This is a genomic window from Cyanobacterium sp. HL-69 (assembly GCA_002813895.1).
GTDB lineage: Bacteria > Cyanobacteriota > Cyanobacteriia > Cyanobacteriales > Cyanobacteriaceae > Cyanobacterium.
In genome coordinates, this window is record CP024912.1 from 1153429 (window position 1) to 1268771 (window position 115343).

99 protein-coding genes, 2 tRNA genes, 4 pseudogenes and 1 riboswitch (2 of these 106 only partly in view) are annotated in these 115343 nt (G+C 38.1%); of the genes and pseudogenes, 56 read left to right on the forward strand and 49 right to left on the reverse strand.

Annotated elements, in window-relative coordinates; translation table 11 throughout:
• Both mnmG and AA637_RS05265 read left to right on the forward strand, forming a co-directional pair.
• On the forward strand, positions 1–1371 hold the 3' portion of the coding sequence (gene mnmG / locus AA637_RS05260) for a tRNA uridine-5-carboxymethylaminomethyl(34) synthesis enzyme MnmG (RefSeq protein WP_446684186.1). Its footprint begins 534 nt before the window's first position; only the last 1371 of its 1905 coding nucleotides appear in the window; its start codon lies off the left edge, out of view; its stop codon occupies positions 1369–1371.
• 182 nt (positions 1372–1553) lie between these two features.
• Complete coding sequence (locus AA637_RS05265; protein WP_446684187.1) at positions 1554–2966, forward strand: MFS transporter; 1413 nt, start codon at positions 1554–1556, stop codon at positions 2964–2966.
• 92 nt (positions 2967–3058) lie between these two features.
• Here AA637_RS05265 and AA637_RS05270 read toward each other — a convergent pair whose 3' ends face one another.
• Positions 3059–3331 carry an RNA recognition motif domain-containing protein gene (locus AA637_RS05270; protein ID WP_069791778.1) on the reverse strand — a complete coding sequence of 91 codons (273 nt, stop codon included), beginning with the start codon at positions 3329–3331 and terminating at the stop codon, positions 3059–3061.
• 298 nt (positions 3332–3629) lie between these two features.
• Here AA637_RS05270 and AA637_RS05275 point away from each other — a divergent pair, with 298 nt between their 5' ends.
• Positions 3630–4058, forward strand: coding sequence for a (2Fe-2S) ferredoxin domain-containing protein (locus AA637_RS05275; RefSeq protein WP_446684188.1), 429 nt, complete (start codon positions 3630–3632; stop codon positions 4056–4058).
• Positions 4059–4065: 7 nt separating this feature from the next.
• Here AA637_RS05275 and AA637_RS05280 read toward each other — a convergent pair whose 3' ends face one another.
• The 4 genes from AA637_RS05280 to proA all read right to left on the reverse strand — a co-directional run bounded on the left by AA637_RS05280 (position 4066) and on the right by proA (position 9181).
• Entirely contained in the window at positions 4066–5760 is a 1695-nt protein-coding gene (locus AA637_RS05280) for an ABC transporter ATP-binding protein/permease (protein WP_446684189.1), read from the reverse strand.
• A 74-nt stretch (positions 5761–5834) separates the two neighbouring features.
• Positions 5835–7319 carry a DUF3086 domain-containing protein gene (locus AA637_RS05285; protein WP_446684190.1) on the reverse strand — a complete coding sequence of 495 codons (1485 nt, stop codon included), beginning with the start codon at positions 7317–7319 and terminating at the stop codon, positions 5835–5837.
• 51 nt (positions 7320–7370) lie between these two features.
• The gene (locus AA637_RS05290) at positions 7371–7763 is read right to left on the reverse strand and encodes a DUF3119 family protein (RefSeq protein ID WP_069791772.1); all 393 of its coding nucleotides are present in this window, start codon (positions 7761–7763) and stop codon (positions 7371–7373) included.
• 146 nt (positions 7764–7909) lie between these two features.
• Positions 7910–9181, reverse strand: a complete 1272-nt coding sequence (gene proA / locus AA637_RS05295; protein WP_446684191.1) for a glutamate-5-semialdehyde dehydrogenase — start codon at positions 9179–9181, stop codon at positions 7910–7912.
• 113 nt (positions 9182–9294) lie between these two features.
• On the opposite strand from proA, the gene leuD reads away from it, so the two are divergent.
• The 5 genes from leuD to AA637_RS05320 all read left to right on the forward strand — a co-directional run bounded on the left by leuD (position 9295) and on the right by AA637_RS05320 (position 14132).
• Positions 9295–9879: a 3-isopropylmalate dehydratase small subunit gene (leuD, locus tag AA637_RS05300; RefSeq protein ID WP_446684192.1), complete on the forward strand. Its 585-nt coding sequence runs from the start codon at positions 9295–9297 to the stop codon at positions 9877–9879.
• Between the two features lie 94 nt (positions 9880–9973).
• A complete protein-coding gene (gene dapB / locus AA637_RS05305) occupies positions 9974–10801 on the forward strand; it encodes a 4-hydroxy-tetrahydrodipicolinate reductase (RefSeq protein WP_446684193.1) in 828 nt (275 codons plus the stop codon).
• 81 nt (positions 10802–10882) lie between these two features.
• Positions 10883–12034, forward strand: coding sequence for a glycosyltransferase family 61 protein (locus AA637_RS05310; RefSeq protein WP_446684194.1), 1152 nt, complete (start codon positions 10883–10885; stop codon positions 12032–12034).
• Positions 12035–12080: 46 nt separating this feature from the next.
• Positions 12081–12800, forward strand: a complete 720-nt coding sequence (gene pgl, locus AA637_RS05315) for a 6-phosphogluconolactonase (RefSeq protein WP_446684195.1) — start codon at positions 12081–12083, stop codon at positions 12798–12800.
• A 216-nt stretch (positions 12801–13016) separates the two neighbouring features.
• On the forward strand, positions 13017–14132 hold the full coding sequence (locus AA637_RS05320; protein WP_446684196.1) for a serine hydrolase: 1116 nt from the start codon (positions 13017–13019) through the stop codon (positions 14130–14132).
• A gap of 41 nt (positions 14133–14173) precedes the next feature.
• On the opposite strand, the gene AA637_RS05325 is transcribed toward AA637_RS05320, so the two are convergent.
• Together AA637_RS05325 and pirA are read right to left on the reverse strand one after the other, a co-directional pair.
• A complete protein-coding gene (locus AA637_RS05325; protein WP_446684197.1) occupies positions 14174–15802 on the reverse strand; it encodes a mechanosensitive ion channel in 1629 nt (542 codons plus the stop codon).
• Positions 15803–16208: 406 nt separating this feature from the next.
• A complete protein-coding gene (gene pirA, locus AA637_RS05330; RefSeq protein WP_446684536.1) occupies positions 16209–16373 on the reverse strand; it encodes an arginine synthesis PII-interacting regulator PirA in 165 nt (54 codons plus the stop codon).
• 192 nt (positions 16374–16565) lie between these two features.
• On the opposite strand from pirA, the gene AA637_RS05335 reads away from it, so the two are divergent.
• The 3 genes from AA637_RS05335 to aroQ all read left to right on the forward strand — a co-directional run bounded on the left by AA637_RS05335 (position 16566) and on the right by aroQ (position 18155).
• Positions 16566–17323, forward strand: a protein-coding gene (locus AA637_RS05335) for an IS5 family transposase (protein ID WP_446684519.1) whose coding sequence is annotated in 2 segments (ribosomal slippage) — positions 16566–16905 and positions 16905–17323 — 759 coding nt in all. Because the reading frame shifts where the segments join, the coding sequence is not laid out codon by codon here.
• A gap of 217 nt (positions 17324–17540) precedes the next feature.
• Positions 17541–17684, forward strand: a complete 144-nt coding sequence (locus tag AA637_RS05340; protein WP_201150102.1) for a hypothetical protein — start codon at positions 17541–17543, stop codon at positions 17682–17684.
• 18 nt (positions 17685–17702) lie between these two features.
• Complete coding sequence (aroQ, locus tag AA637_RS05345; protein WP_446684198.1) at positions 17703–18155, forward strand: type II 3-dehydroquinate dehydratase; 453 nt, start codon at positions 17703–17705, stop codon at positions 18153–18155.
• A 137-nt stretch (positions 18156–18292) separates the two neighbouring features.
• Here the strand turns inward: aroQ and AA637_RS05350 are convergent, their stop codons facing one another.
• A complete protein-coding gene (locus tag AA637_RS05350) occupies positions 18293–18457 on the reverse strand; it encodes a hypothetical protein (protein WP_446684199.1) in 165 nt (54 codons plus the stop codon).
• A 62-nt stretch (positions 18458–18519) separates the two neighbouring features.
• Complete coding sequence (gene miaE, locus AA637_RS05355) at positions 18520–19113, reverse strand: tRNA isopentenyl-2-thiomethyl-A-37 hydroxylase MiaE (RefSeq protein ID WP_446684200.1); 594 nt, start codon at positions 19111–19113, stop codon at positions 18520–18522.
• A gap of 216 nt (positions 19114–19329) precedes the next feature.
• Between miaE and gcvH the strand changes: the two genes are divergently transcribed.
• Positions 19330–19731 carry a glycine cleavage system protein GcvH gene (gcvH, locus tag AA637_RS05360; protein ID WP_446684201.1) on the forward strand — a complete coding sequence of 134 codons (402 nt, stop codon included), beginning with the start codon at positions 19330–19332 and terminating at the stop codon, positions 19729–19731.
• Here gcvH and AA637_RS05365 read toward each other — a convergent pair.
• Complete coding sequence (locus tag AA637_RS05365) at positions 19728–20882, reverse strand: NAD(P)/FAD-dependent oxidoreductase (protein WP_446684202.1); 1155 nt, start codon at positions 20880–20882, stop codon at positions 19728–19730. The genes gcvH and AA637_RS05365 overlap by 4 nt on opposite strands.
• A gap of 122 nt (positions 20883–21004) precedes the next feature.
• On the opposite strand from AA637_RS05365, the gene AA637_RS05370 reads away from it, so the two are divergent.
• The 3 genes from AA637_RS05370 (at position 21005) to AA637_RS05380 (ending at position 23979) form a co-directional block, all read left to right on the forward strand.
• Complete coding sequence (locus tag AA637_RS05370; protein ID WP_446684203.1) at positions 21005–23038, forward strand: mechanosensitive ion channel family protein; 2034 nt, start codon at positions 21005–21007, stop codon at positions 23036–23038.
• A 202-nt stretch (positions 23039–23240) separates the two neighbouring features.
• Complete coding sequence (locus AA637_RS05375; protein ID WP_069791759.1) at positions 23241–23549, forward strand: carbon dioxide-concentrating mechanism protein CcmK; 309 nt, start codon at positions 23241–23243, stop codon at positions 23547–23549.
• A gap of 73 nt (positions 23550–23622) precedes the next feature.
• Positions 23623–23979, forward strand: a complete 357-nt coding sequence (locus tag AA637_RS05380; protein ID WP_446684204.1) for a carbon dioxide-concentrating mechanism protein CcmK — start codon at positions 23623–23625, stop codon at positions 23977–23979.
• A 49-nt stretch (positions 23980–24028) separates the two neighbouring features.
• Here AA637_RS05380 and AA637_RS05385 read toward each other — a convergent pair whose 3' ends face one another.
• Both AA637_RS05385 and AA637_RS05390 read right to left on the reverse strand, forming a co-directional pair.
• A complete protein-coding gene (locus AA637_RS05385; RefSeq protein ID WP_446684205.1) occupies positions 24029–24280 on the reverse strand; it encodes a hypothetical protein in 252 nt (83 codons plus the stop codon).
• Positions 24281–24341: 61 nt separating this feature from the next.
• A complete protein-coding gene (locus AA637_RS05390) occupies positions 24342–25328 on the reverse strand; it encodes a cysteine synthase A (RefSeq protein ID WP_069791756.1) in 987 nt (328 codons plus the stop codon).
• Between the two features lie 158 nt (positions 25329–25486).
• Between AA637_RS05390 and AA637_RS05395 the strand changes: the two are divergent.
• The 3 pseudogenes from AA637_RS05395 to AA637_RS05405 form a co-directional block, all read left to right on the forward strand.
• A pseudogene (locus AA637_RS05395) lies at positions 25487–25744 on the forward strand (IS982 family transposase); the annotation flags it as partial.
• A gap of 61 nt (positions 25745–25805) precedes the next feature.
• Positions 25806–26744 (forward strand): annotated as a pseudogene (locus AA637_RS05400) (transposase); the annotation flags it as partial.
• Between the two features lie 88 nt (positions 26745–26832).
• Positions 26833–27923 (forward strand): annotated as a pseudogene (locus AA637_RS05405) (transposase).
• Between the two features lie 73 nt (positions 27924–27996).
• On the opposite strand, the gene AA637_RS05410 reads toward AA637_RS05405, so the two are convergent.
• Both AA637_RS05410 and AA637_RS05415 read right to left on the reverse strand, forming a co-directional pair.
• Positions 27997–28641 (reverse strand): PRC-barrel domain-containing protein, encoded by a 645-nt coding sequence (locus AA637_RS05410; protein WP_446684206.1) that lies wholly within the window; start codon positions 28639–28641, stop codon positions 27997–27999.
• Between the two features lie 69 nt (positions 28642–28710).
• On the reverse strand, positions 28711–28980 hold the full coding sequence (locus tag AA637_RS05415) for a TMEM165/GDT1 family protein (RefSeq protein ID WP_069790512.1): 270 nt from the start codon (positions 28978–28980) through the stop codon (positions 28711–28713).
• A gap of 142 nt (positions 28981–29122) precedes the next feature.
• On the opposite strand from AA637_RS05415, the gene AA637_RS05420 reads away from it, so the two are divergent.
• The 3 genes from AA637_RS05420 to psbO all read left to right on the forward strand — a co-directional run bounded on the left by AA637_RS05420 (position 29123) and on the right by psbO (position 32800).
• On the forward strand, positions 29123–30052 hold the full coding sequence (locus tag AA637_RS05420; RefSeq protein WP_446684207.1) for a UDP-glucuronic acid decarboxylase family protein: 930 nt from the start codon (positions 29123–29125) through the stop codon (positions 30050–30052).
• A 151-nt stretch (positions 30053–30203) separates the two neighbouring features.
• Complete coding sequence (locus tag AA637_RS05425; protein WP_446684208.1) at positions 30204–31583, forward strand: UDP-glucose dehydrogenase family protein; 1380 nt, start codon at positions 30204–30206, stop codon at positions 31581–31583.
• Between the two features lie 383 nt (positions 31584–31966).
• The gene (gene psbO / locus AA637_RS05430) at positions 31967–32800 is read left to right on the forward strand and encodes a photosystem II manganese-stabilizing polypeptide (protein ID WP_446684209.1); all 834 of its coding nucleotides are present in this window, start codon (positions 31967–31969) and stop codon (positions 32798–32800) included.
• A gap of 102 nt (positions 32801–32902) precedes the next feature.
• Here psbO and bicA read toward each other — a convergent pair whose 3' ends face one another.
• On the reverse strand, positions 32903–34606 hold the full coding sequence (gene bicA, locus AA637_RS05435) for a bicarbonate transporter BicA (RefSeq protein WP_446684210.1): 1704 nt from the start codon (positions 34604–34606) through the stop codon (positions 32903–32905).
• A 321-nt stretch (positions 34607–34927) separates the two neighbouring features.
• Complete coding sequence (locus tag AA637_RS05440) at positions 34928–36046, reverse strand: sodium-dependent bicarbonate transport family permease (RefSeq protein WP_446684211.1); 1119 nt, start codon at positions 36044–36046, stop codon at positions 34928–34930.
• Between the two features lie 519 nt (positions 36047–36565).
• On the opposite strand from AA637_RS05440, the gene AA637_RS05445 reads away from it, so the two are divergent.
• The 3 genes from AA637_RS05445 (at position 36566) to AA637_RS05455 (ending at position 39304) form a co-directional block, all read left to right on the forward strand.
• The gene (locus AA637_RS05445; RefSeq protein WP_446684212.1) at positions 36566–36880 is read left to right on the forward strand and encodes a P-II family nitrogen regulator; all 315 of its coding nucleotides are present in this window, start codon (positions 36566–36568) and stop codon (positions 36878–36880) included.
• 379 nt (positions 36881–37259) lie between these two features.
• Positions 37260–38363 (forward strand): sensor histidine kinase, encoded by a 1104-nt coding sequence (locus tag AA637_RS05450; RefSeq protein WP_446684213.1) that lies wholly within the window; start codon positions 37260–37262, stop codon positions 38361–38363.
• A 119-nt stretch (positions 38364–38482) separates the two neighbouring features.
• Positions 38483–39304, forward strand: coding sequence for an SWIM zinc finger family protein (locus AA637_RS05455; protein ID WP_446684214.1), 822 nt, complete (start codon positions 38483–38485; stop codon positions 39302–39304).
• On the opposite strand, the gene AA637_RS05460 is transcribed toward AA637_RS05455, so the two are convergent.
• The 4 genes from AA637_RS05460 to AA637_RS05475 all read right to left on the reverse strand — a co-directional run bounded on the left by AA637_RS05460 (position 39301) and on the right by AA637_RS05475 (position 47803).
• Positions 39301–42213, reverse strand: coding sequence for a DEAD/DEAH box helicase (locus AA637_RS05460; protein WP_446684215.1), 2913 nt, complete (start codon positions 42211–42213; stop codon positions 39301–39303). The two genes, AA637_RS05455 and AA637_RS05460, sit on opposite strands and share 4 nt — an antisense overlap.
• A 197-nt stretch (positions 42214–42410) precedes the next feature.
• The gene (locus tag AA637_RS05465; protein WP_015221325.1) at positions 42411–42704 is read right to left on the reverse strand and encodes a ferredoxin; all 294 of its coding nucleotides are present in this window, start codon (positions 42702–42704) and stop codon (positions 42411–42413) included.
• Between the two features lie 330 nt (positions 42705–43034).
• Positions 43035–46181, reverse strand: a complete 3147-nt coding sequence (locus AA637_RS05470; RefSeq protein ID WP_446684216.1) for an efflux RND transporter permease subunit — start codon at positions 46179–46181, stop codon at positions 43035–43037.
• Between the two features lie 62 nt (positions 46182–46243).
• Positions 46244–47803, reverse strand: coding sequence for an efflux RND transporter periplasmic adaptor subunit (locus AA637_RS05475; protein ID WP_446684217.1), 1560 nt, complete (start codon positions 47801–47803; stop codon positions 46244–46246).
• Between the two features lie 103 nt (positions 47804–47906).
• On the opposite strand from AA637_RS05475, the gene AA637_RS05480 reads away from it, so the two are divergent.
• Both AA637_RS05480 and groL read left to right on the forward strand, forming a co-directional pair.
• The gene (locus tag AA637_RS05480) at positions 47907–48428 is read left to right on the forward strand and encodes a PadR family transcriptional regulator (protein WP_446684218.1); all 522 of its coding nucleotides are present in this window, start codon (positions 47907–47909) and stop codon (positions 48426–48428) included.
• Positions 48429–48550: 122 nt separating this feature from the next.
• Positions 48551–50224, forward strand: coding sequence for a chaperonin GroEL (gene groL, locus AA637_RS05485; protein WP_446684219.1), 1674 nt, complete (start codon positions 48551–48553; stop codon positions 50222–50224).
• 153 nt (positions 50225–50377) lie between these two features.
• Here groL and AA637_RS05490 read toward each other — a convergent pair whose 3' ends face one another.
• From AA637_RS05490 to AA637_RS05505, 4 genes are all read right to left on the reverse strand, one after another.
• Positions 50378–51703: a recombinase family protein gene (locus tag AA637_RS05490; RefSeq protein WP_446684220.1), complete on the reverse strand. Its 1326-nt coding sequence runs from the start codon at positions 51701–51703 to the stop codon at positions 50378–50380.
• A gap of 156 nt (positions 51704–51859) precedes the next feature.
• On the reverse strand, positions 51860–52450 hold the full coding sequence (locus AA637_RS05495; RefSeq protein ID WP_069790498.1) for a ParA family protein: 591 nt from the start codon (positions 52448–52450) through the stop codon (positions 51860–51862).
• Positions 52451–52707: 257 nt separating this feature from the next.
• Positions 52708–54021: an ABC transporter substrate-binding protein gene (locus AA637_RS05500; protein WP_446684221.1), complete on the reverse strand. Its 1314-nt coding sequence runs from the start codon at positions 54019–54021 to the stop codon at positions 52708–52710.
• Positions 54022–54172: 151 nt separating this feature from the next.
• Positions 54173–56023 carry a DNA phosphorothioation-associated putative methyltransferase gene (locus tag AA637_RS05505; protein WP_446684222.1) on the reverse strand — a complete coding sequence of 617 codons (1851 nt, stop codon included), beginning with the start codon at positions 56021–56023 and terminating at the stop codon, positions 54173–54175.
• 90 nt (positions 56024–56113) lie between these two features.
• On the opposite strand from AA637_RS05505, the gene AA637_RS05510 reads away from it, so the two are divergent.
• The 3 genes from AA637_RS05510 (at position 56114) to AA637_RS05520 (ending at position 57780) form a co-directional block, all read left to right on the forward strand.
• Positions 56114–57019 (forward strand): phosphatidate cytidylyltransferase, encoded by a 906-nt coding sequence (locus AA637_RS05510; RefSeq protein WP_446684223.1) that lies wholly within the window; start codon positions 56114–56116, stop codon positions 57017–57019.
• 186 nt (positions 57020–57205) lie between these two features.
• Complete coding sequence (msrB, locus tag AA637_RS05515) at positions 57206–57604, forward strand: peptide-methionine (R)-S-oxide reductase MsrB (protein ID WP_069790494.1); 399 nt, start codon at positions 57206–57208, stop codon at positions 57602–57604.
• Positions 57605–57706: 102 nt separating this feature from the next.
• Positions 57707–57780 (forward strand) — tRNA-Arg (locus AA637_RS05520).
• 1 nt (position 57781) lies between these two features.
• Here the strand turns inward: AA637_RS05520 and AA637_RS05525 are convergent.
• Positions 57782–58984 (reverse strand): sensor histidine kinase, encoded by a 1203-nt coding sequence (locus AA637_RS05525; RefSeq protein ID WP_446684224.1) that lies wholly within the window; start codon positions 58982–58984, stop codon positions 57782–57784.
• Positions 58985–59002: 18 nt separating this feature from the next.
• Positions 59003–59776 carry an ABC transporter permease gene (locus AA637_RS05530; RefSeq protein ID WP_446684225.1) on the reverse strand — a complete coding sequence of 258 codons (774 nt, stop codon included), beginning with the start codon at positions 59774–59776 and terminating at the stop codon, positions 59003–59005.
• 391 nt (positions 59777–60167) lie between these two features.
• Here AA637_RS05530 and AA637_RS05535 point away from each other — a divergent pair, with 391 nt between their 5' ends.
• Positions 60168–61622, forward strand: coding sequence for a glycoside hydrolase family 13 protein (locus AA637_RS05535; protein ID WP_446684226.1), 1455 nt, complete (start codon positions 60168–60170; stop codon positions 61620–61622).
• Between the two features lie 59 nt (positions 61623–61681).
• On the opposite strand, the gene AA637_RS05540 is transcribed toward AA637_RS05535, so the two are convergent.
• The 3 genes from AA637_RS05540 to AA637_RS05550 all read right to left on the reverse strand — a co-directional run bounded on the left by AA637_RS05540 (position 61682) and on the right by AA637_RS05550 (position 64722).
• Positions 61682–62725: a hemolysin family protein gene (locus AA637_RS05540; RefSeq protein ID WP_446684227.1), complete on the reverse strand. Its 1044-nt coding sequence runs from the start codon at positions 62723–62725 to the stop codon at positions 61682–61684.
• Between the two features lie 3 nt (positions 62726–62728).
• Positions 62729–63247, reverse strand: a complete 519-nt coding sequence (gene ilvN / locus AA637_RS05545; RefSeq protein WP_446684228.1) for an acetolactate synthase small subunit — start codon at positions 63245–63247, stop codon at positions 62729–62731.
• 125 nt (positions 63248–63372) lie between these two features.
• Positions 63373–64722: a serine/threonine protein kinase gene (locus AA637_RS05550; RefSeq protein WP_446684229.1), complete on the reverse strand. Its 1350-nt coding sequence runs from the start codon at positions 64720–64722 to the stop codon at positions 63373–63375.
• A 137-nt stretch (positions 64723–64859) separates the two neighbouring features.
• On the opposite strand from AA637_RS05550, the gene AA637_RS05555 reads away from it, so the two are divergent.
• Complete coding sequence (locus tag AA637_RS05555) at positions 64860–65513, forward strand: PAP/fibrillin family protein (RefSeq protein WP_446684230.1); 654 nt, start codon at positions 64860–64862, stop codon at positions 65511–65513.
• Positions 65514–65537: 24 nt separating this feature from the next.
• Here AA637_RS05555 and mreD read toward each other — a convergent pair whose 3' ends face one another.
• Positions 65538–66071 (reverse strand): rod shape-determining protein MreD, encoded by a 534-nt coding sequence (mreD, locus tag AA637_RS05560; protein ID WP_446684231.1) that lies wholly within the window; start codon positions 66069–66071, stop codon positions 65538–65540.
• A gap of 114 nt (positions 66072–66185) precedes the next feature.
• Here mreD and AA637_RS05565 point away from each other — a divergent pair, with 114 nt between their 5' ends.
• The 5 genes from AA637_RS05565 to AA637_RS05585 all read left to right on the forward strand — a co-directional run bounded on the left by AA637_RS05565 (position 66186) and on the right by AA637_RS05585 (position 71500).
• Entirely contained in the window at positions 66186–67379 is a 1194-nt protein-coding gene (locus AA637_RS05565) for a class I SAM-dependent methyltransferase (RefSeq protein WP_446684232.1), read from the forward strand.
• A gap of 292 nt (positions 67380–67671) precedes the next feature.
• Entirely contained in the window at positions 67672–68499 is an 828-nt protein-coding gene (locus AA637_RS05570; RefSeq protein WP_446684233.1) for a pentapeptide repeat-containing protein, read from the forward strand.
• Between the two features lie 68 nt (positions 68500–68567).
• Entirely contained in the window at positions 68568–69464 is an 897-nt protein-coding gene (truB, locus tag AA637_RS05575) for a tRNA pseudouridine(55) synthase TruB (protein WP_446684537.1), read from the forward strand.
• A 191-nt stretch (positions 69465–69655) separates the two neighbouring features.
• Positions 69656–70354: a TerC family protein gene (locus AA637_RS05580; protein ID WP_446684234.1), complete on the forward strand. Its 699-nt coding sequence runs from the start codon at positions 69656–69658 to the stop codon at positions 70352–70354.
• Positions 70355–70423: 69 nt separating this feature from the next.
• Positions 70424–71500 (forward strand): AI-2E family transporter, encoded by a 1077-nt coding sequence (locus AA637_RS05585; protein WP_446684235.1) that lies wholly within the window; start codon positions 70424–70426, stop codon positions 71498–71500.
• Positions 71501–71659: 159 nt separating this feature from the next.
• Here AA637_RS05585 and AA637_RS05590 read toward each other — a convergent pair whose 3' ends face one another.
• On the reverse strand, positions 71660–72952 hold the full coding sequence (locus AA637_RS05590; RefSeq protein ID WP_446684236.1) for an FAD-binding oxidoreductase: 1293 nt from the start codon (positions 72950–72952) through the stop codon (positions 71660–71662).
• Positions 72953–73282: 330 nt separating this feature from the next.
• Between AA637_RS05590 and AA637_RS05595 the strand changes: the two genes are divergently transcribed.
• Positions 73283–74113 (forward strand): acyl-CoA desaturase, encoded by an 831-nt coding sequence (locus tag AA637_RS05595; protein ID WP_446684237.1) that lies wholly within the window; start codon positions 73283–73285, stop codon positions 74111–74113.
• A gap of 54 nt (positions 74114–74167) precedes the next feature.
• Here the strand turns inward: AA637_RS05595 and recJ are convergent, their stop codons facing one another.
• Positions 74168–76321, reverse strand: a complete 2154-nt coding sequence (recJ, locus tag AA637_RS05600; RefSeq protein ID WP_446684538.1) for a single-stranded-DNA-specific exonuclease RecJ — start codon at positions 76319–76321, stop codon at positions 74168–74170.
• 378 nt (positions 76322–76699) lie between these two features.
• Here recJ and AA637_RS05605 point away from each other — a divergent pair, with 378 nt between their 5' ends.
• Together AA637_RS05605 and thiC are read left to right on the forward strand one after the other, a co-directional pair.
• Positions 76700–78286, forward strand: a complete 1587-nt coding sequence (locus tag AA637_RS05605; RefSeq protein ID WP_446684238.1) for an NAD(P)H-quinone oxidoreductase subunit 4 — start codon at positions 76700–76702, stop codon at positions 78284–78286.
• 110 nt (positions 78287–78396) lie between these two features.
• A riboswitch (TPP riboswitch) is annotated at positions 78397–78492 on the forward strand.
• Between the two features lie 6 nt (positions 78493–78498).
• Complete coding sequence (gene thiC / locus AA637_RS05610) at positions 78499–79884, forward strand: phosphomethylpyrimidine synthase (protein ID WP_446684239.1); 1386 nt, start codon at positions 78499–78501, stop codon at positions 79882–79884.
• 106 nt (positions 79885–79990) lie between these two features.
• Here the strand turns inward: thiC and AA637_RS05615 are convergent, their stop codons facing one another.
• Positions 79991–80350 (reverse strand): hypothetical protein, encoded by a 360-nt coding sequence (locus AA637_RS05615; protein ID WP_446684240.1) that lies wholly within the window; start codon positions 80348–80350, stop codon positions 79991–79993.
• A gap of 68 nt (positions 80351–80418) precedes the next feature.
• On the opposite strand from AA637_RS05615, the pseudogene AA637_RS05620 reads away from it, so the two are divergent.
• Positions 80419–81266, forward strand: a pseudogene (locus tag AA637_RS05620) (IS630 family transposase).
• A gap of 24 nt (positions 81267–81290) precedes the next feature.
• Here AA637_RS05620 and AA637_RS05625 read toward each other — a convergent pair.
• From AA637_RS05625 to AA637_RS05635, 3 genes are all read right to left on the reverse strand, one after another.
• Positions 81291–81500, reverse strand: coding sequence for a hypothetical protein (locus tag AA637_RS05625; protein ID WP_446684241.1), 210 nt, complete (start codon positions 81498–81500; stop codon positions 81291–81293).
• A 133-nt stretch (positions 81501–81633) separates the two neighbouring features.
• Positions 81634–84486, reverse strand: coding sequence for a glycerol-3-phosphate acyltransferase (locus AA637_RS05630; protein ID WP_446684242.1), 2853 nt, complete (start codon positions 84484–84486; stop codon positions 81634–81636).
• Positions 84487–84535: 49 nt separating this feature from the next.
• Positions 84536–85813 carry an ankyrin repeat domain-containing protein gene (locus AA637_RS05635; protein WP_446684243.1) on the reverse strand — a complete coding sequence of 426 codons (1278 nt, stop codon included), beginning with the start codon at positions 85811–85813 and terminating at the stop codon, positions 84536–84538.
• Positions 85814–86081: 268 nt separating this feature from the next.
• Between AA637_RS05635 and rpsP the strand changes: the two genes are divergently transcribed.
• The 3 genes from rpsP to AA637_RS05650 all read left to right on the forward strand — a co-directional run bounded on the left by rpsP (position 86082) and on the right by AA637_RS05650 (position 87405).
• A complete protein-coding gene (rpsP, locus tag AA637_RS05640; RefSeq protein ID WP_069790863.1) occupies positions 86082–86330 on the forward strand; it encodes a 30S ribosomal protein S16 in 249 nt (82 codons plus the stop codon).
• Positions 86323–86751, forward strand: coding sequence for a KH domain-containing protein (locus AA637_RS05645; RefSeq protein WP_446684244.1), 429 nt, complete (start codon positions 86323–86325; stop codon positions 86749–86751). Before rpsP ends, AA637_RS05645 begins: the two co-directional genes overlap by 8 nt.
• A 420-nt stretch (positions 86752–87171) precedes the next feature.
• On the forward strand, positions 87172–87405 hold the full coding sequence (locus AA637_RS05650; RefSeq protein ID WP_446684245.1) for a hypothetical protein: 234 nt from the start codon (positions 87172–87174) through the stop codon (positions 87403–87405).
• 288 nt (positions 87406–87693) lie between these two features.
• On the opposite strand, the gene AA637_RS05655 is transcribed toward AA637_RS05650, so the two are convergent.
• The 3 genes from AA637_RS05655 to AA637_RS05665 form a co-directional block, all read right to left on the reverse strand.
• Complete coding sequence (locus AA637_RS05655) at positions 87694–89619, reverse strand: GTPase family protein (RefSeq protein WP_446684246.1); 1926 nt, start codon at positions 89617–89619, stop codon at positions 87694–87696.
• A 181-nt stretch (positions 89620–89800) separates the two neighbouring features.
• Positions 89801–92404: a leucine--tRNA ligase gene (gene leuS / locus AA637_RS05660; RefSeq protein WP_446684247.1), complete on the reverse strand. Its 2604-nt coding sequence runs from the start codon at positions 92402–92404 to the stop codon at positions 89801–89803.
• A gap of 114 nt (positions 92405–92518) precedes the next feature.
• Positions 92519–92731: a hypothetical protein gene (locus AA637_RS05665; protein ID WP_446684248.1), complete on the reverse strand. Its 213-nt coding sequence runs from the start codon at positions 92729–92731 to the stop codon at positions 92519–92521.
• Positions 92732–92792: 61 nt separating this feature from the next.
• On the opposite strand from AA637_RS05665, the gene AA637_RS05670 reads away from it, so the two are divergent.
• Positions 92793–93167 carry a hypothetical protein gene (locus AA637_RS05670; protein ID WP_446684249.1) on the forward strand — a complete coding sequence of 125 codons (375 nt, stop codon included), beginning with the start codon at positions 92793–92795 and terminating at the stop codon, positions 93165–93167.
• 82 nt (positions 93168–93249) lie between these two features.
• Here AA637_RS05670 and AA637_RS05675 read toward each other — a convergent pair whose 3' ends face one another.
• Both AA637_RS05675 and AA637_RS05680 read right to left on the reverse strand, forming a co-directional pair.
• The gene (locus tag AA637_RS05675) at positions 93250–94437 is read right to left on the reverse strand and encodes a homocysteine biosynthesis protein (RefSeq protein WP_446684250.1); all 1188 of its coding nucleotides are present in this window, start codon (positions 94435–94437) and stop codon (positions 93250–93252) included.
• 223 nt (positions 94438–94660) lie between these two features.
• Positions 94661–94734: transfer RNA gene (locus AA637_RS05680), tRNA-Asp, on the reverse strand.
• A 190-nt stretch (positions 94735–94924) separates the two neighbouring features.
• Between AA637_RS05680 and AA637_RS05685 the strand changes: the two genes are divergently transcribed.
• On the forward strand, positions 94925–96139 hold the full coding sequence (locus AA637_RS05685; RefSeq protein WP_069790856.1) for an argininosuccinate synthase: 1215 nt from the start codon (positions 94925–94927) through the stop codon (positions 96137–96139).
• 11 nt (positions 96140–96150) lie between these two features.
• On the opposite strand, the gene AA637_RS05690 is transcribed toward AA637_RS05685, so the two are convergent.
• Both AA637_RS05690 and alaS read right to left on the reverse strand, forming a co-directional pair.
• The gene (locus AA637_RS05690; RefSeq protein WP_069790855.1) at positions 96151–96399 is read right to left on the reverse strand and encodes a hypothetical protein; all 249 of its coding nucleotides are present in this window, start codon (positions 96397–96399) and stop codon (positions 96151–96153) included.
• A 213-nt stretch (positions 96400–96612) separates the two neighbouring features.
• The gene (alaS, locus tag AA637_RS05695; RefSeq protein WP_446684251.1) at positions 96613–99258 is read right to left on the reverse strand and encodes an alanine--tRNA ligase; all 2646 of its coding nucleotides are present in this window, start codon (positions 99256–99258) and stop codon (positions 96613–96615) included.
• An 88-nt stretch (positions 99259–99346) separates the two neighbouring features.
• On the opposite strand from alaS, the gene AA637_RS05700 reads away from it, so the two are divergent.
• The 3 genes from AA637_RS05700 to AA637_RS05710 all read left to right on the forward strand — a co-directional run bounded on the left by AA637_RS05700 (position 99347) and on the right by AA637_RS05710 (position 100927).
• Positions 99347–100255, forward strand: coding sequence for a restriction endonuclease (locus tag AA637_RS05700; RefSeq protein ID WP_446684252.1), 909 nt, complete (start codon positions 99347–99349; stop codon positions 100253–100255).
• Between the two features lie 172 nt (positions 100256–100427).
• Entirely contained in the window at positions 100428–100658 is a 231-nt protein-coding gene (locus AA637_RS05705; protein ID WP_446684253.1) for a hypothetical protein, read from the forward strand.
• 47 nt (positions 100659–100705) lie between these two features.
• On the forward strand, positions 100706–100927 hold the full coding sequence (locus tag AA637_RS05710) for a type II toxin-antitoxin system HicB family antitoxin (RefSeq protein ID WP_446684254.1): 222 nt from the start codon (positions 100706–100708) through the stop codon (positions 100925–100927).
• Between the two features lie 25 nt (positions 100928–100952).
• On the opposite strand, the gene AA637_RS05715 is transcribed toward AA637_RS05710, so the two are convergent.
• The gene (locus AA637_RS05715) at positions 100953–101084 is read right to left on the reverse strand and encodes a hypothetical protein (RefSeq protein ID WP_446684255.1); all 132 of its coding nucleotides are present in this window, start codon (positions 101082–101084) and stop codon (positions 100953–100955) included.
• Positions 101085–101154: 70 nt separating this feature from the next.
• Here AA637_RS05715 and AA637_RS05720 point away from each other — a divergent pair, with 70 nt between their 5' ends.
• The 3 genes from AA637_RS05720 to AA637_RS05730 all read left to right on the forward strand — a co-directional run bounded on the left by AA637_RS05720 (position 101155) and on the right by AA637_RS05730 (position 103182).
• Positions 101155–101451: a transposase gene (locus AA637_RS05720; RefSeq protein WP_446682652.1), complete on the forward strand. Its 297-nt coding sequence runs from the start codon at positions 101155–101157 to the stop codon at positions 101449–101451.
• 5 nt (positions 101452–101456) lie between these two features.
• Positions 101457–101993 carry a transposase gene (locus AA637_RS05725; protein WP_446684532.1) on the forward strand — a complete coding sequence of 179 codons (537 nt, stop codon included), beginning with the start codon at positions 101457–101459 and terminating at the stop codon, positions 101991–101993.
• A gap of 337 nt (positions 101994–102330) precedes the next feature.
• On the forward strand, positions 102331–103182 hold the full coding sequence (locus tag AA637_RS05730) for a BON domain-containing protein (protein ID WP_446684256.1): 852 nt from the start codon (positions 102331–102333) through the stop codon (positions 103180–103182).
• A 302-nt stretch (positions 103183–103484) separates the two neighbouring features.
• On the opposite strand, the gene AA637_RS05735 is transcribed toward AA637_RS05730, so the two are convergent.
• Together AA637_RS05735 and AA637_RS05740 are read right to left on the reverse strand one after the other, a co-directional pair.
• Positions 103485–104360 (reverse strand): bile acid:sodium symporter family protein, encoded by an 876-nt coding sequence (locus tag AA637_RS05735; RefSeq protein WP_446684257.1) that lies wholly within the window; start codon positions 104358–104360, stop codon positions 103485–103487.
• Between the two features lie 44 nt (positions 104361–104404).
• Complete coding sequence (locus AA637_RS05740) at positions 104405–105673, reverse strand: DUF4335 domain-containing protein (RefSeq protein ID WP_446684258.1); 1269 nt, start codon at positions 105671–105673, stop codon at positions 104405–104407.
• A gap of 157 nt (positions 105674–105830) precedes the next feature.
• On the opposite strand from AA637_RS05740, the gene thrS reads away from it, so the two are divergent.
• From thrS to AA637_RS05760, 4 genes are all read left to right on the forward strand, one after another.
• Positions 105831–107648: a threonine--tRNA ligase gene (thrS, locus tag AA637_RS05745; RefSeq protein WP_446684259.1), complete on the forward strand. Its 1818-nt coding sequence runs from the start codon at positions 105831–105833 to the stop codon at positions 107646–107648.
• A 184-nt stretch (positions 107649–107832) separates the two neighbouring features.
• Complete coding sequence (pheA, locus tag AA637_RS05750; protein WP_446684260.1) at positions 107833–108702, forward strand: prephenate dehydratase; 870 nt, start codon at positions 107833–107835, stop codon at positions 108700–108702.
• Between the two features lie 88 nt (positions 108703–108790).
• On the forward strand, positions 108791–109657 hold the full coding sequence (locus tag AA637_RS05755) for a shikimate dehydrogenase (protein ID WP_446684261.1): 867 nt from the start codon (positions 108791–108793) through the stop codon (positions 109655–109657).
• Between the two features lie 57 nt (positions 109658–109714).
• Positions 109715–110662: an NAD-dependent epimerase/dehydratase family protein gene (locus AA637_RS05760; RefSeq protein ID WP_446684262.1), complete on the forward strand. Its 948-nt coding sequence runs from the start codon at positions 109715–109717 to the stop codon at positions 110660–110662.
• 15 nt (positions 110663–110677) lie between these two features.
• Here AA637_RS05760 and AA637_RS05765 read toward each other — a convergent pair whose 3' ends face one another.
• Together AA637_RS05765 and AA637_RS05770 are read right to left on the reverse strand one after the other, a co-directional pair.
• A complete protein-coding gene (locus AA637_RS05765) occupies positions 110678–111739 on the reverse strand; it encodes an IS4 family transposase (protein ID WP_418936000.1) in 1062 nt (353 codons plus the stop codon).
• Positions 111740–112031: 292 nt separating this feature from the next.
• A complete protein-coding gene (locus AA637_RS05770; protein ID WP_446684263.1) occupies positions 112032–113570 on the reverse strand; it encodes a phytoene desaturase family protein in 1539 nt (512 codons plus the stop codon).
• Between the two features lie 343 nt (positions 113571–113913).
• Between AA637_RS05770 and AA637_RS05775 the strand changes: the two genes are divergently transcribed.
• Positions 113914–114219: a 2Fe-2S iron-sulfur cluster-binding protein gene (locus AA637_RS05775; protein WP_446684264.1), complete on the forward strand. Its 306-nt coding sequence runs from the start codon at positions 113914–113916 to the stop codon at positions 114217–114219.
• Positions 114220–114325: 106 nt separating this feature from the next.
• Here the strand turns inward: AA637_RS05775 and AA637_RS05780 are convergent, their stop codons facing one another.
• Positions 114326–115343: the 3' portion of a CapA family protein gene (locus AA637_RS05780; protein WP_446684265.1), read on the reverse strand. It continues 182 nt past the right edge of the window; the window shows 1018 of its 1200 coding nt (coding positions 183–1200); its start codon lies beyond the right edge, outside the window — the gene reads right to left on this strand; its stop codon occupies positions 114326–114328.

Sequence of the window (115343 nt, forward strand, 5' to 3'; positions counted from 1 at the left end):
GCAGGAAGGGCTGGAGAGTTTGCAGCTATTGGTTTGACGGAAACCCTTAATGATTTGGGGTTTGAGACGGGAAGATTAAAAACGGGTACTCCTGCACGGGTAGATAAGCGCACGGCGGACTATACAAAAATGGAGGTGCAACCCCCTGATGAGGAGATTCGCTGGTTTAGTTTTGATCCTGAAGTGTGGGTAGAAAGAGAACAAATGAACTGTTATCTTACTCGTACTACTACCAAAACCCATCAATTGATTAAGGATAATCTCCATTTGTCGCCTATTTATGGCGGTTTTATTGACTCAAAGGGGCCTCGTTATTGTCCTAGTATTGAAGATAAGATTGTTCGTTTTGCGGATAAAGACAGCCATCAAATTTTTATTGAGCCTGAAGGCAGAGATATTCCTGAGTTATATATTCAGGGGTTTTCTACGGGTTTACCTGAAAATATACAGTTGCAAATGTTGCACACTTTGCCGGGGTTGGAAAACTGTGTGATGTTGCGTCCTGCCTATGCGGTGGAGTATGATTTTTTACCTGCGACTCAGTGTTATCCTACTTTGATGACGAAGAAGGTTGAGGGGTTATTTTCGGCAGGGCAGATTAACGGTACAACAGGTTATGAGGAAGCGGCGGCGCAGGGCATCGTGGCGGGAATTAATGCGGCTCGTTTTTCTCGGGGTGAGGAGATGATTGTTTTTCCTCGTGAGGAGAGTTATCTTGGTACTTTGATTGATGATTTGTGTACGAAGGACTTGCGTGAGCCTTATCGGATGTTGACTTCTCGCTCAGAATATCGTTTAATTTTAAGGTCTGATAATGCTGATCAACGTATGACTCCTTTAGGTCGTGAAATAGGGCTAATTTGCGATCGCCGTTGGAATTTATATCAAGAAAAACAAAAAAATATTATCGCTGAACAAGAAAGGTTATACGAAACTAGAATTAAGGAAAGAGATGAGGTTGCCCTCAAGATTGTAGAGGATACGGAACAAAAAATAAAAGGCTCAATTACCCTTGCGGATTTGTTGCACCGTCCGAAGTTTCATTATGAAGATTTAGAAAGATACAATTTACATAATGCTGAGTTAAATAAGGCGGAAAAAGAAGGGGCAGAAATTGAAATAAAATATTCGGGATATATTCAAAGACAACAAAAACAAATTGATCAAGTAGCCCGTCATAGTAATCGTAAATTACATGAAGATTTAGATTATATGAAAATTGAAACTTTGTCCATGGAAGCAAGGGAAAAACTAACGAAAGTAAGACCTTTAACCATTGGACAGGCTACCCGCATCGGTGGTGTAAATCCTGCGGATGTTAATGCTTTATTGATTTATTTGGAAATGCAAAATAATTTATTAAAAAAGTAGGATCCCCCCTAGCCCCCCTTAATAAGGGGGGAATTTAATTTAACAATGTCATAAATAATTTAGTTAGTTATGGTGTGTTATCAGAAATGATCAAGGTTAATTTACAAAGATTTAAGCATACGAAAAAAATCAAAAAATACCATTATTAATTATTCATTCTCCATTATCAATTAAAAAAGGGTATGTCTCAATCTTTGACTAACTTTGCTCAACAATTAGACGATTCGCCCATAACTCGCCCGATGTGGTTGTTATGGTTTTTATCCGCTTCTTTGATTGCCCTTGATGGGTTTGATTTTTTTATCATTGGCATTGCTTTGCCTTTCCTAAAGCTAGATTTCGCATTGACAGCCACTGATACCGCTATGATAGCAGTAAGTGCGATCGCAGGGGCTTTGGTAGGCTCTTTAACTTTGGGAGCAATTACAGACAAAATCGGGCGCCAAAAGATGCTCTTAATCGATGTATTTTTGTTGATAAGTGCTAGTGTTGCCTGTGCTTTATCTCCGAATACTACATTTTTGATTATTTCTCGTTTTTTGGTGGGAGTTGGCATTGGGGCAGATTATCCCATCAGCGTAGCCTACATCACCGAAAATGTACCCTCTCGTCATCGAGGTAGGATGGTGATAGGTGCTTTTGCTTTTCAGGCTATAGGGACAGTTGTGGGGGCGCTAATCGGTATCATTGTTATTAATTATTTTCAATCTGCTTATCCTAAAACGCCTATTTTTGCTGTTCATTATGCTTGGCGGATAATGTTAGCAATGGGGGCATTATTTGGCATTTTAGTAGGTATTTTAAGACTTAAATTTTTATTGGAAAGTCCTTTTTATCATATCAATAGGGGGGAGTATAAAAAGGCATCTCAATCAGCTTCTATTCTATTAGAAAAAGAGGTTATTCTCACGGCAGAAACTGAACCCATAAAGGATCAAGAGGTTTTAAATTACGGTGCTTTATTTTCTTCTAAATATCGTATTAATACTTTATTCGCTTCTTTACCTTGGTTTTTACAAGATATTGCTACCTATGGCATAGGGATTTTTACCCCTGCTATTATTACTTTTTTAGCACTTAATAATGAGTCAGATTTTTTGGTACAACAAATCAAGTCTGCACAGGGAGCTATTGTGGTGGATTCTTTTTTGGTATTGGGGTTTATTTTGGCTATTTTGTTAATTAATAAACTGGGTAGAATTTTCTTGCAGGTTACGGGTTTTGTCGGTATGGCGGTTGGTTTATCTTTATTAGGAATATCATCTTTTTTTCCCGCTCAAAGTGTTAGTAATATTGGATTAATTTTAGGGGGTTTCTTCCTCTTTAATTTATTTATGAATGGCGGTCCAAATTCGACTACTTTTTTGTTATCAGGGGAGGTATTTCCTTCCTCCATTCGGGCTAGTGGAGCGGGGTTTGCAGGGGCGATCGCCAAGGCTGGAGCTATTTTAGGAGCTTATTTATTACCTTCTATTCAAGAAGAAATAGGAGTAAGTAATGTTTTATTTATTTTGAGTATATGTTGTATTTTAGGAGCCATAATGACTTATGTTTTATCCCAAAAATTAATATTTTTTAACCCTAGTGATAAGTAATTAACCAATAGAAAATATTAATACAAAAATAACCCCCAACAAAAACGTTAGGGGTTTGAAACTAAATTTGATTAAAACTAAAGAAATATATCTTAGAATCTATCACGACGGTTTCCGCCTTCTTCACGAGGCTTAGCTTTATTAACCTTCATTTGTCTGCCCATCCACTGAGCACCATCCAAGGTTTCAATTGCAGTTTCTTCTTCATTATCACTAGACATTTCTACAAAGCCGAAACCGCGCATTCTTTTAGTTTCACGATCAACAGGTAAATAAACACGTTTTACCTGACCATAATCAGAGAAGACAGTTTGTAAATCTTCTTCTGTAACATCATAGGATAAATTCCCAACATATATGGACATAGACTTGCTCCAATAATCTTAATTTACACTAGGGCAACTGAGACGACGGACGTGAGTCTTTCCATGCTGTGGAAGGAATAACCTTACTATTATACTGGAATCAAACACTGTTACCGAAACGAACCTCAAATTAACACTAATTATAATTTATCATATTACTTGTGTAATTGTCAGGACAAGATAAGAGGTAAAATAATTGATAATGGACGATTAATCATTGATAATTGATAACAGGTAATTAATTTCTCAATGGTACAGATTCTTCATTGCTAATAAATTTTAGGGGTTGTTTCTAAGGATGGCTAATAAACTTATTCCCATGGTCAAAAAGCTACATTTAAACTCTATTAATCGTCATATTTTCTTATGTTGTGATCAAGCAAAACCTAAATGTTGTAATAAAGAAGATAGTCTAAAATCATGGCAATATCTTAAAACTAGACTAAAGGAGTTGGGCTTGGATAGTCCTACTTCTGAGAGGGAAACCTGTGTTTTTCGTACCAAAGCTGATTGTCTTCGGGTATGTTGTGATGGCCCAATTATGTTGGTTTATCCTGAAGGGGTATGGTATCGTAACGCTACCCCAGAGGTTATCGAAGAAATTATTCAAAAACATCTTATCAATGACGAAATTGTTGAGGAATACGCATTTCACCAAAAAACTTTATCTCAACCCTCGGAATTATCCATCAGGGATGAAGAAGAAATGAAAGCAGATATTTGGTAATAGTTAATTAATTCTCTACGGCGATGGATTTATCGTCTTTAAACTTAATCATTGATTGATGATAATTTTTTAAACTTTCACGATGTCCTACACTAATATAAGTAATCTTTTGTAAAGTTAAATGGTGATATAAACGAGCTTCATTATCAATATCTAAAGCACTGGTGGCTTCGTCTAAGATGACATATTTGGGCTTGTTAATGAAGATACGAGCAAAGGCAACCCTTTGTTGTTCCCCTAATGATAACAATTCCCCCCAGTCTTTTTCCACATCAAAACCGCCAAATCTGGTGGCTAAATCACCTAAGTTTACTATGTCTAAAATATCCTGCAATTCTTGATCATCAATGGATTTGTCTAGGCTAGGATAAGTTAGTTGTTGTCTCAGGGTACCAATTATCATATAAGGGCGCTGGGGCAAGAAAAGCATTTCTTCTAATTCTGGGCGATAAATTACCCCTGTGCCAGAATTCCATAGTCCCGCAATAGCCCTTAAAAATGAGCTTTTACCGCATCCACTACTACCCATGATTAATAATCCTTGTTGGGGTGGTAACTCGAGAGAGAGATTATTGAATAGGGTATTTTGATAGTTGGGAGTCTGTAGGGTTAATTCTTTGGTGGCTAGTTTGCCGTTAGTGACAGTGTCAATGGTGGGTTTATTTTTACTATTAATATTAATCTCATTTTCAGCTTTTAAGAATTCTGAAAAAGTTGATAAACGATTAACTCCTGCTGCAAAACTGGTCAAAGATTGGAAGCGACTAACGATAATATTGAGAGAGAAAAAGACTCTAGCAAATGCCCCTGTGGCTTCGCTTACTTTTCCTACTTCTAACTCCCCTGATAAAACGCTAGGGGCTACTACTATAGCTGGAATGACGTAGGGTAAAAATTCAAAGGTATTAACGAATAGTCCTAAATATAATTCTTGCCAAACAATTAATGAGTTAAAGTTTTGATAAACATCATTAAATAAGTTTTTAAGGTGATTTTCTTCTTGTTTTTCCCCTTGATAAAAGGCAATAGATTCACTATTTTCCCTTACTCTTACTAATCCAAAACGGAAGTTTGCTTCTTTTTTGAGTTGGGCAAAGTTGAGGTTAATTAATTTTTGTCCGAATACCCCCGTTGTGATAATGGTACCTGCGATCGCATATACTAGCAAAAAGATAACTAACTGCTGAGAAATAGACCACAAAACGGCACTAAAGGCAATTACCTGTAAAACTGATTGCACAACCACAAGCAAAAATAAGAGAGAATCTTGGGTAAAACCTCTTATATCTTCGGAAATACGTTGATCTGGGTTATCAATTTCTTTATATTTTGCCGTCAACTGATAAAATGAACGATTAGCAAAATATCGTCCCAAAAAATTTTCAGTTAACCATTTTCGCCAATATAAACCTAATTTACTTTGTACATAGGAAAAACTGGCAAAAAGAGGAACATAAATTACTAATACCGTTAAAAATGACCTAACGGCACTCCAAAAAAGTGCTTCATCTTTAGCGGCTAAAGTAGAGATTAATTCCCCTTGATTTCGGTTTAATAATACACTTAATTGAGTATAACCAATTAATAATAATCCTAATAATATTAAGAGAGTAAAAGCTCCTTTTTTTTCTTTTCCTAACCAATATAGTTGGGCGATATTCCAGAATTTTTTAAAGATATTTAGATTGACTTTTTCGTTCATTTAATTTAGGATTATTAGTTGATAATATTACCTACAACATTTATGATTATGTCACGATATACACTCCCCATTAATTAAAAATAATCGTAACCAGAGGTTGGTTTTTCGGGGGCAAATGCTAACCAAAGAGGGAATTGTAGTAAGGAAAGGTTTACCTTATCTTCATTTTGATCCATGATAATAAAAGGTAAGTCTTTATCATCCATAATTCTGTCTGCTTTTTGACATAGGGCTTCTGATGTTTCAAACAAAACTACCCCTCGATTTGGTCCAAAATCTGCCCTAGATATTCCTAGACAATCTTGTAAACCCCTACGCCATTCACCTAGTTTTTCTGGAGTGTCGGATAAAATTAACACCCTAGTGCGATCGCCATATAGCTGTGATAATATCGAAATGATAGCCGAGGTAACCAGAATATTTTGTAATCTAGATGTCATACTCTTCAATGCACCCCTACCCCCTTGGGTAAAAAACCAATTAGATACCCTTTCAGCATGAATTGGCTCAAAAGTGCGCCGTAACTGCCAAGAAGGGCCATAATAGTCTGGACGAGTACGATATTGATCGATTAAACTACGAATAATGCGAGTTTCATCCTTAAAACTTTTTTCAACAAATTGAGGACTACTTGGTTCGACATTAACATTACTAATCATGGGTTGGGGATTGTTATTAGTTTCCCATGAATCCATATTACTATTAGTATTGAGATCAAGTTGTTCGGCTGCCATGGATAAATCCTGTAAACTTCCCACTAGATAGTCTTTGAATCCCTGCACCTTAATAGCTAAATCTTGGGAAACTCCAGAAAAAGTAGTCTTCATTTCTTTTTCAATTCTTTCTTTTCTACGCTCTAACTTTTGTACAGAAATTTCTAAACTTTCTTTTCTTTGTTCAAGGGCTTTCAAACTTTCTTGAACTAGGATACTTACATTTTTAGTAACTTCTTTTTGTTCATTAATAAGCTCATCTTTTTGTTGTAAAAGATTTTGGATTTCGTGAATAAGAGCTTCTTTTTGACTGTGTAAATCACCTGTTTCTTTATCAGGAAGGGTATCATCTTGACTATCGGATGATTTTGTTAAACTTGATAAGTCTTCCTCTAACTCATCAGTTTCTAAATTGTCATTTTTACTCTCTTCTATACTTATCATCGCAGTATTTTCTTCCACTGTTTCTGGATATATATTTTCCGCTAAGATTTCCTCTACAGTTTCTTGGTTATCTTCTTCTACTAATTCACTATCTTCTGTTGTTATGTTTTGATTTGCTTTTTCCGTGGCTATTTCTAACGACTGATTATCTTCCTCTGATAATGGGTTTATTTCCTGAGTTTCGATAACCTGTGGAGAAGATTCTTTTTCTACGGTAGAGGAGTTAATAATTTCTTTCTCTACCTCTTCGGAAGTATCATTATTCCTCAAATATTCTTCCTCTTCAAAGTCATAGTTGGGCAAATTTCCTGCTTCTGTGGATTGACTATCCCATAAATCATCATCACTACCAAAGGTATCTTCTATATTTTTTTTAAGGTTATTTTTATCTATTTCTGACATAGTAAATTGATTATTTATATAATGTACTGAAATCTATTGTTATTAATTCTATTAATTCGTTTTAGGAAAACATTTTTCGAGACAATCCTTTAGGGTTTTTGCATCAAAGATAATCGGCAAAAAGTGAATGCTTTTAATTTCTTTAAAGTAAAACAAAATAGGTACTGGTTGCCAATAAATTTCCCAGTTTTCCCATTCTACATAGGGAAATGTCCTCAATATTTTTTCTCCCCTATATACTTCTAAAGTGTCTGGAGTAAATTTTAGTTTAATTTGGGTGGTTTGAATAGTTAAAAAGATACCAAATAAGCCAACAATTCCACCTAAAATTGGTTGAATCAGAATTAGGGGAAAGGCACTGATAATTATAATGATAGGGATTCTAAAGTTAGGGGCTAATTCTATGGTTTCAGATATTTTCGATGGAGTCTCGTTAACATTCATATTTATTAATTTAAAAATTTCTTTCCTCAATTCTAGCCAAAATCAGTTAATCAAAATATAACCCCTTTGGGAGTCATGGGAATTTTATCCCCCTAACCCCCTTTGAGAAGGGTGAAAGTTAAGTTTAAATTTTATAAATACTATACCTATAAATCTTTGTGGGTAAAAGGTTTGGCATCATTTCCGCTGTAGGTGTCTGCAATGTCTCCATTCCCTGTGAGTTTGTATTTATAGGTAACTAATCCTTCTAAACCCACGGGCCCTCTGGGGGGCATTTTTTGGGTGCTGATGCCTACTTCTGCCCCAAAGCCATAGCGGAAGCCGTCGGCAAAACGGGTTGAACAATTATGATATACCCCAGCGGCATCGACTTGGTTAAGGAAGGTTTCTGCATTATTTTGGTTTTCGGTGATGATGCCATCGGTATGTTTTGAGCCATAATGGTTGATATGGGCGATCGCCTCTGGTAAATCATCTACAATTTTGATAGATAGAATCAAATCGCTGTATTCGGTGCGCCAGTCTTCTTCGGTGGCACTTTCACAGTTAATAATGGTTTGGGTGGCTTTATCCCCTTTCAGGGTAACTCCTTTATCTGTAAGGGCTTCGGCTACTAAAGGTAAAACTTTAGGGGCGATCGCACTGTGTACGAGCAAAGTTTCAATGGCATTACAAGCCGCAGGATATTGGGTTTTAGCATCCACCGTCACAGGAATAGCCTTGTCAAAATCAGCGGATTCATCAATAAAAAGATGACAGATACCGTCAGCATGACCTAAAACGGGAATTTTGGTGTTTTCTTGCACGTAACGGACAAATTCGTTAGAGCCACGGGGAATAATTAAATCCACATATTCATCGAGGGAGAGAAGGGTTTTAATTTCTTCTCGGGTGGTTAAAAGTTGCACGGCATCGGGGTTAACTTCAGTATGGCTGAGGGCTTCATGAATTATTTTCACTAAAGTGGTGCAGGTATTAATCGCCTCCTTACCCCCCTTTAAAATTACCCCATTGCCCGATTTTATCGCCAAACTGGTGATTTGAATAAGAGCATCGGGGCGCGCCTCAAAAATAACTCCTAATACCCCTAAAGGGCAACTAACACGGCGTAAAATTAATCCTTGATCTAATTCTCTGTGGAGAGTGAGAGTGCCGAGGGGATCAACTAATTTTGCCACATCACGCACCCCTGCGATGGCACCTTTTAACTTATTTTCCCCTAATAGTAAACGGGCAGAGAGTGCCTTAGAAATTATCCCCTCAGAGGCACTACAATCGGCATTGTTGGCATCAATAATCTCTTTTTGATGTTTTTCGAGGGTTGTTGCGATCGCTTCTAGGGCTTGATTACGAGCCGAGGTGGAGAGTATCCCTAATTGTTGTGCCGCCGTGCGAGTTTTTTGGGCAATTTCCTTCATAAAATCAATAGTAACAGTTTAAGATGTACAGGGAACAGTGTACAATTACAACTAAAAATAAACATTATATTAATTTTTAACTGTCAATTGTCAATTGTCAATTGCCTAAGAGTATGAGTGAAAGAAAAATCGTAACTGGTAAAGGAATCCCCCTTGTGGGAAATGATATTGATACCGATAGAATTATCCCCGCTCGTTTTTTGCGGTGTGTCACCTTCGACGGTTTAGGAAAAGAAGCCTTTGCCGATGATAGGGCATCAAATCCAGATCATCCTTTTAATCAACCTCAATACCAAAATGCTAAAATTTTAGTAGTTAACGCCAACTTCGGATGTGGTTCGAGTCGTGAACACGCACCCCAGGCGATCGCCCGTTGGGGTATTGATGCTATTGTGGGAGAAAGTTTTGCAGAGATCTTTTTCGGTAACTGTCTTACCATGGGAGTACCTTGTGTTACCACCTCCTCAGCTAATATCAAAAGCATCCAAAACCTACTCAAAGAAAACCCCGATGCTAATATGGTTCTTGATTTAGAAGATATGCACGTTAAGTGTGGACGTTATAGCAGTGCGGTAAAAATGGATTCAGGGGCAAGAAGTATGTTAGTTTCTGGTAAATGGGATACCTGTGGTTTACTCACCAAAAATATTCCTCAAATCCAAGAAACTGCCACCAAAATTCCCTACGTTGCTTGGTAAACCTTAATTTCCCCTCCGATAATTATTTTTCTGAGGGTTTAAAGTGGGTGGTATGGTCAAATATGATATTTAGTTACTAATTTTTATTGTTTTTATGAGTCAAGATAATTTAATTCCTGTTGTCGTTAACGGTGCGGCGGGAAAAATGGGAAAAGAAGTGATCAAGGCGATCGCCTCTAGTGATGATATGATGCTTGTAGGTGCAGTGGATCAAAATCCTGCGGTATTAGGGCAAGACGTGGGTGAAGTGGCAGGATGCGGTGCTTTAGAAGTACCTATCATGAATGATTTAGAAGGAGTATTAGTCCTCGCCACCCAACACAAAACTCAAGGGGTAATGGTAGATTTTACCCACCCTGATAGTGTATATGAAAACGTGCGCAGTGCGATCGCCTATGGAGTGCGCCCTGTGGTTGGCACAACGGGATTAAGCCCCAAACAAATTAATGACCTAACCGACTTTGCCGATAAAGCAAGTACAGGAGTATTAATCATTCCCAACTTCTCCATTGGTATCGTCTTAATGCAACAAGCAGCCATCCAAGCAGCCCAATATTTTGACCATGTGGAAATTATCGAACTTCACCACAACCAAAAAGCAGATGCCCCCAGTGGTACAGCCATCAAAACCGCCGAAATGCTCTCAGGAATGGGCAAAACCTATAACCCCCCACAAGTAGAAGAAACCGAGCATATAGAAGGCGCTAGGGGTAGCCTTTGCGGTGATAATATTCGCCTCCATAGTGTGCGTCTCCCCGGATTAATCGCCCACCAAGAAATTATCTTCGGTGCTGCTGGACAGATTTACACCCTTAGACATGATACCAGCGATCGTTCCTGTTATATGCCAGGGGTTTTGTTATCTATTCGTAAAATTACCGAATTAAAATCCTTAGTTTATGGACTAGAAAAAATTATTTAATCGTGTGTTACGTTTTAAGTGTTGGGTGTTAAATTAGACGATTATTGTGGAAAAAAAATATTTAACTTTGGAATTAGGGTAGTGAAGAAGTATATAGATAGGGCAAGACACCTTAAAAGAAAAATTTCCCGCGAAATCAAATATACGTTAAATCCCTCCCTCAAATATGGTGGCCCATCAGGACTTGCGAAAAAATGGATTGACTATCAAACTTATCAGCAAAAAGGCGGTACTTGGATAGAAGTTTATTCAGAGCAAAAATATCCCCACAAAAGAGCAAGAACCCATAATTGGGGAAAAGATAAATTTAATTTTTCTCGAAATCTAAAGTCCACAATTCCCCCCACAGGAGTATTTAAAATACCCCACGGACAAGTATTACACAATCAAGGATATGTTCTCACCCAAGATGATTATTTTATGGTTGATACCTCCTACCATCGTCAAAGATTAGTTCATGCTAATTTACCCAAAGAAAAATATCCCGTTGAGTTTTTAGACGGAACTTGTTTATCATTAATGAGTAACGCTTCAAATAATTATTACCATTTTTTGCTAGATGCCATACCTCGATTACATCTATTCGAGAAAGCAGGATTTAGTTTAAATGATGTAGATTATATTCTCATGAATCAACCTATGTCCCCCAATGCTTGGGATATTTTTGAGCAAATGGGTATTGATGAGTCTAAATGTGTTTGGGCTCAAAAAGGAAAAGGTATTCAGGCAAAAATGTTAATAGCTACTACTCATCCTAGTTTAGATCGCCATCACCCCCATTGGATGGTCAATTTTATGCAAACAAGGATTAATTTATCTCCTTGTAAACCTCATCGTTTATTGTATATTCCCCGCAAAACAGGAACTCGTAAAATTATTAATGATGACCAAATTTATGGAATTTTAGAGAAATTTGGCTTTGAATACTATTTGCCTGAAAATGATACTAACCAACCGCAAACATTCCATGAAGCATCAATTATCGTAACTCCCCATGGGGCAGCTTTGGGTAATCTTGTTTTTTGCCAACCCCACACAAAAGTATTAGAGTTTATTTCTACAGGGCATTTAAGGGAATATTTTTTCAGTCTTGCCCATGTGGCTAACCTTGAACATCATTACATTATCGGTGAAACTATACCACCTACAAAACCTAGGGGCAAAAGTTCCAAGAATGATTATTTTATTGAACCTCGTTACTTACAAAAAGCCTTATGTTTTTTGATGAAATAAATTCTAAAAATGAACTAACCTAGGACTTGAAGTTAAAAATATTATTATGAGTGAAGTAAAAGTTTTCCCGAGCAAAAGCACCTTAATTGCTAGCGCCCAAGAATTTATCATCAACAGAATAGAAGATACTATCACTGAAAAAGGAATTTGCACCATTGCCCTTGCAGGGGGTAGCACTCCAAAACCCGTCTATGAGGCGATCGCTCTTAAACAGTTATCATGGGATAAAATCCATGTATTCTGGGGAGATGAGCGTTATGTAGCCCCTACCCATCCCGACAGTAACCAAAAAATGGCAAGAGAAGCATGGTTAAATAAAGTAGAAATCCCCTCTGACAATATCCATCCTATGCCTACCATGGGTAACAATCCCCAAGACGATGCCCTAAAACACGATCAAGAAATTAGAGACTTTTTCTCATGCCCCCAAGGATTTCCCCCCTTTGATATTATTCTCCTAGGCATGGGAGATGATGGGCATACCGCCTCCCTTTTTCCCCACACCAAAGCCCTTGAAAATACTGAGAATCTCATTACCGTAGGCAACAAAGAAGATAGCCTCAGATTAACTTTTACTGCCCCCCTCATCAACGCAGCCCACTGTGTTTTATTTCTGGTGTCAGGAAGTAATAAACAGAAAGCCCTACAACAAGTATTTAGCCAAGATTGTAATCCTAGGGAATATCCGAGTAAAATGATTCAACCCCAAGGAGAATTAATCTGGTTTCTTGATAGTGATGCCGTAGGAGAATTAGAAATTATATAGATAATTGTTGGAAACTTTAAAATAACAAGCAACAATATCAGTTATCTCTTAATTTTGATTATCTTTTGTTCATAAAAAACATAGTGCTTTTTTTTTAAATCATCGCTAAAATAACACATAAAAATAAGTCTCAAAAGTCGTTAAAGTGCGATCGCCTATTAAAGTAAATAAGTATTGCAAGTGACTTTTCAACCCCCATCTCTTAGCCAAAGAAATATGACATATTCTCCCCAAAAATCGAACCCACCAGAAAAAAATCGCCTAAATACGATTATTAACTCTATTTTTCGCCTAAGTATAGTAGGCATTGGCTTAGGAACTATTTTTGGTAGTATATTAGCAAATATCGATTTAACACAGCCTTTATTTCCTGACTTAAATTTACCCTTTCTCAATACATCAGGGGAGCAAGATGAATCATCTATAACTACTTCAGAAAGTGCAGAAGTAGAAACTGATAACCTCGAAACTATCTCCTCTACAACCACCGAAAATATAGCTAGTAATTCTTTTACATTTACCCAAGAATTAATGCCCTTGAGGAAAAAAATGACTGTGTTATTTGAGAAATATGCCAATCTTCAACCTAGTTTATTTTTTGTAGATTTGGATAATGGGGCTTTTGTCAATATGAATGGTATGGAGGCTTTCCCTGCCGCTAGCACCATTAAAACGCCGATTTTGGTTGCTTTTTTTCAGGATGTGGATGAAGGAAAAATTTTGCTTGATGAAAAATTAACCATGACGGAAGAAACCAAAGCCACGGAAGCTGGTACGATGCAATATCAACCCATCGGCACTCAATACACGGCTTTGAAAGTGGCAGAGGAAATGATTATTCGTAGTGATAACACTGCCACTAATATGTTAATTGAAAGGTTAGGGGGTGTAGAGGCACTTAATCAGCGTTTTAAAGAATGGGGTTTAGAATCCACAGTAATTAATAATTATCTTCCTGATTTAGAAGGCATGAACACTATTAGTGCAAGGGATTTGGCTATGACTTTGGTAAAGGTTAGTAATGGTGATTTAGTAGAAACTAGATCAAGGGATCGTCTTTTAGGTATCATGCAGAGAACTATTACTAGGACTTTGTTACCCCAAGGCATTGAACCTGATGCCATGATTTATCATAAAACTGGGGATATTGGGAAAGTATTAGGGGATGGGGGGATTATTGATATACCTACTGGAAAACGTTATGTAGGGGCGGTTTTGGTACAACGTCCTCACAATGATTATACGGCCCGTACTATGATTCAGGAAATATCGAGGGAGGCTTACCAACATTTTAAGTGGTATCAACCTCGCCCGACAGTTGAAGGTAATTGATACTCATAGGGATGTATCATGGTACATCCCCACCTAAATAATTAAGAGTCGCTTCCTCCGTTGGTAAAGGAATCTAACCACCGCTGTAAGGCGTTTCCTGCGGCTTCTCTGCCCCCTAAACCAAAGGCAAGGGCGATCGCCACGGCAATACCCCCAGTGAGCAAACCAAAAGCTAAATTGACAATATTAGGTGCAATACCAATTCTTTCTAAAGCCATGGCAGCCACTAATACAATGATTGAAACACGGGCAACTTGAGCTAAAAACTGTGCTTGTTGGGTACCAGAATTCACTACTAATCGATACACCAAATTAGCAAAATATAAACCCACAGCAAAGATAATTACGCCGATTAATACTTGCCCTGCCAACAAGGAAATAAAAGCAACTACTTCTTTTAGGGCTTCAATTTGCAAAATATCCACCGCTGTAATGGTTGCCACCAACATAATGGCAATCACAAGGATAATACCCACAATTTGGGCAGGAGTTTTGATACTAGAATTATTTTCTACTTCAGAACTTTCTGGCGTTGACATAGGGGAGGTTTCTGTGATACCTAACCAGACAAAGACATTATTAAAGCCCACATTGGTTAGAAGATTTACTAATAATTCCGCTAAATATTGGGCTCCAAAATAACCAAACCCCAAGACAATGATAGCTGCAAATAGTTTCGGTAGTATGTCCAAAACTTGATCCAACATTGCGATCGCAGGTACAGAAATAGCCTGAATCTCTAAAGCATCTAGGGCAGTAATCGCAATAGGAATTAAGATTAATACATACACCACAGAGCCAATCACATAAGACAAAGATTGCTTTTTATTAGTAGCTGACATACCAAATTTTGCACCAATGGCATCAGCCCCACTAGCCCTTAATAAATTGGTAACAACCTTCTTAACAACTTGGGCAATAATCCAACCGATAAAAGCAATAATAGCTGCGGCGAAAACATTAGGTACAACCCCTAAAATATCATTAACTAACTCCTCTAAAGGACGTAAAGTTCCATCTAGCCCCAAAATTCCTAAAATAGAAGGAAGAAATAATAGAATGATAAACCAAAAAAGAGCATTCCCGATGGTATCACCGATGGCAATTTCGCCACCCGCTGAGTCTGCAACCATTTCCTCATCATCATCTTGCACTTGCTGATTTAATCTTTCATCAAAATGAAATTGTGAGAGCGTCTTAATAACGATGAATTTAACCACCGTTGCGAATAACCATGCCACCAAAAGAATAATTCCAGCACCCCCTAAACTAGGCAAAAAGCTCATTACCTCATTCAAGAGAGCATTTAAAGGCTCAGATACCAAATCTAACTCAAGGGCATTGAGAAAGGCAACTACCACAAAGAGAATGATAAGCCAACCAACTATTTCTGAGATCCATTTTTCCGTCTCAATTTTTTTGGCATCCTCGGCATTTTCACCCATGATAAAAGCCGCCAAGCGATTATCCAGATCAGTTTTGTGCAAGGATTTTCTAACAAATCCCTTAAAAATATTGGCAAAAATCAAACCAATAATTAAAATTAATATCGCTTTTCCTAAACTTAAAAGCGCACTTACTAAATCATCTGGTATGGGCAGAGCCTCTTCTACTTCAGATAATTGAGCAAATAAACTAAGAGCATTTAAGCCTGGTGGAGAATCCATCATTAGTTTCATGTTCTTATTGTTTGTTATTTATACATATACTTTCTCAATATATCTATATATCCCAAATAAATCAAATAACTTCTAAAATGCTGCTATTCTCATAACTATAAAAAAAAGTTGTATTAATATTTTTGTGTTGTTATTATTACTACCAAACCTTTTACTGTCAAAGGTTATATAAACCCATTATCAATAATTACTCTTTTATTGCATAACTAATATTATCATTTTGCCCAAATAACATCTAAGAATTTAATAATTAGTTTTCCCGAATAATATAACCTAATGATTAGAAAACTTTTAGACACCAAATATGATTAGAAAAAAAATCACCTAAAAAACAAAAACCTATCTAGTCTCAGATAGGTTCAAACATTTATAGGTAAAGAAAAATAGTGATTTCAGATTATATAAGATGTAAATAAGCCGCTTCTTGTTCTAATTGTTGAATTAATTTTTGATTTCCTTGACTTCTAGCAACTTCTAAACGGTGTTCTAAATTTTTTCTTAAGCTATCTCTATAAGCTTTTCCAGCTTCTGCTCTCATTTTATTTTTGCGAGTTATATTCATCATAGTTCTACTTCTTTTCTTTTCAATACTTTATTACTTATGTCATTCCATTCTAACTTTATTAAAGTTAAACGGTATAAATTATTACAAAAAATTAATAGATAATAGTCTAGGGCGTGTCATCAAATAGAAGAGAATAACAGATAAAATAAGGATGATAGTAATTGTGACAAAAGTGAGGATATGGTAGAGATGCGCAGGTATGGTTTGAGAGACGATCAATGGGAAAAAATTAAAGATTTATTACCGGGTCGATTTGGTACAGTGGGAGTCACCGCCAAAGATAATCGACTTTTTGTCGAAGCGGTATTGTACAGGTATCGAGCTGGTATTCCTTGGCGAGATTTACCTAGTCGATTTGGTGATTTTCGAGTGGTTCATACTCGTTTTAGTCGTTGGAATAAAAAAGGTGTCTGGGAAAAGGTTTTTCAAATTTTGGCAGGAGATAGTGACGATGAATATGCCATGATTGATTCAACCATAGTAAGAGCACACCAGCATAGTGCTGGTGCAAAAGGGGGGATAAAAACGAGGAAGCAATAGGTCGAAGTAAAGGAGGTTTAAGTACAAAAATTCATACTACGGTTGACGCATTAGGTAATCCTACAGGTTTTTTCCTCACCGGAGGACAAAAATGTGATTTGGACGGTGCAGATGTTTTACTAAAAGAAATAAAGGCAGATATTTTGTTAGGGGACAAAGGTTATGATGCGGATGAAAGAGTTCTGGAAAAGCTAAAGAAGCAGGATAAAATAGCGGTTATTCCACCAAAAAGAAATAGAAAAGAACAACGAGAATATGATAAGTATTTATATCAAGCAAGACATTTGATTGAGAACTTTTTTGCCCGATTAAAACAATATAGAGCCATAGCCACTAGGTATGATAAACGAAAAATAAATTTTCTTGGTGCTATTTATCTAGCCGCAGTCGTTATATGGCTTAATTGATGACACGCCCTAAAGAAAGTATTTATCAGCAATAAACCTTTACGGTTTTGCACCCTGGTTAGGACATTGTTCAATCCTTACCGTAACCATTTAATATTTTCCATGTAGTTAATTTGGTAGCAAAAATTACCCAGAGGCTTTCTTCAGTTGCATTTACAAAAAGTAAACGTTATGATGGTTTTAATGACAAAAAGCATTATGGGAGTCTTCTTTATTAATGGATCAAATAGAGAAAATCATCGAAAAAATCAAAGAGTGGACTCAAAAGTTAGTTGAGGCATTAGCAGGGCCACAGGCTGAGCCTGAACCTGAATTGATTCCTATTCCTGTGAGAGATCGTCGCAATGGTGGTTATCGTTAATCATAGTGATATAAAGGTGTGTCTGATTTAAAACTTTTAGTATTACATGGTCCTAATCTTAATCTTTTGGGACAACGAGAGCCTGAAATCTATGGGAGTTTAACCCTCAGTGACGTAGATAAACTTCTTGTGGAGAAAGGAAAAATCATGGGGGTGGAAGTAGTTTGTTTTCAGTCTAATCATGAAGGCAACCTTGTAGATAAAATTCATCAGGCTTTAGGAAATTATCAAGGGATTGTGATTAATGCTGGTGCTTACACTCACACTAGCGTAGCTGTTAGAGATGCTTTGGCGGGGGTGAATCTTCCTACTGTGGAGGTTCACCTTAGTAATATATATCGTCGTGAGGAATTTCGCCACCATTCTTATATTGCACCCATCTCTGTGGGGCAAATTAGTGGTTTTGGGGTAGATAGTTATTTGTTGGGTTTACAGGCTTTGGTTAATCATATAAAGTCGCTTGGGACTTGATGAAAAAGTCTATTCGTTAAGGTCGGGAATAGGCAATAGTTCTGTTACTTTTATTGGTTGGTGTTTTATTAGTTGTTCCCTAAGCTTTTCAGGAAAGGGGAAATTTTTTATGGTGGGCATCGCCCACTCTGACTTTTTTACGGTTGGTTTGGGGTGGTGGTATTATCGCTGTAAATATTTTCGATGGGGGCAGGTTGTGCCAAGTCTGTTTTCATGAAGCCACGGGCGCTAGTAGCAACTAGGGCAAAAATAGCAATGAGGATGGTAACGATGGGTACTACTTGTTGACGGATAAATTGCATGGGTTTGTTTTCTTAAGGTTATCGTTTAAAATAATTCTAACTCAGTTCGATTAGATTATTGATTAGCTGTGTATTCTTGGTTCGGGGTGTAGATTCCTGAGAATGTCGCTTTCTAGGTGAGCTAATTCTTGTAATCTAGGTTCGATTTGGTGTTTGTCACAATATTTATGAGCAAGTACCCAGTAAATACCATAGTGTCTGGCTTCTGATGCCATCAAACCTCGATAAAATTTGGCTAGTTCGACATCGGGGCAGTTTTCGGCGAGTAATCCGAGGCGCTCGTGCGATCGCGCTTCAATCAAGGCAGAGACTAGTAAGGAGTCTAAAAGGCGATCAGGTTCATGTCTGCGAATGGCACCTTTGAGGGTAGCACCGTAGGGCGATGGTTGTAGGGGTGCAAGGGCAACTCCTCTTTTTTGTAGCCACTGATTTACCTGTTCAAAGTGTTCTAATTCTTCCTTGGCAATGGCTGTAAGCTGATGGATAAGCTCGGTATGGGAAGGATAACGAAAAAGTAAATTTACTGCCACTCCTGCGGCTTTACGCTCACAATGAGAATGATCTAAAAGGATAGTGTCTAGGTTATGGAGGGCTTGTTCTAACCACTCTGGGGATGTAGGCTCACACAGGAGTTTGATTTTGGTTAACGTTTTCACAAATATTTACCTAAGTTTTATGGGTATGGGATTATTTAAAGGGGAGAATTAAGGGCAGATTAAAATTTACAAATAATGGGATTTTAAACTAAAGATTTTCGATAAATTTCATTATCCATTATTAATTCTCAATTCTCAATTATTTATGAATATCCTTGTTAATTCTTCGCTGATAAATAATAATATTAGAGAACCTTTGATATAGAGAAATAGGCGATGACCTTAGAATATCCCGAAGATTTAAAATATCTTGATTCCCATGAGTATGTACGCATAGAAGATGACGAAGACATTGCCACTATCGGCTTGAGTGCTTTTGCCCTTGAGGAATTGGGGGATGTGGTCTTTTTGGAGTTGCCAGAATTAGGAGATGCGATCGCCTCTGGGGACAATATTGGTACGGTAGAATCGGTTAAGGCAGTGTCGGAAATTTATGCTCCCGTATCAGGCACAGTAATTGACCGTAATGAAATGTTAATCGAACAGCCAGAGGCGATCGCCGATGATCCCTATGGAGAGGGTTGGCTCGTAAAAGTGCGCCTTGATAATTCTAGCGAAGAATTAGAAGACGCTCTGAGTGCCGAAGAATACAGAGCCATGGTAGAGCCTGAAGTTTAGGATGTTTTGAGGGGAAAATTACCCTCATCTGTAGCCAAGAAATGGGCAAATTTTCGAGCTAGGGTAGGCACAAACACAAAGGGGCTAGTAAATCCAGAAAATACGGATAAGCCATCTATTTGCTCAACCCTACCCACCTGAAAAGGTACATCTTTACTAAAAGCCACTTGGCAATTATGCCATTGTCCTTCTAAGGTTCCCAAAGCAGGAAGGTAATGGGCGATCGCCCCTCGAATCTTCTCCTCGCTAACCCTAGCATCCACAGGAGCAGAAGTATTTGTACGAATTTGACTAATTTGACCTAAACACACACTCCCATCCAAAAATTGAATAGCCCCTGGCTCCAGTACTTCCCCCTGTAGCTCATCATTAGGATTTTCCCAAAGGGTATCTTTTGCCAACGCCGTCACATCCTCCTCCATCAAAAATCTTGCCGTGGTACTAGGCATTATCAAACAACGTAGTTTAATATCCGTGGGTTTAGTTTTTATCAGTTGAGCATGGGTAAAATAGATAGGTAAACTAACCCCCACATCCCTTAATAAACCTCTACAAAAAGCCCCTGCACACAATATAACCTCTGGTGCAAAATAACTATTTTTACTTGTTTTTATACCTACAGTTTGACTTCCTTTTTTCTCCAAATCAATCACCAACTCCTCTCGAATTTCACCCCCCAACCTCTTAAAAGCAATTTGATAACCCATAATTAATTTATGAGGGTTAACATGACCATGGGGGAAGCGTAAACAACCCGAAATCGCCTCCCGATTCAGCAAAGGCTCTAAACCACAACTATCCTCAACACTTAACAATTCAGGCTGAATCCAAAAATTCTGATAATTAGTCCTTACCTGCTCAGGGTTTTTGTCGTGGGGAATGGTAAAAAGTAGATCTAAATCTCGATATTGGGTATCATAGTCAAGCTCATCACTCAACCCTCGCTGAATTTTTATCCCCTCCTGACATAGGGATATGGTGCGATCGTCCGTACCACACCAATAAGCAATTCCCCCATAACTATAAACAGTACCATTAAAAAAATTGAGATTTTTTTCTACCAACAAAACCTTCTGACCTTTTTTCGCCAACTCATAGGCTAAAGCCGAACCAGTTAACCCCGCACCCACCACAATCACATCATAATTCATGCACAACCCCTTAAAAAAACTTCTATTATCTATGGTTTATTGTTAATTGCTATGCTTTCCCCAATTCAACAAACCTTGTACTAATATAATAACTGTCCTTTACAAAAAGACACAATTAACCCATGCGTAAACTAATTACCAAATATCTGAGTATCTTTGTTCTCAGTCTGATTTTTATTGTTAACTTTACTCCCCAAGCCTTAGCTCAGTTTCCTTTTTTTAATTTGCCCACCAGTAGCGTGGTAGATTTTCCCGAAACTCCCGAATGGGATTTAAATAAAGCTCGTCCTTGCGGAAAATATTGGTGTAGTGATGTTTATCTCTTTGGTAATTCCGAAATCATGGAAGAACAATTAACCCTTGCTTTGCCTAGGGAATCCGAAAAAACATCCGCCGAAATTGCGATCGATGTTGAACAAAGAGCCAAATTTGTACAAAATATTTTTGAAGGAATTTTTCGAAATATTATTCAATCTAACTCCTTTGAATTTTCAGACGAAAGACAATCCCTCAGTTTTTGGTTTTTAAATAATAGAGAAAAACCTCGACATCCATTTACTCCCATAGTAGAAGTAGGAACAGAAAATAATCAAACCGTTGTATTTGTACCCAGACAACCTGATTTAGGTTTATCATCCCAAGCCCTTGTCACTGTAACGGGTATAGATGCTAGTGCGAACGCTTCTACCATCGAAGAGTTGGGGGAAGAATGGAGATTAAAAGTGGCTAACTCTATTAGTGATGCACTCTGGGGAGCGGAAATGAATCATCAACAACCCCTAATAAGATTGCAAATATCGGTAATAGTTGGAATAATTGCTCTTATTTTTATAATTTTAGTTAATAAGTTCAAAAGATTTATCAAAAAAATAGCCAAGATACTAAGACAAGAGTTACAGGATATAAAAGATACTTTAACAGTTGATCCTGAAGCTCATAAAAAAGATGACGAACAAACTCAAACTGATACAGAAACAAAAACTCGGAACTATACTCAGCCTTTGTCAGGAAGAATATCAAGTAAAACTCAACCCATATCAAAAAAAATACAAACCTTTAGAAGGTTATTAGGACGAGTCTTTAATCAAAGTATTAGTAATGGTATTCAAGTTATCTCCGATGGTTTACAAATACCTACTCAAATTTTACCAACGGTTTACCAGCAAACCCAAAATGTAATTAAACAACAGTTAAATTTAATTCAATTACTTCTTCGGATTTTCCTCTTAGGGCAAATTACGGCAATCTTAATAAGTATAGGAACTATCGTTATCACTTATAGAGAGACCCGTTATTTATTCAATCTGTTTTTCTCTCAAGCAATTTTGGTTCCAATAATCTGGATTTGTATTGTGTTGGTTGACAAAATCGGAGACTTTTGGATTGATTCAATACTCAATAGATGGGCTAGGGAAAAACAAGAATTATTCCCTAATTCTAATCGTCCTACCCTTAGGGTTAATACTTATTCTCCTGCTTTGCAAGGGGCAACAACTTTTATTTTCACAGTTATCGGTATTTCACTAACTTTTGCTTTTACGGGGTTAAATCCGACGGTAATAGCGGGGGCAGGAGCAGCAGCGGTGGTGTTTGCTTTCCTTTCTCGTAATCTTTTGGAAGATATGCTTAATGGTATTTTAATTTTATATACTGACCGTTTTGCTGTGGGAGATGTGGTAGAAATTAATGGTTTTGCGGGTTGTGTAGAGAGTATGAATCTTTATGCTACTTCTTTGCGTAATTTGGATGGACAGTTAATCGTAATCCCGAATGGTCATATCTCCACGGTGGTTAATATGACTAAAAATTGGTCTAGGGTTAATTTTACCATTGAAATTGCTTGGGATCAGGACATAAAAACCGCTACCAATTTAATTCAAGAGGTAGCTGAACAACTCTACGAGGAGATAGAATGGCATGAAAAAATCCTTGAACCTGCTGATATTTTGGGTATTGAAAAGGTCTCCCATGATGGTATTATGATCCGACTTTTAATTAAAACTTTACCTGCGGAACAATGGGCTGTGGGTAGGGAGTTACGATTAAGAGTTAAGGAGGCTTTTGATAGGAGTGGAATTTCTTTGGGTATTCCTCAAAGGGAAATTTGGCATCGAGACTCTAATCAATCTAATGGGTTTAAGGTGGAAAAATATTAGATTGGGGTGAGAGGTTTGAGGTTAGGTACTTTTTTGTGGTGTATCCTCCTTAAGTAAGTCTATGTTTTGCTTCTTAGTTTCTGATAATTAATACTTATTCTTGGATTATGATTTCTAAATTCTAATTAACCATAGAAATCTATCTATTAAGGGAAATTTGTGGGATAATTGTGAGGTTTAATTAAAAAAAGTATAGTTATCCATGCCTGAAGCAGTAGGAGTTATTCAAACTTTGGGTTTTCCCTCTATCTTGGCAGCGGCTGATGCGATGGTTAAAAGCGCCCGAGTTACCCTTGTTTATTTTGATAAGGCGGAAAGTGGTCAATTTGCGATCGCCATTAGGGGTGCTGTATCAGAGGTTAATCGAGCCATGGAGGAGGGATTAATGAAGGCGGAGGAAGTTTTTGGCGGTGAAGTGATGACCCATTACATTGTCCCTAATCCTCCCCCTAATGTGGTGGATGTGTTACCCATTGCCCATAATGAGGTTTCTAATCCTTATCGGATGTAAGCCTTTTGACCATTATTAAACCATTAAAATAAGTTTTTATATCTAAATAAAATTATAGGAGTATATATAGATTATGCCTTCACAATCAGCCATTGGTTCTATTGAAACCAAAGGATTTCCCGGTATTTTAGCGGCAGCTGATGCCATGGTAAAAGCTGGTAGAGTTACCCTTGTGGGTTATATCAGGGTGGGTAGCGCTCGTTTTACCGTGAATATTCGTGGGGATGTTTCCGAAGTTAAAACCGCCATGGCAGCAGGAATCGAAGCGGTGAAAAAAGCCGAAGGTGCTACCCTCGAATCTTGGGTAATTATTCCCCGTCCTCACCAAAATGTATGTGCGGTATTACCCATTGATTACACTGATGAGGTAGAAACCTATCGTCAAGCCGTAGAAGGCAATACGGCTCCTTATCTCCCTTCTCGGTTATAAATTTTAAAGGGTTGGACAATGTTCAACCCCGGTGGATGTTGGAGATAATTTAATTTTTGGCTTTGGTGTAATTGGCGATCGCACTTATATAGATAAAATGTGCAAAGAGAATAACAGCCCAAATACCTGTTAACCAAGTAATCCAAGACCATTGGGCGTGTTGCAGGTTATGGAAAAACCACGCTCCCGAATTGACAGCAGTAAACAAAGCAACATGAACAGCAAAATTCATGCGATCGTCTAATTTTCTATATTTGAGGTCATTTTCTCGATCTGGTTCCCGGGGCCAACGTGGAGGCATAATTTCTTTTCAATACTAACTTCAATTTCTTGTCTATTTTATCTCAACCTTAGAGTGATGGCTATGGGCGCGAAGAATCAACCTTTAAACCTTTAGATGCTAACCATTCAGGGTTATAAAGCCGAGACTGATAGCGTCCGCCCCCGTCACACAACACCGTTACAATCCGATGACCGGGACCTAGTTTTTTGGCTACAGCCACCGCTGCCGCTACATTAATACCCACAGAGCCACCCATAAATAAACCTTCCTTGTACAGTAACTGATAGATAACCCTAATGGCCTCTTGATCATCTATTCTCACCGCATCATCCATGGGTACTCCCTCCATATTGGCTGTAATGCGACTGTTACCAATACCCTCGGTGATGGAGTTGCCCTCAGCTTTCATTTCTCCTGTTTTCACGTAACTATATAAACCACTTCCCATGGGGTCTGCTAGAATACATTTTACATAGGGATTTTGATCCTTCAAAAATAAAGATACCCCAGCAAAAGTTCCCCCTGTACCCGTAGCGGCTACCCAAGCATCAATTTTATGGTCAGTTTGTTCCCAAATTTCTTTTCCTGTGGTTTCATAGTGCGCTCGGCGATTAGCAAGGTTATCAAATTGATTAGCCCAGATGGCGTTATCCATTTCCTCTGCAATGCGCCCCGATAGTTTAACGTAATTGTTCGGATCTCTGTAAGGCACCGCAGGAACTGCTCTCACCTCTGCCCCAAGGGTTCTAAGGGTATCCATCTTTTCTTGGGATTGGGTTTCAGGAATAACTATAATACATTTGTAACCTTTTGCATTACAAATATGGGCAAGTCCGATGCCCGTATTCCCCGCCGTACCTTCTACCACGGTGCCTCCCGGTTTTAATAAGCCTTTTTCCTCCGCTTCTTTGATGATATACAAGGCAGCTCTATCTTTTACCGAACCACCTGGATTAAGAAATTCGGCTTTTCCTAATATTTCGCATCCTGTTTCTTCACTGAAGCTATTTAAACGAATTAGGGGAGTATTACCAATAGTGCCGACGAAGCCTTCTTTAATATCCATTATGATGTACGTTGCTTTTTTTATCTTTATCTTTTCTAATTTTTCTATCTTACCGAAAAATGAATAGTCTAAATTAGTAATTGACCTGAGTTCGGGATAAGAAGAAGGACAAATAGTAAGCTAAAAATAACCACAAATTTAAGCCACTACATTGTCCTATGTCTAATTTAGATAAATTATTCTGTCATGTCGATGATTGGACTCGAAAATTTGAGCTCTTATGGCAAGAAAAACTCTTATCCAATGGTGTTGCCAGACGTTTGAGATCAAAAAGTCTTTGCTTGAGCGAAATAATGACCATTTTGATTGCTTTTCATCAAAATAGTTATCGTAATTTTAAACATTTGTATCTCAATCATGTTCAACAATATTGGAGACTAGCTTTTCCTAAACTCCCCAGTTATCCCTTTTTTGTCACTTTCCGAAAAGAGGAATAAAAATGTAGAATAATAATAAAAATTAAAGGTACTCACAGCAATGGATGTAGCTCAGCAAATTAGAAAACATTTACCTAGAAATCCCATGGACACGGTGCCGGTCATTGATGATTATTGTTCTGCCTACTCTACCTTGTTTTTTGATGTGCGTAACTACGAATATTTTAAATATTTACACTTAGGATTAATTTCTGATATTAAAAGAAAATCTCTTCCTGAAATTTCTCGCATCGTTAATGTTTCTTCTCAAAGTTTACATCATTTTCTCACTTGTGCTGATTGGAATTTATGGGAATTAGAAAAAACTCGTTTGCACTCAATCTTAAATGTTTTTATTAATATTCCTATTACAATTATTATTGATGAAACAGGAGACCGTAAAAAGCGGTGCGACCCCGCGTCGGCGAAAGACGCAAGGGAACGCGCACCAAGATAAGGAAATACTACGGATTATATATCTCGACAATATCATGGTCAAAGAAAAGAAATAACTTATTGGGAACTGACGACAGACCCAGAAACGATGCCAAAAAATAGTACAAGTTTTGTGATGACAAATATTAAAGGAAGTAGAAATGAACAAAAAAAAACTATAGGAAATTTATATGGTGAGCGTACATGGGTGGAGTATGGATTTCGCCAGTGTAAACAAGAACTAGGTTGGACAGATTATCGTTTAACGAAAGGAAAAGACATTTTAAAATGGTGGGAAATAATTAATAGTGTTTATTGGATGATTAGCGTAAAAACTAAGCCAGTTAAACAATTAATAAATCAGAAAAACAGAGAGGGGAACAAGGAAGAAAAAAGAATAAATAATCAAGACTGGCGTAATTTTAATAGTTGGAAAAATACATTAGTAAATTACAGAATCATGGTTCAACCAATATTAATATTTGGAGCAGTATTGCCATGGTTAAGAATGATGAAAAATGATGTCATTTGGATAGGTTTTAATAATTTGCTCGAGTATAGTAATAATTGTATGAATTATCCCTCTTTTGTCACTTTCCGAGAGAAAAAGTGGCAAAATAAAAAGATAGTAAAAATGAAACGCAATTATGGCAATGGATATAGCTGAACAAATCAGGCAACACTTACCTCGAAATCCCACAGAAACAGTTCCTCTGATTGATAACTATTGTTCGTTTTATCGTTCTTTATTTTCCGATGTGCGTAATTATGAATATTTTAAATATTTACACTTAGGATTAATTTCAACACTCAAAAGAAAATCTTTGCCAGAAATAAGTAAAATTGTTAATGTTTCCTCTCAAGGTTTACATCATTTTTTGACAAAATCTAATTGGAATTCATCAGACTTGGAAAAAGTACGTTTAAAATATATTTTAAGTATACTGATTGATACACCGATTACAGTAATCATTGATGAAACAGGAGATCGTAAAAAGCGGTGCGATCCCGCGTCGGCGAAAGACGCAAGGGAACGCGCACCAAGATAAGGAAATAACACAGATTATACTTCTCGACAATATTTGGGAAGCTTAGGGAAAATAGATCAAGGTATAGTATCAGTAAATGTTTATGGTCTTTATAGAAATATTACTTTCCCTTTAGTGATGGTAAAAAAGAAGATAGATACATTAGAGAAATTATTTATGGTCTCAGAAGAGAAATAACTTATTGGCAAATTACTACTAACACAGAAACTATGCCAGAAAACAGCACTAGTTTTGTAATGACTAACATCCAAAAAACGAGAACTCAACAGAAAAAAACCATGGGAAATTTATATGGTCAACGTACATGGGTAGAGTATGGATTTCGGCAGTGTAAACAAGAATTAGGCTGGACAGATTATCGTTTAACCAAGGGAGAAGATATAGAAAAATGGTGGGAAATTATTAATAGTGTTTACTGGATGACTAGCTTAAAAACTAAACCTATTACAGACTTAATTAATCAAAAAAAAATAGTAGAGACTCAAGATAAGAAAATCTTCATCACAGAAGATTGGCGTGATTTTAGTAGTTGGAAAAATACATTGATTAACTATCGAATTATGGTTAAACCAATGCTCATCTTTTGCACAATGTTACCTTGGTTAAGAATAATGGAGAGCGATTTATTATGGATAGGGTTTAATCATTTACTGAACCACAGCAATAATTGTATGATTCATTTTCTCAGTGGATAAATTCATTTTTTCCGATTAGTTATTTCGGAAAGTGACAAAAGAGGGATAAGTAAAATACTTCTCAATGATATTGTTAATCTGTTTCTTTTTCCATGGTGATGGGAGCAGATTCTTCTGTGGTGTCAGTATTGTCTTCTTTTCCTTTGAGTTTTAAATCCTCTAAAGTTTGCTCGTAATCATCCTTGATGAAATCTTTAACGATACCAATGCTTTGTCCTAGTCCTCTGCTATATTGAGGGGCATTTTCTATGGCTTGATTATCGGCAATAACACGCTTATCGGTAATGGTAAGTATATCTTCTGGGGCAAGGGAATAAATACCTTCTTTAATACCTTTCCAACCACTAGAGCTAAATAAATAGTTAATTACTTTTCCTGTTTCTTGGGATATGATATAGTCAACGATTTTACCTGCTTTATCTCCTGAGTTTGACCATAATTGAGCCCCTATCAAAAAAGTGTCCCATTCATCTAGTTGAATTTCTATTTCTTGATCGTAGTGGACGATGATACTATCTTTGCCGATACTTTCTATTTGTTGCCATGAAAAACCATGTTTATCTCTACCTAGTAGTCCAGCTTTTGAGATGATTCCTTTTACTTGGTGGCTTTCTAATTCTAAGACGATATTGTCTAATTTGCCTACATTTTCGGTAGTGGAATAATTGATAATTAAACGGTCAATTAACTCACTGCGTTTTAATTCTAGCTTGGACATGATTATAAAAATATTTAATAGTTAAAATATATGGTCATTATAACTGAAGATCCTTTAACTATTGATGCTTTAGTCTTGCCAAAGATTACTTAGAGCAAGGAAAATAAAACCGATTGCCGCTATACTTTTTAATAATTTAACTGGTAAAAATTCTCCCATACCAACCCCGACAATTACCCCCAAGAAACTAGCAAGAATAAGGGCGACCACAGAGCCAAGGAATACTGCTTGAGGTGATTTAGAACTACCGCTAAGGGCGATCGCCGCTAACTGACTTTTATCACCTATCTCGGCAACAAAAACCGTAATAAAAGTCAAACTTAAAATATCCCAATTCATATAATATGATAACTATTTAGTTAATAAAAAATAAACGAAAAAAAACCCAATTCAAAAAAATATAAATAAAAAATAAAAATTGGCAAAAATCAAGATAACAGCTAAAATTATATAACAAATTGAAATGATTATAAATAATTAAATGAAAATTTTAGTTACAGGGGGTGCCGGATTCATTGGCTCTCACCTCATCGACTCCCTCATGAATCAAGGTCATGAAATATTATGCCTCGACAACTTCTATACAGGGGAAAAAACCAATGTAGATCATTGGCTAGACCATCATAACTTTGAATTGATTCGCCATGACATCACTGAACCCATCCGTTTAGAAGTAGATCAAATTTATCATCTTGCCTGTCCAGCCTCCCCAGTTCATTATCAATTTAACCCCGTCAAAACCATCAAAACCAATGTGATGGGAACATTGAATATGTTAGGTTTAGCAAAAAGAGTAAAAGCCAGATTTTTACTCGCTTCCACCTCCGAAGTATATGGAGACCCTACTGTTCATCCTCAAACCGAAGAATATCGGGGTAATGTAAATTGCATCGGACCTCGTTCCTGTTATGACGAAGGAAAAAGAGTTGCTGAAACCCTAGCTTTTGATTATTACCGAGAGCATAAAGTTGATATTAGGGTGGCTCGTATCTTCAACACCTATGGGCCAAGAATGTTAGAAAAAGATGGTCGGGTAGTTAGTAATTTTATTGCTCAAGCCATTAGGGGAATTCCGCTGACAGTTTATGGCGATGGCAGTCAAACCCGTAGTTTCTGCTATGTATCCGATCTTGTGGCTGGATTAATGGCTTTGATGAATGGTGATTATATCGGCCCTGTCAATTTAGGTAATCCTGGAGAATATACTATCCTTGAATTAGCTAAAACTGTACAAGAAATGGTCAAACCTGATAGCGAATTGGTTTATAAACCCCTACCAGAAGATGATCCGATGCAACGTCAGCCCAACATTAGTAAGGCTAAACACTATCTTAATTGGGAACCTACTATTCCCTTAAAGCATGGCTTAAAGTTAACCATTGAAGATTTTCAACAACGAATCAAAATATAAAATATAAATAGAGCAACGGACAAGGAATTTTATAATTCTTTGTCTTTATTTTGTCCTTGTTTCTTCGACTTCAAACTTATAAAGAGCGCACGATACTGTTTTTTGTTATACACTTCCATAATATGAAAGCCTTTTAAAATATTTATTTGCTATGAAAGTTTGTGTTATCGGTACTGGTTATGTTGGATTGGTAACAGGAGTTTGTTTGGCCCATATTGGTCATGATGTTATCTGTATCGACAATAATGAGAATAAGGTTAATTTGATGAAACAGGGGCAGTCCCCCATTTATGAACCTGGTTTATCAGAATTGATGCGCTCTTCTATGGATTCGGGGCGGTTGTCTTTTTCGACGGATTTAGGGGCTGGGGTAAACCATGGTGAGATTCTATTTATTGCGGTGGGTACTCCTCCTTTACCCACGGGGGAAAGTGATACTCGTTATGTAGAAGCGGTAGCCAAGGGCATTGGGGCGAATTTGAATGGTGGTTATAAGGTTATTGTTAATAAATCTACTGTGCCTATCGGTTCGGGGGATTGGGTTCGCATGATTGTTTTAGATGGGCTAAAGGAAAGGTCTGGGGTTTCTCAGGGAGAAGGCTTTACCATGAGGGAAGAAGCGGAGGCTCCTTTTGATGTGGTGAGTAATCCTGAATTTTTGCGCGAGGGTAGTGCGGTATATGATACTTTTAATCCCGATCGCATTGTACTTGGTGGCTCTAGTGATCAGGCGATCTCCCTGATGACGCAATTATATCAACCTTTAATTAATCATGAATTTTCGCGGAATAAGTCTTTACCCCCTGTGCCAGTGGTGGTAACGGATTTAAATTCTGCTGAGATGATTAAATATGCCGCCAATGCTTTCTTGGCTACTAAGATTAGTTTTATTAATGAAGTGGCGAATGTGTGCGATCGTGTAGGAGCTGATGTTACTCAGGTTGCCAAGGGTATAGGTTTAGATTCTCGCATTGGTAGCAAATTTCTCCAGGCTGGCATTGGTTGGGGTGGCTCTTGTTTTCCGAAGGATGTATCAGCCCTTATCCACACGGCGGAGGACTATGGTTATAACACGGAATTACTTAACGCCGCCGTTAATGTGAATAAACGACAACGGGTAATGGCCATCGAGAAATTACAACAGGAGTTAAAAATCCTTAAGGGGAAGGTTGTGGGTTTGCTGGGTTTAACTTTTAAGCCTGATACCGATGACATGAGAGATGCTCCTGCTTTAAATATTATTGAGGAGTTAAATCGCCTCGGGGCTAAGGTAAAAGCCTATGATCCCATTGTTTCTCAAACGGGTATTAGTCATGGTTTATCGGGGGTAATCATCGAAAGTGATGCTTCTATGTTGGCTGATGGTTGCGATGCTTTGGTGTTAGTTACCGATTGGCAAGAGTTTTTAGAACTTGATTTTGAGAAGATGGCTAAGGCTATGAAACAGCCTTTAATCATCGACGGGCGTAACTTCCTTGATAAAAGGGCGATCGAGGAACTCGGCTTCCGCTATGTTGGTATGGGCAGATAATTATGGGGTGATAGGTGTTAGGGAAACTTTTAAATATTAAAATCATGGGGAACATAAGGGAATCAGTCTTTTATTCCCATTAAAATAAAATTGGCGTTGCTTAATCATTGTATAAAATATAATTGAATGACACTGATATCGAGACACTAAAATATTATCACTATTGCCTGTTCCCCGTTCCCCGTTCCCTATTCCTTATTATTACAAAACTTTAAGTTTCCTATAACGACTCTTAATTTGGTAAAGTAGATTACGACAAATCTAACTATACTTAGACGAGCTAGTTTTTTTAGTATGGCAACCAGAAAAAAATTAGCAATCATAAGTAAAACACAAGATTTAAAATTAAAAATTTAGAAAAAAATCAAAAGAGAGGTCAAATCATGAGGTTTCGTAACCTATTAGTAGCTTTCTTGATTGTATGCTTAGGGTTTTTAGGAGCTTGTAGTGATGGACAAGCCAAAGCATATGATCCCAAAACAATCACCTATGATGAAATTGTTAATACTGGATTGGCAAATAAATGTCCCCAAATTAATGAGTTTACCCGTGGTTCCATTGATATTAGCCCCGATCAGCCCCTAGCGGTGGTTGATATGTGTTTAGAGCCTGAAGAATATTTTGTCAAAGAAGAGCCTGTTAACAAAAGAAAAGAGGCTGAATATATTCAAGCAAAGGTATTGACTAGAGATACCACCAGCTTAGAACAAATCAGAGGTAGTATTGTTGCTGATGAGGAAGGAGTTTTAACCTTCAAAGAATTTGATGGTATTGATTTCCAAATTATTACTGTTTTATTACCTGGTGGAGATCAAGTTCCTTTCTTCTTTACCATTAAAAAGTTAATTGCTCAAACTGAACCTGGTTTCACTTCTGTTAATAGTTCTACGGATTTTAAAGGTGATTTTAAAGTTCCTTCTTATCGTGGGGCTTCTTTCTTAGATCCTAAAGGACGTGGTTTAACTAGCGGTTATGATAATGCGGTTGCTCTTCCTGCTGGTGCAGATAATTCTGAATATACCCGTAGTAACCTCAAACAAGCAGACATCATGAATGGTGAAATGTCTTTACAAATTACCAAGGTTGATGCTGAAACTGGAGAGATTGCTGGTATTTTTGAAAGTGAACAGCCTTCTTCCACTGATTTAGGTGCTGAGGAGCCTGAAGATGTTAAAATTCGTGGTTCTTTCTATGCTCGTTTAGAACCCCAAATTTAGTTTGAATCTGTCTTTAAAAATATGGGTATAAAAAAAGTTGGGTTTTTTTATTAATTAAACCCAACTTTTTGGTTATGTTATCTAAAATTTATTAGTTAATATTTAGATTTTTTCTTCTACGTCAAGGTTAGCTCCAGAGGTTTCGTACACTTCGCTTTGTCTGTTTCTGACTGTTGCTAGTCCTTGTTGTAAGGCATAAAGGCGATCGCCCATCCAATTGTGAGCAGGAATTAATCCAGCCAAACCCAATTTTTCAAGACGATTTTTAACCTTACCTGTCGCCCCCACAATAATCACCTCATTATTTTGATCAATAGCTTCTTTGATGGCATTTTCCAAGGCAAGGGAAGATGTCACCCCCAAAATAGGAACTTCTGATAAATCAACAATCAACACATCATAATTGTTAACTGCATTGTGTTCTCGCTCAATGGCCTTTGCCACCCCAAAAATCATTGGCCCACTGAGATGGAAAAGCAACATTCTACCTCCAGCCAAATCCAATACTTGCTTCTCTTCAGCATTCAAAACAATTTGGTCATCCGCATCACTGACCATTTTCACAGACTTAGAACGAAACTCAGATAACTTCTCAATGGTCATCACATTGGCAATAAATATTCCCACACCCACGGCTACCATCAAATCAACCAATACCGTTAAAAGAATTACTCCATAGACAATCCCTGCGGCCTTCCAAGAAATTTTGTGAACCCTTTTCAAGAATCCCCAGTCCATAATATTAAGACCTACCTTAAAAGCAATCCCTGCCAATACCGCCAAAGGAATATTCGCCGTCAAAGGAGCAGCCCACACCACCACAATAAATAAAATAGAGGCCCTCGCAATACCCGATAAAGCAGTTCTACCCCCAGTTTGGATATTTACCACAGTTCCCATGGTTGCCCCAGCCCCAGCGATACCACCAAATAAACCAGAAAATAAGTTACCTAAACCCTGCCCAATCAACTCCTTATTAGAATTATGCTCGGTACGAGTCAAACTATCTGCTACCACGGAAGTAAGAAGCGCATCAATACAACCCAACATCCCCAATACCATAGCATCGATCACCATTGTTCTTAATTGACTAGCTCCAAAGGTTGGTACTTGTAAAGTCGGTAAACCCGTGGGAATTTCACCGATACGACGAATATCCACATCACCAAAAAATACCAAAGAAACTACCGTCCCTGCCACAAGAGCCAAAAGTTGAGGAGGACAATATTGACGATAACGACGAGGCACTACATACAAAAGAATGACTGTCATTACTGCCAAAACAGTCTCTAAAGGATTGATACCACCGATGAGATCTGGAATATTTTGAAGAGTACCAATGACCCCTCCAGAGGGTGTTCCCTGCCCTAAAAAAGGAGCGATTTGCAAAATGACCAGAATCAGTCCGATACCTGTCATAAACCCAGAAATCACCGTGTAGGGCATCATGGTGACGTATTTTCCGAGCTTTAATAAACCAAATATAATTTGAAAAACCCCTGCCAGCATTACCACGGTAAAAGCCATGGCCATGCCGTTTTCAGGGTCACTAGCGGTTAAACTAGCAATAACGGCGGTCATGATAACTGTCATTGGACCCGTAGGCTCGGAAATGAGGGTAGGTGTACCACCAAAAAGGGCGGCAAAAAAACCTACCAAGACTGCTCCCCATAATCCAGCACTTGCTCCAGCCCCCGAAGCGATACCAAAAGCAAGAGCCATGGGTAAAGCAATAACGGCAGCGGTTAAACCTCCTAATAAGTCTCCCCTTACATTGCGAAAATGTATTTGATTAGTAATTTGCATCCACTTGTTTCCTTTTTATCCTTAGTGTGCTATAGAGTTATATCTATGATATTAAGCGTAAATATATTATCACTGCTATGATAATAGAGTTTAGGCACAATAACAAATAAGTTTGACTTATCTCTTAGTACAGGATAAACAAAGAAGTTTTAGCGATGTCGAAGAAGTGGAATAGTTATTTTTTTGTGTTAGAGAATAATAGCTTTTTATTATAATATTGAAAGCAATCAGAGCCTTCGTTCTGGAAACAAAATCTCACTTTGATATACGGTATTGGTCTGCAGATTAAGGAAGCAACAGCAGACCGTAAACCGTTTTAACTCATCCTCCCATAAAGGCCTGGGCAAGTCCGATATATAGGGGAATGCCTATGGCGATCGCAACGGGAGTACCCACCGCAGTAGAAGATCCGATGTAGGCGGAAGGGTTAGCGGAAGGAATACCTGCCCGTAAAGTGGGAGGGCCAGAAATATCTGAGCTAGAAGAAGCAATAACCGCTAAAATAACCACACCACCAAGACTGAATCCCGTAAGTTCATGGGCAATCATACCAAAACCAAATGCGATGAGTCCATGGAGTAAAGGGGCAACTAAACCATATACAGCGTACCATTGAGCAACTTTGCGCAATTCCCCAAGTCTTGCGGTGGCTTCCATACCCATTACCAACATTAAAATTGAAAGCAGACCACGGAAAAGGGGATTAAAGAAAGTCTCATAAACGCTTTCAGGTCGAGTTAACAAGCCTAGAGCCAAGCCCAATAACAAAGCAGATAGAGCAGAGCCTTGGAGGCTTTCTTTGACGATGGGCCATATTTCTACCCGTTTATTTGAGCTACTACGTTGTTTATTGAGATACTCTTGTCTGGTACTGGGATAATCGGCATTACCACTAGAATAATCACCAGCCGCCACGGGCTGTTTTTGAGGATACTCATCTGCGAGGATGGCACGTTGCTTTTTGGTATAAATACTTGCTAATACGATGGCGCCCACCAAAGCGGGGATGTCCATAAACGGATAGAGTGCTGCTGCCCATGCTTCATATTCTATGCCTTGCTCTTCTAATAGAGTTAATGCAGCCGCTAAGGTAGAGCCACTGACCGCACCAAATAAACCGGCAGTGGCGATCGCATCTACTACTTTAACATTGGGTAACTTAGCAAGGGTATAACGCCCAATAAAGACGATAATCAATCCTATGACCACCGCAAATATTGCGGGTAATATCATCTCCCCTAGATTGGCGTTACGGATAGCAATGCCACCACTAAGCCCCACTTTGATGAGCAGCATAAAAACAATAAATTTATATACTGCATCTGGAATTTGAAGTTGGCTATTGAGCGCCGCTACCACCATACCACCAATGAGAAAACCGAGGGTTGGAGACTGTAACTGCGATAGAAAGCCTGAAAAAAAACTTGATAAAAAATCCACTTTGTAATTCCTCCTTAGATTTGATATGAACTACTAGAAAGTAAAACCGTAAATAAGGGAATCCCCTCAAAATATAAATAATGTCTTTTTTTCTTAAATATTGTATATAGACTTAACTCTATTGTTAAGTAAAAGACCATACATCAAAGTATATCGAAAAAAACTTTAAATGTAAGACTTTGGGGCATAAATCAGCTAAGTAATATTAAATTTAGGATATAAGTTTTACTTATGCTTCGTTTCTACAAATTTAAGATTAATTATTGTGACCATGGACAAAACCATACAAGACAAGAGCTTTAGTTTTCGCCTTCCTGACAATCCAATTGTGAGTAGTGTTTAGAAACATAAAATCATAAGTATTTTTTATAAAATGCTTCTTGAAATTTGATCAATGTTTTCCTATAGATAGTAGTGGATTTAGAGAAGACTAACATATACTAAAAAGTATAATTAAAGACAAAAGTATAGATTATTGTCTTTAGCTATTACAAAAAAATATATCAAGAGGTAATCCATATGACCCAAAAAGCTAGTAAGCTCGTCATTGTCACAGAAAAATTATTACTTAAGCAAATCGCTAAAGTTATCGATAAAGTAGGAGCCACTGGTTATACGGTGGTGGCTGCGGGTGGTAAAGGTAGTCGTAATGTGCGCTCTTCTGGACAACCCACTGTTTCCGATACCTACTCCAATATCAAGTTTGAGATACTTACCCCTAGTAGGGAAATGGCTCTCAAAATTTCCGATGAGGTTGCAGAACAATTTTTTGAGGATTATTCGGGCATCATTTATCTTTGTGATGCGGAAGTATTACACGCACATATATTTTAAATCAACATGATTCAAAAATCCCTGTTTAAAGCCTAATCATTAAATTTTTTCCACCTTGGAGAGCTTTACAGGGACAGTAGAGTGAGAATGGGTGGAACTCACTCGCTGATAATACTTTTATACTAAATCTTGTTTCAATAATATACTAATTAGGGCAGGGAACAGGGAATAGGCAACAGATAGTAATTGTTTATTATCAATTGTTACACGGTGAATAATAATAAGTAAACTTTACTAATCGGATTTGGTATTAGAGCCTCTGTGATAGTCTGAGTTACATAAAAAAAGTCTATATCACAGGAGCTTTTAAGTGGTTTTGGATGCAAACCATATAATTTACCGTGATTCATAATAAAAGGAGAGTAATTATGAGTTTTTTATGAAACAAAAAATGAGTTTGGGTACAAGGCTTTTTTTATCTCACTTGGCAGTAATGGTTGTGGGTTTAAGCACTTTTATTGTCATAGCGAAGGTGTCTTCTCCTCAGTTTTTTGTGGTGAGGTTGGAGCAGTTGGAAAGGAAGGGATTTTTGACAGTGAGATCGGCTAAAACGTATCTAATTGATGGTTTTCAAACGGCTTGGAATCGTAGCGCTACTTGGTCTTTAATTTTGGGTGGGTTAACAGCGGGGGGGTTGAGTTACTATCTGAGTCGGCGAATTATGAAACCCCTTAAGCAAATAGAAAATATCACTCATAATTTTACGGCAGGCCATTGGGAGCAAAGAATACCAGAGAGCGAGATTCCTGAGTTGAATCAGTTGAGTGTTAGTTTTAATCGCATGGCAAGTAGTTTGGAGGATGTGGAAAGAAGGCGGAGGGATTTGGTGGGAGATTTAACCCATGAGTTGCGTACTCCTTTGACGGTGGTAAGGGGTTATTTGGAGGAGTTGGCTTCGGGGGATATTGAGGCTTCTCCTCAGTTGTATGTCAATTTAATCAGGGAAACAAGGCGGTTGGAAAATTTGACCCGTGATTTACAGGAGTTGTCGAAGGCGGAGGCTGGTTATTTATCCATTGATGTTAAACCCATTAATCTTTTGCCTCTTTTGAGGGGGTTGGTGACGAGGTTTCGAGATCAGCTTTTGGATGATGGCCCTGTGTTAAAGTTATCGTGTCCTTATAGTTTACCTTTGGTGATGGCGGATGGCGATCGCACTGAGCAAATTTTAGTTAATCTATTGGGTAATGCTATTCGTTATACGGAGATAGGCTCTATCGAAATATCCACAAAGGTAGTCAATAAATATTTATGGATAACGGTACAGGATACGGGGGTGGGTATTGCCCCCGAAGATTTACCCCATGTATTTGAGCGATTTTGGCGGGGCGATCGCTCTCGGAACAGTTATTCTGGGGGTAGTGGTATTGGGTTAGCTATTACCAAAAAATTAGTAGAATTACAGGTAGGGGCGATCGAGGTTACAAGCCAACTCCACCAAGGTACTACTTTTCGCTTTTCCTTACCCCTAGCCAAAAGTTAATGACACTTTCCGATTCATTCACGACAACCTAACTATCCATTATTCCCATGGTCTCAAAACTGATAATATAGAACAACCCCTCAAAATATATTGTTTCTGGATAAAAAGTGATGAATCAAATGATTAATAGACAGTGGTGGGTAGAAAAATGGTTAGAATTATTAGACTCCTACCGCTTCAAAAAAAGACTAGAAAGAGCGCGCAACTATGCCAGAGAAGGAAACGTTTTAAACATTGAATTTAAACAAAATCATCTTATATCCGAAGTACAAGGAAGCGAATCTCAACCTTATCGAGTAACCCTTTCCCTAGAAGCATTTTCCGACGAAGACTGGGGATATGTCATTGAAACCATGTCAGAAAAAGCACTTTTAGCCGCTCAGTTGCTAGTGGGGGAAATGCCTTCAGAAATCGAACAAGTATTTATCAAAAATGGCTTAAGTCTATTCCCTTTTAACCTAACCGATGTTAAATCTCGTTGTACTTGCCCAGACAAAGCTAACCCCTGTAAACATATTGGGGCAGTGTATTATCAACTAGCTGATCGTTTTAGTGAAGACCCTTTCATTATATTTCAGCTTCGGGGTAGAAGTAAAGAACAAATTTTAGAAGCGTTGAGGATTTGTCGTGGTCTCAAATTGTCAGGAAAAGAGCCAAAGCCTGAGATGTTGGGCAAAATTAAATCCTTACCAAAAAGAAAAGCTAAAGCTAATAAAACTTCTGTACCTCTTAGTATCGATAGCTTTTGGGAATATAACGAACCATTAGACTCCTCCTTAGTTGTGATTACTCCTCCCACAGATAATAAAAATATTTTGGATGTATTGGGGGCAATTCCTCTACCCTATAATGATTCTCAAGCGGTGATGCAGTATTTACAACAGGTGTATAACGCCGTGCCTATAAAAGTAATGGAAATTGCCCTTACAGAAAATAATTAGATAGGAAAACGCTTCATCTTAGCAAAAGCATCCCTTGCGGTGTCGGCAAGTCGAGCATTAACCCCCGGCACTTGAGGAATTTGCCATAAAACATCTACGGTGCGCCGTAAAATACGGACAATATCTCCTTCGTCAAGGGTAGTATTAGAACAAAGTTCATCCCATGTCACTCCCATACACCAAGCCTCTGATAAACCAATGACATCCCTTTCTAGGTAAACGGGCATGGTAATATCTTTTTTTGTTTGGGCTTGATATAGTTTACGGCGTGTTTCTGTCAACTGCTCTTCTGGATTATATTCATCATCTATTTTTACTAAGCCCAAAGCATCTAAAACCTGCACAGAGGGTTGATAAGCCACCCAAGTATCAAACCTTGGAGGGTCAGTAATTAGGGCTGTAATGGCAGGGGCAAGGTAGTGGGGGGGTAAAAAGTCTAAATGTCCAGAGGTTAGGGCAAGGGCTAACCATAGCTCGTTTTCTCCTCGAATCACGGCGGCGGCTTCCCCTAGAATAGTTGGTTCAAACTCTTTTAAGGCACCAAATTCTCTTAAAATTTCCACGAGGGCAAGGAATTCTTGCCAATAATAGGAACTATGGGATTTTACTTTTTGGTATTGATTTTGGATTGTGGTTAATTCTTGTTTGAGGGTTTGTCGTTTGCTGTTGTTGCGCATCAACTGCCCAATTTTTTCTACTTTGTCGAGGGGATGTTGTTTAACTAGGTTTTCTACTGCTTCAATGCGTTTTTCTTGGGCAAGTATTTCTTCGTTGACGGGGGTATATTCTTTTTCATGTTCGCTAATTAAATCGGTAATTGCTTGGCTGGTGGCATCCCCTGCGCACAGTTGCCCGGCACAGATATTTTCTATTTCTGGTAAATAGAGGTTTTCCACTAGGTTTAGGGGCATTTTTCCTGAGTTAATATCGATGATGTCACTGATAGAGGCGATATACCAATGATTATCTTTGCCAAGACAGAGGAAGAATTCTTGGTTGTTGTTGGATATTTTGGCTATCATTACCCCTTCTGCGACGTAGGCGTTTTTCTTGCCCTGACGGTTGAGACTGAGGATATTTCCAGGAATGAGATTGGCTATGGATGGTTTTAGGGCTTCAACTCTTTGTTGGCGCCAGTTTTTTTGGAATAGTTTGAGAATTTTTTTCTCTTGTTTTAGTCTTTCTTTTAGTTTTTCGTAGGCGCTTAAATCTTTGCTGTTGTATCCTGCTAAACCCACATCTAATCTAGTTATTTCTCTAGTATAAGATGCGATCGCCTCTTCTTGGGGATTTAATTGTACTTGGGCTAAATATTCCGCAAAACTCAATTCCAGTAATTGTTTAGCTTCTTCGATACTATGTTTTTGTAAAAGATTTAATACCATGCCATAACTTGGGGTAAACCAACTGCGCAAGGCTTCTGGCTCTGCTTTTGCCAATTTAGAAGCAATCAATACTCCTTCATAGGGAGTTTGCACGGTGACAACATAACCCACTTCATCCATACCTCGGCGCCCTGCCCTTCCGGCAATTTGTAAAAATTCTGAGGGGGTAAGGGTGCGAATACCATCATCCCCTCTTTTGCGTAAGGCAGAAATAACGGTGGTACGGGCGGGCATATTTATCCCTGCGGCAAGGGTTGCGGTGGCAAAAACAATTTTAATTAAACCTTTTTCAAATAAACGCTCTACTAATTCTTTCCAAGCTGGTAAAATCCCCGCATGGTGGGCAGCAATACCCCTGGTGAGAGGCTCGATTTGACTACTTCTGACTAATTCGCTGTTATCTCCTAAAAAGCGTAAAATTCGCTCTTTTAATAAGGGCTTTTCGGTCAAAAATTCAATTAATTCTACTTCTCCGCCTTCTTTTTTAGTGATAAAACTAATGATTTTATCATAGGTAATTTCATGTTCTTTTCTAGCAAATTCAACTATTTTATCTTGTAATTCAATACTTTCTAAAAGTAAAAAACGTAATAAATAAGATAATATCTTTTTGCTCTCATCTACGGAGACTAAATTGACATAGTTTAATGATTCTACCGCTTGATCACAACCTTTACGACTAAATATTATGTATATCGCAGGAAGCATATTTTGATTGTTTAACTGTTGGGTTAAACCTTTAACAGTAGGGCAAGTTTTGCGATCAAATCTTCCTCTTTTATTGGGTCTTAAAAGGCTTTTTAATTGTGGGTTGATTTTATCGCTTTTATCTTTAAATAAATTTTGTAATCCTTTACTATGACTAAAATAAAATTTAAGGGGTACAGGGCGAAAATCAGAGTTAACTAACTCACAACGGCTAAAATTTCCCTGTTGAAAATGACAACGGCGCACATGGTTTACCCAGTCGCATAGTTGTTGAGGGTTGCCCACGGTGGCGGAAAGGGCAACTAATTGGATATGGGGGGGGCAATAGATAATTGATTCTTCCCACACTGTTCCCCTCCCCGGATCATTGATATAATGACATTCATCAAGAACAACACTTTGGACGTTACGAACAGATGTACCCACTTCCCCAATGGGGGTACTGTAGAGCATATTACGGAAAATTTCTGTGGTCATTACCACAATGGGGGCTTCGGGGTTGATAGATACATCCCCTGTTATTAAGCCGATTTCTGCGTATAATCCTGATTCAGGAACAAGGGTTTGACCAAATTTTTCTTGAAAGTCTCTAAATTTTTGGTTGGAAAGGGCTTTTAATGGGGTAGTATAAAATACCCTTTGCCCACTGTTTAAGGCACGATAGATGGCATACTCCCCGATGAGTGTTTTTCCTGAACCCGTTGGTGCAGTTACTAAGACGGATTTTCCTGCGTCCAAAAGTGCGATCGCATCTATCTGAAAATCATCCAATTGGTAAGGAAAAACGGTTTTAAAATCTAAATTCAAGGGAGGCATTATGATTGCTTGACTATGCTGTATATAATGATTCTAACGACTTTTTTTCGTAAAATGGAAAACAATTATTATTTTCTACACTTTTAGTCAAACAAAAAAACACCCCTACCATATTACTGGGGGGCTTAGGGATAAATAAGAAACAATTAATTGCCCTCAAAACGACAATCAATTGCTTCCCCTACCAAAAAAATTACTTAGTACAAGTCTTCTTCTTTGTGGGTTTCGATTTTACAATCAGAAGTAGGATAAGCAACACAGGTTAAAACATATCCAGCTTCAATTTGATCATCATCTAAGAAAGATTGATCAGATTGATCGATGGTACCAGAAACGAGTTTACCAGCACAAGTAGAACAAGCACCAGCACGACAAGAGTAAGGTAAGTCAATACCTTGTTCTTCAGCTACATCAAGGATATACTCATCATCGGGTACTTCAATAGTTTGTTCGCCGTCTTCAGTTACTAGGGTAACGTTATAAGTTGCCATATTTTGTTTCCTTTAATAAATAGTTTGCAAATGCTATTTCTTACTATAAAAGTAAGCCTATTATGAATAGTAAAGGATAAATGTAAATTATGCTTCACACATTAGCAATGAAATTCTTATCCTCAAAAAATATAAGTTTTTTTTATATTATAATTTGAGTCTCCATAGGAACAATAAATATATTTGTTTTTCTAATAAAGTACGGTATATAGGGATTTACAGGTTCGGTTATCCCTATGAATTGCTTTTTTAGTTGCTAATGCTATACATTAGTTTTTTTTATTGGTAATGATAGTTTAGGTTAATATTTTGCCATAGGGCGGTGGTATTTTAATTTTCTGGTACTAATTGTTTGGGTTGCTTTCTGGGCAAAACTTTTTCTACCGCCATTTTGATAACTATATAAAGAATGGGAACCACAAACAAACTAAGGAAAGTAGCTACCAACATTCCCCCAAACACTGCCGTACCAAGGGATTGACGACTACCTGCCCCTGCCCCTGAGGCAATGACAAGGGGAAAAATACCTGTGAGGGTAGAAATAGCTGTCATGAGGATAGGGCGTAATCTTTGTTTAGATGCTTCAATGGCGGCTTTAACGGTGGACATCTCTTCATCCCGTAGCTGATTAGCAAATTCCACAATCAGGATGGAGTTTTTACTAGCTAAACCAATTAACATAACTAAACCAATTTGACAATAAATATCGTTGCTAAAACCCCTCAAACTTTGAGCCAATAAAGCCCCTAATATAGCTAAGGGTACAGCCAAAATGATGATGAAAGGATCCACATAGTTTTCATACTGAGCGGATAAAACAAGGAAAACTAAAACGATACCTAAGCTAAAAATAATGATCGCCAAATTTCCCGCACTAATTTCCTCCAAGGAAATGCCCGTCCATTCATAGCCGAAGCCCACAGGTAAGACTTGAGAGGCGATCGCCCCTACTGCTTCAATGGCATTTCCCGAACTATAACCAGGGGCAGGGGAACCATTGATTTCAATGGAACGGAATAAATTATAGTGATTAATGGTTTGCGCCCCCACCGTAGGGGTAATGGTAACAAGGTTTGATAAAGGAATCATCTCACCGCCCCCAGAGCGCACGAAAAAGTTGTCCATACTTTCAGGATTCGCTCTAAACTCTTTGTCTCCTTGCACATACACTCGGTAAGACCGTTGTTGCATAGTAAAATCATTGACATAAGAACCACCCATCATGGTTGCCATAGTACTAAAAACATCATCCAAATTCACATCCAGCACCTTTGCCCTTTCTCTATTCACCTCCACAATTAATTGAGGACTGTTAGCCGCAAATTGAGTAAAAACAGCACTTAGGGCTTCATCCTGATTTGCTGCTCCTAAAAATTGTCCCATGACTTCCACCATCGATTGTAAATCGGGATTAATGCGCCGATCCTGTAAATTGAAGGTAAAACCCCCAAAAGCCCCTAAACCTTGAATCGCAGGGGGATTGATGGGAATAATTCTCGCTTCAGGAATCATGGCGAACTTGGGAAATAGTTGTCCGATAATGCCTTGCACAGACTGACTGGCGTTAGGGCGATCGCCCCAGGGTTTCAAGGGGGTAAAAATGATCCCCTGATTAGGGGTACTACCCCCAAAAGAAAAACCACCGATGGCAAAAGTCCCTAACACATCAGGAATCTCTAAAATTTCTTCCTCCACCTGACGCATCACATCGCTGGTATATTGTAGCGAAACCCCTTCAGGAGCTTGAATAATGGTAATAAAATAACCCTGATCCTCTTCGGGTACAAAAGCCGTTGGCACCACCGTATATAACCATCCCGTCAAAGCAATCAAAACTACAAATATTCCCACCACAAATAACTTAAAACGGGCAAGAAATGTTAAAAACCCCTCATACTTTAGAGTTAACCAATCCAAAATAGAATTAAATCGATTAAAAAAAGGCTGTATCCAATTAGGAGGATGTTGCCCCGATTTTAACAATAAAGCACACAGAGAAGGTGTCAAGGTTAAAGCCAAGAAAGTAGAAATTACAATGGAAAAAGCGATAGTTAAAGCAAACTCCCTATATAAAGCCCCCGTGGTGCCTGGGAAAAAAGTTACAGGAATAAACACCGCCATCAACACCAACGAAGTAGCAATAACAGCCCCCGTCAACTGCTTCATCGACTCACTAGCCGCTCGATGGGATTCCATATTACGATCTTGAATATAACGGTAAATTTGTTCTACCACCACGATCGCATCGTCCACCACCAACCCCGTCGCCAGAGTCAAACCAAAAAGAGTAAGAGTATTGATCGAAAAATCAAAAGCCCTCACAAAAGCAAAAGTTCCTACCAAAGACAAAGGAATAGTTAACGAAGGAATCAGAGTAGTACGCCAATCCTGCAAAAATACCAAAATGATTAGGACTACCAACGCCACCGACATAAATAAAGTTATGATGACCTCATCCAAAGACTCCTCAATAAAACCCGTAGTGTCAAAAGCCAGTTGAATATTAATTCCATCTGGAAACTGCTCTGCCAACTCAGCCATCTGGGTTTTTACATTTTGTGCAACCTCTAGGGCATTGGAACCAGGCAACTGATAAATCCCCACTCCCACAGCCTCGACTCCTCGAAAACGCACAAAAGAATCATAATTCTGCGCCCCCAATTCAACCCTACCCACATCCCGAAAACGAATTAAAGAACCCGTCTGCTCATCACTTCGCAAAATTATATCCTCAAACTCCTCTGGCTCCGTCAACTGGCTTACCACCCGTAAAGAAATTTGAAATTCCTGTCCCTCAATGGCAGGTTCAGCACCCACCGCACCAACCCCCACCTGAACATTTTGTTCTCGCAGAGCATTTTCCACATCCATCGGGGTTAAGCCACGGCTACTTAGACGATTAGGATCAACCCATAGGCGCATAGCATAACGTCTTTCTCCAAATACCGTAACATCAGCCACCCCCTCAATTCTTTTTAGGGCATCAACCAAAAACCTTTCTGCATAATTACTAAGAAAGTCATTATCATATTGTCCATCTTCACTAAACATCCCAAAACCCATTAAAATGTTGTTGGACTGTTGAGTCACCGTAACCCCTGTCCTCTGCACAACATCGGGCAATTGCCCTTCCACCACAGAAATTTGATTTTGAATATCAACGGCCGCCAAGTCTTTATTCCTTGAAGCATCAAAAGTGGCAGTAATACTACTGGTTCCTGAGTTGGTACTACTCGAAGAAATGTATCTTAATCCTTCTACTCCATTAATTTGTCTTTCGAGGATGTTGGTAACGGTGTTTTCCACTACCTCGGCATCTGCCCCCGTATAGTTAGCGGTAATTTGGATTTGAGTCGGCGCAATATCGGGAAAACGAGCAATGGGTAAGGTAACAATACTGACGGTACCCACCAAAAGGATGATCAGGGCGCAAACGCTAGAAAATACTGGTCTTCGGATAAAAAAATCAACGAACATCTTTTATTAATGGATAATTGATAATGGGTAATTAATAATAAATAAACAAATTAACCTAGAGGTTATTGGGGCATCTCTCCATTTTCTTCGGGGGGTAAAGGGGCAATGGGAGCACCATCACGGAGGTTCAAAATTCCTGCACTGACGATTTGTTCCCCTTCTTCTAAACCGCCTAAAACTTCGTAGTTGTTACCCTGTAGGCTTCCTAATTCTATGGAGCGTTGTTCGGCTATTAAGGATGGTTCATCTCCTTCGCCATTTTCTGCTGGTTGAGCCACAAAAACAAAGTTATTACCCCCCATCCTTGATACTGCGGAAGAAGGAACAACAATACCGGGGCTTTCTTGCCAAATAATTCTAGCTCGAATGGAAGTTTGATTAAAAAGACTAGCTCCCGAGGAGTTGAGGGTTGCTTTGGTTAACACTAATTGACTGTCGGGACTAACTTGGGGAGAGATAAAACTTATTTCTCCGGTGGTCAGTATTTCTCCTTGACTGTCGAGAATTTCCACGGGTAAACCTAGCCTTAGTCTTTCACTTTGTTCTAAGGGTAAGGAAAAATTTGCTTCTAGGACATCATTTTCGGTGATGGTGGTTAGTTCATCCCCAGAGTTGATAAAGTCTCCTACTTTGATGGGAATATCCCCAATGATTCCTGTGAAGGGGGCAACTATTTGGGCTTTGTCAATTTGTACTTCTATGGTGTTCACCCTAGCGGTGGCTTGGGATACTTCGGCTTCGGCTTGGTCTATTTCTTCTCTCCTTGTGCCGTTTCTGAGTAGTTGCAGATTTTGTCGGGCTTGTTCTACGGCGGCTTCTAATTCGTTTAGATCGGAGGTTCTGCCTTTAGTTTGAGCGTCTAAACGTCTTTGGGCTTGGGTAACGGCGGAGGAGGCTTGACGTTCGATGGTTACAAATTCATCAAATTCGTCTTGGGAAATGGCTCCTTCTTCAGATAATACTCGATACCTTCTGGTTCTTTCTTGGGCTAGTTCTAGCTCTGCCCTGGCGGATTCTAGTTCGGCTCTTGTTTGGGCTATTTCTTCGGGACGGGCGCCTTGTCTGGCGTTATTTAACCGTGCGATCGCCCCTGTTAACTGAGCTTGGGCTTGGGCTATTTCTTCGGGACGATTCCCTGCCCTGAGTAAGGCTAAACGGGAGCGGGCGCTATCTAATTGGGCTTGAGCTTGGTTTAATTCCGCTTCTAGTTGGTCACTGTCCACCCTAGCAATTATCTGTCCTACGGTAACTCTTTCTCCTTCTGTTCTTAAAATACTTCTAATTCTGCCGTCAATTTCTGACCTGACGGTAACAGCCCTAGGAGCATCTAATCTACCGACAATGGTGGTAGTATCTTGTACTATTCCTAGTTCTAATGTACTCAATTTTACGGTGGAGGGTTGACCTTGCCCTGCCATGGCCCCTGATGGATCGTTACCACTTTCATTATTATTGAATAACAGCATCCCCCCACCCCCAAGGATGGCTAAAAAGGCTACTGCACCGAAAATCCACCAGGGGGAAAATGATTTTTTCTTGGATTGTGGCTTAGGGGCGATCGCACTTATTTCCTCTTCGTCAACATTTGAGGTTTCACTGGGGGCAGAGTTAGGATTAATCATATCGGCTAGAGATTAATTAATGTTGATGGTAAAGTTTTATTAAGTTCACATTATATCAATAAAATATATCAATCTGATATAAAAAATTGAAAAAAAAAGAAATATGTTAGAGTTAGCCACCCTTGGTTTATTACAAAAAGAGCCTTTACATGGTTATTTGCTCAAAAAACAGATGGAATTGTTTATGAGTGGTTGTATTAGTGTCAATTATGGAGCTATTTATCCTTTATTGAGGCGACTGTTGGATAAGGGATTGATTATGGAGGAAGAAGATGGCAATAATAATCGCAAAATGTACAGTATCACCTCGGCAGGAAGAGCCATATGGTTAGAGAAAATGCTAGAACATCCCCACGAAAGTTGGGTTAATGCTCGTTCTCGTTTTATGATTAAGTTTTTCTTTTTTAGCTACCTTGAATCTATAGATCGACTACATTTATTAGAGCATCGTTTGAGGGTGTGTCAATTACAATTGGATGATCAAGATTTACAGATAGTTTATGATGATCGTTTCCAAGCCATGGCTTTAGAGCGTTACAAATCGGATATTAACCGTGAGATTGATTGGTTGATGGGACAGTTAGCCATAGAGAAGGAAATGGAAATGGAATTATCAAAAAATTAAATCCTTGAACCTTAGATTTCAAAATTTGATAAAAGGTGCAGATAACCGTATTAGCACTCAAGCTCGAAGAGTGCTAAATTTATTTATGGAGAAAAAATATATGCTCATGAGAATTATTATTTATGTCTAAAATTGTATCTTTTAGAGAAGAATCCAGAAGAGCCTTGGAGGAAGGGGTTAACGCTTTAGCCAATGCCGTTAAAGTAACCTTAGGCCCCAAGGGTAGAAATGTATTATTAGAAAGAAAGTTTGGAGCTCCTGAGATTGTTAAAGATGGTATCTCTGTAGCCAAAGAAGTAGAGTTAGAAAATCCTTTACAAAATGCAGGGGCAAGGTTAGTTAGAGAAGTGGCTTCCAAAACTAACGATGTGGCTGGAGATGGTACTACCACCGCTACGGTTATCGCTCAGGCTATGATCCATGAAGGTTTGAAAAACGTTACCGCTGGAGCTAATCCTGTGGCTTTACGTCGTGGAATGGATAAGGCGATCGCCATTGCCGTTAAAGAAATCTCTGACATGGCCCAACCTGTACAGGGAGATGTAATCGCCCAAGTAGCTGCTGTTTCTGCGGGTAATGACCAAGAAATTGGTGATATGATTGCCCATGCCATGGATAAAGTAACCAAAGATGGAGTTATCACCGTCGAAGAATCCAAGTCCTTAGCCACTGAATTGGAAGTGGTAGAAGGGATGCAACTAGACAGGGGTTATATGTCTCCTTACTTTATCACTGACCAAGAAAAGCAAATTGTTGAGTTAGAAAATGCTTTAGTCTTAGTTACTGATAAAAAAATAAATGCGATCGCAGATCTCGTCCCTGTTTTAGAAGAAGTGGCTCGTGCCGGCGCTCCCTTATTAATCATCGCCGAAGACATCGAAGGGGAAGCCCTTGCCACCCTAGTAGTTAACAAAGCCAGGGGTGTGTTAAATGTAGCTGCTATCAAAGCTCCTAGTTTTGGCGATCGCCGCAAAGCCATGTTAGAAGACATTGCCATCCTCACAGGAGGAAGAGTAATCTCCGAAGACATCGGTTTAAGTTTAGACACCGTCAAACTTGACGAACTAGGAAAAGCTCATAAAATCACCATCGAAAAAGACAACACCACCATCGTTACAGACTCTGGTAACACTGGCGATGTCCAAAAAAGAGTTGCTCAAATTCGTAAACAACTCGAAGAAACTGACTCCGAGTATGACGCAGAAAAATTACAAGAGCGTATCGCCAAATTAGCTGGTGGTGTAGCCGTAATCAAAGTAGGTGCTGCCACCGAAACCGACTTAAAAGAACGCAAATTACGCATCGAAGATGCTCTTAACGCTACTAAAGCAGCCGTAGAAGAAGGAATCGTGCCTGGGGGAGGTTCAACCCTCATTCACATGGCAAGTAAAATCTCTACCTTCAAAGAGACTTTGAGCGATGTAGAAGAAAAAGTAGGGGCAGAAATTGTTATCAAAGCCCTCAAAGCACCCTTACGCCAAATTGCTACCAACGCAGGGGTTGAAGGCTCTGTGGTAGTGGAAAAAGTAAGAGAATCAGCCGCCAATATCGGTTACAACGCCCTTACGGGAGTTTATGAAGACTTAATTGCTGCAGGAATTGTTGATCCTGCCAAAGTGGTTCGCTCTTCCTTACAAAACGCCGCTTCCATTGCTGGAATGGTATTAACCACCGAAGCATTAGTGGTAGAAAGACCAGCCCCTGAAGCCCCTGCTCCCGATATGGGCGGTATGGGTGGCATGGGCGGCATGGGAATGCCTGGAATGGGTGGCATGGGAATGCCCGGCATGATGTAATCCAAGCTATTAAGTTACAGTGCTCGTAATTTAAGGCTAAATTATCAATTATTTATTTGATTTCGTAAGGCTTTTAAATTTTTAAGCAGAATCTATATAATTTTTGGGTGTACTACGGTGCGCCCTTTTTTAGACTTTATTTTTTATTAGAAATTATGTAAAAATAAAATCTAATTCTATTTGATATTCTTTAGAATTTTCGAGGTTAGGGATAATATAAATTCGCTCAATAAATTCTCTCAGATAAAATCTTGTTTCCTGTTCTGAAAGGTCATACCAAAACTGTTTTAAAGATAAATTATCAATCATTTCTTTTAAGTTATTTGGGGGTAAACTATTTATTTGATTATTTAGTTGAGAAATCTCATTTTCTATTTTTAATTTTCTAATTTTGGCTGTTTCTTCGTCTAAAATATTGCTTGAGATTAGACCCTCTAAGCTGTTAATTATTTTTTGTTTCTCTTTAATTAAATTTTCTGTTTGCTCAATGATAATATCTATATTAGGGCTATTAATATTATTAACAATTGTGGGTAAATCAAAACAAATTTTTTCAATGGTTTCTTTTAAGATTTGTTGGTAATTCCAAGAAGAGCAGGATTTTTTTTGAGGGCAATTCACAGGGGTAATGTATAAATATTTTGTTTTTTTTCTTCTTTGGGTAACGGAGGTTATTTTGGATGAAGAATGGCACATTTTACACTTTACTAAGCCTGAAAGACAATGGGAAGAACTGGCACTACGGGAAGGAATGCGACGATGGCTTTTTAATAAACGATCAATTTGGGAGGCTTCTTCTCTGGAAATAATGGGAGTATGGGTATTAGAAATAATATAGTTATTTTTGTAGGCTAAATCTCCTCGATACACAGGATTTTTTAACCATTGTAGGGCGGTGGAATGGGAAATTTTTTTATTATATTTTTCTTTTAAATATCTCACACTATCTCGCAAAGAAGCATATCTAAGATAGTATTCAAAAAAATCTTTGACAATGGGGGCGGTGCTACGGTTAATGATATATCCTTCTTTTCCTTTCTGATAGCCGTAGGGGCTTCTACCAGGAGGCGGAAGATTTTTTAGGCGGTTTTTACCATGACCTTTTTGTAATTTTCTTTGATAAATTACTTTTTCTATTTGTTGCCAAATGTGGTGTAATTTCTCGGCATAAACAGGATTGTCAATAACTTTAAATTTACTAGAATTATATGGCTGATCTATGGCAATTATTTCAATATTCAAGGATTCTATAAGGGCGATCGCCCTTAATATTTCAGCAAAACTATCTCCCAATTCATGTAAACTACGAATTAAAACATAACTAGGACTATCATTTTGACAATCGTTAAATAACTGATTTAGTTGATTTCTACTATCAATATCTTGGTAACTTTTATCGACTTCTAAACCCCAAATAAAAGACTCAGGAACATCATCAATAATTGAATCGGTGTAGCTATAGGTGACAATAAAAGCCATAGAAATAATTAACAATTAGCCATTAATATTAAAATTGTGAACCATAGGCAATGATTTTTGATATTTCAGAATCAAGCAATTTTCTCGAACAACGAAGAATCAGCAAAACAAATTTGAATGAACTTTAATTATTCATTATCAATTCTCAATTATCCATTACTTTCCTAAAACTTCCTTGCCCACTGCCGCATAATTTTTCCATGCCTGTTTAGCACGAAAATCGCCATAATCCCTCACCGTTAAACCCTGTTGAGAAGCCTTTTCAAACGCTACAAGGAGAGGAATTTCCGTCTTGAAACTAGGTAACTGATGCTCTTCCAAAAACTTCTTAGCATTTCTGCCATTAACCGTACGAGAATCAACCTTAGTTAAAAGAATTTTATAATTTGTTCCTAAATCCTTCAATATATCCACCGCCTTAACCGTGGCATCCAAATCAAGGTGATTGGGCGTAGTGGGCAAAATTATCAAATCGCTACCCTGAGCTAATTCCTTCAAATCGTCAACTTCAGGACGGGCTTTCATGTCTGTGATAACGTGCTTAAACTTACCCACCAAAGGGGCAGAACCAGCCTGAGAAGCTACTGTAAAAGGTAATTTCTCATCCCTTGCCCATACTAGCGCCGAACGGTTGCGATCAGCGTCAATGAGTAAAGTGCGATCGTGTTCCTGTAAATAAGTTGATAAATGTATGGCGGTAGTCGTCTTACCCACTCCACCCTTCAAAGAAATAATTGCTATAAACATTTCAAAAATCAGTTTTTAAATTCCCATAACGTTGTAATTATATTACTTTCGAGGTCTATCGACAAAACAATCAGAAATACAAGCCTAATATATATTTATACTAAATCGTGTTTCAATAATATACTAATTAGGGTGGGGAATGGGGAACAGATAAAAGATAATAGTTGTTTATTATTGGTTTTCCCTAACAAGGAGTTAAAACCCCTTGCCGTATGATATAATTCCCTGCCGAATAACAAAAAAGATAGATATTCTATCTAATTAATAATAGGTTCAATTTTATCAACCACTTCCAGAGTACCATCAGAGTTCACCTGCCAAACATCATAGACTCCGACAACATCACCATTTTCATCAATATCAACATTACCACTAGCACCCTGATAATTAATAGCCTCCCCATTGCGAATTAATTCCATGGCCTCACAGGGATCTGTTACCTCTACACCATCACCCCCAGCAACCGCTAAAAGGTTATCTTTGATGACTTCACCGCTATTACTTCCCCCAACTTCCGCCGCCAACATTAATAACACCGTAGCATCCCAAGTATGAGGCACAAAAGCAGTTAATTCAGAGCCTACTTCCTCTTGCCACAGGGTTCTTAAACTATCCAAAGCCAGACCATCAGCCCCCGGCACAGTACCCAAAGCCCCTGCAATGATAGAGCTACCATCAGTGGTGGTGCCGACCTGTTTCGTAAAGTCTTCAGAATAAACCCCATCGGTTAAAAGAATGGTAACACCATCGGTTAAACCTTGTTGGAAAGCCGACTGCAGTAATAAACTACCTGTTTCAGCATATAAAATGGCTGCCACAGCGTCTGGACTATTACCAAAAGCCGCCGCCGCTTCACTATCAAGGGTTGTGGCTCTGGGATCATATCTTACCCCTTGTTCTTGATTTAGCACAGTACCTCCCAAATCGGTGAAGGATTCGTTAAACTGTCTTTCAAATCCTACTCCATAATCATTGTTAATCACCACCGTAGAAACATTGTTAAATCCTCTTTGTCTAGCAAGGGCGGCAAGGGCTTGAGCTTGATAGGTGTCGGGGGGAGCGGTACGCGCCCAAAACCCATTAAATTCACCATTAGCGGCTCTTTCGGTAAATACGGGGCTAGTACTTCCTGGGGAAATCATCATCACCTGATTTCTGACGGCAACATCAAGAGCGGCGGTGGAAACACTACTGGCAAAAGAACCTACTACGGCATGGACTCGATCTACTTCGGCTAGTTTTGTCATGGCGGCACTACCAGCCGCAGGATCGGTTTGATCGTCTTCGTTGACAAGGGTTACAGGCTCACCGTTTACCCCTCCACAGGCGTTGATAGTATCTACGGCTAGTCGAGCGGCTACGGGCATATTTTGACCAATGGAGGCCAAATCTCCTGTGGTGGGAAAAAGAGAACCTAATCTTAAGCCACCTTCTTGGGATACGGGAGTTTGAGGGGAAGTTTCTCCGTTGTCCACGGGGGCTTCGGTGGTGCCAAAAATTCCGCAACCCACGGTGAACCAATTTAAGCTAATGGCAAGGGTTAAAAATAGTTTTATTTTACTGTTTTTCATATTTGTTTTTTATAGTGGTTAAGATTTAGTTAAAATTTTATCCCTAAATGTGATTTTATGAACATTTCCAAGGTAGGGGGTTTAAATCTCTTGTTAAATGATAGGTGTATTTGTTTTTACTATTGTTAAAAATTTGACAAAAAACAAAGAGCTATTGTGCTTTGTTAATTAGTTTTTCTTTGTCCTTGATTCTGGGTGCTTGGTTTGGGTTAAATTTTTGATAACGAACTCTCAAGTCACTTAGGTTAATGGTCATATTTGCTTGTACTAATGGTTCTTTTTCTGTGTCGAATTGGGCTACGTTTAAGTAACCTATCTGGGGAATATTAAAGTAAAATCGAATTAGGGTTGCTCCTTCCATTCTGCCGATGGTACGACTGGCACAACCTTCATATAACCTTAGTAGGGTAGGTAAGTTATCTAGTTCGTTAATGTGTACTAAAAAACTTTTTTCAAATACTTTTCCTACAGGGCAATTTTTTTGACAAATTTGTTTAATTATCTCTAAATTTCTAAGACTAATTAACATTTCATCTGCTAAAAAACAAGCAGCTTGATAGTTGCCAAATAGAGCTTTTATATCTTCTTTTAGGGGGGCTGATAGTTGTCTGATGGTTGGTCTTTTTTCAAATCTACTTAGGGCTAAATATAGTAATATGTCTTGTCGGCGTTGATCGGCGATCGCCTCCCATTCTTCCTCTTGAGTTACTTGTAAAATCACCTTAAAAGCCCGTTTAAATGAGCCAAACTCCTCTTTAATCGCTCCTTCTTGAGAAATTTCTCCTTTAACGGGCGATCGCCCCCTTAGAGCGTAAAATTCCATGAGGGGTTGTAATAACTCTTGGTAATCAGCAAATTTTTTGAGGGGAGACCAAATTCGAGGAGCTCTTACCCTAGAATGAAAACGGGAAGCTCGAAAACTGTTGGCTTTAGTGCCATCCCGAAACACAAAATAAACCCCCAAACCAGCAGGAATTGCCTCTGTTTTCAAGATTTGTTCGATATATATTTTTAATTCTTCCTGCTCATAATATTTCTGAAAGGTGTTGCGCTCGGTGATAATACCATCAGCATAGGCCATAAAACCCCGTTGACGGTCATCTACTAACACTTGGGCAGAAACAATCAAGATTTCCTTAGTTAACTGCCATGCTTTTACTAAAGATTCTCGTCTTTCTTGTAAATTTTCAATGACATTAATAATATAACCAAGGTTGACAATATCAGCAGTTTTTACCTCATTTGTTGGTTGATAATAGGGATCCCATCCTGCACTTTGAAAACCATTTCTCGCCATTTCTTCTACATCTTTTCCATGACCACAACCATAATCAAAAAAAGTATATTCAGACAAAAATAAACCAGCTTCAAGGGCTAATCTAACAGGGCGAGAAAGTCGATTTCTTACCATAGCGGCTCGATGACGGTCAACTTTGTATAAATCTTCTTCTGTTTTATTTAAAAAACAAACTAAATTGTGTTCAATAAATGAAAGATTATGATCTCTTAATAGATTTTGCCATTCTTTCTGAGTACCTATATATTTTGAGTTGTCTAGGAGTCCTAGTCTTTCCTCTATATTTGTTAAATGAGCGAAGGTTTGATAATAAGGATATTTTGTTGTAACAAAAGTTTCTTTTCTGTGTAAAATAGCAGGATTTTGTGAAGAGTTATAGTTATATATTTTGCTAGTTTTTTCTTGTAAATTGATTAAAATACTTTTCTTAATAGGAGGATGAGGATTTATATCGAAATCAGGATAAAAAAGATAAGATATTTTTGGTTCTTGAAGATTAAATTTAACCAAGGTAAAATCATCTATATTATTAATAATTTCTCTTGCCTTTTTTTCGTATTCTTGTAAATTAATATCGAGTAATTGTAGAGCCGAAATATGGACATAAAGATGATTCGGCAAGTGTTTACCGATCGCACTTTGACGAGCTAATTGAGTTATTTTGACAAAATCATTAACCCAATCTAAAGACAGATTAATTGTCATAATACTTTAAGATGTGACCTGTTATATTTTTTTTAGGCTAGAATAAAAGATTGATTCTAAAACATTAATTTTTATAAACAGTCTTTAAAAATGCCCTACGCTAGAACTATTAGTACAATAATTGCGATCGTCCTTGCCCTTGTCATGATTATTGTAGGCGGATGGTACTTTACCGTAGCCTTTGGCGTACTGGTATTTTTAGCACAACTAGAATATTTTAAGCTAGTAAAAGCAAAAGGCATCGAACCTGCAGTAAAAACAACCCTCGTAGTTTCCCAACTACTTATCATTACCGCCACAGTTGTACCCAGTTTAACAGATGCCGTATTCGCCTTGGCAGGGGGATTAATTTGTTTTTATCTCCTCTTTCAACCCAAACTCGCCACCATTGCCGACATTTCCACCTCTATACTAGGCTTATTCTATGCAGGATACCTTCCTAGCTACTGGATTCGTCTTCGAGTTAGTCTAGGAGAAAACTCCACCTACGCCCACACCATCCCCAACATTCATAACCTTCCCCTCGATGGTTATTTTCCTCTCAACCCCCTCGACTTAAATAGTTTTCCTGATGCCCTTAAAATTACCTTTATCGCCATGGCTTGTATTTGGGCAGCAGACATCGGCGCTTATCTTATCGGTAAAAACTTCGGTAAAACAAAACTATCCCCCATTAGCCCCAAAAAAACCGTAGAAGGCAGTTTATTCGGAGTCACAGGTAGTATCCTCGTAGGAATGTCAGGAGCATGGTTTTTACATTGGAGTCATTGGATTTTAACAGGCATTATCCTAGGGCTTCTCATCGGTGTCGTAAGTCTCTTGGGTGACTTGATGGAATCTATGATGAAAAGAGACGCAGGAGTAAAAGATTCAGGAGAATTAATCCCCGGTCATGGTGGTATTCTAGATCGTACTGACAGTTATATCTTCACCGCCCCAGTAGTTTATTATTTCATTACCTTATTTTTACCCTTCTTTACTCAGTGGCAAGGATAATTTGTTCTCAAATTCTCTCTTTAGTTCTAAAAATAGGCAATATTGCATGGCTACCTTGCATCATCCCTTTCCAAAATTGGTGGTTTTAGGGGGTTAAAAGTCATTTCTAAATTCAGTAACGCTTTAATTTGATAGCATAGAAGAAGAAATTTTAACAAAAGTTAACACAATCAATTTTCAACAATTATGACTGCTAAAGTAAAAAAAACCGATGCTGAGTGGAAAGAAATTCTTACTCCCGAACAATTTGAAGTAACCAGAAAACACGGTACAGAAAGAGCTTTTACGGGTAAATACCACGACAATAAAGAAAAAGGAATCTATAAATGTGTCTGTTGTGGCACAGAGTTATTTTCCTCCGACACTAAATACGATTCTGGCACAGGTTGGCCTAGTTTCTGGCAACCTTCTACCGAAGAAAATATCGCCTACAAAAGTGATGTTAGTTTTTTCATGAGACGCACGGAGGTATTATGTGCCAATTGTGACGCTCATTTAGGTCATGTTTTTAATGATGGCCCAGCGCCCACAGGGAAGAGATACTGTATGAATTCAGCCTCCTTAGACTTTGTCAAAGCTGAGTAATGCAACAAGGTGGGTAGTTCATGCCCACCCCACAAAAATGAATTAATTATTGCTTTTTTTTATTCTATGTGTTACCATAGTCAACTGATGTTCAATCATCAAGGGTGCGTAGCTCAGTTGGATAGAGCAACTGCCTTCTAAGCAGTCGGCCACAGGTTCGAATCCTGTCGCACCCGTTTAATCCATAGGTAATACAAGAGTAAAGCAACTTCCTTTGCCTATGTCAGAAGTGAAGGTTATATCTCCTCCGTGCAGTTTAGCCAATTCCTGAGAAATAACTAAACCTAACCCTGTGCCTTTTTCTTGATCATGGATACAGGTTTTTATTTGAGCAAAGGGCTGAAATAATTTATCATGGTCTTCTGGTTTTATTCCTATGCCTGTATCAATTACAGAGAATTTAATATTTTTATTTTCTGAGGATACTTTTAGAGTAACGGAACCTTGTGTGGTAAATTTAACCGCATTGGAAAGTAAGTTAATTAATATCTGCTTAATCTTTCTTTCATCAGCATAAATATAATTAATATTGTCTTCTATAATTAATTGAAAGTCTAAGTTTTTATGTAGTATTTTGACATGGATAAAGGATAAACAAGATTGACATAAATTTTTGACAAGTAATTTTTCCAGGTACAATTTTTCTTTATTGGCCTCTAGTTTTGCTATGTCTAATAAGTCAATAACTAATTCTAAAAGATAATTAGCTGATTCATAAATGGCATTGGCATATTGTAGCTGTTTGGGGTTTAATTCTCCGTATATTTGTTGTTTAAGCATTTTCGAGAATCCTATAACCGAAGCAATAGGAGTTCTAATTTCATGATTTATTTTTGATAAATAGTTATTTTGAGTCTCTTTTTCTTTGATTAAGTTTTCTTGTTTTTTCTGAATATCAAGATTGATAAATAATAGGGCTAAATTTTGAAAAATTACTTTTATTAACTTACTTTTATTAAATAAAGATAATTCTTTTTTAGGTATTTCTACATAAATGATCGAAATTATTTGACTTCGATAAAAAATAGGGAATAGGTAAAGTTTATTAGTTTTTTCTTGATAAAATGATGATAGTTTATTAAGAGAAATTTCTTGATATGTTTTCTCTATACTTAGGCTATAAAGATATTGTTTTACAGTAGGACATTGATGAATATTTGTGATAATTTCTTGGTTATGAACAACATTGTCGCCATAAACTAATTCATCATCAAGGTGTTTAAATCCTTGACTACAGTAGGTAATTATAAAAGTTTTTAAGGAGTATTGTTGGGCTATTAAACCATGAATATATTTATAAAATATCTCTGGTTTATCCCCTTCTAAGGCTAAAAATAATTTTTCTTGAATTTCGCTGAAGTCGCTGTATGGAGGTTGCAATTAAATTTCTCTAATTTCTCAAAATTGTCGGCGGGAAAAAATTGTAATGCTGATGGTGAGTAGCAATACTATATATAACAACGCATAAATTAAACTGTTTATTAATTCTCCTGTGGGCGGTAGGATGTTATAAACGGCTTCATTTTTTAGGTTAAGTCTTTCTAAATCTGGCAAAATTAGAAATAAGGTGCGAGTTAAATTTTCAATACTCTCATTTTCTGTAATTTTACCCAATTCTAGTAAGTCTCGGCTCAAATGCCCCATGATGTACACCCCAAAACTAAGGAGAGTCGCTAAGATTGAGCTAGTGAAAACCCCAAAAGTTATGGCGAAGGCGGTTAATAGGGATAATTCTAAGACGATATAAACTAGGGCAATTAATAAACTACCAAGAGGATATTCTACCCCAGAAATTGTCATGATGCCTAGATATAATATAGTCATGATGGCGACAAGAATAGTTAAGACTGCCACTAAACCTATATGTTTGCCGATGATAAATTCGGCGGTGTTGATGGGTTTTGGTACTAGGATGAGGACAGTTTTTTTCTCTATTTCTTTGTTAATTAATCCTGTGCCGACAAATATGGCGACGATAACTCCGAGTAAGTTTATAGCCCCAATGCCTAAGTCTAATAATATTTTTTCATCGGCACTGACGGCGATGGATGGTAGGATGCGGGAGGCGAGTAGTAATAGTAAGGCAAAAAAACCGATAACATATAATATACGATCTCTAATTACTTCTCTAAAACCGTTATGGGCGATCGCAATTATTCTAGTTATATTCATATTTCGATAATAATAAATTTTACCGATTAGTAGATGATAAATAAAAGAAAAGAATTTGTCTCTCAATAGATAATAATAGTAAATTTTGGCACATACTTGACCATAAATTAGTAAACTCACTCAAATTTAACCATAAAAAATAAATTTTCCTCAAAATCAAAGAATTATCCTGCCTTATCAAGTTCAGCGATTCGGGGTACAATGTCATTAAATGTAAGATCTATTCCCCTATCACTTTTGATTCATAATCCCTAGAACGAAAATAACTAAAATTAACCTCAGTTATATTACTAGAAATATAATGACGAAAAAAGCTCAAGGAATAACCTGAAATTAAGTATCAATAAATTAGTTGAGGGCAAAAGTAAACAAATTATTACAAAAAATTACCATGAATATTCAAACCCCAGATTGGGTAAAAGATGCAGTTTTTTATCAAATATTTCCCGACAGATTTGCCGTCGGTAAACCAGAAAAACCATACCCCAATTATTGGCAATCATCGAATCTTCAACCATGGAAAACCCCTCCCACGCTACAAAAATATAAAGGGGGAAACTTTTGGGGGGTGATTGATAAGTTAGATTATTTACAAAATTTGGGCATAAATGCCATCTATTTTACCCCGGTATTTCAATCTACTTGTAATCATCGTTATCATACCCATGACTATTATCAAATAGATCCTCTTTTGGGGGGAAATTATGCTTTTCAAGAGTTTTTAACTCAAGCCCATAAACGTAATATAAAAGTGGTTTTAGATGGTGTTTTTAACCATGTAGGAAGGGGTTTTTTCTTCTTTAATGATATTTTAGAAAATGGGCCTCATTCCCCTTGGTTAGATTGGTTTAAGGTAGAAAAATGGCCTATTTCTGCTTACAATGGTGGATTTCCTGCTAATTATGCTTCTTGGGTAAATAATCGAGCTTTGCCCCAGTTTAACCACAGTAATCCTGAAGTGAAGGAATATATCATGCAGGTGGCAGAATATTGGCTTCATCAGGGCATTGATGGATGGCGTTTGGATGTGCCTAATGAGATTGAGGAGGAGGGTTTTTGGGAAGAGTTTAGGACTAGGGTAAAAGCTGTGAAATCCGATGCTTATATTGTTGGGGAAATTTGGACGGATGCTCGTCAGTGGCTCGATGGTAGTCAATTTGATGGGGTGATGAATTATTTGTTTACCGCACCGACAATGGCTTTTTGTGGGGGCGATCGCATTTTACGAAAATATGTAGAAATACCCTGTTATGAGCCTTATCCTGCCATCAAAGCCGAAGAATATCAGAACAAAATGGAAAAATTATTGGAGATGTATAACTGGGAAATAAACTTAACCCAACTAAATCTCCTTGCTAGTCATGACACCGCCCGACTACTAACCATTGCAGGAGACGACAAAAAAACCGTTGAACTATGCACCCTATTACTACTCACATTTCCCGGCGCCCCCAGTATTTATTATGGTGATGAAGTAGGTTTACCAGGAGGATTTGATCCCGATTCCCGTAGAGGCTTCCCTGATGAAGACTTATGGGACAAAAATCTTTTACACTATCACCAAGAATTAATTAAACTACGTCATCAATATCCAGCCCTGAGACGGGGTAAATATCAAGTTTTATTTGCCAAAGAAGATATTTATATATTTACCCGTACTTTGGATGAACAAAAAATAGTCATAGCCATTAACAATGGTACTCAATCCCAAACCATTACCATCCCCATAGACCATAAAATTGGTAACACCATATTCGGAGATGGCACATTTTCCCATGAGCAAGAAAATGATCAAAACTATCTTACCGTTGCTCTCTATGCCCGTAGTGGTTTGATTTTGACTTAAACAAATTAGACAAGGGGGTTAAATCCCTTGTTAAACAAGGCTTTATCACCATTCTCCACCTAACTATCAATCAAACCCTTAGAAATTAATAAACGCTCTCTTTTTTTCCGAGCAATTTCTTGTAAATTAATCGTTTTATCAGTCTCATCCACAATATCCCCCGTTAAGACTTCTAAAACATCCTCAAGGGAAACCACCCCTGCTACTCCCCCATATTCATCAATTACTACCACTAAATGCTGTCTAATATCTTGAAATTTTTTCAGTAAATAGTCAGCTTTGATGGTTTCTGGGACAAAATTGGCAGGACGTGCCAACTGAGCAATGGTTTGATCTTTTTTTCCCTCAATAATAGCTGTAAGAAGTTCTTGTTTAAGGGCTGTACCAATTACATTGTCAATGTTTTCTTGAATGATCAAAATACGGGTATGTTCAGAATTAATAATAAAATCTTGACATTCTCCCAGTGTTAAATCCCCTTTCAGATAAGTAAGCAAAATGCGAGGAGTCATTAAATCCGATGCCGATAAGTCATTGAGATGAAAAACTCGGTGTATCATCTCCGCTTCATCTGCTTCGATAACTCCTTCAGTTCTACCAATGCGGGTTAAAAACCTAATTTCTGTTTCATTGGTGGTGGGTAAAACCTGCCCTTTGGTGAGGGGTTGAGTCGCTTTTTCCAGTAACCAAACTATGGGGCTAAGGATAAGGGTTAGATACCTAATCGGTATGGCAAGGAATAAAGACAATGGCTCTGCGTATCTTTGTCCTAGGGTTTTGGGTACTATTTCTCCAAAGATAATAATTAAGAAGGTTAAGACACCAGAAAAAACCCCTAACCATTGATCTCCTAATTGTTGAGTAACCGTACCACCAATGACGATACTACCGACAATATTAAATACGTTATTTAAGATAACGATGGTGGCAATGGGACGATTTATTTTTTGCTTGATTCTTAGCAGGGCTAATGCTGGAGGCTTTTTAGATTGGGCCCATTGTTTTACTTTGAGTTCGGATACTGATAGTAGCACCGTTTCAGATAATGAACAAATGGCCGAACCTAGTAAGACGATTAAAACGACAAATATAAGAGTGAGCATTCCTTAAACTTTAGTCTCTAAGGATTTTAGATACTCGGTATTAACTCCCGACTCCCTTGTCAGGGCAATTTTTCCAGTGCGAGAAATTTCTTTAATCCCAAATTTACTGACCATGGAAATGATGGCAACCATTTTTCCCGGATCTCCTACTACTTCTAAGGTTAAGCTATCTTCTGCTATATCTACAACTCTAGCTCTAAATACTTGAGCCACTTGTAATAGTTCGCCCCTGTTGTTGCTGTTGGTGCTAACTTTTACTAACATCAATTCTCTTTCTACACAGGGAATTTTGGTAATATCGGTAACTTTGATGACGTTAATTAATTTGTGGAGTTGTTTGGTTAGTTGTTCGATGGTGTCGTCATCCCCCGGTACTACCATGACAATTCTTGATACCCCTACTTGTTCGGTGGGGCCTACGGCTAGACTTTCTATGTTAAAACCACGTCTGGCAAATAATCCTGCAATTCTGGTCAATACTCCGGCTTCATCTTCTACTAAGACAGAAATGGTATGCTTCATTATTGATGTTTATAACTCTTGACAATAAACGACACTTTTTGTTTTGGTGGACAGGTTGTTTCTTAATATGTCCTGACATCCCTATTATTTTACCGTAGTTTTTGTTTCTGGGGGGAGGTGTGTTATTAATTGGGACATAGGGGGCCTGGGCAAATACATAATACATTGGGGGGACAATCTACACTTTGTCTTTCATAGGTTTGAGTCCAATCTTCTATGAGAGTATTTGCTTCTTGGTAATGGGGATTCTGAGGGGGAATTGCTTGGATAATGGCGATCGCCCTTTGATAATCTTCCTGTTGAGCTTGTTGTCTAGCATATCCGAGGCGACACTGACCAATATATTCATCTAAAACAGAAGGAGAAATTTTATCGGCTATATTTGACTCTGTAAGCTCAATACACTCTTGAAAATTTTGATTAACCAGAGAAAATTGTAGTTTATCTATAGTCGCCTCCACTCGACGACTGCCATAATAAAAAAATCCTACCCCAATAATGCCAAACACAAGAAACAACAAAAACCCAAGACTCAAAGAATACCCCTGAGTCACAGTTTTAAGAATTGTCGGATTTTTGGTAAGGAAAAAATTTGTTGTTGATTGATGCTGATCAATCTCAACACCATCCTCTAACATTAAATTACCCTTGTGGTCTTTCAAGGTTTCATACCAACGAATATACTGTCGTAAATCTTGTAAAACTAAGTGTGCAGAATGATAACGCTTCGTATAATCAGTGCGAACCATCTGAGCTAGAATATCTCCCAAATAGGAATGAACATCAGCAAACTGCCTCCAAATAATCTCCGTACTTTGTTCATCTTCCTTCAAACTAATGGGATTTTTACCCGTGAGGGCTTGAATGGCAATCATCCCTAAACTATAAATATCGCTATTTTTACGGGGTTTTCCCCTCGCTTGTTCACTGGGCATATAACCATGGGTACCAATAGCAACCGTGGGATTTATAATATGACTTTGTTCCACATTAAAATGTTTTACCGCCCCAAAATCAATTAAAACAATTTTTTGGTCATCTTGACGACGAATAAAATTATCAGGCTTTATATCTCGGTGAATTACCCCCTGACGGTGGATATAATCAAGAATTTCTAATCCTTGCTCCAAAAAATCCAATACCTTTGTTTCAGTCCAAGGCTTATGCCCCCTAAGTTCCAAACTAAGAGTTTCCCCCGCAACATACTCCTGTACCAAATAAAAATCTTGATCCCCATTACAAAAATCAATCAGTCTAGGAATTTGAGGATGATCCAACTTTTCTAAAATCTTGATTTCTTCGTAAAACAAGCGCTTGACAATATCCGTATTTTCAAGGTCAGAATGAAGTTGTTTAATGACACAATGCTGATTCGTTTTTTTATCTTTCGCCAAATAAACTACCCCAAAACCACCCTCTCCCAACTTATGGAGAAGCTGATAACGAGAATTAACAATAACTAGATTATCACTCATCTTGAAAAGCTAAAACATCTTACATTGGTTGTAGTATAAAAGGGAGAAAGGCTAAAACATTAATATGATAGCCGTCCTAGTTATTCCTAATAATACCCACAATCAGTATCCAATCTGACTTTCATTCTTAAATTCCTATGATTAATAGTCGCCCAATTCTCAAAGAGAAACTACTTTCAACCATCAAAAATACAGCCTTAAACATTGACATTAATCCCGACTATCCCATCACCGACACCATGATTAAGGATGAGGAAGCCCAAACCATCGAAAATCTAACCACAAATCTCGAAGCCCTCAACCCTTTTCCCAATCCCCTACAATTCGCCACCAACTTACTCGATGGCATCTGGCAACTACAATATTCCTCGGCACGGGAAATACGCTCACTAAATAAACTTCCCCTCGGTTTTCAACTCAGACAGGTATATCAAATAATTAACATCCAAGACGTATCTTTTTTTAACATCGCCTTTGTGGAACATAGCTCTAAAATGGTTAACGGTTATGTAAAAGTTACCGCTAGTTTTGCTCCTAAAATTGCTCCCGACAAAAGCCTACCCACCAACACCATCAATGTCAACTTTGAAAAAAGATATTTATCTATCAAAAAAATTGGACCAATAAAAACTCCCATGCTAGATCCTATCAAAGAATTTGATGCCCGTAACCCTCAAGGAAGAGTCCCCAGTTTAGCAATTACCTATATTGACAAAGATTTAAGAATTGGCAGGGGAGGAGACGGCAGTTTGTTTATTTTGTCAAGACGAGAAAAAATGAGTGAAAGTTAGTTTAAACTTTGTTTTAGCAAATATTTATTTCCAGCGACGAGGTTTTTTATTAGAAGTATTCATAAAATGATTGAAAGGATAATAAAGTAGTGGTGTCCATAAACTGGTAATTATGGCTGAAGCGAGGGAATTTTGTTGATATTTTAACCAAATATCGCTCAAAGGAATAGATGTTTGTAGGCTATATTGAAGGGCGGTAATGGTGTCACTGATAATGGCCATACCAAAGACAATGATAACGATAGAAATAACATCTTCTTTGATGTATTCGTCTTCATAAACATTACTGGTAAGAAGGGTAACTACCGCTAATCCTAAAACGTGGGTAGGAAAATCTCCACTCATGCCATCCCAAATTAAACCCAAGGAAATCCCTGCCACCATACTCTGCCATAAGTTTCTTTTGACACTCCACACTACTAACCAAATTAGTAGCCAATTGGGGGTAACTCCTACTAATTCCATTCCAGGGATTCGCCACATTAGTAGTAGGCAAGAGCTAAAAATGGAGATGGAAATGACGAGGATAGGTTGAATTATTTTAGTTTTGAGAATCATTGAATTGTGGGCTGAGGGGAAAATTAATTATTGACGATGACAAAATAATATTACTTGGTTGCGCGTAGCTCAATGGTAAATTGTTATTGGTTTACTTATTTATGATGGGCGATTATGTCTGAAGTTAGAAACGCAGTTCAAAAATTATATAATACTTATCCTTTTCCTCCTGATCCTCTTTTGGATGAGCCACCTCCAGGGTATAATTGGCGATGGCATTATCAATCAGCCTATAGTTTTTGTAAGGGTAGAAAGCCTCATAAAAAACAGGTTAGAATATTGGATGCTGGTTGTGGTACTGGTTCTAGTACGGAGTATTTAGTTTTGCACAATCCTACTGCTAGTATTTTGGCGGTGGATATTAGTGAGAATGCTTTGGCGACTGCCCAAAGACGATTGGAGAAGTCTGGAGTTTTAAAAGATTTTCAGGGTAGTATTGAGTTTCGCCAGTTTAATTTGGAAAATGCAAGGGAGCTGGAAGGCTCGTTTGATTTTATTAATTCGGTGGGGGTTTTGCATCATTTACCTAATCCAGTCATTGGGATTCAAGCCTTGGCGGATAAGTTGGGAGATGATGGTTTATTCCACATTTTTGTATATGGGGAGTTGGGTAGATGGGAGATTTTGTTGATGCAAAGGGCGATCGCCCTTATCCAAGGAGATAAAATAGGAGATTATCGAGATGGTGTGGCGGTAGGTAGGAAATTATTTGCAGGATTACCCGAATATAGCCGTATTCTACAACGGGAAAAGGAACGATGGGCATTGGAAAATCAACGGGATGAATGTTTTGCTGATATGTATGTTCACCCCAATGAGTTTGATTACAATATTGATAGTCTATTCGAGTTTATCCATACTTCTGGGTTGGAATTTGTAGATTTTTCTAACCGTGATTTTTGGCAAGTAGAAAGGTTAATCAAAAGTGAAGATTTACTACAACGGGTACAACAATTAACCACCCAAGAACGTTATCGTTTAGTAGAATTATTAGATCCTTCCAATGTAACCCATTATGAGTTTTTCCTTGCAAAATCCCCCCATCATCGGGAAACATGGCAAGATGATCAATTACTATTAGGTGCTAAACCAGAGTTAAATCCTTGTATGTTGGGTTGGGAGAGCAAAAGTTTACTCGATTATAACTATCAACCCGTTACTCTCACGGATGGGGAGTTTGAGTTCATGAAATTAGCTTCCCAAAATCCTAATGAAAATTTGACAGTAGAACATATTCTATCTCAAGTTAATGGTACTTTAGATCAGGTGCGATCGCTCATTAACCGTCAACTAATCATCATGGGATAAGCCATAATATAACAAGGGGTTAAAAATCCTCATACTCAATCTGATTTATAAACCTTACTTTTATTTACTGTTTATGGGCAATGGGCTTAAGCCCATTGTTAGTTTCATTCCCTTACTTTTATTTGCAGAGCCCGTATTACCCCATCAAACTCCATTCCCCCCAGAAAGTTGGTCCATCGTTTGGTTAAACAAAAGTTATTTCTGTTACAAAACTACACAATCTTTGTTAAGTTATGTTAACCTTAGATTAAGGAAGCAAAACATACTCAAAACAAAAGTTTTAAAAACAACCATGACTACTCAAATTCAACACCTAAAAATGTTAACATCTGTTCAGAAGTGGAATTTGTGGCGTAAAGCAAATCCTGACATCGTTCCAGAATTAAGGGCAGTTGATTTGAGTCACCGTAATTTAGATGGTATTAACTTTAAAGGAGTAAATCTAAGAGAAGCCAACCTCACAGGTGCAAGTCTTAATAATGCCGATTGTACAGGGGCTAACTTTCATCGTGCCAACCTAAGTAAAATAACCATGAAAGATGCGGAAGCGCACAAAGCATCATTTAATGACACTAACTTTTATCAAGCAGTATTAAATGGCAGTGATTTGAGTCAGGTAAGTATCCGCAATTGTAACCTAGTGGAAGCAAAAATGGTGGGATGTTACTTCATTAAAACTGACTTCACCGATTCTAGGTTAAATGAAGCGGATTTAAGTAATTCTTATCTTACCGAAGCAATTTTAGTTAGTACCAAATTAATTGATGCGAATTTGAGTCAAGTTGATTTGAGTGGTGTTAACGCCACTTCTGCCCAATTTACAGGGGCAAACCTAACTGGGGCAAACATCGAAGATTGGATTATTGATGAGACAACCCACATAGACAGAGTTTTCTGTGACTATTTCTATGCTAAAGTTCATGAAAAAGTTGACTTAAGTGATTGTAACTCCTATACTCTCAATGATGTTGTCAATTCACCAGATGGCAGTAATATGGACGGAAATATTGTTCCTAACTCTTTTGTAAACTCTAGTCTCCCTGGTGTAAATGGTTTTAATAATATTAGACAAACCCAAAACTGTTTTGAGTTAGCTATCAAAAAATCTCAACAAGTTTGAAATATTTAATATAAACCTGTTAACCTATAAGGTGGTTTAAAAAATTGTAGGGATAATTAGTGATGACAATAATGGGATTTATTAACCTCCACAAGCCCAAGGGGTTTTCGTCCCATGATTGTGTTGCTAGGGTGAGAAGGATATTAAACACAAAGAAAGTAGGTCATGGTGGTACATTAGATCCCCTCGCTACGGGGGTTCTACCCATTGCCGTAGGTAGGGCAACTCGTTTATTACAGTTTTTACCTACCAAAAAGGCATATCGGGCAAAGGTTAGATTTGGGTTAACTACTACCACCGATGATTTAGAAGGAGAGATAATTACCCAAGAAAAATGTCCTGATTTAAGTGTAGAAATAATTTCCAATTTTATTCCTGATTTTATCGGCAATATAGAACAAATACCGCCCATTTATAGTGCCATTAAGCAAAATGGTAAGAAGTTATATGAATTGGCAAGGCAAGGGAAAGAGGTTAATATTCCTAGTAGAAAGGTAGAAATATTTGATATAAAAATTATTAGTTGGCAGTCAGGGGATTATCCAGAATTAGATTTAGACATCATCTGTGGGGCTGGTACTTATATAAGGGCGATCGCCCGTGACCTTGGGCAAAAAGTAAGGACAGGGGCAACTTTAGCTAAATTAGAAAGGACATTAAGCTGTAATTTAGAGATAAAAAATAGTATTAATTTAGAATTATTAGAACAGCAAAAAAATAACAATCAACTAACCTTAATTACCCCCGATTTACTCCTACAAAATTTACCTATCATAAACCTAAATGATCAAGAAAGTTGGAGATGGCAACAAGGACAAAAATTAAGCTATCAAGGAGAAGATAATAATAACTTTTATCGTACTTATAATAACCAACAACAATTTATGGGTATTAGCGAAATTAAACAAGGGCAAGAAGGATTCATCATTCAACCCAAAGTCGTTGTCACAACTACCGATGAATAACGTATTCAAACTATTCAACAAGAGGTTTAAACCCCTTGCCTCCCTGATACCCGATACCTGACACCTTCACAAGACTATAAATGTTATTCCGAAATCAAGTTAATTATTAATAATTATGGGGAAAGTTGAAATCATCCCTTAAACTCAAGATATATTAGTCATTAATCTGTTAACCATAGGCAAAATACTTAATGTTAGACCAAGTTTTACATCCGTCCATTGATTTTGGTATTGAAACCGTATTTATTTTAGTGATATTAGTAGCCCTAGAAGCGGTTTTATCCGCCGATAACGCCATCGCCCTTGCCTCCATAGCCCAAGGGTTAGAAACCGAAAAAGAACAACAGTACGCCCTTAACGTGGGCTTAGTTTTAGCCTATATATTGCGTATCACTCTCATTATCACCGCCACATGGGTAATTAAATATTGGCAATTTTCCGTAGCGGGGGGACTATATTTATTATGGCTCGTTTTTCGTTACTACACCAACAAAAGTGACGACTCGGAAGGAGTATCGAATCTAAACTTTCAAGGACTTTGGCAAGCCATTCCCATGATAGCGGTTACTGACTTAGCCTTTTCCCTCGATAGTGTAACCACCGCCATTGCCGTCGCCGATGAGATATGGTTAATTATCGCAGGGGGGACCATTGGAGTTATTGCCCTACGGTTTTTAGCGCAACTATTTATCCGTTGGATAGAAGAATATACCCACCTAGAAGATGCAGGATTTATTACCGTAGGTTTAGTGGGATTGAGATTAATCGTCAAAGTAATTGAGCCTAGTTTAGTACCCCCAGAATGGGTCATGATAATAACTATTATTAGTATTTTTACTTGGGGATTTTCTGCCAAAAATGCCATCAAAGAAGAAAGTCCAGAAGGGTGATTAAAACAAAAAAACAACGTAGAATTAAACAGATAATACTAGCCATAAAATAATCACATCCATAAGTTTATGAACGAATCAAGACTAAAAATATCCCTCAGTAGTCTTGCAATATTAATCTCATTAATTTTATGCTTAATTCTACTTTGGCATCTGCGAGGGCTTCTTGTCACCCTGATGATAGCGGCAGTATTAGCCGCCACCCTTGCCCCCATTGTTGACTCCGCTGAAAAATTTGTCCCCCGTTGGTTAGGGGTTGTCCTTGCCTACCTCATCATTATTGGTATCCTTGTAGGAGGGGGATTGGTAATTGGCCCCACGGTATTTACTCAACTACAAAGACTAATACAAAAGTTTCCTTTGTACCTAGATATTCTTAGTAACACTGCTGAAAGTTTAGTCATGCGCTTTGGTATTACTGAACCTAGAGCATTGGAATTAATTGACCAACTTCTTGATTTACAGGCCCTCATCTCTTGGGGGGTCAGATCGAGCCAAAAGTTGCTTCTAAGCTCATTAGGGGTCACTAGAGGTATCGTAGGGGGAACACTTAACCTGATCCTTTCTATTTTATTATCAGCATATCTCCTTGCGGGTTCTGATAAACTAATAAAAGGATTTGTGAGAATATTTCCTGAGCCATGGGATAAGAAAATTAAAGCTCAATTTGATCCTGTCACCGAAAGAATGGGTAAATATATTCAAGGTAGAATCTTAGTCTCCCTTGTGTTGGGTGTAACCATTACCATCGGTTTAAAGGTTTTAGGTATTAATGAATTTGCCCTCGGTTTAGGGGTAATTGCAGGGTTTACTAACCTGATACCATTTTTTGGACCCGTTTTAGGTTCTATTCCCGCCCTTATTGTAGCTGTTGCTCAGGGGGGATGGGTATTTTTGTGGGTGTTACTTCTATTCCTTGTTATCCAAAACTTAGAAACCTATGTACTAGATCCTCTCTTGGTTGGTTCTAGTGTTAAGGTTGAGCCTTTATATCAACTCCTTGCGGTGTTGGGAGGGGTGCAGGTGTTGGGCATTATCGGGGCGTTGATTGTACCTCCTTGGATTGCGGCGGCTGGAGTAGTTTTGGAAAATCTTTACATTGAACCAAAACAGAAGGCACAGATAACTGAGAATTGTAGTAAATAGGGTTTGATTTTCCCTCATCCCCCTTGTGATAAGGGGGGAATAAAGCGTTGATTTTCCCTCAACCCTAACCCCCCTCAATAAGAGGAGAATTTAAGGGCGATTGTCAAGAAAAAAAGGGCGATTAGGTGAAATTTACCACTCTGCGATCGCACAAAAACCCTAAAAAAGAGGATTACTAAAAACTTCTTGGGGGTCAAATTTTTCCTTAATTTTTTTCATCATAGTTAAACCATTGCCCACATATCCCCAAGGTTCGATTTGTTTTTTTAGTTCTAGGGGCGCTTGTATTATGGATAAATAACCGCCATTGTCTTCACAAAATTGACGCATCGCCCTAACCTGATGGCTTCGGATATTTTGTTCAAGGAAAACAAAGCCAACTCCGCTACTAATATTAATAAATCCCTGACTCTCGAAAGTTGCCAAAAAATCTACAATCCTATTACCCAAAATTCCTACCTTACAAAGAATAGGAGCATCAGTTATTTTAATATCCTTCCAAAAATCAAGCTCTTGGGAGTCAGAAAAAACCAGAGAAGATAAGCCCAAATTCTTTGTCCAACTTTGTACCTGCTCAATTTGTTGCTCTACACTAGGCTTAATGCTCTCAAAGCGCATTGCCAAACCAAAACCATCATCACTACCCAAAACCTTCGAGCAGGAATGAGAGACAAAATCTGCCATGGTGGGAGTTAATCCTGATTTAGTCACCGTATCCCTTAATATTTTTAACCCTTCCTTTTCCCCCCCTACAAAAATAGAACTAGAATGGGCAACAAGGGGATAAAGACGAAAAGTAACCTGAGTAATAATTCCTAAACTACCATAGGATCCTGTAAACAGTTTCATCAAATCATACCCCGCCACATTTTTTACTACCTTGCCCCCAGCCTTAACCACTTCGCCATCAGCACGGACAAAAGATAAACCCAAAATTAAATCCCTCACGCCACCATACCGTTGACGCCAAGAAAGATTATTCGCCGTTGCCACCACTCCTCCCACAGTGGCCTCCTCCTCAAAAAATGGGTCAATGGGCAAAAACTGACCTTTAGAGGCTAAAAAGTTATTTAAATCTTTAATTTTCATCCCTGCTTGAACGGTAATAACCAAATCTTCCTCTCCATGTTCTACCACTTGATTAAGGTTAGCCATGCTAATTAAGAGATTAACTGGTTGCCGCACTCCCCCCCAAGACAACTTCGTGGCTTCACCAGTGGGGATAACTCGCCAATGATTTCTATAGGCAAAACTTACTAATTGTGATAGCATGGCGGTGGTATTTGGAAAAACTAAGTAACGAGGAATACAATCCGCCAACCCAGCCATTTTAATTTTATTTTGCCATTTTGGATTTTTATCCCATTCTATTATTTTTATAGAATTAACATTACAAAAGTCTAATATTTCTTTGATTTGTCTTGGAGAAGAAGCCTGAAAAATTTGGTTCATTTTGAAAAGATATTAAATAAATTTTTAAACGAGTAATTCATAACTTATACTAAGTCGAACTTACTCCATAGAAATAGAAGGATAATACTAATATGCCATTGTAAATTATAATTTGATACTATCAGTGGATGATATATAATTTATTAACACTGACATCCATGTCAAAATAACAAACTGGGAAAATTGGTAGTTATATACCAATACAAATACCTGTTTTGTACTTGTCCGATGAGTTTGAACGAAAGTTTAAGATTAAAATTTTGAAAACTTCTTCCATTGACAAGATATGAAAATAAAATAAGTAAAGAATAGTCGAGTTCTAACATAAAAATGACAGTTTCAACTTCAGAAAAAGCGCCACTAGCGTGGAATATAATTATATACATGGCTACTATTCATTTAGCAGCCCTTTTTGCCTTTTTACCTAGCAATTTTAGCTGGGGCGCAGTGGGCATTTTTTTCGTACTTTATTGGTTAACTGCCTGTATTGGTATTACCCTCGGATTTCATCGTTTGGTATCTCACCGTAGCTTTGAAACTCCTAAATGGCTAGAATACATTATCGTATTGTGCGGCTGTTTAGCTTGTCAAGGTGGACCTATTCAATGGGTTGGTTTACACCGAGTCCACCACAAATTTTCTGACCATGAAGGCGATCCCCATGATTCTAATAAGGGTTTCTGGTGGAGTCACATGGGTTGGATGTTTATTAAAAACCCTGCTAATAAACTTGTACCTAAATATACTAAGGATATTCAAAATGATCCTTTTTATAAGTGGTGCGATAAATATTTTATTCCTGTTCAGGTTGCCCTAGGATTATTACTATTCTGGTGGGGTGGATGGTCTTTCGTGGTTTGGGGTATCTTTTTACGCCTAGTGGTGGTATTCCACGTAACTTGGTTTGTAAACAGTGCTACCCATAAGTTTGGCTATGTGAGCCATGATTCTAATGATCATTCTCGCAATTGTTGGTGGGTTGCTGTCTTAACTTTTGGAGAAGGTTGGCACAATAATCACCATGCTTATCAATACTCTGCTCGTCATGGTTTACAGTGGTGGGAAGTGGATTTAACTTGGATGACCATTAAACTTTTATCTTTGTTTGGACTAGCTAAAAATATCAAGTTAGCTCCTACGACATTGCCCACTAAGGCATAATAAATATTTCACTGTAGTTACGAAAAATCCCTCTTTTTTTTAAGGGGGATTTTTTTATTTGTTTAGTAGTAGGGTTTGTAGGTATTCTTCTTTTATTATGGCGATGGTTTTTTGAAGATTTTTTAAGTATTCTTTTTCGTTTATGGTTGTTTTTATGCTTGAAAAATAAATATTATTATTTTCTATGGTGTGAATAAAGCCTAAGTGTTCAATGGTTCTTAAGCTATATTCTAAGGTGCGATCGCCCATAGCAACTTTTTCTTGAAATATTGTTATGTCAATAGATTGTTGATGGTTAATTAAATATTTTACTATTCCTAAAAAGTTTATCCACTTCTGTTTATGAAAATCTTTATTAAATAATGTTTCTGAATTATTATTAGTTTTTAAAACAATATTATTTTTAACAGTAGGAGACTCACTAACATTTAAATTTAATTCAGAGTGACTGGTTTTTATGTCAACTATTCTGGGTTCGTATTGCTTATTAAATTTATTATAATCAAACTCAATTACCACATCATAGTTCTGATTTGAAAGAATTTCACTGCTACTGTGTCCCCACCAACTGCCAAAAATTCCATCAGGTTTACTGCTATCACAAAGTTTAAAAGAAGTCACTAAATATTTAATAGTTTTATTTTTCTTTTTAGAAGAAATATTTTTATTACGTACATCAGTAAACCAACAATTTTTAACTAAATATTTAGGGGCAGAATTACCCATGCCACAAGGCTCAATTAATTTTAATTCCTTAAATAACTCTTGGGTTAATTGAGAAACTGTAACGGTCAAATCTATATCAATAATGGGCTGTAATTTGGTTATATCTAACTTTTGCTTTAATTTTTGATTGATACCATCTCGAAATAGAGGTACATTTTCTATGGGTAAAGCCATACCAGCGGCGAAGGGATGTCCCCCAAAACCTGATAAAAGATGCTTTTGAGAGAAAACTAAGTCATATAAATTGATGCCACTGACCGAACGAGCCGAACCCCGTGCTAAATTGTTAGAGTCACTGGTTTTCATGGTGCTAAGGAGAATGCAGGGGCGCCCATATTCCTGACTAATGGCGCTGGCAACTAATCCTAAAACTCCTGTTTCCCACTGATTATCTTCCAAGACGATAACGGCGGTGGTGGATAAGTCTAAATCAGCTACTTTTTTATGGGCTTGTTTTAATACGGTTTGTTGTAATTCTTTGCGGTTAAGGTTGGCTTCTTCTGTTTGGTTGGCGAAGGTGATGGCTTCTTTGAGATTTTTGGTTGTTAGTAATTTGACGCAAAAACTAGCGTCTCCGTGGATGCGACTCACAGCGTTGATACGGGGTGCAATACCGAAAGAAATGTCCATGGGGCGATCGCCATTACCTTTACATAATTGTAGTAATTGTTTAACCCCACAACGGTTAGTATTTTGTAATTTCTTGATCCCTTCTTGGGCAAGATAACGACAATCTCCCTTCAACTCCACCAAGTCAGCAATTAAGCCAATGGCAACCAAATCTAGTAAATCTTCTACGGGTTGGGTAGGAATATCAGGAAAAGCCTCATACAAAGCCTCTACTAGCTTATAAGCCACCGCTACCCCCGACAGATGATAAAGGGGATGAGTATTTTTAAAATAACGAGGATTGATAATGGATACCACCTGAGGGCGATCGTCTGGTAAGGTATGATGATCAGTAACGATTATATCTATGCCCAATTCATTGGCGTAGTCGATTTCTTTTAAATTAGTGCTACCCGTATCGCAGGTGACAATCAAACTTATACCCTCTTGGGCTAATCTATCAATACCCTCACAATTTAACCCATGAGATTCCTTGAGACGATTGGGGATATAGTAACTTAACTGTAACTCCTGAGCAAAAAACTGTCCTAACCCTTCCCACAAAACCGAAGTAGAAGTAATGCCATCCGCATCAAAATCACCCCAAATACAGACTTTTTCCCCCTTCTCCCATGCTTGATTAAGGCGAATTACCGCCCTTTTCATCTCCTGTCCAAAATCAAAAGGTGATGTAGGTTTATAGTTACGACTATCTAAAAAAGTGTGTAATTCCTTTTCTTCCCTTATGCCCCGATGCCATAGGAGTTGAGACACAAAATCTCCCTTTGTGGGAATATTCTTGGTGTATTCCTGAACAATATCTTGAAACCATTTAGGAATATCGTAGATGGGGGCAATGTTCCATTGATTAATCATAGGGCTTAGGTGGTAGGGTTTAGGTTTTGCTTAATGATGGTTTGAAATACTGTTACATTACGATAAACATTCAATATTTGGTATTGCTGAATTTAGATATGATTCTTGGTTTGGGTGGGGAACAGGGAACAGGGAATGGGCAATGGTAATAAGATAGGATATTTACTGTAATTTGATAATATTTCATACCATGATTAAGCAACGCCCAATATTTTAAATATTATCATCATTGCCAATTCTCCATTGCCATGTTGATGAAAAACAAAAATTTACATTACGAAATGTTAGATCTCCGAAAATAGTTGTTAGATTGTTGTTAGAACTTATGTATATAACCAGTTTAGATAACAAGTATAAATATTTCTCAAGTTACAAATGGATTTAACAAACTTTCCTTGGCTAACGACAATCATTCTTTTACCGATTGTTGCCTCTCTTCTCGTTTTTGTCATACCAGACAAAGACGGTAAAACCATAAGATGGTTTGCCCTCACTGTGGGCTTAATAGACTTCGTTTTAATCGTTTATGCCTTCTATCAAGGTTATGACTTAAATAACCCCAATCTACAGATGGTGGAAAGCTATACATGGATACCAGACATTGACCTAAAATGGTCGGTGGGTGTAGATGGTTTATCCATGCCCCTTATTTTGTTAACGGGCTTTATCACTACCCTCGCCATTATGGCGGCATGGCCTGTAACCCTCAAACCTAGGTTGTTTTACTTCCTGATGTTGGCAATGTATGGGGGACAAATCGCCGTTTTTGCTGTGCAGGATATGTTACTTTTCTTCCTTGTGTGGGAATTGGAATTAGTACCTGTTTACCTCATCCTGTCTATATGGGGCGGTAAGAGACGACTTTATGCGGCTACCAAATTTATCCTTTATACTGCTGGAGGCTCGTTATTCATTCTTGTAGGGGCTTTAACTATGGCTTTTTACGGGGATACCGTCACTTTCGACATGAGTGCGATCGCCCACAAGGACTACGGCTTAAACCTCCAACTATTACTATACGGTGGTTTCTTGATTGCCTACGGTGTCAAACTACCCATTTTCCCCCTCCACACATGGCTACCCGATGCCCACGGAGAAGCCACTGCCCCTGCCCATATGCTCTTGGCTGGAATTTTGCTCAAGATGGGTGGTTACGCCCTCATCCGTATGAATGCGGGAATGTTACCCGATGCCCATGCAGTTTTTGCCCCTATCCTGATCATTTTGGGGGTAGTAAACATAATTTACGCTGCCTTTACCTCCTTTGCCCAACGTAACCTGAAACGAAAAATTGCCTACTCCTCTATTTCTCACATGGGGTTTGTCTTAATTGGTATCGCCTCCTTTACCGAAATTGGTATGAGTGGCGCCATGTTACAGATGATTTCCCATGGTTTAATCGGGGCGAGTTTATTCTTCATGGTTGGAGCTACTTATGATCGCACCCATACCCTCATGTTAGATGAAATGGGGGGAGTTGGTAAAAGCATGAAAAAAATCTTTGCCATGTGGACAACCTGTTCGATGGCATCCCTTGCCCTGCCAGGAATGAGCGGTTTTGTGGCAGAATTAATGATCTTTATCGGACTTGCCACTAGCGATGCCTATGGCACAATTTTCAAAGTTATTATGGTATCCCTAGCCGCCGTCGGAGTCATTTTAACCCCCATTTACCTCCTTTCTATGCTCAGAGAATTGATGTATGGCCCAGAGAATAAAGAATTAGTATCCCACAGCAAATTAATTGATGCCGAACCCAGAGAGGTATTTATTATCACTTGTTTACTCATTCCTATCATCGGTATTGGTTTATATCCCAAGATTGTCACCCAAATTTATGACAGCACCACCAACCAACTTACGGCATTACTCAGAAACTCCGTACCTAGCTTGGTAGAGACTAAAATTGCTGATAAAACCGAAAATCAATTTGTAACCCTCCGGGCTCCAACCATTGATTAATAATTTATCTGTAAATAATTTTAACCCCTCTTTTAACGGAGGGGATTTTTTTTGTTATCAGTTCTCCATAGCTTTTCCGTTTCCTTCAACAAAAATAAATGGTAAGATCTAACCATAGCTAGGGGTGTCTAAATAATTAGGCTGAGAAAAACCCTTAGAACCTGAGACTGGGTAATACCAGCGTAGGAAAGCTGTTTATAGAGGATCAAAATATGCGAACAGAATGGATTGCGAAAAGACGGGGACAGGCTAACGTGTCTCAGATGCACTATGCCCGTCAAGGTATGATAACAGAAGAAATGCACTATGTAGCAAAGCGGGAAAATTTACCCCCTGAGTTAATACGAGATGAAGTAGCAAGGGGTAGAATGATTATTCCCGCCAACATCAATCACCCTAACCTTGAGCCTATGGCCATTGGGATTGCTTCTAGGTGTAAGGTAAACGCCAATATTGGGGCTTCTCCTAATAGTTCTAATATTGATGAGGAAGTAGATAAACTTCATTTAGCGGTGAAATATGGAGCAGATACTCTCATGGACTTGTCCACTGGGGGCGGTAATTTAGACGAAATTCGTACTGCTATTATCAATGCTTCTCCTATTCCCATCGGTACTGTGCCTATTTACCAAGCGCTAGAAAGTGTCCATGGTAATATCGAGGATTTAACAGCACAGGATTTCTTACATATCATCGAAAAACACGCCCAACAGGGTGTTGATTATATGACTATCCACGCTGGTATTTTAATCGAACATTTACCCTTAGTACGTAATCGTATTACTGGTATTGTTTCCCGTGGTGGCGGTATTATCGCCCGTTGGATGTTGCATCACCATAAACAAAACCCTCTTTATACTCATTTTGACGATATTATCGAAATCTTCAAAAAGTATGATGTATCTTTCAGTTTAGGGGATTCTTTGCGCCCTGGTTGCACCCATGATGCTTCCGATGAGGCTCAATTGGCTGAGTTAAAAACCCTCGGACAACTTACCCGCCGTGCATGGGAACATGATTTACAGGTGATGGTAGAAGGCCCTGGACACGTACCCATGGACCAAATTGAGTTTAATGTTAAAAAACAGATGGAAGAGTGTTCTGAAGCTCCTTTCTATGTTTTAGGACCTTTAGTTACTGACATTGCCCCCGGTTATGATCATATCACCAGTGCGATCGGTGCTGCCATGGCAGGATGGTATGGTACTGCTATGCTATGTTATGTTACCCCCAAAGAGCATTTAGGCTTACCTGATGCGGAAGATGTACGTAATGGCCTTATTGCTTATAAGATTGCAGCCCATGCGGCGGATATTGCCCGTAATCGCCCTGGCGCAAGAGACAGAGATGATGAACTTTCTAAGGCTCGTTATAACTTTGACTGGAATCGTCAGTTTGAGTTATCTTTAGATCCTGAAAGAGCAAAAGAATATCACGATGAGACTTTACCGGCAGATATTTACAAAACTGCGGAATTCTGCTCTATGTGTGGTCCTAAATTCTGTCCTATGCAAACCAAGGTTGATGCGGATGCTCTCACTGAGTTAGAAAAATTTCTCGCCCAAGAAGAGGAAGCTAAAAAACAACCTGTAGCCTAAATTTTGCTATAAAAATATATCTCCCCATTGTGGGGAGATATGAGAGGCACATATCAATTGTTAATATAAAATGTTTAAACTCTAAAGTTAGTCACAACCGAGAATGTTATTTACTGTTATTGAGATGAGCATTTTTTTCTTTTAACACTTTTTCCACAGCCTTTTCTAAATACCACTCGATGGAGTGATCAACATTAAAATTAACCAAAGTTTTTAATATAGCCTCGGCTTTGTTTGCATCATTGTCCAGTAAACATAACAATTCTTCTGTTAATTGCCTTGCCACTTTTCCTGCAGGCTTAATACTTTTTCTTTTTTGAAAAGCGAACCCTTCTAATAATACATCATCTATTAAATCATTTTTTTCTCTGCTTCTATCGATAATCTTTTCAATTTCTTCTTCCGGATGAAATTTTTCTTTCCATAGCATTGAGCGATTTTTTGTTGCAGAAATAATTATAGTCACTTTACTTAAGTATGAACCAATCAAGGGTAAAATAATGGATGAAGTAATTATTTTTATATTTAAGTATAATGCCCCATGATATAGAATTAAGACAAAAAGTAATTGACTATGTAGAAAATAGAGGTAACGTAACAAAAGCATCGAGAATATTTGGAATATCAAGAGCATCAATATATAGATGGTTGAATAGAAAAGATTTAAGACCAACAGTGGTCAAAACTCGTCAAAGAAAATTAGATAAATCAGCACTATATGAAGATGTAGTGAAAAATCCAGATGATAAATTAATAGATAGAGCGAAAAAATTTGGAGTAACAATGTCAGCAATATCTCATGCATTCAAAAAAATGAACATAACAAGAAAAAAAAACAGTTACGTTATAGAGAAAGAAATAGAAAACAAAGAATAGAATACTTACAAAAATTAAGAGAATTAGTCAAAAAATACGGAAGTAAGAGTATGGTATTTATTGATGAGTCAGGATTTGAGGAAATAAGTACTTGCATTTATGGGTGGTCAAAAAAAGGAAAAAAAATTTATGATGAGAAACAAGGAAAACGAGGAAAAAGAGAAAATTTAGTAGCAGGAAGAAGAAAGAAAGAAAAAGATTTTATTGCTCCAATGATCTTTACAGGAAGTTTAAATGCAGAAAGTTTTGAATCATGGCTAAAAATGTATTTATTACCATCACTAAAACAATTTTCAATACTAATAATGGATAATGCACCAATCCACCGAAAAAATATGATAAAAGAATTAGTAGAAGAAGCAGGTCATCTAGTAATGTTTTTACCAACTTATTCACCAGATTTAAATGATATTGAACACGATTTTAGTGCTTTAAAAAGAGCAAAAATGTATAGCGATAGTACAATAACTTTATATGAAATAATTTATAATTATTGTACTAGCTAAATGTCTCAGTCTTATTTTGATTGACTATAATTCTTGAAATTTTTGAGGTTTTTCTTGACCAATTGACGTTTTACAAAGGAGTATATAGTAATCTTTTCTTTTTTCTTCATTAGCAGATTTACTAAAATCGAGATGAATATGTAATTTATTATTATTCATCTCCAAAGAGGCAACGATCTTTTTAAAAGATAAAGTCCTATTTAATTTATTTTCTAAACTGTCTAAAACATTCATAAATTTTAATTAAAAACCAATGTTATTATTATCGAACATCCTCAAACTAAATTAGTATTAATTAATCCAATATATGGAACAAATTACTCATCATTACTTTTCTAATAAACGCTATATTAAAGGGTATCCCAATTTACAAGATTTCCACAATACCTTTTTGTCCGTCAAGGCGCACTCGTTGATTGTTGCGTAAAATTCTGGAGGCTTGGGGAATGTTCATCACTGCAGGAATACCATATTCTCTAGCTATAATTGCCCCGTGGGATAGTTGTCCTCCAATTTCGATGATGATGCCTCCTGCTTGGGCAAGAATTAATGACCAACTGGCATCGATATAAGGGACTATGATGATAGTTTCTTTGTCAATGTTGATATTTTGGGTTAAGGTACGAACAATTTTGATTTTTCCTTCTATGATGCCCATACTGCCTGGAATGCCTTGGAGTTTATTTTGGGAGGTTTTGGGAGATATTTTACTATCAATATTAATTTTGGGACTTTTGCCATATATCAGGTAAGGAATTTTTTTAATTTCTTTGTATTCTTGGCATTTTTGTTGACGTTTATCGATGATACTGATAGTTTGTTGGTGATCAGTTTTTTGGTTTACTAATTGCTTGATTTCGGAGATTTTAAGGAAGAAAATATCTTTTTCATCTAATAAAAATTGATCTTGGTATAGTTTTTCTCCTAAAGCGGTAAAGGTAAATCTAAGATGAGAAAATAGCTTATTATTTATATCTACTATTTCTCCTTTTAATTCATATCTTTTTTGTACTATTTTTTGTTGTATATTTTGTATTTTTAACTTATTATTAGTTATAGTTTTTATGGAGTTATCAGCGACAAATTTAGTAAACATTATCTTCATAATACGATGATTTTCTGACCATCGAGGTACAGATATATCTGTTGTAATTTCGCTCAAATAACCATATTTTTCTAACCATTCATTAAGTCTTTTTATGACTGATTCGCCGTCGCTTGATTCGGAAAGGGTAGCAAAAAAGGAGGGGTAATTTTGGGGTTCTAATTCTTGTAATTGAATACCAGAGAAAAGATTGCGGGTATCGATCGCAATTTGTTTTAGTTCTTCAATGGCTCTTATTTCTGTTATGTTTTGATTGTCTAAATCTTGCGCATTGACCTTGAAAAGTGTTTGACGAATAATGTAGCTTAAATAAGCTAACGTTTTAAAATAAGTAGTAGTTTTTAAACCCTCTAAAATATCGTCTATTCTTTGTAATAATTCTTGATTACTTAATTCTTGAGGGTTTATTTCTTCTAGTTCGTCTAATAGGGGATTAAAAGTGCGATCGCTCTTAACTTGAAAATCTTTAAATAAAGTCCACTCTTTGACTAACAATCGCCATAATGTAGGGATGTTTTTGAGGATAGAAGAAAGAGAAGGTTTAGCAAATTTTTCGCCATCGGTTAAATACTGTAAACTTTCGGGAGGTAATCCTATTAAAAGGAAAATTTCCCCTAATAAAGTTGCATTAAAATAACCATAACTATAGTGTAAAATTGCTATTTTACTAAACTCTAAATCCTTCCTTTTATCTTGTAAAATAATAGAAACAATATCCCTAGCAACAGCAGAGATTAAAATATTATGGACTCCCCAAGACAAATGAGGTAGAGGTTTGGGGAAAATCTCCTGAGCAATTTTCCTTGTCCAAAGGGGATAGAGAGTACTTATGGGACGATTTTGTAAAATCCATAGGGTTTGCCCATCGTAACTCCATTCTATATCTTGAGGGATATTCTTATGGGTTCTTTCAATTTCTCTAGCAATTTTTGCCACGGAAAACAATACCGATGGCGGTATATTCCCGCGCCCTTTTAGCACATCATCAGCAAGATAAACTTGATATTTTTCAGGAGAAACTTGCCCTGATACCACTTTCTTCGTATCTCCTGCTACCCCTTCAATGCAGATACAATCATCAAGTTGATTGATAGGATTGCGACTAAAAGCAACCCCCGAAAACTCTCCCTTGATTTGCTTTTGCACAATTACCATCAAAGATTTTTCTTTGGTACCTTTATTTTGGCGATAATTAAGGGCGATCGCGCTGTGATAAGATGATAAACAATCGATGATTCTATGCTTGAGGGTAGCCACATCAGTAATATTGAGATAACTCTTATAGATTCCTGCCGCCGACACCGTCAAAGAATCCTTATCCAAAACCGAAGGACGCACCACCAAAGGATTTTGTATAGAAGGGTTAGCAAAATCACAAAAAGTATCCAAATCATCCCCCGCCCTAATTACCCAACCATCAGGCACACTATAACCCCATTGCTTCAGCAAAGAAAGATTTGCCGCCTTATACCCCACCTTTTCAGGATTTAGCTTCTGAGAAAGAGAAGTTACCCCACTATCGCCCCGAAAAAAAGAAAATACTTGACTAGATTTAAACTCCCCCTCATCAGAAATCTGATCAAAAACCCACAATAATAACGCAGCTAAGCCAATGGTGACAAAAATATATTCTGGGGAATTAATATTTTGAGCCGATAACACCACCACCATTAAACCCAAAAAACCAACTTGCCCCCCTTTACGGGTACGAAAAATCGTAAAACTAATACCCCCTAACAACAAAATCAACAATCCTGCTAGGGGATTATGGGCGATGATACCCCAAGTAACATTAGTTAAACCAGCGCCCTTACCTACCCAATAACGCCCCATGACAAGGGCAATTAAAGCCATTATCTCCCATGATGAGCCAAGGGGAAAAAATGCCCTAGTCATTAAAACCACCGCAACACCTTTTCCTGCCTCCGATAAAAACGCCAAAATTCCTGCCGCCCTACCACCGTGATAAAAAGCCGCCGACACGGAAATATTACCATTCCCTAATTTTTTTAACTCTTTTCCTGATACGGCATAGGTAAACCAATCCACCAGAGGAATAGCCCCGATAATGGGGGATACCACAAAAACAATAATTGCTCCCCAAATTTCTGTCATAGAATTTTATTGATTGTAATAATCATTGTTCAATTTTAAGGGTAAAAAACTATTCCCCATTATCCATTCCTCTCTTATTCAGAAATTCTGTCACATAATCAAATTGATTATATTCTGCTAAACTAGCGGCAGTATAACCGTTATGGTTGCGATGATTGGTATTAATTCCCTCTACCTCTAATAACAGTTTAACCCCTTCTAAATGTCCTCGGTGCGCTGACCACATCAAAGCCGTGCCTCCCCCTTTATCCTCAAGGTTTACATCAGCACCAAAGTGCAATAAACAGCGAATCATATCGAGATTATTTTGGTCACATACTTTCATTAAAACGGTTTTTCCATCGGCTAAACGCACATCAGGATTTGCCCCTGCTTGGAGTAAATAATAGGCTATTTCTTGCCAATTGTTGATGATGGCGAGGGTTAGGGGATAATCATGGCCATTGACATAGTTGGGATTTGCTCCATTTTTAAGTAATTCGGCAACAATTTCACTATGCCCCTGTAAACAGGCGATGAGTAAAGGACTATCTTTTTCAGCGTTGATGGCGTTAACGTCTGCCCCTTTTTTGATGAGGGCTTCGACAATTTGAAAGTGTCCTTCTAAACAGGCTAAATGGAGCGCTGTTTCTTGATAACTGTCTTTTAGGTTTACTTGGGCTTCAGCATTGAGTAATACTCTAACAATTTCTATGTTTCCTTGGGCGCAGGCATTCATGAGGGGGGTAAAGCCGTCTTTATTTCCTCTGTTTACATCCACGGACTGTTTTAAGAGGGTTTTAACTACGTCTAGTTTATGGTAGTCGATGGCGAGATTTAATGCTCCTTCGTCTTGGTATAAGTCGGCGCCATGGCTGACTAATAGCTCGATGATGGGGCTATGATTTTTTTTGATGGCTACTTGTAAGGGGGTTTCTCCATCTATGTCTTGGGAGTTTACCCTTGCTCCATTTTTTAATAATAGTTCGGCTATATCTCTATGGCCTAAGTAACAGGCTATCATTAATGGTGGGGTGCGATCGTCGTTACTTAGGTTTACATCAGCACCCGATGTGATTAATAATTCACAAATAGGTAAATAGTTTTTGGCACAGGCAAACATCAGTGCTGTCATTTTATGGGGATGGTTTTGATAATTGACATTAGCCCCTTTATCAATCAGTAAATGTGCGATCGCACCATTGCCCCCTTGTACCGCATAAATCAAAGGAGTATTATGATTGACATCAATATTGTTAACAATATTATTATCCTGAGCTAGAATTATTTCAACCATAGGCAAATTTTGCTGTCTTACCGCTTGATGGATGTTAGAAAGATTGTTCATAAATGGTCAAATCACACATTATGGAGGATAATAATTCAGACAGTCTTGGGAAGAAACTTTAATTCATCAATACCATAATCACTATTATGGAGCTTTTTTCTTTATCATTCTAGGAGTAAGGCTCAACAATCACCAATTTTTGATGCTCAATTTTATTGTTTTTTTGATAAGCAATATTAGCAATTGAGTACAAATTTTAGTATCATGGTATAGGTCAATTAAATCTTAACCCATCAACTAGGATTAACAGTACACTAAAATTATTACTATGATTAAAATACGCTTAAAAAGATTAGGTAAAAAAAGAGAAGTTAGTTATCGTATCGTTGCTATCAATAGCCGCAGTCGCCGTGACGGTAGAGCATTAGAAGAATTAGGATTCTACAACCCTCGTACCGATGAAACCAGATTAGATGTCCCTGCTATTGTTACCCGTTTAAAAGATGGCGCCCAACCCACCGAAACCGTGCGTCGTATTTTAGACAAAGCAAAAGTTTTTGAACAGGTAAATGCTTAATAAACAACCTTATCTTGATTTAGATAATGCTACTAGCCCTGATTATGATGGGCTAATTCGTTTTCTCGTTGAGCCATTATTAGAATCTCCCGAATTACTCAGTTTTAACTGTGAATACATCCCTAGTACCAAACGAATTTGGATTCGTCTAGCCTTAGAAGAAAAGGAAAAAGGTAGGGTTTATGGTAAAGGGGGACGTAACATTCAGGCTATTCGTACTGTGTTACAAACCGCAGCCCAGATGGTTGGGGATACCCTGTATCTTGAAGTCCACGAAGATCAAGAACGTGGTAGATTTAGATCCAATCCCCGCCGCAAGTCTAATAATAACACTAATTTTACTCCTAAGTCTCATTCTAATGGTACTCCTCGCCCTCCCATTAAGAGACGTGGGCAAGTTAGTAAGCCTATTATCGAGTAGTTTTTCGGCTTTTCTTTGCCCAACAGCATTTACTGTTGGGTTTTTTGTTGTCACCGACTTTAGGTTATACCATTATTGCTAAAATCAAACTCTCTCCCGTCCAAATCTTTGCCATGGGGGTGTGTACCAGTACCAAAAATTTAAACATCAGGCATTGCTTAATCATGGTATGAAACATAATTGAATGATGCTAGAAATTAAAACATTAAAATATTATCACTATTCCCTGTTCTCGGCTTAAATGAGAAATCATATCTAAAATCAGCAATGTCAAATGTCATTTATTAATTTTTGATAACATTTCATTCTAATTTACTTTATATTTTGTATTCTGATATACAGAAGTTTATTTAATTTTGCATGGTGAGTGTAGACTACAAACTTCGTAATCACAAGACTTTATATTTATGGAGTGCAGAGATGTTAGTTAAATTAGCTACCACAACGGACAAGGTAAAATCGGATACTCCTTGTTGGAGTCCAGTATGTCATATCACCTATAATCGTGATTCATGGGTAAAACTGAATGAAGCCCCCAGTGATTATAGTCAAGAGGAAGCGTTGTTATTATGTGAAGAAAAAGCTGGTATTTGGGTAAGTTGGGTTCCGGGTTATGGTGAAGTTGTTTTGGATAAAAGTGAGTTTTACTGTTAAACCTTATTTCAGTATTTATGAATAAAAAAATATTGCTGTGAGGATATTTGTTACCTTGCAGTTTTTTTGTTAAAGTGCGATCGCACCTTATCTTTACCTAAACAAAAAATTATCACTAAATTTAGCAACGACAAATAAATAAGAGAGTAATAAACCTACATTCGGAATAAGCTGAAAGTATTATTTTCTCCTAGTCTGTAAACCTGGTAATTTCGTAGAAAGAAGGATAAAATAGCCTTAATACGAATAGAGTTTAAATTGTAATTAAGTTTTGGTTAGACAAATCTATTAATTTTTACTTTGGTTATCCCATGCTTGTAAATAATATTGATACCGCTGTTTAAATTGATTAAAAGTCAAATCTTTGCTCCAAAATTCTACTAAACCATGTCCTAATGCCCAGGCTTCTTGATCAGGGGTGCCGTTATTTTCCACTAAAATTGTCCAAAGAGAGAGTAAATCAAAGGATATTTTTTCATTATCATCACTGAGTAGATTGAATAAGTCATAGGCCAGTTGTAGTTTACCTATCACCACGGGTAATTGCTCTACGGGGATTCTTTCGGCTAGGATGTAGGCGAGTTGAGGGGAGCCTGTGGTGAGGGTAGAGACAAACTGTAATACTGGGCTTTTGAGCAGGGCAGTTAAACCTTGGCTAGTAGCCATTTGGAGGGTATATTTATCGATAATTTTGGCTGCGGCTAGGCTTCTGGCTTCTAGGTTACGGAAAAAACGAGCTAATCTGATTTGTTTGGCAGGGGCGATCGCCTTTAGAATATGAATAGCTAAAATATCATCATGCCAGGGCGCTCGGGAAATTTCCCCATAATTAGCGGTAACGATGGGTAAAACCTCCTCACAAAATGAGCCTAAATTTTCCTGACGATAACTCACCGCCGCCCGAATAGAAATCTCCTTTGGTTTATTGCCCCCTTGCCAATCATAGGGAGGTTGCCATTCCCGCACTGGACGCAGTCGATCAACTTGGGTTATCACGGTAAAAATAGGAATATCCTGCCCATCTTCTTGTAATTTAAGCAAAAAATCTTGATCCATTTGCAAAGCAGGATCAAGGGCTGGATTTAAAAGCAAAACAATATCTGCACGGCGAGAATAATCCAACACTTTTTCGAGGTATTCAGGACGATTTATTTGCTCATAGCCTGGGGTATCGAGGAGATTTAGCCTTTCCCCTGTGTTCGTTTTCCATTGATAACTTTTGATTTCCGTGGTGCTGGGCAAAAGGTCAACTTCTGCGGTTTGGGCATTGAATAGGGTATTGATTAAACTACTTTTTCCTGCTCCTGTTCTACCTACCAATAGAATATTAACGGGTTTTTGTTTAATGTCTTCGGGTTTTTGAGCCTCTTCTAAAATTTCTTTGAGGGCTTTGGTTTTTTTCTCAGGAAGGCTTCTTTCTTGGGGTTGAAATTTATCAAGAGAGAGATTATCACCACCATATAATAACGCCGTTTGATGGGCAAGATTTCCGAGGGCAACTTCCCTTATTATCTGACTGAGATTAATTAATAATTCTTGGTTGGCTTGTTGGGTGGTGCTATTACTAGCGACTTTGGTAAGGGCTACCGCTGGATTAAGTACCCATTGTGCCCAACTCCATACTTTCATCAATTTTCGGGCAGAGGGTTCTAGTTTGCGGTATATTTGATAACCCTGATAACCTTGGGCTATGGTGACTTGGTTGAGGGCAGGGGATAGTTGATTCATCCATTTATCCATATCATCCACTGTACCCCGAATTAAGGTATAGGCTTGGGGTATGTAGATATTGAGGAGGGGGTATTTTTCCTCTGGGTAGTAAATAAGGGCGATCGCCTGTACTAAATCTTGACAACGTTGGAAAAATAGTTGCAAATCTTCCCACATGGGGGGATCATCCTTGCTTTTTAGGATAATATTTTCTAAAGCTGACTCTAGCTGAGAGTAAATTTCGGGATCACTATTACTAAAAGAAGGACTATTATCTAATTTTTCTTGGGCAGAGGCGATCGCACCTTCCACGTCAGGCATCAAAGGCTTAGTCCACCGAACTAACAACCAACGCCACGCCACAAATAAAACCACAAAAATTGCCCATATCCAACTAATTCCCCATTGATTAATTTGTAACCCCGTTGCCACCACAAAAAATAAAATCAATATCACCGCGGGAGTAGCTAAAATTAACCATTGCCAAGATTTTAAACGAATCATAGTTAACCTGAGTTCGGGATAAGGGGAAGGACAAATAGTAAGCTAAAAGTAACAACAAATTTAAATTACTATATTGTCCTATGTCTAATTTAGATGAATTATTCTGTCATGTCGATGATTGGGCTCAAAAATTTAAGCTCTTATGGCAAGAAAAATTTTTATCTAATGGGGTTATGCTAAATTAAACCACTACAAAGTTAACTAACTTATTTGGTACCACAATCACTTTTTTAATCTCTTTGCCTGTGATATATTTTTGCGCAACTTCTGAATCTTGGGCAAACTGTTGTAACTCATCTTTAGTGGCGCCGGCAGGTACAGAAATAGTACCTCTAGTTTTACCCATAATTTGGATAACGAGGGTAATTTCATCTACAGTTAAGGCTTCTTCATCTATCGCTAACCAAGATTGCAAATGCACCGATTGTGTATTCCCCAACTGTTGCCACAATTCTTCGCCGATATGGGGGGCAAAAGGGGCAAGAAGGAGGATAAGGGTTTCGATACCTTCTCTATACACAGGAGAGTTTTTATCTTTACTATCTCGCAGGGCGTTATTGAGTTTCATCAACTCGGAGACAGCGGTATTAAGTTGATAATCACCGTTTAAGTCTTCGGAGATTTCCTTAATAGCGGTATGGATTGCCCTTCTCAAGTCTTTTTCTGTTTTGCTTAGCTTAGATTTATCAATGGTTTTATTTTGGGCAGATTGAGGATTCTCGATAAATTCGTTAACCAATGTCCAAACTCGGTTGAGAAAACGGAATTGCCCTTCTACGTCGGCATCATCCCATTCTAAGTCTTTTTCGGGGGGTGCTTTGAAAAGGATAAACATTCTGGCGGTATCGGCACCGTATTTGGATAAAACTATTTGAGGATCTACCCCATTATATTTTGATTTGGACATTTTTTCGTAAAACACCGAAAGGCGATCGCCCGTAGCCCTATCATAGTAAACGGTTTCGGTTTTACCTTGCTCGTTGGTTTCTTCTTTTTCCTCAATATTTTCAGGGAGAATATACTTACCAGTGACAGGATTTTTATAGGTAATCGCTTGTACCATCCCTTGGGTTAAAAGACGCTTAAAAGGCTCATCCACATTCACCAAACCCCTATCCCTGACTACCTTGGTAAAGAAACGGGAATAAAGAAGGTGTAATATGGCGTGTTCAATACCACCTACATACTGATCCACCCCCATCCAATTGTTCACCCTATCAAGGCTAAAAGGCTCATGTTCGTTGTTTGCGTCGGTATAACGAAGAAAATACCAAGAAGAATCAATAAAGGTGTCCATGGTGTCTGTTTCCCGTTTCGCAGGAGTACCACAACTAGGACAAGGCACATTAACCCAGTCTTCCATTTTAGCGAGGGGAGAGGGGCCACGACCAGAAAATTCTACTTGCTCAGGTAATTTTACGGGTAAATCTTTATCAGGTACAGGTACCGTACCACAATTGGGGCAATGGATGACAGGAATAGGACAACCCCAATATCTTTGACGGGAGATTAACCAATCACGGAGACGATACTGGATGCGTTTTTTTCCGTAGCCTTGATTTTCAGCAAATTGAATCACTGCATTTTTACCTTTCACCGACTGCATTCCCGTAAAGCAACCAGAATTAATCATAGTACCTGCTTCGGTGTAGGCTTTCAATAGACACACATCCCCGTTATCAGCATCATCAGGCAAAATAACGACTTTGATGGGCAAGTCATTCTCTTTGGCAAATTTGAAGTCCCTGACATCGTGGGCTGGTACCCCCATTACTGCTCCTGTACCATATTCATATAGTACATAGTTGGCGATCAGGATGGGAATTTCTTCCCCTGTAAAGGGATTGATGACTTTACCCCCTGTCAAGACTCCTTTTTTGGGTTTATCATCAGCGGTGCGATCGATTTCGCTTTCGGCGCTAACTTCTTTTATAAAGGCTTCTACGGCTTCTTTTCTATCGGGGGTAGTGACTAGGGGGGTTAAAGGATGTTCGGGTGCCAATACCACATAGGTTACACCATAGACGGTGTCGGGGCGGGTAGTGAAAACAGCAATTGTTTCCTCTTTATCCATAACAGGAAATTCGAGGTAAGCCCCCACCGATTTACCTATCCAATTTTCCTGCATGGTTTTCACCCTTTCGGGCCATCCTTCTAGTTGAGATAAATCCTCTAAAAGTTGCTCTGCATAGTCGGTAATTTTCAAAAACCATTGTCTCAATAGCTTCCTTTCTACCTTCGCCCCACTACGCCAAGAATAACCATCTCCATCTACCTGCTCATTGGCTAAAACCGTTTGATCAACGGGATCCCAGTTTACGGCGGCTTCTTTTTGATATGCTAAACCTGCTTGATAAAATTGTAAAAATAACCACTGTGTCCATTTATAATATTCTGGAGAACAGGTAGCAACTTCCCTATCCCAATCGATGGATAGTCCTAGTTGTTGTAATTGCGATCGCATTTGGTCTATATTTTGAAAAGTCCAAGTAGCAGGAGGAATTCCCCTATCAATGGCAGCATTTTCTGCGGGTAAACCAAAGGCATCCCAGCCCATAGGATGTAACACCCGACGCCCATTCATGCGTTGAAAACGGGCAATAACATCAGTAATCACATAGTTGCGCACATGGCCCATATGTAGCTTTCCTGAAGGGTAAGGAAACATGGAAAGGGCATAAAATTTGGGTTTATCGCTATTTTCTTCGGTTTTATATAGTTCGTTTTCTGTCCATTGCTGTTGCCATTTATTTTCTACATCACTGGCTTGATAAGGAGATTGCATAATTTATATTGAACTTTAACTATAATTATTTAATTTAATCAATCTTCTATCTTACAGCGGTTTTTCAACCTATACTAATCAATAATGTCGGAGTAGCATATATCTTTGATTTTTTCACAAAAGATCATCTTCAATCCATTTTTTGCCTTGATTTTCTGCCAACTCTGCCGTCTCAAAAAAATTAACTTCCTGTACAACTATGCCTTCAGAAGTTACCGCCCTAAATTCCCATAATTTATCAGGATGATAACCCACAATTAAAAGATTTTTACCCACATGATTGACACAATAAATTTTTTGATACATTGCTTTTTCTTGGTGAACCATAAAGATGTTAATATTTTTTAACAAACAACTATCATCAAAATAACAAAATTTTTATAAAACCATGTACACATTACCCCACCCCCCTTTAGTTTTATTAGCTATGGGTTTTTTTATTGGAATTACCTGTGGTTTAGCTTTTGAATCTTCTTTGAAAATAAAAGTCAATTACTGGAGTAATCAAGGCAAAAAAGGAATAAAAACGGATATGTCGGAGATTTCTGTTTTACAAATACCTTTTCTTGGCATTTGTTTAGGTATTTGTATGTTTTTAGCCGCAGGACTAGAAATTTTTACCTACAATCGTGTTTTGTCCTACGGAGTTTCTTTACCTCTGACTATTTTTATTGGTGTATTGATATGGGTACAACTTAGAAAGCTAATTGTACAACTTTTAGAGGGCGGTTCTGAAGCTATTGATTTAGATTCTTATTTTTAACTAAATGGCAAAGTATCCCCACATTAATCAAATCCTGATGTAGCGGATACATTTTGTCCTGTCAATGAATATATTTAATTCTCTATATGGCACCATCTTGGGCGATAAAGGTGCGATCGCACGGTAGGGATGCAACGGCTTGGGTGAGGGTGAATTCAGCGTCTAAAATACGTTGTTTGAGAGTTTGGGCAACCTGACGGGAGAGATATAAACTAGCCACGGAAGCTACTCGCACCACTTGCCCTTCTATCTTAATTTTCCCACTCTTGAGGTGGGCATAACTAGCTAACCCAAAACTAGGACGCACCCGACGGGGAATAGAAAAATCCATCACTGGTGCCACAATATCTTTATCATCCACAGCACAGTTAGCAACAATTTTTTCACTTAGCAGGGGAATGGGAATACCTACCCCCAACATCAAGGATGAACCATAATTTTTGAAATAACAACCCCTAACCCATTCATGACTCATCTGTTTGGCATCTCCCACCAAAGCCACCGTAGAGGCAGGACCAATGGGGGTGCGATTTTCTCGTCTCTTTTGTAGGGGGAAATTTTGGGTGCCTTCCCATGCGATGTAACCTTCTGCTCCCCCTAAAAATATTTTGGTACCAATGCCCACCACTTCCAAATCGGGGTCATTTAACAGGGGAGACATAGCGCCCACGCTCGAATATACGGCGTTGCCAAGACGGGGCAATAATGGGCCTAAGTAGGTGTATAAAGTGCGATCGCCCCCATTCACCCCTACAATAAAGTTTTGATACAAATTTCGAGGGTTGTATAAGTAAAACTGATTAATAGAATCCATGGTGATGGTGGACTCAAAGGAAGCTCTAGGGTAACAGTCCGTTACCTGTCCCACTGCTTTTATCGGTACAGCCTTCCCCGCAATTAAATCTTCTATCACATGGGCCCCTCCCCTTTCAGGTAAATTAGAAGGTACGTTATCCCCTAACTCTTTATTACTGCCATATTCAGAAGGTACCGTTGCACCCAAACACAGATCCACTGCCCCAAATCCTGCATAGGTAGGTACTCCATCGAGCCAACACTGACGAATTTTGATGGGGGGGTCTGTATGACCGAGGTTAATGATTGCCCCCGATGACTCCATGGGTTCAAAGGTACCCGTACAAACTACATCTATTTCTTGATAAGTTTTGCTTATACCTTGTTTTTTTACTTTACTTTTTAATTCTTCAATGGTGCAAACTTTTACGGTGCGATCGGCTATTTTTTCATTAATTTGGGCAACAGTGCGCATAGATAATTAACTATTGTGTTTGCGGGGCTAAGGCTCAATGAAAAATTGAACTTTAATTCATTTTATCCTGATTACAACTCAAAAGAGGCTCTTTCTAAACACTAACTTGTTATCAGTTTATTTAATTTATCAAGGCGATACGAACCGATTACTGATGATAAATAATTTATTGATAATGTACAGACAAAAAAAGCACCCCAAGGAGTGCTAGTTTTTTTTCTTACGGGACTGACGGGACTCGAACCCGCGACATCCTGCGTGACAGGCAGGCACTCTAACCAGCTGAGCTACAGTCCCTCGTTGCGTTCAACATTATCTATGTTAACGAACGGTTAAAATTTTGTCAAGAAATTTACAAAAAATATTCTTATCCCTTCGTCTCTTTATCCCTTGTGGATAAAATACAGAAATCTTGACTTACAATTGGTTAAAAATACAGTTATTGTTACAATAACCCTTTAGTCTTATCTGAAACAGAGTAAAATTTATGAGTCGTGCCGAGAAAGTCATTTTAGCCTATTCCGGGGGAGTTGACACTTCCGTATGTATTCCTTACCTAAAAAAAGAATGGGGTGTAAAAGAAGTCATTACCCTTGCGGCAGATTTAGGACAGGGAGAAGAATTAGGACCTATACAAGCCAAGGCTCTTAAATGTGGTGCAGTAGAGTCTTTGGTGGCCGATGCTACGGAAGAGTTTGTGACTAACTATGCTTTCCCTGCCATAAAAGCTAATGCTTTATATGAAAACCGTTATCCTCTTTCCACTGCCTTAGCTCGTCCCCTCATTGCTAAGTTGTTAGTGGAAGCTGCCGAAAAGTATGGTGCTGATGCGGTTGCCCATGGTTGCACAGGAAAAGGAAATGACCAAGTTCGTTTTGATTTAGGTATTACTGCCCTCAATCCCAATATTAAAATTTTAGCTCCTGCTAGGGAATGGGGTATGAGTCGTGAAGATGCGATCGCCTACGGGGAACAATTTGGTATCGAAGCCCCGGTCAAAAAATCCTCTCCTTACAGCATTGATCGTAACCTATTAGGGCGTAGTGTGGAGGCTGGCCCCTTAGAAAACCCTATGACAGAGCCTCCCGAAGAAATTTACGCCATGACAAAATCGGTTATGGATGCCCCTAATGAGCCTGAATATTTAGAAATTACCTTTGAACAAGGAACAGCCGTAGCGGTTAATGGTGTTGCTCTTCCTCCTGTTGCCCTAGTTACCAAAATTAATGAAGTGGCTGGTAATCATGGGGTAGGACGTATCGATATGATTGAAAACCGAGTAGTAGGTATCAAATCTCGGGAAATCTATGAAGCCCCTGCTCTTTTAGTGCTTATCAAAGCCCATGAGGACTTAGAAAGTTTAACCCTCACCAGTGATGTAACCCATTATAAAAGAGCCCACATTGATGAAACCTATAGTCGCATGATTTATGAAGGGTTATGGTATAGCCCCCTCAAAAATGCCCTCGACGCCTTCATCGAAGAAACTCAAAAAAGAGTCAGCGGTACAGTACGCATCAAATTCTTTAAAGGTAATGCTACCATCGTAGGTAGAACATCCCAGTATTCTTTGTATGACTCCGAATTATCTACTTACGGAGAACAAGATCAATTTGATCACAAAGCCGCTGAAGGATTTATCTATGTTTGGGGTTTATCCACCAGAGTTTGGGCAGAAAAAACCCGTTCTTTGGAAAGTTAATTGCATCGTTATTAGTGGGGGATGACATCGGTTAATACACCGCCAATCAATGCCCCTGCAACGATAATTCCAATTAAGGTATTTGTAAAAAATCTACCAGCTTCGGGGTTAAATCCGAGGCTTTTGTCTTCTTTACCTGCAGTGAAAAATAGTGACCATGCTTGGTTTGCACTAATATCCTTAAAGTCGTTGAATTCTGAGCGAAATACGACAGGTGCGAATAAGTCTCTGTTGTTGGTAGCTGTTAAATCGTTATTCATAATATATATAATTGCTTTTTCGTTCTACATTCACAATGTAACAAAATATTACAATTCCTTGCGTTCGGTTGACACGAACCCTTAAGTGTGGTCAACCGCCGAGGAGATTTGAGAATTATAGACTAGGGTTTATGAATACCCCCCGTAGGAAAAAGCTAATTTACTAGAATTATTGATTTTGGTGGGCGATAATACCCACCCCACCGCAACAGCTTAAGATAAAGCGTCCATCAGCTGAGTTTTAGCAGTAGCCAAAGCCTCATCAACCTTGGTGGCATCCCTTCCTCCCGCTTGGGCAAGGTTAGGGCGTCCTCCGCCTCCACCACCACAGATTTTGGCGATTTGTCCGATAAATTTACCTGCCTGAAGTTGTTTTTCTTTATAAACTTTTTCCCCAAAGGCAGCCACTAAACTTACCTTTCCTTCCTCGGGGATGGAAGCCAATACTACTGCACTATTCCCTAATTTTTGTTGTAATTTTTCCCCTGCGGTTTGTAAGGATTTAGCATCTAAATCTCTCATGTGGGCAACGAGAATTTTAAACTCTCCTACTGTTTGGGCTTCGTTAACTAAACTATCGGATTTTAATAAAGCTAACTCTTGCTTAAGGCTTTCCAACTCTTTTTGGGTAGTTTTTAACTCACTTTGAAGATTGGCAAAACGTTCGGGAATTTCCTCGGGTTTGGCTTTGAGTTTATCAGCCAATTCTTTGACAACTTCATCTCTTACCTTGAGATATTCCAACACTGAGGCACCCGCCACAGCTTCGATGCGTCTTACCCCAGAAGAAATACCCGTTTCTGATATGATTTTAAATAGCCCTATTTCAGCGGTATTATTTACATGAGTCCCCCCACATAATTCCATGGAAACCTCTGGTATATCGATAACACGCACCTGGGAGCCGTATTTTTCACCGAACATGGCGATCGCCCCTTTAGCCTTAGCTTCTTCTATACCCATAACAGAAATATCAGCGGGATGGGCTTCGGCAATCCAAGTATTAATCAAATCCTCAATTTGTTGTAATTGAGATTTGGTAATGGGTTGAGGGGAATTAAAATCAAAGCGTAACTTATCAAAGGATACCAAAGAACCAGCCTGAGAGATGGAATTATCCACCACCTTTTTTAACGCCGACTGTAATAGGTGAGTAGCGGTATGATTTGCCCTGACACGGTTACGACAGGCTTTGTCAACGGTTGCCCGTAGCTTTTGCCCTACGGTGATACTACCCCTTTCCACCGTGCCATAATGAACAAAAAAGCCCGACTCCTTCTGTACATCATTGATGGAGATTAACACATCTTCCCCTGCGAGGTAGCCTTTATCGCCAATTTGCCCCCCAGACTCGGCATAGAAAGGAGTTTTATTTAAAATTAACTGTACCTTAGTACCCGATTCCGCTTTTTTCACGGATTTACCTTCTACCAACAAACCCTCAATATGGCTAATCAATTGATATTCTTGGTAGCCCAAAAATTCTGTAGGATGGATATGTTCCGCTAATTTGTCAATGCTTCCTTGTACCGTTAAATCTATCGTCTCATGGGCTGATTGCGATCGCACTCTCTGAGCCTCCATCTCCGCCTCAAAGCCATCCACATCAATGGTTATACCCTGCTCCTCCGCTATTTCCTGAGTTAATTCCAAAGGAAAACCGAAAGTATCATAAAGAGTAAAAGCATCCACCCCAGAAATTTCCGTTTTTTGCACCTGTTTTAGCTTATCAATAACCTCCGCCAAGAGTTTCTCACCCCTTTCAAGGGTAGCTAAGAAAGCTGACTCCTCCCGTTGCAACTCAGTTTTGATAACCTTTTCCCTTTCTCTGGTATTGGTGTAAATCCCCTCTAACAATTGAATGGCAGTTTCCGCCACCTGATTGATAAAATTACCATCAATGCCAATCAAACGCCCATGACGCACCACCCGACGAATAAGGCGACGCAAAATATAACCACGCCCCATATTAGAAGCAGAAATGCCATCAGCGATCATTTGTACCACCGATCGCACATGATCCCCTATTACCTTTAAAGATACCTTAGTATTCTCATTCGCTTTTTGATAGTCAATATCAGCCAACTCAGCAGCAGTCTTGATGATAGGGAAAATCAAATCAGTTTCATAATTATTCGGCACTTGTTGCAGAATCTGCGCCATTCTTTCCAACCCCATACCCGTATCAATATTTTTCTTTTCTAGGGGCGTTAAATTTCCTTCGGTGTCTCGGTTATATTGCATAAACACCAAGTTATAAAACTCAATAAATCGACTATCATCTTCCAAATCGATATTATCATCACCCAATTCGGGCTTAAAATCATAGTATAACTCCGAACAAGGACCACAAGGGCCAGTCACCCCAGATTTCCAGAAATTATCTTCTTCTCCCATGCGGATAATCCTTTTTTCAGATACACCTATTTCATCACGCCAGATGGCAAAGGCTTCGTCATCTTCACGAAACACACTAACCACAATTCTTTCTGGGGGTAGTTTAAATACTTGAGTCGATAATTCCCAACCCCATGCAATGGCCTGAGATTTAAAGTAATCCCCAAAACTGAAATTGCCCAACATCTCAAAGAAAGTATGATGTCTGGCTGTGCGCCCCACATTCTCAATATCATTGGTGCGGATACATTTCTGGGAAGTAGTTGCCCTCGGTACTTCAGGGGTTTGTTGCCCTAGGAATATGGGCTTAAATGGTAGCATACCTGCGATAGTTAAAAGCACCGTAGGATCTTCAGGTACTAAAGATGCACTAGGTAATATTTTATGTTGTTTTTGCTCAAAAAAGTTTAAAAATTTTGTTCTGATTTCGTTTCCTGTTAAGGAAGGAGGGATATTAGTCATAGAAAGTTATCATATATTCGTCTATATGCTATTATCCCTTAAAATCACCTGTTAGTAAGTATTAAACTTTGTTAATGATTATGAAATTATGAGTACACCTAACTTTCAAAAATTTTTTAAACCCCTTTTAGAAATTGCTTCTGATGACAAAGAACATTCTACAAAAGAAGCAAAAGAAATCTTGATCAATAAAATGGGATTAACCGCTGAAGATTTACATGAAAAAGTAAGAAGTGGAGCAATGACAAAGGTTGATAACCGAATTTGGTGGGCAAAAAGTTATTTTGTTAAAGCAAAAGTCTTTCATTATCCTAAGCGTGGAATTTTTAAAATTACAGAAAGAGGGAAAGATTTATTAGCAAAAAAATATCAAGAAATAACTGTAAAAGAACTTCAGCAATATTCTGAATTTTTAGATTTTGTTACTCCTAAAAAGAATAAAAACAATGAAATATCTGACGTTCCTTTCACAGAAAAAGAGACTCCAGAAGAAATGCTTGAAAATGGTTATCAAGAAATTAGAAATGAATTAGCCGATGAACTTTTAAACACAATAAAAAGTAATTCTTATGATTTTTTTGAAAATTTAGTAATTGATTTGATGGTTCGTATGGGCTATGGTGGTTCGAGAGATGATGCGGGAGAATCTATTGGCAAAGTAGGTGATGAAGGAATTGATGGAATAATTAAAGAAGATAGATTAGGGTTAGATCTGATTTATTTACAAGCCAAAAAATGGGAAGGTACAATTGGAAGACCAGAAATTCAAAAATTTGTGGGTGCATTGCATGGAAAAAGAGCAAAAAAGGGAGTTTTCATCACTACGGGTGATTTCACTAAAACTGCTTTCGATTATGTAGAAAATATTGAGTCAAAAATTATTTTAATAGATGGCAAAAGTTTAGTAAATTATATGATAGATTATAATTTAGGTGTTTCCATATCAGTCACTTATGAGATTAAGAAAATTGATAAGGATTATTTTTTTAATGATTAATTTATCTTTTAAATATATCATATTCTTTTTCTTTAAACTTGCAAATATTCATGACAAAATACAATTAATTAAACTAATCTATTCAGTAAAAATATAACTATCCTATCTATCTTGAATGAAGAAAATAAAGACTAGCTTAAATTACTAAATTAGCATCTCTACTGATTCAACTATGGAAATAACAATTCGTGAACAATTACACCAACAAATTGATAATTTACCTGATGAAATTGTTGAGAAAATAGCACAATTCACATTATCAATTACTAATGATTATGATATAAATATCGCTGAATACACTGATTGGCAGAAAAAAGAATGGCAGGAATTTTCGTTAAGTCAGTTTTTTTCAGAAGATAATGATATTGAATATTCTTTAGAAGATGCTCAGAAAACTTATTAATGGGTTAGAAATACAATATTAAAAAAAATAAGAGAGGGTAAATAGTTATGAGTAAATTTAATTATACTGTCACTATTCAATGGAGTAATGAAGATAACTGTTTTGTTGTCTTTCTTCCTGACTTTAAAAATGAAATGCAACCCATTACCCATGGGGAAACCTATGAGGAAGCCTTAAAAAATGGACAAGAGGTTTTAGAGTTGATTATACAAGAGTACCAAGAGGATGGCAAAGATTTACCTCAACCTGAAACTTTTGTTTTTGCTTAAAATTTAGCCCTCTTTATTTTCACCATTAGCTACGATTAAAAAAATAACGGGCGATCGCCCTTATAACGAACATAACAATAAAGTATATAGTGGGAAGTATTGCAATTTGTGAATTATTTAATAATGTAGCAAAAGAGGCGATCGCAACGGCTAACATTTCATTAGATTTATAGAACCCATTTGGTATCTAGTAGAATATTGAGATGAAAACATAGAGAAATAGAAGGATGGCATATTCTAGCAGTCTAAGTGATGAAGAATGGGAAGTAATCAAACCTCTGTTACCAAAAAAGAAACGAACTTGTCCACCAAAGTGGTCTAAAAGACAAATTTGGGATGGTATTTTTTATCAACTCAAAAATGGCTGTAATTGGTCTGATTTACCCAAGGATTTACCGCCTTATTCTACAGTTTACTGGCATTATAAAAACTGGAAAAAAGAGGGTATCTTTGAAATGGTGATGTGTGAGCTTCATAAGCAACTAAGGGAAAAAGTAAAAAAAAATCCACTTGGACTCGATTAATAATCATTGATTCTCAAGCAGTACAAAATACTTGTAGTGCAGGAGTAGAGAGTAAAGGATTTTGTAGGTATAAACTCACCAATGGTATTAAAAGACATTTAGCAGTGGATAGTCTGGGATTTCCTTTTTTCACTTGTTGCACAAAGGCAAGTGTTTCCGATGATCGAGGATTAATCATGATGTTGAGTGAGAACATAGATTATTTTCGTGCCAAACCCATGAATGTTCATAAAATTACGATCCTCGTGGATTCGGGTTATCATCCTGATTTTATCATGAGGGAATTAGAAAAAGTTTATCCACAAATTGGAAAGAAAATTCGTATGGAAAAATCAGGCAAAATCTCTTCTGAACAAAAAAAATCAGAAGGAAAAAAAGGATTTGTGGTAGTCAAAGCAAGATGGATCATTGAAAGATCTAATGCTTGGATGGAAAGATGTAAAAATTTGGTCAAAAACTTTGAAAGAACCTTATTCAACTCCACCCAAAAAGTTAACTTATGTTTTATTCGATTACTTTTAAAAAGACTCACTGCTTCCTGAGATACCAAATGGGTTCTATAAAGAAGAATAAGAGCGAAGATAATATTCATTTATGCAATACAGGTAAGGAAACATAGGCTCAATTTCCTGTAAAAATTGCCATGGTACATTTAACAATAAAAAGCAAAGAAAAAAATAATCATCTATAATGGAGGTCTATGCAAGGTTGTTAAACTGACTCAACCAAGTAATCCCCACATTTAATAAATTCAATTTTCGGAAGGGTATTAAATTTAATAAAAAACGCAAATAATCCTTTCTGTTTTTTACCTCATCGAAAGAAAATAATAAATTAAACCGCTACAAAAAACTACTAAAAAAAATAATAGAAATAATTATGAGTATTAGAGATAATCAAGAAATTTCCAGAAAAATATATCGAGAATATACAGACACTGACGGAATTGTTCGCACCGAATACAAGGATATTAATGGCAACATTTATACAGAATATACCGATATTAACGGTAATTTTCACTCAGATCGAAAAGAGTTAATTGACGATAGATTGGTAGATGCCCATATTCAAGATGCACGAGTAGATAAAACAGTTGCACATATTGATAGGGCCGATAAAAATACCTCTAAGGGTTTACTTATTGGTGTAATTGTCACTACCATAATAGCTTTAGTAGCAGGGGTAATCTACTTTTTAAATGATGCTAATAACCCTGAACCCGTTGCTATAGTGCCGATTCCTGCAGAAACAGCTGAGCCTGAGTCGATAGAAGTTGAGGAACAAGAAGCCATCCAAACAACCGCTACGAGAACAACTCCTGAACCTTCAAGTCCAGTAACTCCTGAATCAAATAATAATCCTCCTACAACGACAACAACGAATAATAATATAACCGTCACCCCTTCAGAGTCTAATCAAAACCCTGCAGAAACAAATAATCAACCCCCCGCAGCTAACCCCACTCCCACTAACACGAGGCCTCAATCAACAGCAAATAATCCAGCCACACCTAAAAGCGATGGCGATCTTAAAAATGAGATTGTGAAAAAGTTTCAGGATAATTTAGGAGATAATCAGTTAAATGTTGAGGTAAATAATGGCGATGTAATGATATCAGGGATGTTGGAAACTCAAGCACAAGTGGAACAAATTCAACCAATACTTAAATCCGTTGAAGGAGTTAAGACAGTGAATATAATGGCTACCATCGAGCCTCAAAGGACAAATTAAATTAAGTTAAAGATTATAAAAACAATCACTTATTGAATCAAAAATTATGATGGTGCTAACTTAATATTCCTCGCCCTAAAAAAGCGAGAATTTTTATTTATTAGGGTCTGCGAAATCATCATATAATCCAGATTTAATACCAAATCCTATTTAGATGGTATATTTATTTACTTGAAATTATTGAGATTGATGATAGTTATTAGTCTACTTTTAATGTAGGATTTGGTATAATAACATTTATGATACTTTTATAAAATAATTTAAGTAGCACAACATTTAGTTGATAATATGATAATTTAGCTCTATTTATTTTCACTATTAATACGACTAAAAAAGTAACTTACCACTGCCCCTGTAACAAACATAATAATAGAATATATGGCAGGAGGTATAGCAATTTGGGGATTATTTAATAATGTAGCAGAAGTGGCGATCGCAATGGCTAAAGTTCCATTTTGCATACCAGCTTCAATAGAGATAGTAGAAGACTGCTTAAAACTTAAATTCATGCTTTTAGCAATCAAAAAACTAACAAGCAAAGTAATCACATTCAGGGCAAGGGTAGGAAAACCTGTTGCTTGAATAAAAGGGATTAAATTTTCTCGCTCCGCTAAAATAGCCCCTACCACCACCAAAGCCATAAACAAACCAGAAGCAATCTTCACAGGTTTATCAGCACGACGGGCAAAATTAGGTTTATAACTGCGAATCAGCATCCCTAAAGAGACAGGAATTAAGGTGACAACAATAATTTGTACAATAGTTTGCAACACAGGTAAAGCCACATAAGTGCGATCGCCCATAAACACTTCCATGCCATAATTGACTATAAAAGGCAAAGAAATGATAGTAATGACGCTAGACAAAGCCGTTAAACTAATAGATAAAGCCGTATCACATTTACCCAAATAAGAGTATAAATTAGAAGTCGCCCCCCCTGGACAAGCAGAAAGTAAAATAATGCCCACCGCAAACTCTGGCTGTAAATCCCAAAATCTCATCAACAAAAAAGCAATAATAGGTAATACAATTAACTGGCAAAATAACCCAATAAATATTGCCTTTGGTTCAAAAATTATTCTTTGAAAATCTTTGGGCGTAAGGGATAAACCCATACCTAACATAATGGTAATTAGGGCAATGGGTAAAAATATTTCCGTAACAAAATTGGCTTCCATTCGTTCGTTGCAAATACTTAGTCTTGAGTTAGCAAAACTATATCTTATTCCCTAAAAGTACTAACATTACCGTCTGGACCAAAAATAACCCTGATGGTGACAGACTCAGATTCACTGAGGGGAGAAATAATAGTTTCTCCTTGCAAGGGTAAAGGGGTTCTATCAATGAAAAATCCTGCGGTTTGTCCTACGGGAGTAATACGAGTTATGGCACCTTCCGAGTTAATGAGTAAACGGTATTCGATGCTTTGGGTTAAGTTTTCTGGGGGTTGCCAACGGGAGGCAAAATAATTTTTAACCTTTTCTTGGGGAGATGGAGTTGGGGCACGAGGGGTATTATCAGGAAGATTATTGCCATTATTCCCTTGAGGATTTCTAGCTTGTAAAGGAGGAATTGTCGGTAGGTTGGGACGTTCTGAGCCCAGTGGGGGAACAGGTTGAGGGGCAGGGGCTAATTCTTCGGGGGGCGGAGGAGAGGGGGGAAGGTTGTTTGTATTGTTTCTGGGAGGGGTTTGTGGCACAGTAATAGAACCTTCGTTGGAGGTTGGGGGAGAGGGTAATGAGGAATTATCCCCGTTTTCTAGGGGTGCTGGAAAGTTGGCGGGGGGTAGGGGTATATCGCCACTAGGTAGGGGCAACGGTTGTCTGCCCAAAAGGTTATCGGGTACATCGGGTAAGGAGGGGGGTAAAGAGTCTCTATCTATGGGGGTAGGGGGCAACACATCGGGAAATTCTGGGAAGGTATTTTCCGTAGCGGTTTCGGTTTCCTCTTCAATTTCTTCGGTCACAATGGTACTGTTATACCACCAAAATCCTCCAACTATTATAAGGGCGATCGCACCTATGCCCACAATACTTTTAAAAGGAGTGAAGGGGGAATAAATTTTATTTTCGCTCTCTCGGAAGTCAAGATAAAAATTTTCGAGGGCGTTGGTAAGGTCTAAAAATTGGGTATGACTCAGGGTAATGGATTGGTTATCTTCTGTTTTAATCAAATGATATAGTTGACCTTTTCCCACCACTAAAAAATCACTACTATCATCATTATCAAGCTCTTTTTCCTCAAAGTCGAGGTTTTGTAAGAATTTATCGAGGTATTGATTGATTTTTGCCCTAATTTTTTCTAGGTAAGGGCGATCGCCCCTAATAAATATTTCGTTTTCATGGGGCATTCTTGGATCATCAAAATTTAACTCAAAAGTATAGTCAGGAGCTAAATTTTGCCCTTTAAGGGGAGCAAAAGAAGGAGGATTATAAATATTGAGAGTACAAGTAGGGGGGGTATAACTTTTATATAAAGATTCTTTACTCATGATAAATAATTGATAATTAATAATTGAGAATGGATAATGAAGGAAAAATAATGATAATTATCACCATTGCCCATAGCTCAAAAAAGAATATAAACAGAGATCCCGTTAAAATAATGGGATAATAGTATTTTAGAGAATTAATATATATTTTATTTTTATGGCAGATCAATCCATAGCAGAAGTAATAAAATTACCCCGTACCAGCGAATCAGAACACCTAAAAAAAATACGCCATACCACCTCCCACATTATGGCCATGGCGGTACAAAAATTATATCCTAACGCTCAAGTAACTATCGGCCCTTGGACAGAAACGGGATTTTATTATGACTTCGATTTGCCCGAACCTTTGACAGAAAAAGATCTTAAAACCATCAAAAAAGAGATGATTAAGATTATCAAGAAAAAATTACCCATTGTCAGGGAAGTAGTCACCAGAGAAGAAGCCCAAAACCGCATCAAAGAAATTAACGAGCCTTACAAACTAGAAATCCTTGATAGTATCAAAGAAGAACCTATCACCATCTACCATTTAGCCGATGAATGGTGGGATTTATGCGCCGGGCCCCATGTGGAAACCACTGGAGATATAAACCCCAAGGCGATCGCCCTTGAATCCATTGCAGGAGCCTATTGGCGAGGAGATGCTAACAACCAACAACTCCAAAGATTATACGGCACAGCCTGGGAAACCCCCGAACAACTAGCCGAATATAAACGCCGTAAAGAAGAAGCCCTCAAAAGAGATCACCGTAAACTAGGAAAAGAACTAGGTTTATTCATTTTTTCAGATCCCGTGGGGCCTGGTTTACCCCTCTGGACTCCCAAAGGCACGTTAATTCGTTCTACCCTCGAAGACTTCCTCAAAAAAGAGCAAGTAAAAAGAGGTTATTTACCCGTAGTTACACCCCATATCGGTAGGGTTGATCTATTCAAAATTTCAGGGCATTGGCAAAACTACAAAGAAGATATGTTCCCCATGATGGCCGACAACGCCGAGGAAATGGAGAAAGAAATCGGTTTTGTCATGAAACCCATGAACTGCCCTTTCCACATCCAAATCTATAAAAGCGAACTGCGCTCCTATCGTCAACTACCCATGCGCCTAGCGGAATTTGGTACCGTGTACCGTTACGAACAATCTGGGGAATTAGGCGGACTCACAAGGGTAAGGGGCTTTACCGTAGATGACTCCCATTTATTCGTTACCCCTGATCAACTAGAATCGGAATTTTTCAGCGTAGTTGACCTGATTTTATCCGTATTCAAGAGCCTACAGTTGAAAAACTTTAAAGCCCGTCTGAGTTTCCGAGATCGAGAATCTGATAAATATATCGGTAGTCAAGAGGTATGGGATAAAGCCCAAAGTGCCATCCGTAATGCCGTTCAAAAATTGGATATGGAACACTTTGAAGCCCCCGGAGAAGCGGCTTTTTATGGGCCTAAACTCGATTTTATTTTCCAAGATGCTCTCGAACGGGAATGGCAATTGGGAACAGTACAGGTGGACTACAACCTACCCGAAAGGTTTAACCTCGAATACATCGCCCCCGATGGTTCTCGTCAGCGCCCCGTTATGATTCACCGAGCGCCCTTTGGCTCCCTAGAGCGTCTGATCGGCATCTTAATCGAAGAATATGCAGGGGATTTCCCCTTGTGGTTAGCCCCCACCCAAGCCCGTTTAATGGCGGTTAACGATGACTTTTTACCCTTTGCCCAAGAAGTATGTCAAAAAATGCTCTTAGCAGGAATTAGAGCCGAGGTTGATAGTAGCGGGGAAAGATTGGGTAAAATGATCCGTAATGCAGAAAAGGAAAAAGTTCCTATTATGGCGGTTATCGGCGGTAACGAGGTGGAAAGTAATACTCTAAGCATTCGTACCCGTGCTAACGGCGATTTAGGGGCTTTGGCTGTGGATGAGGTAATCTCGAAGATGGCTGAGGCGATTAAAAATCGTGATGCAGGAATAGAATAAATAATTGATAATGGAGAATTGATAATGGAGAATATTACTTTATCTTCAATTCGTTGTGTTTATTTATATTTTCTAAATTACTAACGTTTACTTCTCTCTGCCATAGGAGAGGGGTTGTCACTTCCAATATTTTCCATCGCCCATTCCCCACTTTAAGCATTTATCAAAAATATTCTAATTTTCTATGACAAAATTGATCGCACATTTAGGCCCTAACGGTACTTATTCTGAGGTTGCTACCTTAATTTATGCTCAAAATATAGAGGAAGAAACTGGAATAAAAACACAGTTAGTACCTTATCCCAACATTGCTCAAACTCTTTTGGCGGTGGCTGACGGGAGGGCAGATGTGGGAGTTGTGCCGGTGGAAAATTCTATCCAAGGCATTGTTTCTATGACTCTGGATAGTTTGTGGGAGTTGGATGGGTTACAGATTCAGCAGGGTTTGACTTTGCCTGTGGTGCATAATTTTTTGTCTCGGGGTAATTGTCTCAAGGGTATTAAAACTGTTTATTCCCATCCCCAAGCCCTTGCCCAGTGCCAAAAGTGGCTTGATAAACATACCCCTGAAGCTCGATTGGTGGCGGCTAATTCTACCACGGAAGCCTTACAAATAGTTAATCATGATCCCACTTCAGGGGCGATCGCCTCTTTGAGGGCTGCCCAACTCTATGATTTACCCATAAAAGAAGCCAATATCAACGATTATCCCGATAACTGTACTCGTTTTTGGGTGGTAAGTAAGGATAAAAAGGAAGATGGCGATTATGTATCCCTTGGTTTTTCCTTCGAGAAAAATAAGCCAGGGGTATTAGTAAAACCGTTACAAATTTTTGCGGAAAATAATATTAATTTAACTAGAATAGAGTCAAGACCTACAAAACGCTCTTTAGGAGAATATCTGTTTTTTATTGATTTACAGAAACATAAGTCTAAAAATGAAGTAAAAAAGGCTTTATCTGATTTATCACACCATACTAAAAAGTTGAAAATTTTTGGTAATTATGACGTTTTAAACATAGATTATTCTCAGTGTGAAAAGTTATCTATTTAAGAGCTAAAGCAAGATAAAAGAAGGGGTAATGGAGTTGGAGGCAAGGGGCTTAAGCCCCTTGTTAAAGTAAAGTAATCTAAAAAAAACTATGAAAATTACAGGTAAAACAAAAATTCTTGGTATTATCGGCAATCCCATCGAGCATTCCCTATCACCGATTATACAGAATCGGGCGATCGCCCTTTTAAACCTCGACTATATTTATGTGCCTTTCCCCGTCATGAAAAGTGATATAAAAACAGCCCTTGATGGATTTCGGGCAGTGGATATAAAAGGATTTAACGTGACAATTCCCCACAAACAAGCCGTTATACCTTTTTTAAGTCATATTACCGACACCGCCAAACTAATCGGCGCGGTGAATACCGTCTGGCAAACCCCTGATGGATGGCATGGCACAAATACGGATATTGATGGCTTTATCGCCCCCCTGAAAACTTTAAACCGCAGTTGGGCAGATATTACCCCCATCGTCTTGGGCAATGGTGGCGCTTCGAGAGCGGTAATTGTTGGTTGCGCCCAGTTGGGTTGTAAGGAAATTAAAGTTGTAGGGCGTAATTTAGATAAACTGAAGGAATTTCAAAGCAGTTGGGATTATGAACTTTTACAAGCAAAGATAACCATTCACCCATGGGATGAATTGACCGAAATTTTGCCCCAGAGTGATTTAATCGTTAATACCACTCCCCTTGGGATGTCTCCCCATACCGATAAATCTCCTCTAAATAATGAACAAATTTCTTTATTAAAACTAGGGGCGATCGTCTATGATTTGATCTATACCCCCCGTCCTACCCTTTTATTGCAACAAGCCCAAAAACAAGGGGCAACCATTATCAATGGTACGGAAATGTTAGTGCAACAGGGCGCCGTCGGCTTTGAAATTTGGACAGAAAAAAAAGCCCCTGTGGATGTGATGCGTGATGCCCTTCTCAATTTTTTGCCACAAAATTAACCCTATATCGGTACAATAAACAAGAGTTATCGAGAAACAAGTAAAAAACCTATCATAATGCGCATATTCGTTACTGGGGCTAGTGGTTGTATTGGTCATTATATGGCGGAATCTTTGATCAAAGAAACAAATCACGAACTTTATTTTTTAGTCAGAAATCCCGACAAACTACAATTTGACTATAACTATCGTCCCGGCATCAATATTTTAAAAGGAAACCTCGAAAACATCCTTGATTATCAAGATATTCTTAGCACTATTAACGTTGCCATCCTCACCGCTACTTGTTGGGGTGGTGAAAAAGAATCTTATGCAGTAAACGTAGAAGCTAATATTAACCTGATAAATGTCCTTAGTGCCGAACATTGTCAGCGAATCATTTACTTCTCCACTGCCAGTATTTTAGATCGTAATAATCAATTATTAACCGAAGCGGGGGAAATTGGTACGGACTATATTCGCACTAAATACCAGTGTTTTGTAAAATTAGCAGATTTGGCACTGTGCGATCGCATTATAACCGTATATCCTACCCTTGTGTTTGGGGGCGCTGATGATAAACCCTATTCTCATTTATCAGGGGGCTTAAAAGATATTCTTAAATGGATGGGGTTAATTCGTTGGTTTAATGCCGATGGTAGTTTTCACTTTATCCATGGGCAAGACATCGCCATGGTTATTAGTTATTTAGTAGAAAATGGCGATAAATTAGATCCTATTTATAACAATAAATTGGTTTTAGGTAACGAACCTTTAACCGCCAGTCAGGCCATAAAAACTATTTGTAAAAAGATTAATAAAAAAGTTTATTTTCAGATACCATTGCCCATTTGGTTAGCAAATATTTTTATCAAAGTATTTCGCATTCAGATGGCAGACTGGGATTATTTTTGTCTAAATTATCGTCATTTTACCTACTCTCAAGCCGTCAACCCTAACACTTTTTCCCTCCCTAGTTATGCTCCCAATTTAGATAAACTTTTAGATAGAACCATTGATAATTGATAATAACTTTTTTATCTAAGTACAGGACAAAAAATTTAAACATCTTATAAATTCATTCTGTTTTAGATCGATGTCAAGAAAGATCATTCTTAGATGGTCGAGTCCATAACGAAAAATACTTTTTACTCGCCGACCATGTTTTTTGATTTTTAATGGTATCTGTTCATGTAACCATTCTCCTATTAAAATTGCCCAACACAGAGCTAAACTCATTAATGTGAACAATTTACTTAGTCTTTCTGGCTGATTAAAATGAGTAGATTCTAAATGAAATCCTCTGGTTTTAAACATCCCGAATAGTGTTTCAATGCCCCATCGATGAGCGTAATCAGCAATTGCACTCTTCCCAGAGTCATTGCTAATTACAATTAGTAACTCCCCATCTTCTAAACGTAAAGCAGACACATAAACTTGTCTTCCCCAAACCCAACGTTTACCTGAAAGAGTTTGAGATTCCCCCATTCGAAGATGAGCAAAAAGAATTGATGAGGCCAGACTTTTTTGCCCATCACCAATCTTATGATCTGCTTTAATCCTCAAACGAAAAGGAATTTGAGGTTCAATCATTAGATAAGTCAACCATTCCTTACCGATAAACTCTCTATCACCACAAATATAGGATACTTGAGCTGTGGGAAAAATCTCCCAGAATTGATCCAATAAATCCATTCTTTCACAACTGTTAGAATTACCTTTCTTTTCTAACATTGTCCAAGTGATGGGAAAAGCAACACCCTTATGAACAATACCCAAAACAAAAATATTAAAACAAGTAGAGCCAAAACACCATTGTGTTCGGTCAATACTTAAAACCCATGGTTGAGGTATATTCATCAAGGAAACTATGGTTTTAGCAATTAGACTCAAATCAAGGTTAAAATTAGCAAAAAATCGTTGAAGTCTCTTATAGCTCGATTCTGGTTTAGCACAGGTACGAAAAGCTAAGGAAAGACTTGTTAAATCAACGGTTCGCACACGAATCAATGCCATCAAAAATAATGCTAGAAAATTTAGTCTTGCACCGTGCCATGGTAAATGTTTTTTCAAACTATCACGAAGTAAGTTAACCTGATTCATAGGAGGATTTGTTTGATTTTTTGTTAATTTCTATCAAACCTCCTACCTTCTAATATTGCAACCCCTCTTTTTATTTTTTTGTCCTGTACTGAGCTTTTTTATATACTTCAATATTTAATATTAGGTGGGAAAATCTGCAAAATATTATATTTTTGATAACGGATTACTCAAAGTTTAAATAATTCATTACACGATGTAAAAATTGACAAGATATTATCTTTTTAATGGCAGACTACCCAAAATCAATAATTACACAGTGATTAAATAAAATTTCATTATCAATTATCCACTATCAATTGTTTAACACTTGTAAATGTTGCCACACAGAAGCGAGGGTATTAGCAGTAATCATGCCACTGGCGGCCACCGCAGGTACACCTATGCCGGGGAAGGTGGAGTCACCACAACAGTATAAATTATTTATGGGAGTAGTAGAGCCGGGGAATAAACCCTCATCGGCATTCCATGCCGCCCCATAGGTGCCTCGATAACGCCTTAAATATCGTTGGTGGGTTAGGGGTGTGCCTATCAAAGTTACTTCGCATCTTTCCCTAATATCGGGGATAAATCTTTCTAAAGCTGACCACATAACGTGCGATCGCACTTTTTTCAACTCATTATACTCATCACTATTACGACTCAACCCAGCCCACAAGGAATAAGGCTCAGTAGCAGGGGTATAAACATGAATAGAATGCTTACCTTCAGGGGCCAAACTAGCATCAAGTAAAGAAGGAATCGACACCGCCACCACATTTTGCTCCGCAGTAACTCCCCGATGCCAATCATTAACAATCATATGATGACAAGGCAAATCCTCAGGTAAACCAGCCCCATCAATGCCCAGATGTAAGTGCATAAAACTATCATTCATTGGTGTTTTTTCAACCCCCTGCACAAAATCCTTTGGCAATACCCCCTCGCCGATTAAAGGGATAGTATCCCAAATCGAAGCATTAGAAATCACAGCCTTCCTTGCCCTAATAGTTTTTCCGTTACGCAACACAACCCCCACAGCCCGATTATTTTCCACCATAATCTCCTGCACATGGCTAGATAACCATAACTGCCCCCCATGCTTTTCCATACCCCTTACCAAAGCATTAACCATCGCCTCGCTACCTCCCACAGGATAATCCAACACCACATCAGGGCGATACCACTCCGCAAACATAAAAGCCATTTCCGCCGCCGAAGTGCCATGGGCAGGTAAACCCGACAACATAAAAGAAAGTAAATCTAACCAGTTACGAATAAACTTATCCGTTACCACCTCATCCATAATTTTGCCAAAACTGCCCGTTAATTTCCCCGCCGAAAACACATAGGGAAGCATGGATACCGCATAGGGTGCGAGGGTAAAAATAGCTCCCAAATCATAACGAAAAGCCCCAGGCGGAATTGCCGTAGATGCTTTGCCCAAAGGCTTCATTACCTCCTGTAACCTACGCCATTGCCTACCTGCATCCTCCCCCCGTAGATTCAGCAACAATTTATAAAAATCATCAGCGCCCACTGCCACATCAAAATAACCCTCGGGCAACCAACAGCCCCAATTGTTATAATTTTTCCACTCCACATCTTCCCCAATGATGTCGAAAACCTGACGTAGTGGATTAGTCGAAGGGGAATAAGACAATCCCGAATATAAAGAAGGCCCAGAATCAAACTTAAAACCCTTATACTCAAAACCATGGGCAGCGCCCCCCGGCAAGTTATGACTTTCACAAACAATGACGTTATAACCATACTTTGCTAACATTGCCCCACAACATAAACCCCCTAAACCACTACCGATAATTACAATATCCGTTTGCTGTTGATTTGCCATGATGAGTGTGAATGTAAAGATTATTTAATAATTTCAGCATAATAGATTATTGATTATCCTTAAAGATTTACTATATGAATAAGCTCAAATTTATCTGATAAAAAATCAGACTCTTAGAACCTGTTTAGGAAGGATTAACTTTTTCTTTCTCTTTATTGACTACAATAAGGGTTAGTGTGAAATAAACTCCTTTAAGCAAAAAATCAGTCATTTTATCTCATATACATTATGAGCATAGATCAATAACAAATATTATTTATGATATTTTTTTTGTTTATTCAGTGGTCAAAAGAGTTTTTTTTGAGTTGTTTTTAATATTTATCTAGTTCAATTTTTTATAAAAATGTCCAACAGTTATAAAGTTCATTTAGTTAACGAACAATTAGGAATTGATACCGTCATTGATGTAATGCCAGACGAGTATATTTTGGATGCGGCGGAAAGACAAGGTTTTAATTTGCCCTATTCCTGTCGGGCTGGGGTGTGTGTAAGTTGTACTGGAAAGTTAACAGAAGGTACAGTTGATCATGATTATGACTTTTTAAAGCAAAAAGAAATTGAGGCAGGATTTTTCCTTACTTGTAAAGCCTATGCTACTTCTAATTGCACCGTGATAACCCATCAAGAAGATGCTTTATTAGATTTATAATAATTCTATTTTTTCGTGGTGGAATATTTGGTTTAAATTTTCTCTTTCTCCCCTTTTTAGGGGAGATTCCGAAGGCAGAGGAGTTGCCTTTATCTATGTTATATCTTTAATAAGGTAAATTGACATATACTCCCCTAATGTGAGGGCTGACATCTTCTTGCCATTCAGGGCTATTAATAGGTTGCCAAGTAAAGTTACTGGTAGGTATAGTAGAGGGATTTGGTGAGCCTTCAAAGGTGGCAGATGCACTATTTACCCGTAACGGTATTCCCTGCACTTGTCTGATTTCAAAAGTATCAGCATCTATCAAAACTCTCCCTATCATATCTTGTCCCCTTGCCCGAAGGTTGGGGTGAATGAAGTTTCCTAAACTTTGAAACATGATTCCCTGTTTTTCTGATGGTTTGTTTACGATGGTGACGGGGCGCCATACATGGGGGCCATGACCAAAGACTATATCTCCGTTATACTCACGGATAAAGCTGCTTCCTAGGTTAACTAATTGTTGTTGGGTTTGATTATTCCAACTGTGAAGGGATAAAATTCTGATGTCTGCATGGGCATCTCGGAGCGATCGCAATATAGCGTCTCGATCACTAATACAGGTAATATTATTACAAGCTCCCCCCAAGTATAAACTAGCAAAAGCAACCCTCACACTACGCCCTTTTATCTCCATGGTTTGCACCACCGCCACATTTTTCTCTTGGGGTTTGCCCACCCCATGCCATAACCAATTAGCCTCGAGGTTTTGAGTTAAATTTGCCATCTGAGAAGCCGTCATTAATGCCCCATCCAAACCGTTTTCTCCCCTTGGGCAATCCCAACTATGATTATTAGCTAAACCAATTAAATTAAAGCCTTTCTCATAGGCTTGGGCAAGGTTTTCTGGATGGGATACGAAGGTAAAAGAATTTTGGTTAGGAGTACCCCTAAAAGTATTACAGCGAATGCCTACCACACTTTCCCAATTGAGAAAAGATAAATCTCCTCGGTAAGATTTCCCTGTGGCATCAAGACCATCTAATCTTACTCCAAAATTGGCTGGTAGTCCATCCCCTAAGTTACTGTCGGGGGAAGGGGGTTGACGATAGGTTAATGCCATGCCAGAGTCTCCCATGCCT

Excerpts from the sequence above, each read along its gene's own strand:
- AA637_RS05320 (WP_446684196.1), top strand. The coding sequence starts at position 13,017 with ATGACATATTCTCCCCAAAAATCGAACCCACCAGAAAAAAATCGCCTA.
- AA637_RS05565 (WP_446684232.1), top strand. The coding sequence starts at position 66,186 with ATGTCTGAAGTTAGAAACGCAGTTCAAAAATTATATAATACTTATCCT.
- AA637_RS05650 (WP_446684245.1), top strand. The coding sequence starts at position 87,172 with ATGTTAGTTAAATTAGCTACCACAACGGACAAGGTAAAATCGGATACT.
- AA637_RS05705 (WP_446684253.1), top strand. The coding sequence starts at position 100,428 with ATGGAAATAACAATTCGTGAACAATTACACCAACAAATTGATAATTTA.
- AA637_RS05540 (WP_446684227.1), bottom strand. The coding sequence starts at position 62,725 with ATGCTCACTCTTATATTTGTCGTTTTAATCGTCTTACTAGGTTCGGCC.
- AA637_RS05530 (WP_446684225.1), bottom strand. The coding sequence starts at position 59,776 with ATGAATATAACTAGAATAATTGCGATCGCCCATAACGGTTTTAGAGAA.
- proA (WP_446684191.1), bottom strand. The coding sequence starts at position 9,181 with ATGAAGGAAATTGCCCAAAAAACTCGCACGGCGGCACAACAATTAGGG.
- bicA (WP_446684210.1), bottom strand. The coding sequence starts at position 34,606 with ATGCAAATTACTAATCAAATACATTTTCGCAATGTAAGGGGAGACTTA.
- AA637_RS05420 (WP_446684207.1), top strand. The coding sequence starts at position 29,123 with ATGAAAATTTTAGTTACAGGGGGTGCCGGATTCATTGGCTCTCACCTC.
- AA637_RS05470 (WP_446684216.1), bottom strand. The coding sequence starts at position 46,181 with ATGTTCGTTGATTTTTTTATCCGAAGACCAGTATTTTCTAGCGTTTGC.
- AA637_RS05605 (WP_446684238.1), top strand. The coding sequence starts at position 76,700 with ATGGATTTAACAAACTTTCCTTGGCTAACGACAATCATTCTTTTACCG.
- AA637_RS05555 (WP_446684230.1), top strand. The coding sequence starts at position 64,860 with ATGATTAATAGTCGCCCAATTCTCAAAGAGAAACTACTTTCAACCATC.
- AA637_RS05455 (WP_446684214.1), top strand. The coding sequence starts at position 38,483 with ATGATTAATAGACAGTGGTGGGTAGAAAAATGGTTAGAATTATTAGAC.
- AA637_RS05390 (WP_069791756.1), bottom strand. The coding sequence starts at position 25,328 with ATGGATATTAAAGAAGGCTTCGTCGGCACTATTGGTAATACTCCCCTA.
- AA637_RS05415 (WP_069790512.1), bottom strand. The coding sequence starts at position 28,980 with ATGAATTGGGATATTTTAAGTTTGACTTTTATTACGGTTTTTGTTGCC.
- AA637_RS05760 (WP_446684262.1), top strand. The coding sequence starts at position 109,715 with ATGCGCATATTCGTTACTGGGGCTAGTGGTTGTATTGGTCATTATATG.
- ilvN (WP_446684228.1), bottom strand. The coding sequence starts at position 63,247 with ATGAAGCATACCATTTCTGTCTTAGTAGAAGATGAAGCCGGAGTATTG.
- AA637_RS05450 (WP_446684213.1), top strand. The coding sequence starts at position 37,260 with ATGAAACAAAAAATGAGTTTGGGTACAAGGCTTTTTTTATCTCACTTG.
- AA637_RS05630 (WP_446684242.1), bottom strand. The coding sequence starts at position 84,486 with ATGACAGAAATTTGGGGAGCAATTATTGTTTTTGTGGTATCCCCCATT.
- AA637_RS05480 (WP_446684218.1), top strand. The coding sequence starts at position 47,907 with ATGTTAGAGTTAGCCACCCTTGGTTTATTACAAAAAGAGCCTTTACAT.
- AA637_RS05350 (WP_446684199.1), bottom strand. The coding sequence starts at position 18,457 with ATGCAATTTATCCGTCAACAAGTAGTACCCATCGTTACCATCCTCATT.
- AA637_RS05585 (WP_446684235.1), top strand. The coding sequence starts at position 70,424 with ATGAACGAATCAAGACTAAAAATATCCCTCAGTAGTCTTGCAATATTA.
- AA637_RS05735 (WP_446684257.1), bottom strand. The coding sequence starts at position 104,360 with ATGGAAGCCAATTTTGTTACGGAAATATTTTTACCCATTGCCCTAATT.
- AA637_RS05500 (WP_446684221.1), bottom strand. The coding sequence starts at position 54,021 with ATGAAAAACAGTAAAATAAAACTATTTTTAACCCTTGCCATTAGCTTA.
- AA637_RS05270 (WP_069791778.1), bottom strand. The coding sequence starts at position 3,331 with ATGTCCATATATGTTGGGAATTTATCCTATGATGTTACAGAAGAAGAT.
- AA637_RS05590 (WP_446684236.1), bottom strand. The coding sequence starts at position 72,952 with ATGAACCAAATTTTTCAGGCTTCTTCTCCAAGACAAATCAAAGAAATA.
- AA637_RS05690 (WP_069790855.1), bottom strand. The coding sequence starts at position 96,399 with ATGAATAACGATTTAACAGCTACCAACAACAGAGACTTATTCGCACCT.
- AA637_RS05770 (WP_446684263.1), bottom strand. The coding sequence starts at position 113,570 with ATGGCAAATCAACAGCAAACGGATATTGTAATTATCGGTAGTGGTTTA.
- AA637_RS05325 (WP_446684197.1), bottom strand. The coding sequence starts at position 15,802 with ATGATGGATTCTCCACCAGGCTTAAATGCTCTTAGTTTATTTGCTCAA.
- AA637_RS05375 (WP_069791759.1), top strand. The coding sequence starts at position 23,241 with ATGCCTGAAGCAGTAGGAGTTATTCAAACTTTGGGTTTTCCCTCTATC.
- AA637_RS05570 (WP_446684233.1), top strand. The coding sequence starts at position 67,672 with ATGACTACTCAAATTCAACACCTAAAAATGTTAACATCTGTTCAGAAG.
- AA637_RS05380 (WP_446684204.1), top strand. The coding sequence starts at position 23,623 with ATGCCTTCACAATCAGCCATTGGTTCTATTGAAACCAAAGGATTTCCC.
- AA637_RS05720 (WP_446682652.1), top strand. The coding sequence starts at position 101,155 with ATGGCATATTCTAGCAGTCTAAGTGATGAAGAATGGGAAGTAATCAAA.
- AA637_RS05625 (WP_446684241.1), bottom strand. The coding sequence starts at position 81,500 with ATGAATGTTTTAGACAGTTTAGAAAATAAATTAAATAGGACTTTATCT.
- AA637_RS05765 (WP_418936000.1), bottom strand. The coding sequence starts at position 111,739 with ATGAATCAGGTTAACTTACTTCGTGATAGTTTGAAAAAACATTTACCA.
- AA637_RS05290 (WP_069791772.1), bottom strand. The coding sequence starts at position 7,763 with ATGAATGTTAACGAGACTCCATCGAAAATATCTGAAACCATAGAATTA.
- AA637_RS05385 (WP_446684205.1), bottom strand. The coding sequence starts at position 24,280 with ATGCCTCCACGTTGGCCCCGGGAACCAGATCGAGAAAATGACCTCAAA.
- pgl (WP_446684195.1), top strand. The coding sequence starts at position 12,081 with ATGAGTGAAGTAAAAGTTTTCCCGAGCAAAAGCACCTTAATTGCTAGC.
- AA637_RS05495 (WP_069790498.1), bottom strand. The coding sequence starts at position 52,450 with ATGTTTATAGCAATTATTTCTTTGAAGGGTGGAGTGGGTAAGACGACT.
- AA637_RS05510 (WP_446684223.1), top strand. The coding sequence starts at position 56,114 with ATGCCCTACGCTAGAACTATTAGTACAATAATTGCGATCGTCCTTGCC.
- alaS (WP_446684251.1), bottom strand. The coding sequence starts at position 99,258 with ATGACTAATATCCCTCCTTCCTTAACAGGAAACGAAATCAGAACAAAA.
- AA637_RS05285 (WP_446684190.1), bottom strand. The coding sequence starts at position 7,319 with ATGTCAGAAATAGATAAAAATAACCTTAAAAAAAATATAGAAGATACC.
- AA637_RS05265 (WP_446684187.1), top strand. The coding sequence starts at position 1,554 with ATGTCTCAATCTTTGACTAACTTTGCTCAACAATTAGACGATTCGCCC.
- AA637_RS05425 (WP_446684208.1), top strand. The coding sequence starts at position 30,204 with ATGAAAGTTTGTGTTATCGGTACTGGTTATGTTGGATTGGTAACAGGA.
- pheA (WP_446684260.1), top strand. The coding sequence starts at position 107,833 with ATGACAAAATTGATCGCACATTTAGGCCCTAACGGTACTTATTCTGAG.
- AA637_RS05465 (WP_015221325.1), bottom strand. The coding sequence starts at position 42,704 with ATGGCAACTTATAACGTTACCCTAGTAACTGAAGACGGCGAACAAACT.
- AA637_RS05340 (WP_201150102.1), top strand. The coding sequence starts at position 17,541 with ATGGATCAAATAGAGAAAATCATCGAAAAAATCAAAGAGTGGACTCAA.
- groL (WP_446684219.1), top strand. The coding sequence starts at position 48,551 with ATGTCTAAAATTGTATCTTTTAGAGAAGAATCCAGAAGAGCCTTGGAG.
- AA637_RS05580 (WP_446684234.1), top strand. The coding sequence starts at position 69,656 with ATGTTAGACCAAGTTTTACATCCGTCCATTGATTTTGGTATTGAAACC.
- AA637_RS05675 (WP_446684250.1), bottom strand. The coding sequence starts at position 94,437 with ATGCGCACTGTTGCCCAAATTAATGAAAAAATAGCCGATCGCACCGTA.
- AA637_RS05665 (WP_446684248.1), bottom strand. The coding sequence starts at position 92,731 with ATGGTTCACCAAGAAAAAGCAATGTATCAAAAAATTTATTGTGTCAAT.
- rpsP (WP_069790863.1), top strand. The coding sequence starts at position 86,082 with ATGATTAAAATACGCTTAAAAAGATTAGGTAAAAAAAGAGAAGTTAGT.
- dapB (WP_446684193.1), top strand. The coding sequence starts at position 9,974 with ATGAGTCAAGATAATTTAATTCCTGTTGTCGTTAACGGTGCGGCGGGA.
- AA637_RS05655 (WP_446684246.1), bottom strand. The coding sequence starts at position 89,619 with ATGATTCGTTTAAAATCTTGGCAATGGTTAATTTTAGCTACTCCCGCG.
- AA637_RS05550 (WP_446684229.1), bottom strand. The coding sequence starts at position 64,722 with ATGAGTGATAATCTAGTTATTGTTAATTCTCGTTATCAGCTTCTCCAT.
- AA637_RS05535 (WP_446684226.1), top strand. The coding sequence starts at position 60,168 with ATGAATATTCAAACCCCAGATTGGGTAAAAGATGCAGTTTTTTATCAA.
- AA637_RS05505 (WP_446684222.1), bottom strand. The coding sequence starts at position 56,023 with ATGACAATTAATCTGTCTTTAGATTGGGTTAATGATTTTGTCAAAATA.
- AA637_RS05645 (WP_446684244.1), top strand. The coding sequence starts at position 86,323 with ATGCTTAATAAACAACCTTATCTTGATTTAGATAATGCTACTAGCCCT.
- AA637_RS05755 (WP_446684261.1), top strand. The coding sequence starts at position 108,791 with ATGAAAATTACAGGTAAAACAAAAATTCTTGGTATTATCGGCAATCCC.
- thrS (WP_446684259.1), top strand. The coding sequence starts at position 105,831 with ATGGCAGATCAATCCATAGCAGAAGTAATAAAATTACCCCGTACCAGC.
- AA637_RS05710 (WP_446684254.1), top strand. The coding sequence starts at position 100,706 with ATGAGTAAATTTAATTATACTGTCACTATTCAATGGAGTAATGAAGAT.
- AA637_RS05460 (WP_446684215.1), bottom strand. The coding sequence starts at position 42,213 with ATGCCTCCCTTGAATTTAGATTTTAAAACCGTTTTTCCTTACCAATTG.
- AA637_RS05445 (WP_446684212.1), top strand. The coding sequence starts at position 36,566 with ATGACCCAAAAAGCTAGTAAGCTCGTCATTGTCACAGAAAAATTATTA.
- AA637_RS05635 (WP_446684243.1), bottom strand. The coding sequence starts at position 85,813 with ATGAACAATCTTTCTAACATCCATCAAGCGGTAAGACAGCAAAATTTG.
- thiC (WP_446684239.1), top strand. The coding sequence starts at position 78,499 with ATGCGAACAGAATGGATTGCGAAAAGACGGGGACAGGCTAACGTGTCT.
- AA637_RS05275 (WP_446684188.1), top strand. The coding sequence starts at position 3,630 with ATGGCTAATAAACTTATTCCCATGGTCAAAAAGCTACATTTAAACTCT.
- AA637_RS05370 (WP_446684203.1), top strand. The coding sequence starts at position 21,005 with ATGCGTAAACTAATTACCAAATATCTGAGTATCTTTGTTCTCAGTCTG.
- AA637_RS05670 (WP_446684249.1), top strand. The coding sequence starts at position 92,793 with ATGTACACATTACCCCACCCCCCTTTAGTTTTATTAGCTATGGGTTTT.
- AA637_RS05365 (WP_446684202.1), bottom strand. The coding sequence starts at position 20,882 with ATGAATTATGATGTGATTGTGGTGGGTGCGGGGTTAACTGGTTCGGCT.
- pirA (WP_446684536.1), bottom strand. The coding sequence starts at position 16,373 with ATGAATATAACTCGCAAAAATAAAATGAGAGCAGAAGCTGGAAAAGCT.
- leuD (WP_446684192.1), top strand. The coding sequence starts at position 9,295 with ATGAGTGAAAGAAAAATCGTAACTGGTAAAGGAATCCCCCTTGTGGGA.
- AA637_RS05700 (WP_446684252.1), top strand. The coding sequence starts at position 99,347 with ATGAGTACACCTAACTTTCAAAAATTTTTTAAACCCCTTTTAGAAATT.
- gcvH (WP_446684201.1), top strand. The coding sequence starts at position 19,330 with ATGACCTTAGAATATCCCGAAGATTTAAAATATCTTGATTCCCATGAG.
- AA637_RS05730 (WP_446684256.1), top strand. The coding sequence starts at position 102,331 with ATGAGTATTAGAGATAATCAAGAAATTTCCAGAAAAATATATCGAGAA.
- AA637_RS05410 (WP_446684206.1), bottom strand. The coding sequence starts at position 28,641 with ATGTCCAAGCTAGAATTAAAACGCAGTGAGTTAATTGACCGTTTAATT.
- AA637_RS05475 (WP_446684217.1), bottom strand. The coding sequence starts at position 47,803 with ATGATTAATCCTAACTCTGCCCCCAGTGAAACCTCAAATGTTGACGAA.
- leuS (WP_446684247.1), bottom strand. The coding sequence starts at position 92,404 with ATGCAATCTCCTTATCAAGCCAGTGATGTAGAAAATAAATGGCAACAG.
- AA637_RS05280 (WP_446684189.1), bottom strand. The coding sequence starts at position 5,760 with ATGAACGAAAAAGTCAATCTAAATATCTTTAAAAAATTCTGGAATATC.
- AA637_RS05685 (WP_069790856.1), top strand. The coding sequence starts at position 94,925 with ATGAGTCGTGCCGAGAAAGTCATTTTAGCCTATTCCGGGGGAGTTGAC.
- AA637_RS05595 (WP_446684237.1), top strand. The coding sequence starts at position 73,283 with ATGACAGTTTCAACTTCAGAAAAAGCGCCACTAGCGTGGAATATAATT.
- mreD (WP_446684231.1), bottom strand. The coding sequence starts at position 66,071 with ATGATTCTCAAAACTAAAATAATTCAACCTATCCTCGTCATTTCCATC.
- AA637_RS05715 (WP_446684255.1), bottom strand. The coding sequence starts at position 101,084 with ATGTTAGCCGTTGCGATCGCCTCTTTTGCTACATTATTAAATAATTCA.
- AA637_RS05740 (WP_446684258.1), bottom strand. The coding sequence starts at position 105,673 with ATGAGTAAAGAATCTTTATATAAAAGTTATACCCCCCCTACTTGTACT.
- AA637_RS05490 (WP_446684220.1), bottom strand. The coding sequence starts at position 51,703 with ATGGCTTTTATTGTCACCTATAGCTACACCGATTCAATTATTGATGAT.
- psbO (WP_446684209.1), top strand. The coding sequence starts at position 31,967 with ATGAGGTTTCGTAACCTATTAGTAGCTTTCTTGATTGTATGCTTAGGG.
- msrB (WP_069790494.1), top strand. The coding sequence starts at position 57,206 with ATGACTGCTAAAGTAAAAAAAACCGATGCTGAGTGGAAAGAAATTCTT.
- AA637_RS05775 (WP_446684264.1), top strand. The coding sequence starts at position 113,914 with ATGTCCAACAGTTATAAAGTTCATTTAGTTAACGAACAATTAGGAATT.